The following is a 112,493-nucleotide window of genomic DNA, read 5'->3' as shown; positions in this document are numbered from 1 at the left end:
CGACGTTGCGTGTCACCTCCTCGTTGAACACGGCGGCGACGTGGGCGCTGATTTCTTCACCGAGCGCCTCCATCCGCTTGCCGTGCCCATCCATCGCGGCGCCCTGCTTTTCCATTTCCGCCCCCAGCTTTTCCGAAGGCGCCCAGGCTTCCCGCACCTTCGCGACGAGCGCCGAGTCCTTCACCACATACGATTTTCCATCCTTCTTGAACCAGATGAAATCCCCCTTGTAGCCTTCCTTCACGCATTGCAGGTCGTGAAGGTCGCGCGTGTCGAGGGCGGCGACACGCGTCGGCGCATCGCCGGCCCGCACGATGGCATATGACTCGAGCGAACGGCCGGGGTGAACGATGTGGGCGCCATCCTTCAGCCCGCGCGGCAGGGGTGGCGGCGCGGGTGGCGCCGGTGGGGCCGGCAAGGCGTGGGACGGAGCCTTCGGGGCGGCGGGCGGTGCCGGCGGGGCCGGCGGGACGGGTACGTCCGCGCCTGGACCATGCAATGCCGCGGCGCGCGCGGCTTCGGCCGCGGCCTGGGCCGCCCCGGCGCCGGCGGCGGCCGCGACTTTTGCAGCCTCCGCCGCTTCTTGCGCGGCGGCGGCGGCCGACGCCGCAGCGGCCGCTGTTTCGGCAGCTTCCCCAGCCGCGGCGCGGGCAGCGTCGCCGCCGCTGACGACGATATCAGGCTGCGCTGCCGGCCTGGCGGATGCATCGGGCTGCGCATGGGCGTACAGCATCACGCACGCCGTGCACAGGCCAAGCAGGGGCGCCGCGATCTTCCAGCTGAGCGGTTGCGCATCGGGATGGATCAGGCGTTTGATACGGGACATGAGGTCTCCTCCGTGTGCCGCGGGGGCGAAATGCGAGGTTGAGAACTGGAACTTGTCCAGCTCGGAAAGGGCCAGTGCCAGGCGCCGCGGTTCGCCCAGGGCGCTGGCCGCCAGGTCGTCCGCGACCTGTTCCCGCTCGATGCGGATACGCTTGCTCAGCATCCACACGCTCGGGTGGTAGAACAGCAGGATCTCGATCGCGCTCTGCACCAGGTTCACGAGGTAATCGTGGCGGCGGATGTGCGCGAGTTCGTGCGCCAGCAGCGCTTCGAGCAGGTGCGGCGGCATGCCGGTGACCAGGGCGGCGGGCAGCAGCACGATGGGGCGCCAGCAGCCGGCCGTCATCGGGCCCTCCAGGTCTTCGCCGGACACGCCCAGGCGCACCGGGCGCTTCACGTCGATGCGCAGCGCCAGGCGCTCCAGGCGCTGCTGCCACTCGGGATCGGGACGGTAATGGCCGGCCACCGTGCGTTGCCGAACCCATTGCAGGCCGAGCGACAGGCGCAGCGTCATCAGCGCGGCGCCGGCGGCCCACAGCAGCACCAGCCAGGGCAGCTGGCGGCGCAGCAGGTATTCGAACGAGGTCAGCTGGTCGGCATCGACCAGCGCGGGCACGTGCGCGGTGGGGATGGCGCCGGCTCCGACCGCGCCCAGCAGCGGATCGAGCGGGACCGGTATCGAGTAGCCGGCTTGCAGCGCTTCCTGGACACGCCAGGCAATGCTGCCCACCGGCAGCGCCGCGCACAGTAGCAAGGCTGCGCAGGCCACGGCATAGCGGGCCTGCGGGCGCGCATTGCGCAGCAGGTGCAGCGCCAGCGCCGCGGCCCAGCCGACCAGTAGACCCTGCCAGATGAAATGGAGCAGCGACCAGCCGATCGCGGGGACCAGCGTATCGAACAGGTGGTTCATGCCGCACCTCCTGCGGACCGGTTGGCGTTGTTCATGGCGCGGCTCCTGATGAAGTGGCAACCAGATTAATTTAAGTAGAAAACTTTGTCTAGAACTTTTTGTCTAGATACGGGCGCGACGAAGTCATTGAACTATAGTCAACGCATCGGTGACTGCGGGGGATTTGCGATGGAACGCGCGAATGGCGGGGTAGACTGCGGGGTAGGCTGCAAACGCGTCAGGCCAGGTGCACGTATTGCACGTTGAGCGTGATCATTTCGCTGTAGCGCAGCACGAAGGAGTCGCCGTCGATGGGGTAGAAGCGCGTGTCCGTGGTGCCCGCCTCGTCGGCGGGCTTGTCCTTCGACAGGGGGCGGCGCGACACGCCCTGCAGCACCAGCCGGTCCAGCTGCCCTTCCGAATCGAAGTAGAAATTGTCCAGTACGCCTGAGTACAGCATGGCTTCCTTGCCCACCTCGACGATGGCCGCGACGATCACGAAATCGGGTGCCTCTTCCGCCGCGAAGTCCGCCCCGGTCAGCAGGTAGTACCAGGGCGCCTCATGGAAGCGCAGCATGGGCCGCAACGGCGACTCGGCGCGGTCGAGCCGGTACTTCGTGATCGCTCCACGCAACACCATGGGGAACGCGAACGATGCGAACAGCAGGGTGACGAAGTAGGCGGCAACCCAGCCAAAATCGTTTGCCACGGTGGCCACCGCCGCCACCTGCGCGGTTGGCGCGGAAGACAGCAGTTGCATCAGCACGAGCGGTTCGAATCGCTGGCCGAACAGCAGCCAGGACAAGCCGAGCCACAGCAGGTGGGCGACGGCGGCCGACATGACGGCTCCGGCGGCGATCCGGCCGAATGGAGAAAAATCGAGGGAGGTGCGTTCAACCCGCTTGAAGCGGATACGGAAGATGAAACCGGGGAGCAGGACGAGGAAGACGATCAGCGCAGGAAGGGCTACGTTCATTCACCCTCTCAGGCAGCCTTGGCCTTGGGCACGATGCGGGGACTGATCTTGACGACTTCGCCGCTGGGGCGGCGGAACATGAACTCGGTGGCCGGCGCGCCGTCGGCAGCGCCACGGGTGAGGAATTCGCGCAGGTGCTTGCGAGCCACGGGATCGGCCAGGACTTCGGATGCGAGCTGACTTTTGAGCGCTTTCATGCTTCGCACTATGCCATATTTCGGGGCCGAACGGGAGCCTGTTGTGCCGCCGCCGCGGCCGGGCCGCGCGGCGGCCCGGCTTTTAGGGCAATCGCGTCAATACATCACGACCGAGCGGATCGACTCGCCCTTCTTCATCAGGTCGAAGCCTTCGTTGATCTGGTCGAGCGACAGCTTGTGGGTGATCAGGTCGTCGATATTGATCTTGCCGTCCATATACCAGTCTACGATCTTCGGCACGTCGGTGCGGCCGCGGGCGCCGCCGAAGGCGGAACCCTTCCATTCACGGCCCGTCACGAGCTGGAACGGCCGCGTGGAAATTTCCTGGCCGGCCGCCGCCACGCCGATGATGATCGACTTGCCCCAGCCCTTGTGGCAGCACTCGAGCGCCTGGCGCATCAGCGTGGTATTGCCCACGCATTCGAAGCTGTAGTCGGCGCCGCCATCCGTCAGCTGGATAATCGCATCGACGACGTTCTCGACATCGTTCGGGTTGATGAAGTGCGTCATGCCGAATTTGCGCGCCATCGCCTCGCGGCCCGGATTGATGTCGATGCCGATGATCTTGTCGGCGCCCACCATCCTGGCCGCCTGGATCACGTTCAGGCCGATGCCGCCCAGGCCGAACACGACCACGCTGGCACCCGCTTCCACCTTGGCGGTGAACAGCACGGCGCCCACGCCCGTGGTCACGCCGCAACCGATGTAGCAGACCTTGTCGAACGGCGCATCCTCGCGGATCTTCGCCAGCGCGATTTCGGGCACCACGATGTAATTCGAGAACGTGGAGGTGCCCATGTAGTGGAAGATGGGCTTGCCGTCGAGGGAGAAGCGGCTCGTCGCATCCGGCATCAGGCCGCGGCCCTGGGTGGAGCGGATCGCCTGGCACAGGTTGGTCTTTTGCGACAGGCAGAACTTGCACTGGCGGCATTCCGGCGTGTACAGCGGAATGACGTGATCGTCCTTCCTGAGGCTCTTCACGCCCGGCCCGACGTCGACGACGATGCCGGCGCCTTCATGGCCGAGGATGGCCGGGAACAGCCCTTCCGGATCGGCGCCGGACAGCGTGTAGTAATCGGTGTGGCAAATGCCGGTGGCCTTGATCTCGACCAGGACTTCGCCTTCCTTCGGTCCGCCCAGTTCGACCTCTTCGATCGTCAGCGGAGCACCCGCCTTCCATGCCACTGCTGCCCTGGTTTTCATCGTTCGCGTTCCTTGATGTGGATAAACCGCCATCATAGCAAACGGTGAATTCGGGAGTTTTACCGGTTGACCGCCATGTCGAGCTCCAGCAGCCGGCATACGGCCTGCCACAGCTGGCGGGGCGAGGTCCACGGTTTCGGCAGGTAGGCATGGGCCTGGTGGTGCAGGCTGGGCTGGCGTGCCGAGTACAGCAGCACAGGCGTGTGGCAGCCGCGCGCGCGCACCGCATCGACGAGCACCTGGCCGTCACCGTCCGGCAGGTCGGCGTCGACGATGATCAGGTCGAATTTCTCGACGGCCAGGCGCGTGCCGGCATCGTCCATCGTCGCCGCGCGGCTCACGCGGATTTCCGGCACCAGCAGGGTGGCCAGGATCAGGGCGGTGGTATCGTCGGCATCCACGTGCAGCACGTGGGGAGCGGGGGCCATCGGTTTGAGAGCCTCGAGGGCGTCGGTCATGTTCATCGTCTTCTCCGCGATCGGTAATGCAGAACCTGGAGCCATGCGCCGCGGGCAGCGGGGTCGGTTGGTACCAGGATGCAGGTCGGCGGAGCTGGGCCGATGATTTCAGGCACGGCCGCGGTGGCGGGGCAGCCGTAACATGGATTGCACCGGGGAGCCCGGTGCGCAATGAAGGAAGCTTAGCTTAAATGATTCAGCTTGGAAACTATTATTTCTTCAGTCGTGCATTAAAAGCCGCATGCAAACCATTCAACGTTTCCTCGGCGGCAAGCAGCTGGTCCGCCACCTCGTTGACCTTGCGACGGCTGGACCGCGCGTGGTCGCGCAGGACTTCGAAAGCGGTGTTGCGGTCCGTCTGGAACTTGCACATCAACAAGCCCACGGCAAGGCTCGTCTCGCGGCCGGCCGCCAGCGCGGCGTTCAGGTTCAGTTCGGTGCGGCGCAGCTGGCGGATCTCGTCCGCCCGCGCCAGCCCTGCCTCGAAGGCGGGCATCAATTGCTTTTCATCGACCGGCTTGACGAGGAATCCCACGGCACCGTACGCGGCGGCCTGCTTGCCCGCATCCGCATCGCCGCGGCCGGACAGGAACATGAACGGCACCGACGTTTCGCGGTTGAGCTGCTTGGCCAGTTCCAGGCCCGACATGCCGGGCATGTGAATGTCCAGCAGCGCCATGTCCGGCTCGCGCTCGGCCACCAGGCGCAGCGCGTGGTCGGCCGAGTGTGCCTGCACCGTCTCGTACCCGGCGTTGCGCAGCACCACGCTCAGGAATTCGGCGAGCAACTGGTCGTCGTCGACGATCAGGATCAGGCGTTTCGCGGCGGCGGCTTGTGCGGGCATGGCGTATTCGGTTCTTTGAAGGTGAACCGATTATACGGGCCTTTGATGCGGCGGCAAGGGGATTCACGGTTACACTCCGGCAACGATGGGCGGGCGCCACAGATGCCGCCGCTCATCCGCCACCTGCCCGGCGTTTCCGGCCGATGAGCCGCCCTCCCCGCCAGAAAAGCGCTGATTTGTCGCTGGTGGATGAGATTAGTCCTGAAAAACGTGTTCAGCAAGACGCAAATGGCCCGTCATGCCGGGGGGTGCGGCCGCCGATATGTCGGGCCATTTGCGACACAGCTGGGCGCGTTTTCTCGGGGCTGGGAGCGCCGCCATGAATGAATCAGCGCTACCCTAGGCAAACAGCCGGTTGAACGCCCTGGTGGCCGCGGCCACGTCCGGCGCGCCATAGACGCTGCTGATCGCCGCCACCATGTGCGCGCCGCGCGCCACCAGCGGGGCCGCGTTTTCCGGCGTCATCCCGCCGATGACGACGCAGGGTACGCGTACGGCCGCGCGGGCATCGTCGACGATGGCGTGTGCCGTGGTCACCGCATAGCGCTTGACGCGCGACGGATAGAAACCGCCGAAGGCCACATAGCTGGCACCGGCGCGCTCGGCATCGATGGCAAGCTGCAAGTCGCCGTAGCACGAAGCGCCCACGATCTTCGTTGGCCCGACCAGCTCGCGGGCCTGCGCGACCGTGGCATCGGTGCCGCCTACGTGCACGCCATCGGCATCGAGCTCGCGGCACAGGTCCACGAAATCGTTGACGATGAAGGGCACGCCATGGCGGCGGCACAGCGCCAGCAACGCGGTTGCCTGTTCGCGACGCTGTTCCGGCGTCGCCGTCTTGTGCCGGTATTGCAGCAGCGCGACGCCGGCGTCCAGCGCCGTTTCGGTATGGCGCAGCAGCGCCTCGGTATCGTCCCAGTCGGGGGTCACCAGATAAAGTCCCTGCATGATTGTTCTCCTTTCTCAGCGCGACGGGATGCGCTGGCCGGAGGCGATCGCGTACGACGCTTCCAGTGCGCGGTGGGTGTAGGCCTGCGCCCGCGCCAGCGCCTGAGCGACGGGGATCTGATGCGCCAGCAGCGCCGCCACGGCAGCGGCCAGCGTACAGCCGCTGCCATGGAAGCCACCCTCCAGCCTTGGCCAGTGCCAGTTCTGCTGGCGGGCCGGACCCAGCCAGCGGTTGACGACCGACGAGCCGCCGCCATGCCCGCCCGTGACGAGCACGTGCTCGCAGCCGATCTGCCGCAGCACCTGCGCGTGCGCTAGTTCCGCCACGTCGCTCGACGGCGGTGGAATGTCTTGCCGGTGCGCCTTCGCCAGAGCGGCCGCTTCGGGGCCGTTCGGCGTGATCACGGTGGCCAGCGGCAGCAGCGGCGCCAGCGCGGCGATCGCATTGCCGCGCCCCAGCCGGTCGCCGTTGCCGCTCGCCAGCACGGGGTCCAGCACAACCGGCAGCGCCGGGTTTTCCTCGCGCAGCCCGGCGATCACGCGGGCGATCGACTGGGCGTTCTCGGGGCTGCCGGGAATGCCGATCTTCACGGCGCTGATGCGGAACGCGGCGGCCACGGCCAGCGCCTGGCGCAGCACCACGTCGTGCTCGACGGGCAGCACTTCGTGCACCCGGTTGTTGTCCTGCACCGTGAGCGCGGTGATCACGGGCAGTGGATGGGCGTCGAGCGCCGCGATGGCGCCGACATCGGCGGCTATGCCGGCACCGCCCGAGGGGTCGGCGCCGGCAAACACGAGCACGCAAGGGCGATGACTCATAGCTGGTCCTTCATGGCTGGTCCTAGCCGAGCCGGCCGGCCATCGGCGACGATGGGGAAGCGGCGAACTTGCGCGGCATGCGGCCGGCCAGGAACGCGTCGCGGCCCGCCTCGACGGCCAGGCGCATGGCGCGGGCCATGCGCACCGGGTCGCCCGCGGCGGCGATCGCCGTGTTCATCAGCACGCCGTCGCAACCGAGTTCCATGGCGATCGCCGCGTCCGACGCCGTGCCCACGCCGGCGTCGACCAGCACCGGCACCCTCGCCTGCTCGATGATCAGCGACAGGTTCCACGGATTGAGGATGCCCATGCCCGAGCCGATCAGGGACGCCAGCGGCATCACGGCGACGCAGCCGATGTCTTCCAGCATGCGTGCCTGGATGGGATCGTCGCTGCAATAGACCATCACGTCGAAGCCGTCCTTCACCAGCTCCTTCGCCGCCACCAGCGTTTCGGGCATGTTCGGGAACAGCGTCTTCTCGTCGCCCAGCACTTCGAGCTTGACGAGCTTGTGCCCATCCAGCAGCTCGCGCGCCAGTTGCAGCGTGTAGACCGCGTCCTTCGCCGTGTAGCAGCCTGCCGTATTGGGCAGGATCGTGAACTCGGACGGCGGCACCACGTCCAGCAGGTTCGGCGCATGCGGGTCCTGGCCGATATTCACGCGGCGGATCGCCACCGTGATGATTTCCGCGCCGGCCGCCAGGGTGGCGGCACGGGTCTGGTCGAGATCGCGGTACTTGCCGCTGCCCACCAGGAGGCGCGAGCGGTACTGCTTGCCTGCGATGGTGAGCAGGTCATCGTTGTTTGTCTGCATAGTCGTCTCCATTATTCAGCCGCCGCCGATGGCGCGGACGATGTCCACGCGATCCTGCGCATTAAGGGCCACTTCGCTCCAGCGCTGGCGCGGCACCACACTGCGATTGACGGCCAGCGCCAGCGCTTGGCCTTCCAGCTCCAGCGCCGCGATCAACTGGCCGAGCGTCTGCCCCGGCTCCACGGCGCGGGGCTCGCCATTCAGTACGATGTCCATTTCCTGTCCGAACTGTTGTAAAAAAACCCGGGGGACTGTCCCCGATTTTTAGCAACGAAAAGTGTTGTAAATATTCGGGGACTGTCCTGTTGTAAAAAATTGGGGACTGTCCCTGTTGTTGGGTTGCTACGCTTTGCTGTAGAGCTGGCTGCCGCTCTTGACGAATTCGATGGCCTTTTCCTGCATGCCGCTGGCGGCGTAGTCGCGTACTTCCTGCGTGATCTTCATCGAGCAGAAGTGCGGGCCGCACATCGAGCAGAAGTGGGCGACCTTCGACGATTCCTTCGGCAGCGTCTCGTCGTGGAAGGCGCGTGCGCGGTCGGGGTCCAGGCCGAGGTTGAACTGGTCTTCCCAGCGGAATTCGAAGCGCGCCTTCGACAGGGCGTTGTCGCGGATCTGCGCGCCGGGATGGCCTTTCGCCAGGTCGGCCGCGTGGGCGGCGATCTTGTAGGTGATGATGCCTTCCTTGACGTCGTCCTTGTTCGGCAGGCCCAGGTGCTCCTTCGGCGTTACGTAGCACAGCATCGCGGTGCCGTACCAGCCGATCTGCGCGGCGCCGATGCCGGAGGTGATGTGGTCGTAGCCGGGGGCGATGTCGGTGGTCAGCGGGCCAAGCGTGTAGAACGGCGCTTCGCTGCATTGCTCCAGCTGCAGGTCCATGTTCTCCTTGATCAGCTGCATTGGCACGTGGCCGGGGCCTTCGATCATCACCTGCACGTCGTGCTTCCAGGCGATTTGCGTGAGTTCGCCCAGCGTCTTCAGTTCGCCCAGCTGCGCCTCGTCGTTCGCGTCGTAGATCGAGCCGGGACGCAGGCCGTCGCCGAGGCTGAACGACACGTCGTACTGCTTCATGATTTCGCAGATGTCCTCGAAGTGCGTGTACAGGAAGTTTTCCTTGTGGTGGGCCAGGCACCACTTGGCCATGATCGACCCGCCGCGCGAGACGATGCCGGTCAGGCGGTTCGCCGTCAGCGGCACATAGCGCAGCAGCACGCCCGCGTGGATCGTGAAGTAGTCCACGCCCTGCTCCGCCTGCTCGATCAACGTGTCGCGGAAGATTTCCCACGTCAGGTCCTCGGCCTTGCCGTTCACCTTTTCCAGCGCCTGGTAGATCGGCACCGTGCCGATCGGCACCGGGCTGTTGCGCACGATCCATTCGCGCGTTTCGTGGATATGCTTGCCGGTCGACAGGTCCATCACCGTGTCGCCGCCCCAGCGGATCGCCCACGTCATCTTCTCGACTTCCTCGCCGATCGACGAGGTGACGGCGGAGTTGCCGATGTTGGCATTGACCTTCACCAGGAAGTTGCGGCCGATGATCATCGGTTCCAGTTCCGGGTGGTTGATGTTGGCCGGGATGATCGCCCGGCCCCGCGCGATCTCCTCGCGCACGAATTCGGCGGTGATCTCCTGCGGGATGGCGGCGCCGAACGATTCGCCGCGGTGCTGGCGGCCCAGCAGTTCGGCCATCTTGGTGCCCAGCGGGCCGGCCGCCCGCATCGCTGCGATGTATTCGCGGCGGCGCATGTTCTCGCGGATCGCCACGAATTCCATCTCCGGCGTGACGATGCCCCGCTTCGCGTAATGCATCTGCGTGACGCAAGCGCCGGCCTTGGCACAGCGCGGAGTGCGGTGCAGGTCGAAGCGCAAGGCATCGAGCGAGGCGTCGGCCAGGCGCGCCTTGCCGTAGTCGGACGTGGGACCCGGCAGCTCCTCGGTGTCGCCGCGCTCGGCGATCCAGGCGGCGCGCATTGGCGCCAGGCCGGCGCGGATGTCGATGGCCACGGCCGGGTCGGTGTACGGGCCGGACGTGTCATACACGGTCACCGGCGGATTGACTTCGTGGCCGAACGAGGCCGACGTGTCGGCCTGCGAGATCTCGCGCATGGGTACGCGGATATCCGGGCGGCTGCCGGTCACGTAGATCTTGCGGGAATTGGGCAGCGGCGCGATGGCGGCGCTGTCGACTTCGGCCGTGCTGGCCAAGAATTTCTGGTGGGCGTTCATTTGGCTCCTTTGGGCAGGAGCCAGCAAAGGAGATCCGGACGTGCGCGACCAGACTTCAGGTGCGACGAATCCTTGAGCTTCCCTTCGCTGGCATTATCCAGATCAGGTTCGGAGGGTATTTCTCACCCGCGCATGGCTGTAGCCGAGCGCAGGACCCCTAGCGTTTGCCGCCTTCGATGAAGGCAGCGGCGTCATTATAGACACGAACCGTGCCTTTACTGCAAGCACTACCGCCTATAATCGGTATCTCGACGAAAGGATAACGATGCACAAACGGGTGGCCGCCGTGCTGGCGGCGATGCAGATGGGCGTGGCGATGGCGCAACCGCAGGCGCCCGCCCGCACGGCCACGCCGGCGGAACAGGAATCGTTTTTCGACTGGTACAACGCGAATCATGAAGCACGTGGCCTGCTGCGCCCGCAGTTCACCGTGAAGGAGGACGCAGGAAAACGCGGCAAGCGCAGCGCGCGCCAGGTCACGGCCGTGGTGGACGGCCCGGCGCAACGTGCGGTACTGCCCCTGTGCCGCCAGCCCCGCAGCGTGTACGCATACCATGCACGCGCCCGCAAGGATGAGCGCTGGAGCGAAGCGGGCCCGCCGCAGACGCTGGTGTGGATCCACCACCAGCCGCAGTGCGGCGCCCAGCCCGACAATCCCGTGCGCCTCCTGCAACCCTTGCAGGAGATGGACATCCTGATGCTGCTGCAATCCTACCGGTCGATCCTGGGCAGCGCGCGGTTGCTGATGGCCGGGAACACGTCGTGCGCGCCGTCGCGCTCGCGCGCCTTCCGCCTTGCGGGCCTCGATCGCGGCAAGGATGGCTTGCCCGTACTGGTGTTCGAAAGCGATATCGCCAGCGAAGCGCGCGTGTCCGTGCGCCGCACCCGCAACGAACTGCTGCCGTGGGCCGTGGCCTGCACGGCGCCAGACCGCCAATAATTGTTGCATAAAGGCTACATCCGGCTATTCTTCGCCCCTCCGCTCTGCTAAGCCTGCCTGCACTACCGGCGGCCCCACCCCAGCCGCCATCGATGCCCGCGCATCGTCGACCCGCCTCCCACCCCGCGCGACACAAACGGATGCCCGGCATCCACCACAGGATCAACAAGAAAGCGAAAACACATGCGGATCAACCTGCCCGTTACCGGCAATGAAGTCTTCCTCGAGGAAGGCAAGACCATCGTTTCCACAACGGACCTGCAAGGCAACATCACCTACGCAAATCCCTATTTCGTCAGCATTTCCGGCTTCACCGAGGAAGAGCTGATCGGTGCGCCGCAAAACATCCTGCGCCATCCGGACATGCCGGCCGAGGCGTTCGCCGACATGTGGCGCGCGATCCGCCGCGGCTATCCCTGGACCGGCATGGTCAAGAACCGCTGCAAGAACGGCGACTACTACTGGGTGCTGGCCAATATCACGCCCGTGATCGAGAACGGCCAGCCGGTCGGCTACATGTCCGTGCGCACCAAGCCGAGCCGCGACATGGTCGCGCAGGCGGCGGCGGCGTATGCCGCGTTCAAGGATGGCAAGGCGCACGGCCGGCGTATCCAACGTGGCAAGGTCGTGGCCGACGGCCCGCTGCATCGCCTGGCGGCGCGCCTGCGCCCCTCGCTGGCGACCCGCCTCGTCCTGGCCGGCGCCCTGCCGGCCGCGGTGCTGGCGGCGTGCGCGGCAAGCCTGTTCGGCAGCGGCAGCAATGCACTGGCCACACTCGCCGTGCTGGCGGCGCTGGCCGCGCTGTACCTGGGCTGGTCGCTGCATGGCGCCGTCGTCGCGCCGCTGCGCTCGGCGACCGGCCTGGCGCGGCAGATGGCCGGCGGCGACCTGACGGCCAGCTTCGCCGCGTCGCGCGACAACGAAGCGGGCGAATTGCTGGCCGCGCTGCGCCAGATGAGCATCAACCTGCGCAGCATCATCGGCGACGTGCGCAGCAATTTCGCCCATATCGAACGGGCCACCAATGAGATCGCCGCCGGCAATATGGACTTGTCCGGCCGCACCGAATCGCAGGCATCGAGCCTGCAGCAGACGGCGGCCAGCATGGAGCAGCTCAATTCCACCGTGCGGCAAAGCGCCGGCAACGTGGCCGATGCGGACCGCCTTGCCGGCCAGGCCTCCGAAGTGGCGGGCCAGGGCGGCGAACTCGTGTCGCAGGTGGTGAGCACGATGGACGGCATCAGCGCCTCGTCGCACCGCATCCTCGACATCATCGGCATCATCGACGGCATCGCGTTCCAGACCAATATCCTGGCCTTGAACGCCGCGGTGGAAGCGGCGCGCGCGGGCGAAAAGGGGCGCGGCTTCGCCGTCGTGGCATCGGAGGTACGCGCGCTGGCGCAGCGTTCCGCTTCCGCGGCGAAGGAGATCAAGGAGCTGATCGACCAGTCGATCGGCAAGGTCGAAGCGGGCACGAAGCTCACCAGCAGCGCCGGTGCGATCATGGCCGAGGTGATCGCCTCGGTGGCGCAGGTGAAACAGGTGATGAACGAGATCTCGCACACCGCGTCGGAACAGAGCCTGGGCATCGGGCAGGTCAACCAGGCGGTAGCGTCGATCGACGACATTACCCAGCAGAATGCGGCGCTCGTCGAGCAGGCCGCGGCCGCCGCCGGCGAGCTGTCGCAGCAGACGCGCTGCGTGGCGCAGGCGATCGCCGTGTTCAAGGTGCAGAAACAGGCGGGCCGGCGGCCGGCACGGCTGGCGGCATAAGCGCGGCGGCGACCAGCCGCCAGGGGCTGTGCAATTCGCGGGTAAAAGGGGGCGCCGGCCGATGCCGGGGCCCCCTGCCTACTCTATAATGGCCGTTTTCGCCAAAATCACACATCCCGGATCATGGAATTAGCCAAGTCTTTCGAGCCTGCCGACATTGAACAGTTCTGGCGCAGCGAGTGGGAGAAGCGCGGTTACTACGCCGCTTCGATGGACCTCTCCAAGCCCTCCTTCAGCATCCAGCTGCCACCGCCGAACGTGACCGGTACGCTGCACATGGGCCACGCGTTCAACCAGACGATCATGGATGGCCTGACCCGCTACCACCGCATGCTGGGCCATAACACGGCCTGGATCCCGGGTACCGACCACGCCGGCATCGCCACGCAGATCGTGGTGGAGCGCCAGCTCGACGCGCAGAAGATCTCGCGCCACGACCTGGGCCGCGAAAAATTCGTCGAGAAGGTCTGGGAGTGGAAGGAAAAGTCGGGCTCCACGATCACGGGCCAGATGCGCCGCCTGGGCACCTCGCCGGACTGGAACCGCGAATACTTCACGATGGACGAGCCGCGCTCGAAGATCGTTTCGGAAGTGTTCGTGCGCCTGTTCGAGCAGGGCCTGATCTACCGCGGCAAGCGCCTGGTGAACTGGGACCCGGTGCTGGGCACCGCCGTCTCCGACCTGGAAGTGGTGTCGGAAGAGGAAGACGGCTCGATGTGGTACATCCAGTACCCGCTGGCCGACGGCTCCGGGCACCTGACGGTGGCGACGACGCGCCCGGAAACGATGCTGGGCGACGTGGCCGTGGCCGTGGACCCGACCGACGAGCGCTATGAAGCGCTGGTCGGCAAGATGCTGAAACTGCCGCTGGTGGGCCGCGAGATCCCGATCATCGCCGACTCGTATGTCGACAAGGCCTTCGGTACCGGCTGCGTGAAGATCACGCCGGCGCACGACTTCAACGACTATGCGGTGGGCCAGCGCCACAACCTGGACATGCCGTCGATCCTCACGCTGGACGCGAAGATCGCCGACACGGCGCCGGAAGCGTATCGCGGCCTGGACCGCTTCGCCGCCCGCAAGCAGATCGTGGCCGACCTGGAAGCGCAAGGCCTGCTGGAACAGGTCAAGCCGCATAAACTGATGGTGCCGCGCGGCGACCGCACCGGCGTCGTCATCGAGCCGATGCTGACGGACCAGTGGTTCGTGGCGATGAGCAAGCCGGCACCGGAAGGTACCTTCAACCCGGGCAAGTCGATCACCGAAGTGGCGCTGGAAAAGGTGGCTACGGGCGAGATCAAGTTCGTGCCGGAGAACTGGACCACCACGTACAACCAGTGGCTGAACAACATCCAGGACTGGTGCATCTCGCGCCAGCTGTGGTGGGGCCACCAGATCCCGGCATGGTACGACGAAGCCGGCAATATCTTCGTTGCCCGCAACGAGGAAGAAGCGCAGGAAAAGGCCAAGGCCGCCGGCAGCACCGGCGCGCTGCGGCGCGACAGCGACGTGCTGGACACGTGGTTCTCGTCCGCCCTGGTGCCGTTCTCCACGCTGGGCTGGCCGGAAGAAACGCCCGACCTGAAGGCATTCCTGCCCTCCTCCGTGCTGGTGACGGGCTTCGACATCATCTTCTTCTGGGTCGCCCGGATGGTGATGATGACCGCGCACTTCACCGGCAAGGTGCCGTTCGAGACCGTGTACGTGCACGGCCTGGTGCGCGACTCGCAGGGCCAGAAGATGAGCAAATCGAAGGGCAATACGCTGGACCCGATCGACCTGATCGACGGCATCGGCGTGGACGAGCTGGTGGCCAAGCGCACCACCGGCCTGATGAACCCGAAGGCCGCCGAAAAGATCGAGAAAGCCACGCGCCGCGAATTCCCGGAAGGGATCGCCGCCTATGGCACCGACGCGGTGCGCTTCACGATGGCCAGCTACGCCTCGCTGGGCCGCAACATCAACTTCGACCTGGGCCGCGCCGAGGGTTACCGCAACTTCTGCAACAAGCTGTGGAACGCGACCCGCTTCGTGCTGATGAACACGGAGGGCAAGGATTGCAGCGCCAGCGACGCCGACCTGTCGCAGGCGGACAAGTGGATCATCTCGCTGCTCAACCGCACCGAGCAGGAAGTGGCCAAGGGCTTCGCCGACTTCCGCTTCGATAACATCGCCAGCGCCATCTACAAGTTCGTGTGGGACGAATACTGCGACTGGTACCTGGAACTGGCCAAGGTGCAGGTGCAGCAGGGCACGGAAGGCCAGCAGCGCGCCACCCGCCACACGCTGCTGCGCGTGCTGGAAGTCGTGCTGCGCCTGGCGCACCCGGTGATCCCGTTCGTGACCGAACAGCTCTGGCAGACGGTCGCGCCCCTGGCTGGCAAGGGCGACACCGAAGGCAAGTCGATCATGACGCAGCCCTATCCGGTCGCCAACGAACGGGCCATCGACGAAGGCGCGGAAGCGTGGATCGCCGAACTGAAAGGCTTCACGGATTCGACCCGCAACCTGCGCGGCGAGATGAAGCTGGCGCCTTCCGTGCGCGTGCCGCTGATTGTCGAGGCGACGGGCGCGGACAAGGACAAGATCGCCGCCTTCGCACCGTATGTGCAAATGCTGGGCAAGCTCTCCGAAGTGCAGATCGTCGACACGCTGCCGGAATCGCCGGCCGCGGTGTCCGTGGTCGGCACCACGAAGCTGATGCTGAAAGTGGAGATCGACGTGAAGGCCGAGCGCGAGCGCCTGTCGAAGGAAATTGCGCGCGTGGAAGGCGAGATCGCCAAGGCTTCCGGCAAGCTGTCGTCGGAAAGCTTCGTGGCGCGTGCCCCGGCCGCCGTGGTGGCGCAGGAAAAGGAACGCGTGGCCAACTTCACGGCCACGCTGGACAAGCTGCGCGAGCAGTTCGCCAAGCTGCCGGCCGCGTAAGCCGCCGCAAGCCGCCGAAAGCCGGACCGGGCTCGCCCGCTCCGGCTTTTTTTTGCCTGCGCTACACTGCCGGGATAACCACGACATGGAGACCTGCGATGCGTACCCTGCTCTGCGCTGCCCTGCTTTCCGTCACCACCCTGCCAGCCTTCGCCGACGACACTTCCGCCGTCGGGCTCTGGAAAAACATCGACGACAAGACCGGCAAGCCCAAGGCCGAGATCCGCATCAGCGAGTCGAACGGCGTGCTGCACGGGCGTGTCGAGAAGCTGTACCGCGGGCCGGGCGAGGACCAGAACCCGATCTGCGACAAGTGCGAAGGCGAGGACAAGGGCCGGCCGATCGTCGGGCTGTCGATCATCGACGGCATGAAGAAGGACGGCGACGGCTACTCGGGCGGGACCATCCTCGACCCGGAAAACGGCAAGGTTTACAAGAGCAAGATGAAGCTGGTCGATGGCGGCCGCAAGCTCGATGTGCGCGGGTATATCGGGGTGCCGATGCTGGGCAGGTCGCAGGTGTGGGTGCGGCAGGAATAGCGGGCAGGATGGCCGGCGGGATGGCCTGAATAATCGCCCGAAAAAAAACGGGGGCCGCAGCCCCCGAAAATTACAACACTTCCTGCCACTTGGCGCTGGCGGAGCAGTACCCTTCCATTGGCAATGCAGCCCTTCGTGCCCGGCGGCGATATGGTTCGCCTTGTTCCGTAGCGCGCAGTGGAGCCGCTTGCAAGGGTGCTCCTGTCCGGTGCGCCAGTCGGATCGATCGTGCCGCCCTACTGGCGCCTTCCATGCGATGCTGTCGCAATGCCTGAGCGCGACAGCATCCGGTAAATCTCGCATGATCTGGCGCAGGCAGCCGGCTGTTCTTCAAGTGCCTGAACTGCGTCAGATCAAAAGCATGGATAGGATTATGCCGATCGCGCCCACGCGAGGGTTCAGTAACATTGCCGGAAATTTGTAAGCGGCCGGCGACAATTGCGCACCGCCGGAGGCGTCAAGGCCTCTTGAGCTCGATCTCGAACAGCTTGGGCCACCGCTTGCCGGTCACGAAGAGGCGCTTGTGCTCGGCATCCCAGGCCACGCCGTTCAATACATTGTCGGCGCCAGGGGTCACGCCCGCCAGGCGGTCCAGGCCGGCAAGGTCGATCCAGCCGCGCACCTGGCCCGAGAACGCGTCGATGCGGGCGATGCGGTCGGTCTGCCACACGTTGGCGAAGATTTCGCCGTCGACCCATTCGAGCTCGTTGAGCTGGGTGACGGGAACGCCATCGGCCGTGACGTGGATGCGCCGCAGCACGCGCATCGATTGCGGGTCCAGCACCCGCACATAGGCCGAGCCATCGCTCATGTACAGCCGGTTGCCGTCGCTCGTCAGGCCCCAGCCCTGGCCCTGGTAGCGCCAGCTGCCCAGGGGCTCGAACGTGTCGATGTCGAAGACGAAGCCGCCGCCATTGGTCCAGGTCAGGCTGACGATGCGGTTGCCGGAAGGCGCGATGCCTTCGCCGAACACATTGGCGGGCAGGTCGCGCTTTTGCAGCACGTCGCCGGTTTCCAGGTCCACCTTGCGGATCGACGAGGCGCCGTACTGGCCCGTGCTCTCGTACAGCACGTCGCCGCGCCAGAACAGGCCCTGCGTGAAGGCGTTGGCGTCGTGCGGATACGTGTTCTTTACGGTGTAGCCATACACCGGCACGGCGGCCTGCACCACGGCGCTGAACGCGAGCGCGAGCGTGGCAACGAAGGTCCGGGTCAGCATGGTCAGTCTCCTGTCTGGTTGGGCGAGGCGGGCTGTGAGGCGGGCTGTGAAGCGGGCCGTGAGGCGGGCTGTGAAGTGGGCGGCAGGTGACGGCGCAGGTGCCGGTCCAGCGCGTTGGCGAAGCGCTGGCGGTCGGCGTGGCCGTAGGCGGACGGGCCGCCCGTGTCGACGCCGCTGCCGCGCAATTCGTCGAGGAAGGCGCGCATCGTCAACTGCTGGGCGATATTGTCCGGCGTGTAGAACTCGCCGCGCGGGTTGAGCGCGTGGGCGCCCTTCTTCAGTATGTCGGCGGCCAGAGGAATGTCGGCCGTGATCACCAGGTCGCCCGGTTCGGCCAGGCGCACGATCTCGCGGTCGGCCACGTCGAAGCCTTTTGGCACCTGCACGGCGTGCACGTATTTCGACGGTGGCACGCGCAGCAGCTGGTTGGCGACCAGCGTGACCTCGACCTGCACGCGGTCGGCGACACGGTACAGGATTTCCTTGACGGCGCCGGGGCAGGCGTCGGCATCGACCCAGATCCTCATGGTTACCCGCCCTTCACCACAAGTCGCCGGTGAGATTCGTGCGCGGCGGCTTCAGGCCGAAGTGTTCGTACGCCGTGGCGGTGGCCACGCGGCCGCGCGGCGTGCGCTGCAGGTAGCCTTGCTGGATCAGGTAAGGTTCCAGCACGTCCTCGATCGTGTCGGCCGCCTCGCCGATTGCCGCGGCCAGGTTGCCGATGCCGACCGGGCCGCCGCCGAACTTGTAGAGCACCGCTTCGAGCAGCTTGCGGTCCATCACGTCGAAGCCGACCGTGTCGACATCGAGCATCACCAGCGCGGCATTGGCGATGTCCTTGGTGATGTCGCCGTTGCTTTTCACTTCCGCGTAGTCGCGCACGCGGCGCAGCAGGCGATTGGCGATACGGGGCGTGCCGCGGGCGCGGCGGGCGATTTCAAGAGCGCCGGTATCGTCGATGTTCGCCTTCAGCAGCGATGCGCTGCGCGTGACGATCTTCGCCAGTTCTTCCGTCGTGTAGAACTCGAGCCGCGCGACGATGCCGAAGCGGTCGCGCAGCGGGTTGGTCAGCATGCCGGCGCGCGTGGTGGCGCCCACCAGCGTGAACGGCTGCAGGTCCAGCTTCACCGAGCGGGCCGCCGGCCCTTCACCGATCATGATGTCGATCTGGTAATCCTCCAGCGCCGGGTACAGGATTTCCTCGACGACCGGCGACAGGCGGTGGATCTCGTCGATGAACAGCACGTCGTTCGCTTCGAGGTTCGTCAGCAGCGCGGCCAGGTCGCCCGGGCGCTCCAGCACGGGGCCTGACGTCTGGCGCAGGTTCACGCCCATCTCGCGGGCAATGATGTTCGCCAGCGTGGTTTTACCGAGGCCGGGCGGTCCGAACAGCAGCGTGTGGTCCAGCGCCTCGCTGCGCTTCTTCGCGGCGGAGATGAATATCTCGAACTGGTCGCGGATCTTGCGCTGGCCCACGTATTCGTCGAGCAGCTTGGGCCGCAGCGCGCGCTCGATCGCTTCCTCGTTCGGGGACGAAGGAGCGGCATCGATGATGCGCGCTTCTGTGAAATTGTCGGTCTGGATGGCCATCGCTTATCCTTTGGAGAGCGCCTTCAGCGCCTGCTTGATGCCGTCGGATACCGAAGCGCCAGCCGGCACGGTCTTCAGCGCCAGCAGCGCTTCCTTGTCCGAATAGCCCAGCGCGATGAGCGCGTTCAGGATATCGGTCTGGGCGTCCGGCACGGCCGCGGCGCCGCCCATGGACCCCAGGTCGGCGCCCAACTTGCCCTTCAGTTCCAGCAGCAGGCGCTCGGCCGTCTTCTTGCCGATACCCGGCACCTTGACGAGGCGCCCGGCTTCCTGGCGCGTGACGGCCTGCGACAGGTCGGCGATCGACATGCCCGACAGGATGGAGAGCGCCGTGCGCGCGCCGATGCCGCTGATTTTAATGAGCTGCCGGAACACGGCGCGTTCTTCAGCGTGGCCGAAGCCGTACAGCAGGTGCGCATCCTCGCGCACGGCCAGGTGCGTGAACAGCGTGACGCGCTCGCCCGTGTGCGGCAGGTTGTAGAAAGTGCTCATCGGCACGTCGACCTCGTAGCCGACCCCCTGCACGTCGACGAGCAGCTGGGGCGGATTTTTTTCAAGCAGAACACCGGAGAGACGTCCGATCATGGCGCAGCCTTGGAATGTGAAATAAGGAAGAGTTTAGCCGACCAGGCGGCCGCGCTTCATGTGCAAACCCGACAGCCCAGCCGAAGCCACCGCGGCCAGCGTGTCCTGCGAGTTGGCGTGGCAGATCGCCACGCCGAGGGCATCGGCCGCATCGGTGCCCGGCAGGCCGGGCAAGGCCAGCAGGCGCGACACCATGTGCTGCATCTGCTCCTTGGCCGCCTTGCCACTGCCGGTGACGGCTTGCTTGATCTGCGTGGGCGAATACTCGGCCACCGACAATGCTCCGCTCACCAGCCCGCAAATGGCGGCGCCGCGCGCCTGGCCCAGAAGCAGCGTGGATTGCGGGTTGACGTTGACGTACACCTGCTCGATGGCGGCGCAGTCCGGCCGGTAGGTGCTTGTGAGCTCCATCACGCCATCGAGGATGACTTTCAGCCGGGTGGGCAAGTCCCCGTCGCCGCTCTTGATGGTGCCGGAGGCGATGTAGCGCAGCTTCGTACCCTGCTTGTGGATGACGCCAAAGCCGGTCGTGCGCAGGCCGGGGTCGATGCCGAGAATGATCATTTACCGATTATAAGCAGGAAAGAAAGCGCCCGCTTCGCGGGCGCCGGATGAAACAGAAGTTACTGCCGAGCCCGTGTCATGAAACGGGCTCGGCAGTCAGATGCTGCGATCAATGACGGAAGTGACGGGTCCCCGTGTACAGCATCACGACGCCCCGCTCATCCGCGGCATCGATCACCTCCTGGTCCCGCATCGAGCCGCCCGGCTGGATCACGCAGGTCGCGCCGGCATCCACCACCACGTCCAGGCCGTCGCGGAACGGGAAGAACGCGTCCGACGCCACGACGGAACCGGCCAGCGTCAGCCCGGCGTTCTGCGCCTTGATCGAAGCGATGCGCGCGGAGTCGATGCGGCTCATCTGGCCGGCGCCCACGCCCAGGGTCATGTTGTTGCCGCAGAAGACGATCGCATTCGATTTCACGAACTTCGCCACCTTCCACGCGAACATCAAGTCGGTGAGCTGCTGCGGGGTCGGTTGCTTCTTCGTCACCACGCGCAGGTCGGCCTGCAGCACGTTCTTCGAGTCGGCCGACTGCACCAGCAGGCCGCCGCCCACGCGCTTGAAGTCGAATGGGTTCACGCCGCTGCCCAACGGGATTTCCAGCAGGCGCACGTTCTGTTTCGCCGACATGATCTGCTTTGCTTCCGGCGTGAAGGACGGGGCGATCAGCACTTCCACGAACAGCTTGGCCAGCTCGGTGGCGGCAGCGGCGTCGACTTCCACGTTGAAGGCGATGATGCCGCCGAACGCCGAGGTCGGGTCGGTCTGCAGCGCACGGGTGTACGCTTCGACGGCGGAGCCGCCCAGGGCTACGCCGCACGGGTTGGCGTGCTTGACGATCACGCAGGCTGCCGGCTGGTCCATGCCCGTGAAGCTCTTCACGCATTCCCAGGCCGCGTCGGCGTCGGCGATATTGTTGAACGACAGTTCCTTGCCCTGCAGCTGGCGGTAGTTCGCCAGCGCGCCCGGCACAACCTTCGTGTCGCGGTAGAACGCGGCGCCCTGGTGCGGGTTTTCGCCGTAGCGCATGTCCTGCACCTTTTCAAAGGCCACGTTCAGCGTCTGCGGGTAGGCGCCGCGGTTGGCGTGCGAACGGTCCGGGCCCAGGCTGGACAGGTAGTTCGTGATCGCGCCGTCGTAGGCCGCCGTGTGCGCGTACACCTTCTTGGCCAGGTTGAAGCGGGTTTCGTAGCTGATGTAGCCGGGCGAATTGTCCGTCGTCTTCATTTCGGCCAGGATATGGCCGTAGTCGGACGGGTCGCAGATCACCACCACATCCTTGTGGTTCTTCGCCGCCGAACGCAGCATCGCCGGGCCGCCGATATCGATGTTCTCGATCGCGTCGTCCAGCGTGCAGTCGTCCTTGGCCACGGTGGCCTGGAACGGGTACAGGTTCACCACGACCATGTCGATCGTGGGGATGCCATGCTCATCGAGCTTCGCCATGTGCTCCGGAAAGTCGCGGCGGGCCAGGATGCCGCCGTGGACTTTCGGGTGCAGCGTCTTCACGCGGCCATCCAGCATTTCCGGGAAGCCGGTGTAATCGGCCACTTCGGTCACGGCCAGGCCGTTGTCCTGCAGCAGCTTGGCGGTACCGCCGGTGGACAGGATGTTGACGCCCATCGCCGACAGGGCACGGGCGAAATCGAGCACGCCGGTCTTGTCGGAAACGGAGATGAGAGCTTGTTTGATCATGGCTGTAGTCCAGGTTGAAAATTCTTGTTGTCGAGCAGCCGCCGGCACGGGTGGCCGGTCGCGACCACTCCCCTGGCCGGACGAAAAGCCTTACAGCAGGCCGTGCTCCTGCAATTTCTTGCGCAGCGTATTGCGATTGATGCCCAGCATCTGCGCGGCATGCGACTGGTTGCCGTCGGCGCGGTGCATCACCACTTGCAGGATCGGTTTCTCGACGGTCATCACGACCATGTCGTAGATGTTCGACGGTTGCTGTTCCCCCAGGTCGTTGAAATACTCTTCGAGGCTCTTCGTGACAACTTCCTGGATACTTTCTTTGCTCATGTTCTTCTATTTAACGTAATAATTTGCCGATCTGGCGCCATGTCAGGCGGCCAGCATGTCTTCGGCGAGGCGGTATTGTAACCGGTCGCCATGCTTCCACTGGGATTCGAAGAAGCCATCCACGGCGCGCAGTTGCTCTGCGGTGGACTCGAGACGGTTCATCTCCTGCCGGAATTCCTCCCCGCCCGGGAGGTCGCGCACATACCAGCCGATATGCTTGCGCGCGGTGCGCACGCCCAGGTATTCGCCGTAGAAGGCGTAATGGGCGCGCAGGTGTTCATCCATCAGCTTGCGCACTTCCGCCACCAGGGGTGGCGGCAGGTGGGTGCCGGTGCGCAGGTAATGGTCGATTTCGCGGAAGATCCACGGGCGGCCCTGGGCGGCGCGGCCGACCATCACCGCGTCCGCGCCCGTCTTGTCCAGCACGAAGCGGGCCTTTTCGGGCGTGGTGATGTCGCCGTTGGCCACCACCGGGATCTTAACGGACGCCTTCACGGCGGCGATCGTGTCGTACTCCGCATCACCGGTATAACCGTCGGCGCGGGTGCGGCCATGCAAGGTGAGCATCTGGATGCCGGCGTCTTCCGCGATGCGGGCGATCTTCAGGGCGTTCTTGTTCTCGCGGTTCCAGCCGGTTCGGAATTTCAGCGTGACGGGCACGTTCACGGCGCCCACCACGGCGTGCAGGATCGTTTCCACCAGGTCCTCGAACTGCAGCAGCGCCGAGCCGCACCAGTTGTTGCACACCTTTTTCACCGGGCAGCCCATATTGATGTCGATGATCTGGGCGCCCTTGTCCACGTTGAACTTGGCGCAATCGGCCAGTTCCCGCGGGTCGGAGCCGGCGATCTGCACAGCCTTCGGTTCCATTTCCCCCGCGTGGTCGGTGCGGCGCGAACTCTTCTCGCTGGCCCACACGCGCGGGTTGGCCGCCGCCATCTCGGAAACGGCATAGCCGGCCCCCAGCTCCTTGCAGAGTTGCCGGAACGGGCGGTCGGTGACACCCGCCATCGGGGCGACGAACACGTTATTGCGCAGCTGATAAGGACCGATTTGCACTTGGGTATCTAAGAAGACTCGCCGGAGGAACCCGCAATTCTAACCGAAGCGCTGCTCATTTAATACGCACGATTCTGTATGAAACGGACAAGTGTGCAGCTTTCCGGTTATGAAACAAAGAGTTATAGGAGGAAATTTTTTAGCCCGACTCCCATGGACCGGCCTCATCAGCTGGCTGTTGACACGGCATCAATGCTCCCCGATGATCGCGGTAGCGCTAACAACGGCGTGTTACAACAACCAGGAGATACGCATGACGATGACGACAGCGCGCCGCATGGCCGGCAGCGCCCCCACCCGGCTGGCGGCGGCAATCGCTGCCGCTTTCATGATGACCGGCGCTGCCGCCGCCCCGCTGGCCACGCTCGACCGAAACGGCGCCTTCGTTGCCGTAGAGGCCTATGGTCCGAACATCGTTCACGTGACGATCGCCGTGGACAAGGCCGAAGTCCTGAAAGGCCCCGGCTACGGGATCATCGCGCAACACGCCGACAACAAGCCTTTCCGGCACCACCCGGCCGCCGACGGCGACACGTTCACCTCGAGTGGCATGACGGTCAAGATCAACCCTGCCCCGGCCCCGCAGATTCCCACGCAAAGCCAGAAGTACTTCGCCCCATCGCTGGCCCCGGTCTGGCTGGAAGTGCGCAATGCCGAGGGCCGGTCCATCCTCAAGATGACGGGCTGGGAAATGTCGCCGCATACCGTGAACGAGGAAAAGACGTTCCAGGTGGGCGCCGAGTTCCATGCGCCGGCCGACGAGCATTACTACGGCATGGGCCAGAACCAGGAATCGCTGTCCGGCCTGGACCTGCGCGGCCGCACGCTCGACTGCAAGCACTGGTACGACGCGCCGGGCGGCGAGACCGTGTGCGTGCCGTTCATGGTGTCGTCGAAGGGATACGGCATCGTGTGGGATAACCCGTCGGCCACGCGCTTTTCCGCCGGCGTGCTGGGCAGCACGCGGTTCCAGTCGAACGTGGGGGAACGGGTCAGCTTTTTTGTCATCACCGGCAAGAATGCCGATGAGCTGTACCAGGGCTATGCCCGCCTGACGGGCAGGACGCCGATCCCGCCGAAGGCGGCGTTCGGGCTGATCCAGTCGAAGGCGCGCTACGACAGCCAGGACCAGGTACTGCGCATTGCCAACACCTACCGCCAGAAGCGCTACCCGCTCGACATCATGGTGGTCGACTGGTTCTACTGGACACGCATGGGCCAGCTCGACATCGATCCGGCGCAGTATCCGGACCCGGAAGGCATGAACAGGCAGCTGCACGACATGGGCATGCAATCGATCATTTCGATCTGGCCCCGCTTCGAGACCGCCGGCCGCTACTTCAACGAACTCGACGCGAAGGGCTATATGTTGAAGGACAAGGATGGCAAGACGCAGGATGGCTTGCCGTTCCGCTCCGACCGCACGGGCGGCCTGATCGATTCCACCAACCCGGCTGCGCGCAAGTGGTTCTTTGAAAAGGTGCGCGACAACATCCTCTCGCGCGGCTTCGACTACCCGTGGCTGGACGAGACCGAACCGGACCTGGTGCCGGACGGCTTCCATTACTCGATCGGCACGGGCGACCGCTACCGCAACCTGTTCCCGCTGGTGCATACGGAAGGCTTTTCCGAAGGCATGCGCGCGTGGAAGCCGAACCGCCGCGTGCTGATCCTGTCGCGCGCCGCCTATCTCGGCTCGCAACGCACGGGCGCGCTGTTCTGGTCGTCCGACATCAAGTCCACCTGGGAAGCGCTGGCGCGGCAGATCCCGGCCGGCCTGAACATGACCGCTTCGGGCATCGCGTACTGGGGCAACGATATCGGCGGCTGGCAAAACCTCCCGCAGACCACCGAAGCGACCAAGGCACCGCTGCTCGACCCGTCGGACGCCCGCAACGTCATCGGCCAGAACCACGACTACCCGGAGCTGCACACGCGCTGGTTCCAGTACGGCACCTTCACACCCACCTTGCGCTTGCACGGCTCGCGCAAGGAAGCGGAACTGTGGTCGTTCGGCAAACAGGCCGAGGCGGTGATGGCCAAGTTCAACGCGCTGCGCTACCAGCTGATCCCCTATATCTACAGCCAGGCGAAGATGACCTACGACACGGGTGCACCGTTCATGCGGCCGCTGTGGATGGACTTCGGCAGCGACCCGAACGTGGCCAATATCGGCACCCAATACATGTTCGGCCCGGCCTTCCTGGTGGCGCCCGTGACGGAGCAGGGGCAGACGTCGAAAGACGTCTACCTGCCGGCCGGGACCGACTGGTACAACTGGTGGACCAACGAAAAGCTGGCCGGCGGCCAGTGGGTGAAGGTGGCGGCACCGATCGACCAGATCCCGCTGTTCGTGAAAGCGGGCTCGATCGTGCCGCTGGGTGCCGCGGTGCAATCGACCGCGAGCAAGCAGGCGATCGAACAGATCCTCGTCTTCCCCGGCAAGGGCGATGCCGAGTTCACGCTGTATGACGACGACGGGCTGTCGTACGACTACGAAAAAGGTAAAGGCGTGGTCAGCGGGAAGCTGCGCTGGAACCAGTCGACCGGCCAGCTGAGCGCCACCGGCGGCCCGTCGGGCTTTGCCACGTCGGCACCGAAGCTGGTGAAGGTCATCGGGCGCTAATTCCCCAGGCATAAGCGCTTGGTGTCAGACATCATTTCCCCTGGGAAATGGTGTCTGACACCGGTTTTCGGATGCGCTCGCCGGTGCGGGCTGGGGTTTGGGAAAACCGGTGTCGCACACTTTTTTCTGGAAAAGCACCAGAAAAAAATGTCCGACACCAAGCACTCACATGCCGCGTATCCCAGGAAGCCCCTTCGGGCGGCCATCAAACGATATCGTCCAGCGCCTGCGCCAGGTGATCCACGTCGCCCCAGTGCGTGAGCGAGAGCTTGCCGTCCGCCCACGTGAACCGGTTGACGCTGGCGTTGCGCACCTGGAAGTCGCGCGGGCTTTCCAGCGTCATTTCGCGGGCGGCGCGGTAGGCGCATTCGAGCACGCCGCCGTGGGCGACGATGGCCAGGCGCCGGCCGGGGTACTGGCCGGCCCAGCGGCCGATGGCGGCGATGCAGCGCCCGTAGAAATGCCGGAAGCTCTCGGCCAGGCGTTCGCCGTGCGGCATCACGGCATCCACGTGCCGCCCCTGCCAGGCGGCGAAGTCCTCCGGATAGCGCTCTTCGATCTCTGTATACAGCAAGCCCTCGAACGCGCCATACCCCCGCTCGCGCAGCTCGTGGTCGACGTGGAACGGCACATGGTGATATTCGGCGACCGCCTCGGCCGTGTGCCGCGCCCGCTCCAGGTCCGACGACACGATGGCCGCCAGCGGTTCGGTGGCCAGCGCCCGCGCCAGCGCGGCGGCCTGGCGCCGGCCGGCATCGTTCAAGCCGATATCGAGGTGGCCCTGCAGCCGGCGCACGGCATTCCATGCCGTTTCGCCATGACGGATCAGCAAGAGTTCCGTCGTCATGGGCGCTTCAGCGTATAGGTGCCGATGATCTGGGCCTCGTCGAGGATGTGGCCATGCAGGGCGTTGCAGGCGTCCAGCGCGGTGAAGTCGCCTTCGACCGGCAGGCGCGGCACGTCGATCGCGTACAGGCGGAAGATGTAATGGTGGATGCGCTCGTCGTTCCACGGCGGGCAAGGCCCGTCGTAGCCGAAGTAGCGCCCTTCCATGGCGGCGTCGCCGGCGAACCAGCTCGTGTAGTCGTTCTTGCCATGGCGCAGGTGGGTGCCGCCGATGGCGATGCCGGGGCCGGGCTTGCCGCGCGGCGTCACGCCGTCGGAATGCGTGCCGGCTGGCAGGCTCGTCATCGTCGGCGGAATGTCGACCAGCGCCCAGTGGTAGAAGTCGCCGCGCGGCAGCTCCACGGGCAGCGTCCGGCCTTCCTTGTTCACGTCGGTGCCCACCGTCGGCGCATCGCCGTCGATGCACAGCAGCACCAGCGAAGCGGTGCCGGGCGGGATATCGTCCCACGCGAGATGCGGGTTACGGTTGCCCGCCAGGCGCACGTGGCTTTCCGGATCGGGCTCGGCGAACGCGAATTCGGCGGGAATCGCGGCGCCATTCTTGAATGAGTCGCTCCACAGCTTCATGATCTGTCCTTTGGGTTCGTTGTTACTTGCTTGGACCTGTCTGGAGCCAAAAGGTTACCGGACCGTCATTGGTCAAGGTCACTTTCATGTCGGCACCGAATTGGCCGGTTGCCACGATCGCATGGCGCGCCCGGGCCTGGCGCACGAAATGGTCGAACAGGCGTTTGCCGTCTTCCGGGGCAGCGGCCGGCGAGAACGAAGGCCGGGTGCCCGAGCGGGTGTCGGCCGCCAGCGTGAACTGGGGCACGAGCAGCAGGCCGCCGGCCACGTCGGTAACGCTGCGGTTCATTTTGCCGGCCTCATCCGAAAAGACCCGGTAGGACAGCAGCTTGGCCAGCAGCGCATCGGCTTCTTTTTCCGTGTCGCCTTTTTCGGCACACACGAGCACCATCAGGCCGCCATCGATGGCGCCGACCACGGCGCCATCGACGACCACCTGGGCGCTCGTCACACGCTGGAGCAGGCCGATCATGCGAGGGTGATTCGCGCGAACTTGCGCTTGCCCACCTGCAGCACGAACGTGCCGGCCTCGGCCTTCAATGCCTTGTCGCTGATCACGGTGCCATCGATGCGCACGCCGCCCTGGTCGATCATGCGCATCGCCTCGGAGGCCGACGCGCACAGCCCCGTTTGCTTGAGCAATTGCGCCACGCCCAGCGGCGCGCCGGTGACGGCGATCTCGGGAATATCGTCCGGAATGCCGCCCTTGGAACGGTTGACGAAATCGGCCAGCGCATCCTCGGCGGCCTGGCGCGAATGGAAGCGCTCGACGATTTCCTGGGCGATCGCCACTTTCGCGTCGCGCGGGTTGGCGCCTTCCGCCACGGCCTTCTTCAGCGCGGCGATCTCGTCGATCGAACGCCACGACAGCAGCTCGTAGTAGCGCCACATCATCGTATCCGAGATGCTCATCACTTTCGCGAACATCGTATTGGCCGGTTCCGTGATGCCGATGTAGTTGTTCTTCGACTTCGACATCTTGTCGACGCCGTCCAGCCCTTCCAGCAGCGGCATCGTGAGGATGCACTGCGGCTCCTGGCCCCAGTCCTTCTGCAGTTCGCGCCCTACCAGCAGGTTGAACTTCTGGTCGGTGCCGCCCAGCTCCAGGTCGCTCTTCAATGCCACCGAATCGTAGCCCTGCATCAGCGGGTAAAGGAACTCGTGGACCGAGATCGGGGTCCCGGCCTTGTAGCGCTTGGCGAAATCGTCGCGCTCCATCATGCGCGCCACGGTGTAGCGGGAAGCCAGCTGGATCATGCCGCGCGCACCCAGCTGGTCGCACCATTCGGAGTTGTAGCGGATTTCCGTCTTCGCCGGGTCCAGCACGAGGGAGGCCTGCTTGAAATAGGTTTGCGCGTTCAGTTCGATCTGCTCGCGGGTCAGCGGCGGGCGCGTGACGTTGCGGCCGGAAGGATCGCCGATCATCGACGTGAAGTCGCCGATCAGGAAGATCACCTGGTGACCCAGGTTCTGCAACTGGCGCATCTTGTTCAAGACCACGGTATGGCCCAGGTGCAGGTCGGGCGCGGTCGGGTCCAGGCCCAGCTTGATGCGCAGCGGCACGCCGCTCTGTTCGGAACGCGCAAGTTTCTGAGCGAATTCGGTTTCGATCAGCAGTTCATCAACACCGCGCTTGGCGATCGCGAGCGCTTCTTGTACGGTATCAGTCAGCGGCAACAAGGTGGGAGAGGCAGCGGCGGCAGCGCTTTGCGCCGGGGAATTTGTATCCATGTATCCGAAAATTTTCTCAAAGTGTTGGCGTAGCGCAGGAGTTTGTTATAATGCCCGATCCCGTCAATCTTGCCCAACGAAAACTAAATAAATCAACAAGTTAGAACAAAAGAGCAAAAAATCACCAGTTCAAGCGGCAAATTTTAACTGATTGCATGAACCCTATACATAAGTTCACAAGCTCGCGCTTGTATCATCTGCTAGGTTCGACCCGCAAGGCCCGCATCGTCAGTGCGTCCGCCGTGGCACTCGCCCTGTGCGCCTTTGGCGCCGCTGGTGTAGCCCCGCTAGCGCCGGATGCCGGCGACCTGCCGGTTAAAACGATCACCCAAGATCTCGCCTCTCCGAACCTTTCTTCCCAGATCAACGCCCTCGAAGCGCAAGACGGTACTGAAAAGTACGTGCGCGAAGAACGCATCCGTGCGGGCGACACGCTGGCCACGCTGCTGCACCGCCTGGGCGTCGACGACGATGCCGCGGAAACCTTCATCAAGAAGGACAAGACCGCCAAGGCGATCATGCAACTGCGCAGCGGCAAGCGCGTGCTGGCGCAGACCGACGACAACGGCAACCTGCTGTGGCTGCGCGCAAGCGTGGTCGACAGCCAGGACATGCCGGTCAAGAATATTTCCGTGACCCGCAAGGGCGAAAGCTTCGTGGCCGAAGAGGCACCCGTGAAGCTGGAGCGCCGCGTGGAAATGCATGCGCGCGAGATCAAGTCGACGCTGTTCGCGGCCACCGACTCCGATGCGGACGGTGCGCGCCTGCCCGATTCGGTGGTGCGCCAGATCCTGGACATGTTCTCCACCAATATCGACTTCCGTTCCGACGTGAAGCGCGGCGACCGTTTCAACGTGGTCTACGAGACGTTCTGGCAGGATGGCGAATTCGTCAAGGCGGGCCGCGTGCTGGCCGGCGAGTTCACGAACCGCGGCGTGACGTATCAATCCGTGTGGTATGAAGATCCCGTCAGCAAGCTGGGCGGCGGTTACTACAGCTTCGACGGCAAGGCGCTGAAGAAGGGCTTCCTGAAATCGCCGCTGGAGTTTTCCCGTATCTCGTCCGGCTTCTCGATGCGCGTGCATCCGATCTCGGGCAACTGGAAGGCACACAAGGGCGTGGACTTCGCCGCCCCGACCGGCACGCCGATCCGCGCCGCCGGCGATGGCGTCGTCGATTTCGCGGGCACGCAGAATGGCTACGGCAACGTGGTCGTGCTGAAGCACTGGAACAACTACAGCACCGCGTATGCGCACATGAGCCGCTTTGCGTCGGGCTTGAAGAAGGGCCAGAAAGTCCGCCAGGGCGAGCTGATCGGCTACGTGGGTTCGACCGGCTGGTCGACCGGCGCCCACCTGCACTACGAATTCCGCGTGGCCGGCAAATCCACGGACCCGACGAAGCTGAACGCGCTCGCGGCGCCGCCGCTGACCGCGGCTGAAATGTCGCGCTTCAAGCAGGTGTCTTCCGAAATCGCCCACCGCTTCGCGCTGCTGCGCGGCCAAGGCACGATCCCGACCGATACGCTGGCGCAGAAGTAAGCGCTGTCTCGTTCGGAGAAAACCGGCGCCCCGAGGGGCGCCGTTTTTCATTCCTCCCTCACTGTGAAACCAGTGTACCCGCGCGCTTCAGCCACGACCGTTAGCTGGCTAACACTGGCATGCATCGGGCACAATAGCCTCACTAGTCATTTCGCGGATACCTGATGAGCTTGTTTATTGGACTGATGTCGGGCACCAGCCTCGATGGCGTGGACGGCGTGCTGGTCGATTTCTGGGCCGGCGCGGCCCGCACGATGGCGGCGCATCATATGCCCTACCCGCCCGCCTTGCTGGACGAATTGCGCGCGCTGCAGGCGCCCGGTGCCAACGAACTCGAACGCGAGGCGCTGGCCGGCAACGGCGTCGCCACCGTCTATGCCCAGTGCGTGGCGGGGCTGCTGGAGAAGTCCGGCATGCAGGCGGCGGACGTGCGCGCGATCGGTGCCCATGGCCAGACGATCCGCCACCGCCCCGAGCTGGGCTTCACGTCGCAGACGATCAACGGCGCCCTGCTGGCCGAACTGGCCGGCATCGATACGATCGTGGACTTCCGCTCGCGCGACGTGGCCGCCGGCGGCCAGGGCGCGCCCCTGGTGCCCGCCGCCCACCAGGCGCTGTTCGGCGAAAAGGGCAAGACACGTGTACTGGCCAATATCGGCGGCATCGGCAATATCAGCGTGCTGCACGCCAGCGGCCATGTGACGGGGTTCGACACCGGGCCCGGCAACGTGCTGATCGACGAATGGACCCGCCTGCACCTGGGCAAGCCGTACGACGCGGGTGGCGGCTGGGCGGCTTCCGGCCAGGAGCTGCCGCAGTTGCTGGCCGTGCTGCTGGCGGAACCGTACTTTGCATTGCCGCCACCGAAGAGCACGGGGCGCGACCTGTTCCACCTCGACTGGTTGCAAGCACGCCTCGCCGGGTTCGGCCACGCCGCGCCGGCGGATGTGGCGGCAACGCTGACGCGGCTTACCGCCGCCACGCTGGCCGGCGGGATCCGCGCCCACGCGCCGGACACCGATACGCTGTTCGTCTGCGGCGGCGGCGCTTTCAACGACACGCTGCTGCGCATGCTCGCGGAAGAGCTGGGCGAACGCGTGACCGTGCAGACCACGAGCGCGCTCGGCGCCGATCCGTCACACGTGGAAGCGCTGTGCTGGGCCTGGCTTGCGTGGCGCTTCGACGACCGCAAGGCCGGCAACCTGCCCTCCGTCACCGGCGCGCGCGGGGAACGCGTCCTGGGCGCCCTCTACCCGCGCTGACCGCTACTTCGCCTGGGCAAGGTGGTATGCCACGAGCGCGTTCGCATGCCCGTGGCCGAGGCCGTGCTCGGCCTTCAGCCAGTTCACCAGCTCCATGTGCTTCAAGCCTTCGCGCTGGCCGGCCAGCAGGCCCAGCCAGTGCTGTACCGGCTGGCCGTACTTTTTTTCGATCGATGGGAAGTACGATGCCGGACCCTTGATCTGCTCGCTCATTTTGCCTCCTCCTCCGTGAATGTTCCCCTGTACGACGGCTGGGCACGATCAACTTCGACAACCCGACCATTGTAAAAACCAATCGGTTTGGTGAGTATAATCAATTTCTCGTTTTAAACGAGAATCGTTATCATCTGTCTCAACAGTCATCCATTGCAGAGGCAGCCATGATCATCGCAGCAAAGAAAACCAGCCAGGTCGCGACCCACATGGTCATTGCGTTCACCCTGATGTACGTGATGACGGGCTCGGCTGCCTTCGGTGGACTTGCCGCCGTCATCGAGCCGATCGTCAACGTGGCCCTGCTGCCGCTGCATGAGGGCTTCTGGAAGCGCCTGCGCGCGCGTTCCGCCCGCAATGCCACCGCCCTGCTGGCGTTTGAAAAGGTCAGCCAGACGATGTTCCACTTTGCCATCGCGGTAGCCGTGATCTACTGGGCTACCGGCTCGCTCGCATTGGGCGGCATTGCCGCCGTGCTGGAGCCGATCCTGAACGTGATCGTGCTGCCTTACCACGACAAGGTGTGGGAGCGGATTGAAGAGCGCCTGGCGGGCAGCGCGCGCCTTGCCGCGACCGCCTGAGCGCATGGCTGTACTGCTGAGATCGTGTCTCGGGTCAGACCCCAGTGACAGGTGCACTGCTGAGATCGTGTCTCGTAGGGTCAGACCCCAGTGACACGGGCTCAGCCCTTTAGGGCACAAAAAAAACGACCAGCTTGCGCTGGCCGTTTTTTTTGTGATGCCGGGCTCGCTTACACGGAGAACGAGGAACCGCAGCCGCAGGTCGACTGGGCGTTCGGGTTCTTGATCACGAACTGGGCGCCTTCGAGGTCGTCCTTGTAGTCGATCTCGGCGCCGATGAGGTACTGGTAGCTCATCGAGTCGATCAGCAATTGCACGCCGTTCTTGACCATCGTGGTGTCGTCTTCGTTGACGATTTCATCGAACGTGAAACCGTACTGGAAACCGGAGCAGCCGCCGCCCTGCACGAACACGCGCAGTTTCAGGTCGGGATTGCCCTCTTCTTCGATCAGCTGGGCCACTTTATCGGCGGCGCTGTCGGAAAAGTTGATCGGTGCCGGGATCACGTCTTGCGCTTCGGCTACTGCATTCATAGGAAACTCCTACCAAAAGATTCGTTGCGGCCATTATAGACCTTTGCGCGCGGCCCTGCTTCGGCCCGCCCCATTTCTCTGGGGATATGAGGCGCGGATGCAGCACTTCAATGGCAGAAGATCAAGGAAGCAGCGCGATCGTGTCCAGGCCCAGGCTTTCGTCGAGGCCGAACATCAAGTTCATGCACTGCACGGCCTGGCCGGAAGCGCCCTTCACCAGGTTGTCCTGCACCACCAGCACGATGACGGTGCTGCCATTGTCCGGGCGATGTACGGCCAGGCGCAGCATGTTCGAACCCTTGGTCGTGCGCGTTTCCGGATGCGAGCCGAACGGCATCACGTCGATGAACTTTTCGCCGGCGTAGGCATCCTCGAACAGCCTTTGCAGTTCCTCGTTCGAGATATCCTTCGTCAGCTTGCCGTACAGCGTGGAATGCATGCCGCGGATCATCGGCACCAGGTGCGGAGTGAACACCAGCGACACCTTGTCGCCGGTCAGGCGCTGCAGCTGGGCCGTGGTTTCCGGCGTGTGGCGGTGACCTGCCACGCCGTATGCCTTGAAGTTGTCGCTCGATTCGGAGAACAGGATGCCGATCTCGGCCTTGCGGCCGGCGCCCGACACGCCGCTCTTGCAGTCGGCGATCAGGTTGCCCGCGTCGATCACGCCGGCCTTGAGCAGCGGCGCGAAGCCGATCTGCATCGTGTTCGGATAGCAGCCCGGGTTGGCGATCAGGTTCGCCTTGCGGATCTCTTCACGGTTCAGCTCGACCAGGCCGTACACGGCCTGCTCCAGCAGTTCCGGCGCCGTATGGTCGATCTTGTACGTCTTTTCGAACACGGCGCGGTCCTTGATGCGAAAGTCCGCCGCCAGGTCGATCACTTTCACGCCCTTGGCCAGCAGTTCCGGCGCCTGCGCCATCGCCACGCCGTGCGGGGTGGCAAAGAACACGACGTCGCATTGCGTGAGGTCCGCCTTGTCCGGCGCGGAAAACGCCAGGTTCACGCGGCCGCGCAGCGACGGGTACATGTCGGCCACTGGCAGGCCATCTTCCTTGCGCGACGTGATTGCCGTCAGCTGCACTTGCGGATGGACTGCCAACAATCGCAGCAGTTCCACGCCCGTGTAGCCGGTGCCGCCGACGATGCCAACTTTGATCATGTTCTTGTTCCTTGCAAAAAAGTGAGTGAGCCGGAATTTTAACAGTGGATGGTGACCGCCGTTTTACCTTAGCGGAAAAACAAAAAGCCGCTGGAGACCAGCGGCTTTCTGTTTGCAGACCCGTACCAGCCCAGCAACGCCAGGCTGAGTGAAGCGAGAATTAACGCTTCGAGAACTGCTTTGCGCGACGTGCTTTACGCAGGCCGACTTTCTTACGCTCGACTTCGCGGGCGTCACGGGTAACGAAGCCGGCACGTGCCAGATCGCCCTTCAGGCCTGCATCGTAGTCGATCAGCGCGCGGGTGATGCCGTGGCGCACTGCACCTGCCTGGCCGGACTCGCCGCCGCCATGCACGTTCACCTTGATGTCGAAACGCTCGACGTTGCCGGTCAGTTCCAGCGGCTGACGGATCACCATCAGGCCGGTTTCGCGGGAGAAGTACTCGGAAGCAGGCTTGCCGTTCACGATGATCTGGCCGGTGCCGACCTTGATGAACACGCGAGCAACTGCACTCTTGCGACGGCCGGTGCCGTAGTTGTAGTTACCGATCATGTCAGTTCCTTAGAATTCGAGTGCTTTGGGTTGCTGGGCAGCGTGCGGGTGCGAACCTTCAGCGTAGACCTTCAGCTTCTTGATCATTGCATAGCCCAGCGGGCCCTTCGGCAGCATGCCCTTGACGGCCTTTTCCAGGGCACGGCCCGGGAAGCGCTGTTGCATTTTCAGGAAGTTCGTTTCGTAGATACCGCCCGGGTAGCCCGAGTGACGGTAGTACGTTTTTGCGGTGGCCTTGGTGCCGGTCACGCGCAGCTTGCCTGCGTTGATGACGACGATGAAATCGCCGGTGTCGACGTGAGGAGTAAATTCTGGCTTGTGCTTGCCGCGCAGTCGGCGTGCCACTTCGCTGGCAACACGGCCGAGGACTTTGTCCGTCGCGTCAATCACGAACCAGTCGCGCTGGACTTCATGGCCCTTAGCGGAAAAAGTTTTCATGTTTGACTTCCTAATGAAGAATGTTAAATCGCTCAAAACGGTGGTTCCGCGCAGTAAATTTGAACTACAACCGGCGGACGCAGCCTTCTTATGACTTTTCCTGAGCGAACGGAAAGCTGACGATTATAGCGTTCCCGTCATGGCCGGGTCAAGCCCGCGTTGGCCATGCACTATCCGTTGCCCTTGTGGCAAAACCCGCGCTAGTATTGCCCGACCGATATTGTCGAGAGGGCCTTGCAGTGCGATCCACCCTTGCTCTACCCCTGCTGCTGGCGGCCCAGCTGGCTTGCGCGGCGCCGCCGGCGAGCCGCAGCTGCCACCTGCCCGGTGCCGAAGAAGCGCTGCGCTGCGTGACCATCCCGGTACCGCTGGATTACGCCAAGCCCGGCAAGACGATCACCATCCACGCGACCATCGCTCCCGCCTATCGCGAGGCGGCCCGGCCGGACCCGCTGTTCGTGCTGGCCGGGGGCCCCGGCCAGGCCGGCAGCGACATCCTGCCCATCGTGCAGGCGGCCATGCGCCGCGTGCGCGCCACGCGCGACATCGTGCTGATCGATCAGCGCGGCACCGGCCGCTCCGGCAAGCTCGAATGCAAGTCGCCGCCCGAGATCGACACGATGACGGAAGAACAGCTCGACGCCGACGCCAGGCGCTGCATCGAATCGCTCGGCGCTCCCTACGGCAGCTACACGACGGACGCGGCCGCGCGCGACATCGAACGGGTGCGGGTGGCGCTCGGCTACCGCCAGGTGAACCTGTGGGGCGGCTCGTACGGCACCCGCCTCGCCCAGCATTACACGCGCCTGTATCCGGCCAGCGTGCGCGCCCTGGTGCTCGACGCCGTGGCCGCGCCGGACCAGGTGATTCCCGCCGGGGGCCGCGATGCGCAGGCGGCGCTGGAAACGACGTTCCGCCGCTGCGAAAAGGCGCCTGCCTGCGCCCGTGCCTTCCCCGCGCTGCGGGCCGAATTCGCCGCGCTGGCCAGCCAGCTCGCCAAGGCGCCGGTGCGCATCGAGATGGCCGATCCGCGCACTGCCGCGCTGCGCCCCGTCACCATCAGCCTGCGCCGCTTCGTCGCGACCGTGCACCGCGCGCTGTATGCGCAAACCGATGCGCACACGCTGCCGTTCCTGATCCACAGCGCCTACCGGGGCCGGTGGGAGCCCTTCGTGGCCCAGAGCAATCGCGACACCGACTTCACGGCCGACGGCGCGATGGCCGGGCCGCTCTACCTCGCCGTCGTCTGCGCCGAGGATTTCCCGCGCCTGACGCCGCAGCTGATGGCGGACGACATGCGCGGCTCCTTCGTCGGCGCGCCGGTGGTGACGCAGCTGGCCGCGCTGTGTCCCATCGTGAACGTCAAGCCGGTCGCCTATCCGGCGCCGGCACGCATCGATGCGCCGGCCCTGCTGCTGTCCGGCGCGCAGGACCCGGTAACGCCGCCGCGCCGTGCCGAAGCGGCGGCCAGGCTGATGAAATCGGCGCAGCACCTGGTGGTGAAGAATGGCGGCCATATCGTCTCGCCGCTGGGTTGCGTGCCCCGCCTGATGCGCGAATTCCTCGATGCCCCGCACCAGCGCGTGGCCGGGCAATGCCTGGACGAGATTCCCGCGCCCGCCTTCCAGCTCGACAGCGCCGGCCCGCAACCCTGACCCCTTACGACCATGATTGAAGTCCGCGACGTCAAGAAACACTTCGGCAAGGTGCATGCGCTGGCCGGCGCCACGTTCACGGCCCAGGACGGCCAGGTGACCGCGCTACTGGGCCCCAACGGCGCCGGCAAGACCACGCTGCTGCGCCTGCTGGTCGGCTTGCTCAGGCGCGATGGCGGCACCATCCACATCGACGGCATCGATCCCGGCAGCGACCCACTAGGCGCGCGTCGCCGCATCGGCTTCCTGACCGACCAGTTCGGGTTGTACGAGCGGTTGAGCACGCGCGAATACCTGCGCTATTTCGGCGCGTTGAACGGCATGCGGCCGGCAGATATCGAGCAGCGCATCGACGAGGTGACGGAACTGCTGGCGCTGGAAGATATCCTCGAGCGGCGCTCGAAAGGCTTTTCGCAGGGCCAGCGCATCAAGGTGGCGCTGGCGCGCACGCTGCTGCACCGGCCGCGCAACCTGCTGCTGGACGAACCGAGCCGCGGGCTGGACGTGATGGCCACGCGCGCGCTGCGGCGCGCCCTGGCGGCGCTGCGGGCCGATGGCTGCTGCGTGATCATGGCCACCCACGTGATGCAGGAGGTCACGCATTCCTGCGACGACGTGATCGTGATTGCCAACGGCGCCACGGTGGCCCAGGGCACGCCGCAAGCGCTGTGCGAACGCACCGGCATCGCCAGCCTGGAAGACGCGTTCGTGAAGCTGGTCGGCACCGACGAAGGGATTTCGGCATGAAATCGGCCCACGTGAAACCGGCACCCATGAAATCGGCATCCGTTCGGCCCGTATTCCTCGTCGTCTTCCTCAAGGAGCTGCGCGAAACGCTGCGCGACCGGCGCGCGCTGTCGCTGCTGTTGCTGTTCGTGCTGATGTACCCCGTGATGGTCGGCGGCGTGCTGCAGCAGCAGATCAGCCGCGCCACCGCGCCGCAGAAGGAAGGCATCGAGCTGACCGTGATCGGCGCCGCGCAAGCCCCCACGCTGATGACGCAGTTAAAGCAGAAGAACGTCAACGTGACCGAGGCGCCGCCGATGAGCGAAGAGCAGATCGCCGCCCTGCTGCGCGCGCACAGGACCGTGGCGGTGCTGCGCCTGCCCGACAGCTACGGCAGCGATTACCGCGACATGCGCCCGGCCCGCATCGAACTGTGGTACGACTCGGCCGCCGACCGGCACCGCCAGGTGGGCGAGATCGAAGGCGTGCTGCGCCACTACGGCAACACGATCGCCGGCGCCAGGCTGCTGGCGCACGGCGTATCGCCCGCCACGCTGATGCCGGTGCAGGTGCAGCGCTACGACACGGGCACCAGCGCCTCGCGTTCCGCCTCGGTGATCGGCACCATGCTCGGCATGTTCTTCATTCCCGCGTTCTTCTTCGCCCTGAGCCCGGCCGTGGACAGCACGGCCGGCGAGCGCGAGCGCCGTTCGATGGAAGTGCTGCTGGCCCAGCCGGCACGCACGATCGACCTGGTGGCCGGCAAATGGTTCGCCGCGTCGGCACTGGCGCTGGCGGGCCTGGTGCTCGAACTCGTCATTGCGCATGGCGTGCTGAAATGGCTGCCGCTCGAGGAAATCGGCATGTCGTGGCGGCTGTCGTTGGCCGACCTGGCACTGGTCTGCCTGTTGTCCCTGCCGCTGCCCCTGTTCGCCGCCGGGCTGGAAATCGCGCTGGCCATCAACGCGAAGACGTTCAAGGAAGCGCAGACCACGGCCAGCATCGCCATCCTGGTGCCGATGGCGCCGGTGATCATCGTGCCGATGCTCGACCTGACGACGCAGCTGTGGATGTACGCGGTGCCGCTGCTGTCGCACCAGACGCTGTTGCGCGAACTGGCCAAGGGCCAGGCGGTGGGCTGGCTGCCCTGCCTGCTCACATTCGGCAGCAGCCTGCTGGCCGCCGTGCTGTGCATCGCGTTCACCACGTGGCGCATGAAGAGCGAGCGCTACATGATGGGCGTTTAGTGTCCTGAGTCAGAAATTCGTTGACAAGTAAATTTGACGAAATCGGCTCGAGGCAAGGCGGAAATGACCGGTAAGGCCGGGGCCTTTCCGGCCATTTTCAACGCAGCATCGGGGCGATTCTCGTCGGATTTATTCAACGAATTTTTGACTCAGGACACTAGGAAAAAGGCCGCCTCCGGCAGCCGCGGCCGCGCTGATTTACAATCACCGCACGTCAATATTGGAGATTGCAATGGAAGTCAAAGTCAGCTGGAATGGCCCGTCGGGCATGAGTTTTCGCGCCCAGACGGGGTCCGGCCACATGGTCGTGATGGATGGCGCGCCGGAAGGCGGCGGCCACAATCTGGCGCCGCGGCCGATGGAAATGGTGATGCTGGGCACGGGCGGCTGCACCGCCTATGACGTGGTGCTGATCCTGAAGCGGGGCCGTGCCGACGTGCGCGGCTGCGACGTGACCTTGCAAGCCGAGCGCGCGGACACCGATCCGAAGGTCTTCACGAAGATCAACTTCCACTTCGTCGTCACCGGCAAGGACCTGAAGCGCGAAGCCGTCGAACGCGCCGTCAACCTGTCGCACGACAAGTACTGCTCGGCCAGCATCATGCTGGCCAAGACGGCCGAGATCACGCACTCGTTCGAGATCGTCGAAGCGTAAGCACGGCTGCGCGGCAGGCTTCCCTACAACTGCCGCGTGTTGAACGTATCGCACTTCGCCACGTCGCCCGTCTCCAGCCCGGTGCGGAACCAGCGCGTGCGCTGCGCCGACGTGCCGTGCGTGAACGAGTCCGGCACCACATAGCCCTGCGCCTGGCGCTGCAGGGCGTCGTCGCCGATCGCCGTGGCGGCCGACAGCGCCGCTTCCACGTCGCCCTGTTCCAGGATCTGCCGCGAGCGGTTCGCGTGGAAGGCCCACACGCCGGCAAAGCAGTCGGCCTGCAATTCAAGCCGTACCGACATTGCATTGCCTTCCGCTTCGCTCGCATTCTGCTGCGCCTGGTGGACCTGGTCGGACACGCCGAGCAGGTGCTGCACATGGTGCCCCACCTCGTGGGCGATCACATAGGCTTGCGCGAATTCGCCGGACACGTGGAAGCGCTGCTGCATGAGCCGGTAGAAGTCGAGATCGATATACACCTTGCGGTCGGCCGGGCAGTAGAACGGGCCGGTCGACGATTGACCAGTGCCGCAGCCCGTGGCGGTGCGGCCGTCGAACAGCACCAGCTTGGGCGGCTGGTATTGCGCCCCCTGCGCGCTGAACAATGCGCTCCAGGTATCCTCGGTATCGGCCAGCACGGTGCGCATGAAGCGGGTTTCCGTATCGTTAGCCGGCGCCCGCTGGCTCGTGGCCTGCTGCGGCACACCGCCACCGCCGCCCATGCCGCCCAGCAGCGTGAGCGGATTGATGCCGAATACAAAGGAGAGGATCAGCGCGATGACGACGCCGCCGATGCTGAGCGAGCCGCCGCCGAAGCTGAATCCACCGCCACCACCGCCGCCATCGCCGCGGCGGTCTTCCACATTATCGCTTTCCCGATTGCCTTCCCAGCGCATAGTATTGCTCCGTGATCGTTTTGATCACACTATACGATGGTGGACGGGGCGGGCGGCGCATGGTACCGGGCGGCAAGCCCACGGCTTTGCTCGCCAAGCCTTCAAACGTAGTACGTGGTGCCCGTCATCAGCTTCGACATCGCGGTCATCGCCAGCCGCACGGGCAGCGGCGTCTGCGCGGCGCCGGCGTCCTGCGCGGCCTTGCCGTGCGCGATCTCGTCGACGCGCATCTGGTCCACGATGGCACGCGATTTCTTGTCGTTCGCCGGCAGGCTTTCCAGGTGGCGCTCCAGATGCTTCTCGACCTGCCGCTCGGTCTCGACCACGAAGCCCAGGCTGTGCGGATCGCCCATCTTGGCGGCCACCGTGCCGAGCGCATAGGCGCCGGCGTAGAACACCGGGGCGAGCACGCTGACGTGCGAATTGAGTTCCTTGAGACGCTGCGCCGTCCAGGCCAGGTGGTCTTCCTCCTCGCGGCTGGCGTTCTCGAACTGCACGCGCAGCGCGTCGCTCTTGGCGAAGCGGGCCTGCGAGTTGTACAGCGCCTGCGCCATCACCTCGCCCACGTGATCGACGCGGATCAGGCCGGCGCTGTGCCGGCATTCCTCCTCGGTCATCTCGGTATCCTCCACCCGCGCCGCGGGTGTCGGCCGCGAAGCGGACGAGACGCCGGACAGTACGCGCAAGGCCTTGTCGGCACTGCAGATCAGGCGGTCCAGCGGGGTGTGGAAATGGAATTTCGAGCTCATGGCATTTCTATCCAGATTGTTCGGACAGCCACGATTATATGCGCCGGCAACGCATGTCGCCGCACGTTGGGCCGGACAAAACGTCTCACTGGCCCTCGCGTGCGCGAAAGAATGTTCCAGTGCCCGCTCGAAGGCGTTATTCGCCCTCTCGCAAAATCCGCTGGCGCTCGATCCAGTCCGCCACGGGCCCGCGCACGTCGAGCCCCGAAAAATCCTTGGCGACACCCAGGTTAAGCCCAAGCAGGAAAGGGATCGACTCCAGGGGCACGTGCGGCACGTACTCGCCGAAGGCGCGATTGAAGCGCGTCGAGTCGAGCGTTGCCACAACGTCCTCGCCGCTCATCCACTGCAGGATGCTGGTGATGCTGTGGCCCGGGCCGAGCGAGCGGTAGATGAAGCGGTTGAACGCCTTGTCCAGCTTCTTGAAATCGAGCGTTTCCTTCGTCATCAACGTGGCCAGATAGCACAGGCCGAGCGAGAGCCGGAAGAAATCCGTGGACTCGCGGGCCGTCAGGCCGCAGCGCGTGACCGTGAGGATCTTTTCCTGCAATGCCGTATCGAGTTTGCTGTTCTCCTGGCTCATGGCGCAACTATATAACAAGCCGGGCCTTTCCGGCCTTGCCGCCACGGCGGCGCTTCCTCCCCTTGACCTCCTCTCGACTCGGCAGTAAGGTGCCGCGGCGCCGTCCGGTCATCCGCCATTTGCGCACTCTGGTGCCCGGATCGCGCGGACTGTCGCAAGGTGGCAACCCTTATGTCGACGATTCAATACAATGCAATCATGAAGGAACGGATGGCAGCGACGGCTCCATGCTGCGCCGCATTCACCAGGAGTAAGCATGGAACTACGCATCCGCAACCTGTCGAAGACCTACGCCAACGGCGTGGTTGCGCTCGATAACATCACGCTGGAAATCCCCGCCGGCATGTTTGGCCTGCTCGGGCCGAACGGCGCCGGCAAGTCGACGCTGATGCGCATCCTTGCCACCCTACAGGAATGCGATGCCGGTTCCGTGTTCTTCGGCGACCTCGACGTGCTCGACGAGAAGGACGCCGTGCGCCGCCTGCTCGGCTACCTGCCGCAGGACTTCGGCCTGTACCCCAAGGTGACGGCCTACGAATTGCTCGACCACTTCGCCGTGCTGAAAGGCCTGTCGCACCGCGCGCGCCGGCGCGAAGTGGTGGACGGCCTGCTGCAACAGACCAACCTGTTCGACGTGCGCAACCAGAAGCTCGGCACCTTTTCCGGCGGCATGCGCCAGCGCTTCGGCATTGCCCAGGCGCTGCTCGGCGACCCGAAGCTGATCATCGTCGACGAACCGACCGCGGGCCTCGATCCGCAGGAGCGGGTACGCTTCCACAATCTGCTCTCCGACATCGGCGACGACCGCACGGTGATCCTCTCCACCCACATCGTCAGCGACGTGGCCGACCTGTGCTCGAACATGGCGATCATCAACAAGGGCCAATTGCTGCTCACCGGCGCCACGCAGCAGCTGATCGACGACATCAGCTGCAAGATCTGGGCGCGCTTCATCGACAAGCGCGAGCTGGCCTACTTCCAGCAGCGCCACACGATCATCTCCACCCGGCTGCTGTCCGGCCGCACCCTGATCCACGCCTACAGCGACGACGACCCGGGAGACGGCTTCGAGGAAGCCATCGGCGACCTGGAAGACGTGTACTTCGCCACCATCGCCGGCCGCCACGTTGCCGATGCCTGCGACTAAAAGGGGCGTCATGCTGGCGATCGCGCTCTTCGAAGCGAAACAGCGGCTGCGCCTGCTGTCGACCTGGGTGTACTTCACGATGTTCCTGGCGCTGGCGATGCTGTGGATGGCCGGCGCGGGCGGCGTGTTCAAGGACCTGGTGATCACGCTGGGTGGCAAGGTGCTGATCAACGGTCCCCGCTCGATCATGCTGACCACCAGCGCGCTGGCCAGCCTCGGGGTCGTCGTCGTGGCCGCCGTGATGGGCCGCGCGGTGCAGCAGGACTTCGAATACGACATGCACCACTTCTTCTTCTCGGCGCCCATCCGGAAGTACGCGTACATGTTCGGCCGCTTCCTCGGCGCCTGGCTGGTGCTGGTGGTGATTTTTTCCAGCATCCTGATGGGCATCTTCGTGGGCAGCTGGCTGCCGGGCATGGACCCGGAGCGGCTCGGCCCCTTCGTGCCGCAAGCGTACCTGCTGCCGTATGCGCTGATCGTGCTGCCGAACCTGTTCATCTTCGGCGCCATCTTCTACGTGATGGCGGCACTCACGCGGCGCATGCTGCCCGTGTACATCGGCAGCGTGGTGATGCTGATCGGGTATATCGTGGCGCCCGGCCTGGCGCGCGACCTGGACTACAAGACGCTGGCCGCGCTGATCGATCCATTCGGCACCGCGGCCCTGCTGCGGCTCACCGAATACTGGCCGATCGCCGAACGCAGCACGCGGCTGGTGCTGCCCGAGGGCGTGTACCTGCTGAACCGGGTGATCTGGTGCTCGTTCGCGCTGGTGGCGCTGCTGCTCGGTTACTGGCGCTTCCACTTCGTGAGCACCGTCGACAGCCACGCCGCCGCGCGCGGCGAAGGCGACGTGCCGCTACGCCTCAGCGCCACCGCCGCGAAAACCACCGAGCCGCCCGACTTCGGGTCGCGCAGTCTCACGCTGCTGCTGTGCCAGTTCAGCTGGCTGAACCTGCGCGAGACGATGAAGAACGTGTACTTCTTCGTGCTCGTGCTGGCCGGCGTGCTGCTGATGCTGGCGAGCACACTGGAACTGGGTTCGATGTGGGGCACCGCTACCTATCCCGTCACGTACATGGTGATCGAAGCGATGTCGCAGTCGTTCGCCCTGATCATGCTGGTGGTGACCACGTTCTATGCGGGAGAGATGGTGTGGAGGGAAAGGGAACACCGCATGGCCCTGATGCTCGATGCGCTCCCCGTGCCGGGCTGGCTTCCGCTGGTGTCGAAACTGATCGCGCTGGTGGCGCTGCAGGCGCTGCTGCTGGCACTGGTGATGGTGTGCGGCATGGCAGTGCAGGTGTTCCACGGCTACTTCCACCTGGAGCCCTTGCAGTACCTGCATACGCTGTACGCGGTGCAATTGCCGCAGTATGTGCTGCTCGCCGTGCTGGCGATCGCCGTGCAGGTGCTGGTCGGCCACAAGTACGTCGCGTTCTTCCTGATGATCCTGTACTACATGGCCACCATCGCCATGCCGGTCGCCGGCTTCGAGCACCCGATGGCGCTGTACGCATGGACCCCGCCGATGCGCTACTCGGACATGAACGGCTTTGGCCACTACCTCGCGCGCGAGCACTGGTATGTGCTGTACTGGACCGGCGCGGCACTGATGCTGGCGGTGGCGACGAGGGTGTTCTGGCCACGCGGCGCCAACGACGAATGGCGCATGCGCCTGCGGCTGGCGCGCCACGCGCTGACCCTGCCGGTACTGGCGACCTTCGGCGCCGGCTTCGCGGTGATGGCGGGCACCGGCGCGGTCATCTTGTACAACCTGAACGTGGCCAACGAGTTCCAGTCGCCCTACCGGCGCGATGCGAACCGTGCCGACTATGAACGCAAGTACAAGGTGACGGCCGACCTGGCCCAGCCGCGCATCACGGACGTGAAGCTGCGCCTGGAAATCGTGCCGGAAGAGCGCAGCCTTCGGGTGCTGGGGCGCTACCTGCTCGCCAACCGCGGCGGCACGCCGCTCTCGGCGATCTACATCAGCATCGACCCGCAGGCGGACCTGAAGCCCCTGCGCTTCGGCACCGCCAGCCGTGTCACCCTGGAAGACCGCAAGCTGGGCTTCTACCGCTACACGCTGGTGCAGCCGCTGGCGCCCGGCGCCACGCTGCCACTGGAATTCGAGATGGCTTATGCACCGAACGGTTTCTTCGGCTTGGGCAAGGATACGCCCGTGGTGGCCAACGGCACCTTCTTCAACAACACGATCCTGCCGCACATCGGCTACCAGCGCGACCGCGAACTGACCGACCCGCGCGACCGCAAGCGGCACGCCCTGCCCGCCCAGGAACGGGCGCTGCCGCGCGACGATCCGAAGGGTTTGGCCAACAATCTGCTGGGCAGCGATGCCGACTGGGTCACGTTCGACGCCGTGATCGGCACCGCCGCCGACCAGGTCGCGATCGCCCCCGGCACGCTGGAAAAGGAATGGACGAAGAACGGCCGCCGCTGGTTCCACTACCGGATGGACAAGCCGATCCTGAACTTCTATTCGTTCCTGTCGGCGCGCTATGTGACCAGGCACGACTGGTGGCAGGACGTGGGCATCGAGATCTACTACCACCCCGGCCACGAGTTCAACCTGGACCGCATGACCAGGGGCGCGAAGGACGCGCTGGAATACTACACACGCAACTTCGGGCCCTACCAGCACAAGATCCTGCGCATCGTGGAATTCCCCCGCTACCGGGATTTCGCGCAGTCGTACCCGAACACGATCCCCTTCTCGGAAAGCATGGGCTTCATCGCCGAGGTGGACGAGCGCGACCCGAAGGATATCGACTACCCGTACTACGTGACGGCGCACGAGGTGGCGCACCAGTGGTGGGGCCACCAGCTGGTGGGCGGCAACACGCGCGGCGCCACCGTGCTGTCGGAAACGCTGGCCGAGTACTCCGCGTTGATGGTCATGAAGCGCACCTTCGGTGCCGACCGCATGCGCCGCTTCCTGCGCTACGACCTGGACAAGTACCTGCGCGGCCGCGCGCTGGAAAACAAGAAGGAACTGCCGCTGGCGGACAACGAGGACCAGGGCTATATCCACTACCGCAAGGGCAGCCTGGCGATGTACCAGCTGCAGGACCTGGTGGGCGAGGACCGTGTCAACGAGGTGCTGCGCGGCCTGCTGAAGCAGCATGCGTACCGGGGCGATCCCTACCCCAGCGTGACGGCGCTCGTGGATGGCCTGCGCGCCGTGGTGCCACCGGACCGGGCGTACCTGATCGACGACCTGTTCAATGCCATCGTCCTGTACGACAACCGGGCACTGGCGGCGACCGTGCAGCGCCGCAAGGACGGCCGCTACGAGGTGCGGCTGACGGTCCATGCCGCCAAGCTGCGTGCCGACGAACAGGGGGCGGAGCGCGAGGTGCCTCTTGGCGACCTGATCGACATCGGCGTCGACGACAAGGACGGCAAGCCGCTGTTGCGCGAACGCCGGCTGATCGAGCGCCGCGAAACGTCGTTCACGCTGGTCGTCAACGGCCGCCCGGCACGCGCTGGCATCGACCCGGACAACAAGCTGATCGACCGCAAGCCGGACGACAACATGATCGCGGTGGAGATGGCGCAGCCGTGAGCCGGCAAGGTTAATCCGCGAACAGACCCGCGCCAACGTGGCGCCTATCCTGTCGGCTGTCTTTTACACAGGAGCCGGCAATGGGATTCGATCTCGGTAATCTGTTACAGCAATACCTGGGCGGGGCCATCGACCCCGCCCGCGCGGAGCAGGATTTTCCGCAAGCGGCACAACAGGCGCCGCGCGGCGCGGTGGCGCAGGGCGTCACCGAAGCCTTGCGTTCCGACCAGACTCCGCCTTTCGCCCAGATGGTGAGCCAGATGTTCGGCCGCAGCGATCCGCAGCAGCGGGCCGGCATGCTGAACCAGCTGCTGTCCAACGTGAGCCCGGCCATGCTGACGGCGCTGGCCGGCAGCATCGGCAACCTGTTCGGCCAGAACGGCCAGCCGCAGGTCACGCCCGAGCAGGCCGAAAAGATCTCGCCGCAGCAGGTGGAAGAAATCGCCAGCACGGCCGAGCAGCACAATCCCGGCATCGTGGACCGCATCGGCGACTTTTATGCGGAACACCCGCAGCTCGTGCAGGCCCTCGGCGGCGCCGCGCTGGCGATCGTACTCGGCAAGATCGCCCAATCGAGCAGGAACTGAGCGGCAGGAACTGAGCGGCACCTGAACCTTCACTGACCAACCCGACAAGGAGAAAACAAATGGGCATCCTCAGCAATATCTTCCACAAGATCTTCCCGTCCTCGCACCCGGCCGTCGCGCAGCAGAAGCCGGCGCAGGCACCGGCCCAGGCTCCTGCCGCGGCACCGGCGCCGCAGGCGGCTCCTGCCGCCCCGGCGTCCCCCACCACGGCCACCGCCGCGCAGTCGCCGGCCGCGCCCGCGGCGCTGTCGGAAGTGGACGTGGAAGCGATCCTGAACGCGAAGGCGCAACAGGCCGGCCAGCCGCTGAACTGGCGCACCTCGATCGTCGACCTGCTGAAATTGCTGGACCTGGACAGCAGCCTGGCGGCGCGCAAGGAACTGGCCCAGGAATTGAACTACACCGGCGACACGGGCGATTCCGCGAAGATGAATGTATGGCTGCACCGGCAGGTGATGAACAAGCTGGCGGCCAATGGCGGCAAGGTGCCGGCGGACCTGAAAGACTGACGGCGCCAGGGGTCTGTCTCCGCCAGTTGATAACCCAGGAGCTTGCCCGCGGCGTCAACCCAGGGGACTGACCCCGGCTTCTTGCTCGCGCCAGGGGTCTGTCCCCGCCAGTTGATAACCCAGGAGCTTGCCCGCGGCGTCAACCCAGGGGACTGACCCCGGCTTCTTGCTCGCGCCAGGGATCTGTCCCCGCCAGTTGATAACCTGCGAGCTTGCCCGCGGCGTGAACCGAGGGGACTGACCCCGGTTTCTTGCTCGGGCCAGGGGTCTGTGCCCACCAGTTCGCGCCAGGGGTCTGTCCCCGCCAGTGGATAACTCAGGAGCTTGCCTGCGGCGTGAACCCAGGGGACAGACCCCGGTTTCTTGCTCGCGTGACTTCGGCGGCAAAAATGGGGTCAGCCCCCTTGCAACGCCAACGGCGAGCGCGCGGTCGACCACTTACCGGGGACAGCCCCCTGCGCCAGTACCGCCTGCGCATCCCCCAGCTTGAACACGGCCACCACGGCCGCCAGTTCCTCGGCCTGCTGCCGCATCGATGCAGCGGCGGCGGCCGCTTCCTCGACCAGCGCGGCGTTCTGCTGCGTCACGCCGTCCATGTCGGCGATGGCCTGGTTGACCTGCTCGATGCCGGCGCTCTGTTCCACGCTCGCGCTGGTGATCTCGCCCATGATATCGGTCACGCGGTGGATGCTCTGCACCACCTCGCTCATCGTCTGCCCGGCCTGTTCCACCAGCTTGCTCCCGGCATCGACCTTGCCCACCGAATCGCCGATCAGTGCCTTGATTTCCTTGGCGGCGGCGGCCGAGCGCTGCGCGAGGTTGCGCACTTCGCCGGCCACTACCGCGAAGCCGCGGCCCTGTTCACCGGCGCGCGCCGCTTCCACCGCCGCGTTCAGCGCCAGGATATTGGTCTGGAAGGCGATGCCGTCGATGACGGAAATGATGTCGACGATCTTCTTCGCCGAAGCGTTGATCGAATCCATCGTCTGTACCACTTCGCCGACCACCGCGCCACCGCGCACGGCCACTTCCGATGCGCTGACGGCCAACTGGTTCGCCTGGCGCGCATTGTCGGCGTTCTGCCGCACGGTCGACGTCAGCTCTTCCATCGACGACGCCGTTTCCTCCAGCGCGCCGGCCTGCTGCTCGGTGCGCGCCGACAGGTCCATATTGCCGGCCGCGATCTGCTGCGACGCGCTCGACATGTGCTCGGTACCGCCGCGCACGCGGCCGACGATGTTCGCCAGGTTGTCGTTCATCGTCTTCAGTGCGGCCAGGAGGCGCCCCGTCTCGTCGTTCGAGGTGACGGCGATGTCGCTGCGCAGGTCGTTCGCCGCCACATTGCAGGCGATTTCCACGGCGCGGTTCAACGGCACCACGATGCCGCGCGTCAGCCACCAGGAGCAGAAGGCGCCCAGCGCCAGCACGGCGGCGCCGCAGGCGATCATGAAGCGGCGGTTACCCTGGAACAGTTCGTCGATGCGGGCCGCTTCGGCGTCGATCGCCTTGCGCTGCAGCTCGAGCAGGGCTTCGAGCGCCGCAAGGTAGGCCTTGCCATCGGGCTGGAAGCGTTGCATCAGCACGGCGTTCGCCTCGTCGAGCCGCCCTTCCTTCTTCAATGCCACGATGTCGTCGCGCGAGGCCAGGTACCGCTTGCGCGCGGCACCGATCTCGCCGAACACGCGCTTTTCGTCCGCCGTCGTCAGCAACGCCTCGACCTGCTTCTGCAAGCTGTTGACCGTCTTCGTCGACGCGGCCGTTTCTTCCGCGAAGAACGCTCCCAGCGAGCCGTCGGTACTCTTGGCGATCGCCGAGGTGCGGCGCACGCTCGTGTGGATCAGCCGGTACCAGTCGCCCACCACGCGCTCCTTGGCCAGCGGCTCGCGCATCATATTGTTCGTTGCCTCGGCAACGGCCTGCATGTGGAAGATGCCAAACGCGGTCATCAAGGTCATCAAGGCCAGCACGAGGCCGAAGCCGGCGGCGAGGCGGGTGCCGATGGTGAGGTTTTTCATGGAGGGATGCCGTCTGGGTTGCCCGAAAAAACGGCAGTCTAGCACGGCGTCACTTTGCCTCAAAGCAATTAAACCGGATGTGTCGCATCCCATCCAAACCGCGATTTACAGGCGTTGCACGACATTCTTTGCATAGTCATCACGGCTGTTGTCCAGACAACCATGGCTGCGGCGCAAAAAAAAGGGGCCGTGCTGGCCCCGTTTTCGCTCAGGCAAATCGGCTTATTCCGTCGCCACGGCCTTCTTGGCCGCCGCCTTCTTCGCGGGCGCCTTTTTCGCCGCCGTGGTCTTCGTGGCCGTGGCCTTGGTTGCCGCGGCTTTCTTCGCTGCCGGCTTCTTCACCGCCGTCTCTTCCGCCGGCGCCGCGCCTTCCGGCTCGGCGGCCGCCGCCTTGCCCTTCGCGGCCGGCTTTTCCTTGCGCGCTTCGAATTCGAAGCTGATCTTGCCATCCTTGCCGCGCACGAGAAAAGCCTTGAACGGCCGGCGCGTGCGTTGCGAGATGAAGCCCGGCAGCAGGTCGGTCTTGCCCTCGTTCAGCAGCTTGGCCATCTGCTCCGGCAGGATTTCCTGCTGAAGGATGATGCGGCCGCTGCGGAAGTCGCAGGTCTTCGGCTTGGCCACGCTGTGCTCGCACACATAGGCCAGGCCCATCTCGTACACGCCGCCATTGCACTTCGGGCACGGGCCCAGCGGCGTCTGGCCGGAGAAGTCGACGCCTTCGCCATCCTCGCCTTCTTCCTCGTTCTGGCCGAAGTCGAATTCGAGCTTGAAGTTGTTGATATCCTCGTCGCGCACGATGCGCAGGATGGCGGCGAACGGGCGACCCATCTTCGAGCGGAAGCCCTGCAGCGGGCCGATGGTGCGGTTCTTCAGCAGCTCTTCCACTTCGGCGATTTCGAACTGCCGGCTGCCCGGCGTCTTCGACATCGAGAACTCGCATTTCGTGCAGGCGAAGCGGCGGTAGTTTTCCTTGACCACGCCGGCGCAGTTCGGGCACGGCGTCTGCAGCGTCGCGTATTCGCCGGGGATCGTGTCGTTGCTGTATTCCTTGGCGCGCTTGACGATGATCTGCGTCATCTGCGCGATCTCGCGCATGAATTCCTCGCGCGAGATGCGGCCCTTCTCCATCTGCGAGAGCTTGTATTCCCATTCGCCGGTCAGCTCGGGCGCGGTCAGCTCGTTCACGCCGAGGCCGCGCAGCAACGTCATCAGCTGCGACGCCTTCGCGGTCGGGATCAGTTCTCGCCCTTCGCGGATCAGGTACTTCTCCGTCAGCAGGCCTTCGATGATCGCGGCGCGCGTGGCCGGCGTGCCCAGGCCCTTGCCGGCCATGGCATCGCGCAGCTCGTCGGAGTCGACCAGCTTGCCGGCGCCTTCCATCGCGGAGAGCAGCGTCGCTTCGGTATAGCGCGCGGGCGGCTTCGTCACGAGGCCGTTCGCATTCACCTTGTCGGTATGGACCTTCTCGCCCTTCGCCACCGGCACCAGGTTGCCGCCGCCTTCCTTGTCGTCGGTGGTGTCCTTGCCGTACACGGCCAGCCAGCCGGAGTTCGTCATCACCTTGCCCTCGGTCTTGAACTGGTGGCCCGAGACTTCGGTGTAGCGCGTGGTGACCTGGAATTCCGCGGCCGGGAAGAACACGGCCATGAAGCGGCGCGTGACGAGGTCGTACAGCTTCTGTTCGGGTTCGGACAAGCCCTTCGGCGCGATGCCGGTGGGGATGATCGCGAAGTGGTCCGAGATCTTCGTGTTGTCGAAGATGCGCTTGTTCGGCTTGACCCAGCCCTTGTCCAGGATCTGCTTGGCGAACTGGTGGTAGTTGTGGTTCTGCGCGAGTACCTCGAGCGTGGACTTCACCGTGGGCAGGTAGTCTTCCGGCAGGTGGCGCGAATCGGTACGCGGATACGTGAGCACCTTGTGCTTCTCGTACAGCGCCTGCGCCAGGCCCAGCGTGTTCTTGGCCGAGAAGCCGAAGCGGCCGTTGGCCTCGCGCTGCAGGCTGGTCAGGTCGAACAGCGCGGGCGCCATCGACGTGGTGGGCTTCGATTCCTCGGTCACGTTGCCGGGCTTGCCCAGGCAAGCGACCGCGATCGAATCGGCGGCAGCACGGCTCCACAGGCGCTCGGCGCGCTTCTCGGGATCGTTCTCGTCCTTCTTGAAATTCGTGTCGAGCCAGCGGCCTTCGTAGACGCCGGCGGCGCACACGAATTCGGCGCGCACCTCCCAGTAGTCGCGCGGCACGAACTTCTTGATCTTGTCTTCGCGCTCGACCACGATCGACAGCGTGGGCGTCTGCACGCGGCCCACGGTGGTCAGGTAGAAGCCACCCTCCTTCGAGTTGAAGGCCGTCATCGCGCGGGTGCCGTTGATGCCGATCAGCCAGTCGGCCTCGGAGCGGCAGCGGGCGGCGTCGGCCAGCGGCAGCATTTCCTCGTCGCTGCGCAGGCGTGCGAAGCCTTCGCGGATCGCGGCGGGCGTCATCGATTGCAGCCACAGGCGCTTGACGGGCTTGTTGACCTTCGCGTTCTGCGCGATCAGCCGGAAGATCAATTCCCCTTCGCGGCCCGCGTCACATGCGTTGATCAGGGCGGTGACATCCTTGCGCTTGAGCAGCTTGTTCAATACCTTCAGCCGGCTTTCCGTCTTGGCGATCGGGTTCAGCGCGAAGTATGGCGGGATGACAGGCAGGTGCGCGAAGCTCCATTTGCCACGCTTGACGTCGTACTCTTCGGGCACCGCGATTTCCAGCAGGTGGCCGACGGCGGACGACAGCACGTATTCATCGGATTCGAAATACTCATCGTGCTTCGTGAAGCCGCCAAGCGACTTCGCGATGTCGTTCGCGACAGAAGGCTTCTCGGCAATGATGAGGGTTTTGCTCATGTTTGTTGTTCTCGGTTTCGGTTGCTGCCGGGGCTGGCGTCGCGCGCGGCGCGTCGGCCGACCTGCCGGGGTTTGGCAGGCGCATGATACATGGGCATCGCGCTTCGTGCCGGCTTTTTCGCCCGGGGCATTTTTGTCAAGGGGCCAATCATAAGCGCGCGCACGGCAAAACCGCAAGCACACGCACCAATGCAATCCGGCCGCAAAGGCGGCCGGCGGCGATACTTCTTATATCTATTATGCGTGCGATGATGAGCGCGGGCGGATCGCCCGGCTGGCATGAAGATGCGTGCGCTTCAGTGAAGCAGGCGCGGGGCCTGTTCTTCATCCGACCCGAACAGGTCGTCGAACATCAGCGCATCCGGCTCCTTGCCCTGGCTCCACAGCAGCATGAGCACGATGATCTTCAGCTTGCCCAGATTCACGGGCGATTCCTCGAGCGCCAGCGCACGCTCGATGACGATTTCGCGTTGCAGCGGCGACAGTACCCGCGCGCTTTCCAGGAACGCAATGAAGCCGATGGCCTGCGTGCCAAGGGCATCCTGTTCTTCCTCGACATAAAACCGCGTGCCGGTCGATGCCGCCGTCGCCGCCTGTTCGACACCCGCCATTTCACCGGCCATCGCGGTCAGGTCGTTGAGCCATACCAACGCCTCGGAGATCTCCACGTCGTCGAAACCGACAGCGGATAGCTTCTTCGCCAACGCAGCCGGTTCGGGGCATGCATCGGGGCGATAATAGGTCTCGTAGAGATAAACAAGGATGTCGAACATGGCGCTACTCTATCAGCATAAATCGGCGCGGCACAAGACCGCACCCTTGGTTTTCACCGTTTGAGTCGCTGAAAAACACCACCAGGCAGCCGTTCCACAACACCTGCTAACTCCAATGCAAGCAAACTTGCCTGTGTGTCAGCCGGGTCGAGTTTCAGCCTTGCCGCGAGTTCATCGGCGGGTACTGGATCGTACGTCAATGCAGTCAATAGCACGTCGGCCGCCTGCGTCAATTCCTCCAGTATCGCCGCCTCTTCGCCCTGCCCTTCGATGCCGAATGCCTCAAGGATATGCTGCGCGGTGTCGACCAGCTTGGCCCCATCGCGTATCAATTTGTGACAGCCTTTTGACAAGGCCGAATGGATGGAACCGGGGATGGCGAACACGTCGCGGCCCTGCTCGCCGGCCAGGCGCGCGGTGATCAGCGAGCCCGATCTTTCCGCCGCCTCCACCACGAGCACGCCGCGCGAGAGGCCGCTGATGATGCGGTTGCGGATCGGGAAGTTACGTTGATGCGCCGGTGAACCGAGCGCAAATTCGCTGACCACGCAGCCCTCCTCGCGGATACGCGCGGCAAGCGGCGCATTCGATGCCGGATAGGTCACGTCGATGCCCGTGCCGATCACCGCCACGGTGGAACCTTGCGCGGCCAGGCCGCCTTCATGCGCGGCGGCATCGATGCCGAGCGCGAGACCCGAAACGATCGTGAAGCCCGCTTCGGACAGCGCGCGGGCAAAGCGGTTTGCGTTGGCCTTGCCCTGCAAGGTTGCATTGCGGCTGCCGACGATGCCGATCGCCCTGCGATGCAAGAGCGAGACGTCGCCTTGCACATGCAACAGCACTGGCGGATCGGCAATCTCTTTCAACAGCGATGGGTAACCTGCGTCGTTCAACGCCAGCAAATGATTACCCGGCTGGCGTGCCCATTGCAGCGTGGCTTCGGCGAGCGCACGGGCCTGCGGTGAGAACGGCGCGGCAATGGCGCCAACGGGCACCGGCGCTCGCACATCGGCAAGGCGATGCGCACGCGCGGCCTCGATGACCGCCGGGGCTGAACCATGCGCGCGTATCAATTGCGCGGCCGCATGGCGCGGCAAACCCGGCATCATCGCCAGGCGCAACCAGGGCAGCACTGCTTCGGCGCTGCCATGCGACAAGAAGGATTCCGTGGCTTGCACGGCAGGATCACTCCGGGGTTCTGGCAACGTCTCCCACTACTACCGGTTCGGTCGCCTGCATGATCAAGCCGTATGCGACATGCCTGAACACGCGGAAGATGAACAAGGTGCCGACCTGTTCGTCCGGCAGCTTGACCTGCGGATTGCCGAGATTGTGCCAACCCTTGCCGGCAGTCTTGTCGGTCACCGTCTGCCCGACATGGTACAGCTGGAGGGTGGCGCCGACGTCGAGCCCATCAAGCTTTCCGCGATTGATCGCCACCACGTGGTTCTGGCCCGCATGCACTACGCCATCGTAGATGGCCAGCACGCGCGCATCGACCGGCGCTGCCGGCGCGTGCGGAACGTAATTCTGTATCGGCATGGGCTCGGTACGCACCAGCTGGTCGCCGACCCCCATCTCTTCGCGCGCACCGGTCACGATGAACGTGTGCACGTCGCCGCCGGGCCCGGCCGCCTTTTGCAGGGCCAGCGTGCCCAGGTAGTGCGCCTCGTGCGCGACCAGCGCCTTCGTGACCGGATCGTGCAGCGGCTTGCCGGGCCGGAAGACCTGGAATGACGTGGCGCCGCCGAGGTCGCCGCGCACATAAGCCTTGTCGTCCTTGCCGAGGAAGACGCGGTTGCCCGCCGTGGCCACGATGCGGGGTGCATTCTTCAGCTCGTCTGCTTCCACGACGAGGGGCTGGGCCAGGAAGGGTTCGATCACGGCGGGAGGAATGGCGGGAATGGCATCCTTGCCCATCCCTTCCGTGCGCGCCAGCGGCGACACCTTCACGGTGCCGGGCTCGGCCGTGTCTATCCTGTTACCGAGCCGCAGGCGCCCGGCCGCACGGTCGAACCAGATGACCTGGCCCGGGTAGATCCAGTGCGGATCGGCGATCTCGGCGCGGTTCATGCCCCACACCCGCGGCCAGCACCACGGTTTTTGCAGGAACGTTCCCGCGATGTCCCATAGCGTGTCGCCACGCGCGACCGTGTGCTGGTCCGGTGCGTTCGCACGGAATTCGCAGCGGCCATCCTGTGCCGCGGCCGATACGGCGCCGCCCCCCGTGAGCGCTATCGCGACCAACAGGCGCGCGCCGACTGTGCTAAAATTTTTCATTGAATATGTCCGTTAAGACGGCACACTAAACACCCGATCGAGAGCATCCGATCGAAAGCATCCGATCGATACTGCCAGTGTTGATTTTCACGACACCAAGGCATTGCTTGCTCGTGCTTCCATGTTTTTGCGCACTGGTTTGCCGAAGCGATAACGATGGTGGCGGAGAGTTGCCGAACAGAATCATTCTGCCCAACTAACCCTGCGTTGACAAGCCGAAGAACGCCGCAATCCATGCCGGGCTGTCGTTCTGTCGTTGCTTTTCGGCGAACCGGAATGCTTATCGATTACGTTTTGGCATCGCCGGTGGGGCGCTGCCGTTTTGCGCTTGCTTTTGCGCTTGCTCTGGCGCTTGTTTTGGACCTTGCAGTCCCCACCTTTTTCGCAGTCTTATTTGCAGCCTTAGTCTTATTTGCAACGATATTTGCAGCCTCATTTGTCCCTTAGCCGCACCCTTTGAACAGATCACCCATGTCGAAACTGAACATCCTCCGCTATCCCGACCCGCGCCTGCACAAGGTCGCCAAGCCCGTCACCGTGTTCGACGAGCGCCTCGCACGCCTCGTTGCCGACATGGCCGAAACGATGTACGACGCGCCCGGCATCGGCCTGGCCGCCACGCAGGTGGATGTGCACGAACGCGTGATCGTGATCGACATCAGCGAAACGAAAGACCAGCTGACCGTCTTCATCAATCCCGAAGTGCTGTGGGCCAGCGAGGAAAAGCAGGTCTTCGACGAAGGCTGCCTGTCGGTGCCGGGCATCTATGACGACGTCGAGCGCCCTGCCAAGGTGAAGGTGCGTGCGCAGAATGAAAAGGGCGAGTTCTTCGAAGTGGATGCCGACGGCTTGCTGGCCGTGTGCATCCAGCACGAGATGGATCACCTGATGGGCAAGGTATTCGTCGAATACCTGTCGCCGCTCAAGCGCAACCGCATCAAGACGAAGCTGCTGAAGGAAGAGCGCGGCATCGAACGCGAGCGTCAGCTGCGCACCGCGGGCCGCCGATGAAAGTCGTCTTCGCCGGCACGCCCGAGTTCGCGGCCGTCGCGCTGCGGGCCATCCATGCCGCCGGAATCGAAGTGCCGCTGGTGCTCACGCAGCCGGACCGCCCGGCCGGCCGCGGCATGCGCCTGCATCCCTCGGCCGTCAAGGAATTCGCCGTGGCCAACGGGATTCCGGTAGCCCAGCCGCTGTCGCTGCGGATGGACGCGAAGGACCCGCAGCGCGCCCGGGAAGCACAGGAAGCGCACGCATTGCTGCGCGCGACCGACTACGACGCAATGGTCGTGGCCGCCTACGGCCTGATCCTGCCGCGCAGCACGCTCGACATCAAGCCCTGCATCAATATCCACGGCTCGCTGCTGCCCCGCTGGCGCGGCGCAGCGCCGATCCACCGTGCGATCGAGGCCGGCGACCACGAAACCGGCGTCACCATCATGCAGATGGAGGAAGGCCTCGATACCGGCCCCATGCTGCTGATCGAACGCACGCCGATCGGCGTGCACGACACCACGGCCACGCTGCACGACAGGTTGGCGGCCATCGGCGCCGAGATGGTGGTCAAGGTGCTGCGCAAGATGGAGCGTGGCGTCGTCGAAGCGGTGCCGCAGCCCGAGGCCGGCGTGACCTATGCGGCCAAGATCGCCAAGGAAGAAGCCGCCCTCGACTTCACGCAGCCGGCGCGCGATATCGACCGGAAGATCCGCGCATTCAATCCCTCCCCGGGCGCGCACGGTACCATCAACGGCACCGTCATCAAGCTGTGGGGCGCCGAATTGCTGGACGCCGACAGTACCGCCCCGGCAGGCCAGGTGCTGGCCGCCGATGCGCAGCACGGCATCGTGGTGGCATGCGGCACCGGCGCCCTGCGCCTGACGCAATTGCAAAAGCCGGGCGGCAAGCGCCTGCCGGCGACGGAATTCCTCAAGGGCTTCGCCCTCGAAGGCCACCGTTTCCAGTAAAAGCCCGGCCTCAAGGCGGTGGCAACGCAGCCGCCGCCTTGTCCCCCATCCCCGGCCGTAAGAAGTTTCCGCGCGCGTTATTGCGCCGAGCCCATCATTATCCACCCGCTGCGCGCGTCGGGCTGGTATTGCCCCAAAGCATGAAAAACCGCCTGGCCGATGCACGCCACCCATCGAGCTTTGTACATTTGTTCCAATGTATTGACACGGATAACTTTCCTATCCTTTTGATACCCAATGCGTTGTATCGGCACAAACATCGCGAGAATTTGTTTCTTATCAAAGCCGGGCCAGATAATATGTTTGCTCCCCTTCACTTTTGTTGAATTGTGTCATGGTCAAGACTGTCGCATTTGCCACCTTGCTGGCCGCCAGCTGCAGCGTCAACGCAGCCGCAACCTGGAACTTTTCGTACACAGGTTTTCTTCAGGAGGATACCGGCATTTTCGATGGCTCTCGCAGTCTGAACGGTTCTTTTTCCGGCCGGGACATGAATCGCGATGGCTATCTCGACAGGACGGAAATCAGCTCATTTTTCCTGAATGGCACTGATTACATCGGCTGCGCCAGCTCCAGTAATGAGTTTTATAAATGCGGCACCGATAATTTCCTGTACAAAATCGGCGGGAAACTCGAGTTCTCGGCAGGTTTCAACAGCACCGATCCGGAAGGGTTATTTTCTGGCGGCCACTATTTCACGGCCGGCGATCGCGACCTCGATTACCAGATGACCCCGTATTCGTATGCGGAAGCGTCGTACCTGTGGACGGACGAGACGGCGTTCAGCATCCGGCGGGGCGCCAAGTTCCAGAGCCGTGCCCTGGAAGGCTCGATGGCGATGGCGATGCCCGTGCCGGAACCGGGCACCTGGGCCATGCTTGCCGGCGGCCTGCTGGTCGTTACCGGCGCAGCACGGCGCCGGCGTGGAAACGCGGCGGCAAAGCTCGGCTGATCGCGTCATTCCCCTGCGGGAGGCGGCCGCGCCGCGGCGGCCTCCCCGCCCATCGCCTCCTCCCTTCCAGCTGATCCCGATACCGGCGCCATGCCGGCATGGAAATTGCCGCCCGTCGAGGCGCAATGCGGCTTTGCCGTATAATCGTACCCCCTCCCCGTTCCAGACCGACAGCCATGAACCGAAATCGCCCCGCCTCCAAGACCGAAGCGCAACTGCGCGACATTCTGTCGCGCCGCATCATGTTCCTCGACGGCGCGATGGGCACGATCATCCAGCAATACAAGATCGATGAAGCGGCATACCGGGGCGAACGCTTCGCCACCTTCGCGGCGCCGGCCGACAGCGGGGCGCGCGAACTGTTCGTGAAAGGGAATAACGAGCTGCTGAACATCACGCAGCCGCACGTGATCCAGGAAATCCACGAGCGCTACCTGGCCGCCGGGGCTGACCTGATCGAAACGAATACGTTCGGCGCCACCAGCATCGCGCAGGACGACTACCACATGGCCCATCTCGTGCGCGAGATGAACCTGCAAGCCGCAAAACTGGCGCGCGCCGCCGTGGACAAGTACAGCACGCCCGACAGGCCGCGCTTCGTCGCCGGCGCTCTCGGCCCGACCCCGAAGACCGCGTCGATCTCGCCGGACGTGAACGATCCGGCCGCCCGCAACGTCACCTTCGACCAGCTGGCCACGGCGTACTACGAACAGCTCGAAGCGCTGGTCGATGGCGGCATCGACGTCATCCTGGTGGAAACCATCTTCGACACGCTGAACTGCAAGGCCGCGCTGTTCGCGATCGACCAGTATTTCGACGAGCACCCGGACACCGAACGCCTGCCGCTGATGATCTCCGGCACCGTGACGGACGCCTCGGGCCGTATTCTCTCCGGCCAGACCGTGCCGGCTTTCTGGAACTCGGTACGCCACGCGAAACCGCTGACGATCGGCCTGAACTGCGCGCTGGGCGCTGCCCTGATGCGCCCCTATGCGGAAGAGCTGTCGCAGATCGCCGATACCTTCGTGTGCATCTACCCGAACGCCGGCCTGCCCAACCCGATGAGCGACACCGGCTTCGACGAGCTGCCGGCCGACACGTCGGCGCTGCTGCGCGAATTCGCCGAGGCGGGTTTCATCAACGTCGCCGGCGGCTGCTGCGGCACCACGCCGGACCATATCGCCGCGATCGCCGAGCTGCTGAAAGACATGAAGCCGCGCGCCGTGCCGCGCATTCCGGTGGCACAGCGCCTGTCCGGCCTGGAGCCGTTCACGATCGACGACGACTCGCTGTTCGTCAACGTGGGCGAGCGCACCAACGTCACGGGCTCGAAGGCGTTCGCGCGCATGATCCTCAACGAGCAGTACGACGAGGCGCTCTCCGTGGCCCGCCAGCAGGTGGAAAACGGCGCGCAGGTCATCGATATCAACATGGACGAGGCGATGCTCGATTCGCAGGCCGCGATGACGCGCTTCCTGAACCTGATCGCCTCGGAGCCGGACATCTCGCGCGTGCCGATCATGATCGACTCGTCGAAATGGTCCGTCATCGAGGCGGGCCTGAAATGCGTGCAGGGCAAGTCCATCGTGAACTCGATCTCGCTGAAGGAAGGCGAGGAGGAATTCATCCGCCAGGCCAAGCTGTGCCGCCGCTACGGCGCCGCCGTGATCGTGATGGCCTTCGATGAAACGGGCCAGGCCGACACGTTCGAGCGCAAGATCGAGATCTGCGAACGCGCCTACAAGGTGCTGACCGAGAAGGTGGGCTTCCCCGCCGAGGACATCATCTTCGACCCGAACATCTTCGCCGTCGCGACCGGCATCGAGGAGCACAACAACTACGCGGTGGACTTCATCAACGCCACGCGCTGGATCAAGGACAACCTGCCGCACGCAAAGATTTCCGGCGGGGTGTCGAACGTATCGTTCTCGTTCCGCGGCAACGACCCGGCGCGCGAGGCGATCCACACGGTGTTCCTGTACCACGCCATCAAGGCCGGCATGACGATGGGCATCGTCAACGCGGGCATGGTGGGCGTGTACGACGACCTGGAAGCGGAACTGCGCGAGCGCGTGGAAGACGTGGTGCTGAACCGCCGCGCCGACGCGACCGAGCGCATGATCGAATTCGCCGGCACGCTCAAGGCGGGCGGCAAGCAGCAGGAAGCGAACCTGGAGTGGCGCGAGGCGCCCGTGGAAAAGCGCCTGGCGCACGCCCTGGTGCACGGCATCACGCAATGGATCGTCGAGGACACCGAGGAGATGCGCCAGCAGGTGTTCAATAGCGGCGGGCGGCCGATCAACGTGATCGAAGGCCCGCTGATGGACGGCATGAATATCGTCGGCGACCTGTTCGGCCAGGGCAAGATGTTCCTGCCGCAGGTGGTGAAATCGGCGCGCGTGATGAAGCAGGCCGTGGCGCACCTGATCCCGTTCATCGAAGAGGAAAAGAAGGAAGAGGAACGCCGCACCGGCATCGTCGCGAAACCGAAGGGCAAGATCGTGATCGCCACCGTGAAGGGCGACGTGCACGACATCGGCAAGAACATCGTTTCGGTAGTCCTGCAATGCAATAACTTCGAAGTGGTCAACATGGGCGTGATGGTGCCCGCCTCCGAGATCCTGGCGCGCGCCAAGCTGGAGAACGCCGACATCATCGGCCTGTCCGGCCTCATCACGCCGTCGCTGGAAGAGATGGCGCACGTGGCGAAGGAGATGCAGCGCGACGAGCACTTCCGCATGATGAAGATCCCGCTCCTGATCGGCGGCGCGACGACGAGCCGCGCGCACACGGCCGTGAAGATCGCGCACAACTATGAAGGCCCGGTCGTGTACGTGCCCGATGCATCGCGTTCCGTATCGGTGGCGCAGTCGCTGCTCACGCCCGAGGCCCGGGACCGTTACGTGGAAGAGCTGGAGAACGACTACGCACGCATCCGCGAGCAGCACGCCAACAAGAAGGCGCTGCCGACGGTGACGCTGGCCGTGGCCCGCGCCAACAAGGCGAAACTGGACTTCACGCCCGTGAAGCCGAAGTTCATCGGCCGCCGCCTGTTCCGCAACGTCGACCTGGCCCAGCTGGCGCAGTACATCGACTGGGGCCCGTTCTTCCAGACCTGGGACCTGGCCGGCCCGTTCCCCGCTATCCTCACCGACGAGGTGGTGGGCGAAGCGGCCACCAAGGTCTACCAGGAAGGCCAGGCGCTGCTGAAGCGCATCATCGAGGGCCGCTGGTTGACGGCGAACGGCGCGGTCGCGCTGCTGCCGGCCAACAGCGTGAACGACGACGATATCGAGGTCTACACGGACGACACGCGCAGCGAAGTGGCGTTCACCTACTACGGCCTGCGCCAGCAGGGCGTGAAGCCGGTGATCGACGGCGTGCAGCGCCCGAACCAGTGCCTGGCCGATTTCATCGCGCCGAAGGAATCCGGCGTGAAGGACTACATCGGCATGTTCGCGGTGACGGCCGGCCTGGGCATCGAGAAGTACGAGAAGCGTTTCGAGGATGCCCATGACGATTACTCGTCGATCATGCTGAAGGCCCTGGCCGACCGGCTTGCCGAGGCGTTTGCCGAATACCTGCACGAGCGCGTGCGCAAGGACCTGTGGGGCTACGCGCCGGACGAACAGCTCTCCAGCGAGGCGCTGATCAAGGAAGAGTATGCGGGCATCCGCCCGGCGCCGGGCTACCCCGCGTGCCCGGAACACACGGTGAAGGCCGACCTGTTCCGCGTGCTGGGCGCCGAAGAGATCGGCATGGAACTGACGGAATCGTTCGCCATGTTCCCGGGCGCAGCCGTGGCCGGCTTCTACTTCGCTCACCCGCAATCGAAGTACTTCACGGTGGGCAAGATCAACGAAGACCAGCTGGACGATATGGCCAAGCGCCGCGGTGTGCCGAAGGCCGAGCTGGAGCGCTGGCTGGCACCCAATCTGTAAGCACCGGCGGCTTCCCGCGGGTCTATACTGATACTACCCGGTGACGGGTATCGATGTAATGGACTGACGGGAGGCCATCATGGCACTTACTCTCAAACGTTGGCAGGACCAGCTGATCCTGCTGCTCGGCGTGTGGCTGTTCATCACGCCGTGGCTGTTCTCCTATGCAATCGACTCGCCGCACGGCGTGAACGCCATGCTGTGCGGCTTGGTGCTTGCGCTGCTGGCGGCATTCGACCTGTACAAGACCTACTTGTGGGCCGTGGTCGTCAATCTCGCACTCGGTATCTGGGTCGCCGTGTCACCGTGGGTGCTGGAAGGCGACTATGGCCAGGGTGTCACCATGCTGAACAACCTGCTGGTCGGTATCGCCGTGGCGATCCTGGCGGCATGGGAACTCATGACCGATCCCGATCTGCACAAGAAACTGCCGGGGGCTGGCGCGGCGACCTGACGGCGCGATGCAGGTGAAAGTCGGTGACAGGCACCAATGCCGCCTGGATGAGGTGACATTGGTCTTGTCGGCGACGCTTGAGCCGCTGGTGTCGGACCGCTGCGGCGGACCGACCTTCAGGTGTTCGACACCGGTTTTCCGCGAAAGACATCGGGCACATCCGGCGAAAAAACAGGTGCCTGTCACCTGATGCGAAAACAGGTGCCTGTCACCTGATGCCAGCAGCCCACGACCAGACCCGCCCGCTAGCCATTCTCCCTCGCCCTGAACCGCCACGCCGCAAGCCCGCCGAACAGCGCGGCAAACCCCAGTTGCGCGCCGGCGCAGCGCAGCGCGGCTTCGATGCCGAGGCCGCGCCACGTGACCGCGTCCAGCCCGTCGATCGCCCAACGGGCCGGCACGCCCAGCGAGACCTGTTGCAGCCATTCGGGGAAGATGAACGAGGGTACCCAGGCGCCGCCCAGCATCACGATCATCAGCGTGGCGAACGTGGCGATGCCGCGCGTCGCTTCCGGCGTGCGGCCCAGCGCCGCCACCAGCAGGCCGAACGTGGCCGTCATCAGCGCGAAGCTCAGCGTGACCACCAGGAAGCCGGCCGGATGCGTGATCCTTACACCGAACAGGATGGCCGCGACCAGGAAGATCGCCACCAGCAGCGCCGCCGCGATGAGGGTGCCGGAAAGCAGGCGCGACAGCAGTACCTGCCCTTGCGTGATGGGCGCGGCCAGCAGGCGGCTCCAGATGCCGGTGCGCCGCGCGGCCAGCAGGCCGATCCCCCAGTCGACACCCATGAACAGGATGAATTGCACGCCCATGCCGGCAAACGAGTGGGCATAGGCGTCGTAGACCGGTCCGGCGCTGACGGCCTCGTCGCGCGTGGCGAATGGCATGCCGCCGCCGGCCGCCTGGCCGGCCACGCCGGCACCCATCTGCTCCCGCATTTGCGCCGACAGCTGCTGCATCACCTGGTGCATCAGCAGGCCCTTGACCATGGACAGCACGGTCGCTTGCGACGGGTCGTAGAGCAGCGGCAGCTCGGCCTTCGCGGCGCCGGAGGGTCCGCGCATGGCAGCCTCGCCGAATCCGGCCGGGATCACGATGGCCACGGCGGCCTTGCCGGCCGCGACGCGGGCGCGGGCATCGTCCAGTGCCAGGGTATGCACGCGCAGGTTCGGGTCCGCCCGCAGGCCGGCCGCGATGTTCGCGCCGATGGCGGAGCGGTCCTGCTGCACGATGGCGATGTCGATCCTGCCGGTCTTGCCGGTGCCGCTGAACAGCGAACCGAAGAACGCGGCAACGATGATGGGCACGACCAGGTGGATGACCAGCGCGCGCCGGTCGTTCAGGTACAGCTGCAAGTCCTTGCGGACCAGGGCGAGGATGGCGATCATGGCTTCAATCGCGCAGCGAACGGCCGGTAAGGTCGAGGAACACGTCTTCCAGGCGCGCGCGGGCGGTGGCGAAATGCACCGGCACCTGACCCCGGTCGCGCAGCCAGTCGAGCACCGCCACGGCCTGCATGCCGTCCCGCAGCCGCACGTCCAGCGCCGTGCCGTCGTCCTGCACGCCAGCCACGCCGGGCAACTGCGTGAGCGCGGCCGCCACGTCGCCGGTCAGCGGCGCCGCCAGCTCCACGTGCAGCGCGGCGCGCGCGGGCAGCCGGGCATACAATGCCGCCGGGCTGTCGTCCACCAGCACCCTGCCATGGTCGACGATCACGATATGGTCGGCCAGCCGCTCCACCTCTTCCATGTAATGGCTGGTGTAGAGCAGCGCCGTGCCGGCGCGCTGCAAGCTCTCCAGCGTATCGAAGATGGCGTTGCGGCTTTGCGGGTCGACGCCCACGGTGGGTTCGTCGAGGATCAGCAATTCGGGCTCGTGCAGCAGCGCGGCGGCGATGTTCAGACGGCGCCTCATGCCGCCCGAGAACGTGGCGGGCCGGTCGCGCGCGCGGTCGGCCAGCCCGACCAGGTCCAGCACGGCGGCGCAACGCGCGCCCAGGGCCGGGCCCTTCAGGCCATACAGCGCGCCGAACAGCTTCAGGTTGTCCTGCGCCGGCAGGTCGTCGTAGAGCGCCAGGTCCTGCGGCACGAGGCCGATGCGGCGGCGTGCTTCCGGGTGGCGCGTGCCCATCGGGCGGCCGTCCAGCACCACCTCGCCGGCGTCGGCATCGAGCAGCCCGGCGATGATCGCCACGGTCGTCGACTTGCCCGCCCCGTTCGGGCCCAGCAGGCCCACCGTCTGGCCACGCCGCACGTGGAATGACACGCCATCCACGGCGCGGCGCCGGCCATACGCCTTCACCAGGTCGCGCACATTCAGCAATACATCAGGCATGGATCCTACCCGCATCGGTTCCCCATGTGAAAACGGCATCGCGCAGCGATGCCGTTCATCTCCGCACGCGTGCGCTCAGATCGCGTAGCGCACCACGTTGTCGCTCCACTCGAACGCGGACATTTCCAGCTCCACCAGTTCCTCAGTGGTCATCTCGAGCTCGCGCAAGGCCGGCATGATGGCGTCTTCCATGTCCTCGATGCGTTCGATGCATTCGGCCAGCTTGAGCAGCTCGCCGAAGAAGCCGGCGCGGTACACCAGCGCTTCGGACACCTCGTCGCTGACGGCAATCTGCGTGAGCAGTTCGCTCATCGGGATCGAGAACAGCGTATCCATCAGCGACATGATGCCGACCGTGAACGCAATGTCGGCCACGTGGCGGTGCGCGGGCCGCAGCTTGTGCGCCAGCAGTTCCAACAGCCGGCCGCGCGTGGCGGCCAGCATCAGCAGCGGCGTCTGCGTAGCGCTGCGCTTGCCCGGTTCGGCATACAGCATGATCTGCAGCCAGCGCTGCAACTGCCGGCGCCCGAGGATCGTGACCGCCTGGCTCAGCGAATCGATGCGCTGGCGCGCGCCGACCGCGGGCGTGTTCACGAGGCGCAGCAGGTTGATTGCCAGCGACGCGTCGCGCTTGATGGCCCGCTCGATGTCGATATTGTCGGCGTCCGACACCACCAGTCTCATCAGCTCCATCAGCGCCAGCTGCGAGGGCGACAGCTTCTTGCCGCTCATGATCACCGGCTTGGCGAAGTAGTAGCCCTGGAAGTAATCGAAGCCCAGGTCCAGGCAGGCGCCGAATTCCTCGCGCGTCTCGACCTTTTCCGCTACCAGCAGCTTGCCGTCGCCCTTCAGCCGGGTGGCCAGGCTGGCCAGCGCCGAGGCATCGCCGCCACGCATGCTCAGCTTCACGAATTGCGTCATCGGCAGCATGGCTTGCAGCTGGCTACTGTCGCCACGCACATCGTCTAGCGCGAACTGGAAGCCCTGGCTGGCCAGGTCCGCCATCCGCGCCAGCACCTTTGGCGTGGCCTGCAGGGTCTCGACGATTTCCAGCACCACCTTCTCGCGGGGCAGGAAGCCGAAGATATCGCTGTGGAGCGCTTGCTCGTCGACATTGACGAAGCCGAGCCCGTCGCCGATCACTTTTTCCACGCCCAGCTGGGACGCATGGGCGATCACGGCCGCCGTGGCGGACAGCTCGGTGTCGATATTGGCGGGGCCGACGGGGCTGTTACGGAAGAGCAATTCGTAACCGAACAGCACGCCGTTACGGTCGAGGATGGGTTGGCGGCCGAGGTAAAACTCGCGCGCGCGCACGGAGCGGGACAGGTCGGTGCCGGACAGGTCGATCATGGGAAAACGTTCTCTCTCTTTTTTCGCCTATTCTGACACCGCCGGCCCAGTCGCAGTAGGAAAAATGTTCTTTTGCGGTAATCCATCCACAAAACACAGCATCTCGCCTGCCGCGCACTGCGTCCAGCGCTCGTTGGTGGTGAGCGGCTGGGTCACGATGATGGCCACCCGGTCGTGCGGCGTGGTTACTTGTGAGAAATCCACGCGTACGTCCTCGTCGGAGAGGATGGCCGTGTCGAACGGATGCTGGCGCACCAGCCAGAACAGGTTGGTCGAGCAGTGGCAGAACAGCGCGGAGCCGTCCGAGAGCATCATGTTGAACGTGCCGTGGGCGGCGATGCGGGGCACCAGTTCGCCCAGGGCGGCGCCGAGATCGGCCAGCGCGGGCCGGGCGTCGCCGAAACGGCGGCGCAGTTCCTGCAACAACCAGCAGAAGGCGCGCTCGCTGTCGGTGGTGCCGACGGGGCGATACGGGCCGTCCAGCACGGGATTGAATTCCTTCAGGTCGCCGTTGTGGGCGAATACCCAGTAGCGGCCCCACAGCTCACGCATGAAGGGATGGCAGTTTTCCAATGCCACCTCGCCCTGCGTGGCCTTGCGGATATGGGCGATGACGTTGCGGGACTTGATCGGATAGGTCTTGATCAGCGTGGCCACCGGCGAATCGACGGCCCTCTGGTGATCGACGAAGTGGCGCACGCCGGCGCCCTCGAAAAAGGCGATGCCCCAGCCATCGTGGTGGACATCGGTACGGCCGCCGCGCAGGGCGAAACCGGTGAAGCTGAACACAATGTCGGTCGGTACATTGCAGTTCATTCCCAGGAGCTGGCACATGGTATGACGTGGTAAGGTCTTTCCGACCGTCACCTTACCACAGCTGCGCCACGAGGTATCCGGGGCGCGCGGATCGGTGCGGTATCAGTGCAGCAATACCGGCTGACTCATCAAGGAGTCATAGTTGCCGAGGAATTCGTCGATTTCCTCCATCGTGGGTTCGTTGGCGATGAGCTGGTTGACGTCGCGCCGGAAGTTCTGCGCCAGCACGCCGGCGATGAAGATTTCACGTTTGCCGCCCTTGTCGACGATTTCATAGCCGCCGAAACGCAGGGATTCGAGATCGCGATCCGGTCCGAACTCGACGACGCTGTACTGCTCGCTGTTGTAGATGAGGTTCATATCGCTTCCTTCTCTCAAGGACGAAACCGGTGGGTTCCGTATTGTCGGGCGTTCAATTGTTTGCAAATTGAATTGCTTACGTGTCTCGAAGTGGGGCTCCATGAACCCATTTCAAGAGGCTTGCCGGCGAGGTCAGGGTGCGGTGGCGGGTGCCACGACGTCGTCACAGAGGGACAGCACGGTATCGTAGGGCGGCGCCGACAACATCGCGCGCAACTGTCCGACATGGGTGGCATCAGCCAGGCTGATAAAGAGCTGCGCCGGCGGGCGCCGCAAGAGACGATTCAATGTAACACGCAAGACAAGATTACCGGCGCAACATAGGCAACCGGGGGCAATGCGCGCGATGTGTACGCCAGCGACGTCCATCAAGGGCGAATTCGGGTCGGCCAGGCCTTCGATGATGACGGCGACCGGCGCCTGCGGAGTGTGGGCGGCAGTACCGGCGGCGGTACCGGCAGGCGGCGAAACGGCTGCGGCGCCGATGGCCGGCAGGCGTGCCGCGATCGCCGTTTCGCGATCGATGGCGCGCGCGCCGGTCACCAGCGTGGTGATGACGGGGGAAGGCAAATCAGACTTGCTGGTTTTTCTTGGCGAGCTTGCCCGGCTCCACGCCCAGCTGCTTGAGCTTGCGATACAGGTGGGTGCGTTCCAGGCCCGTCTTCTCGGCCACGCGCGTCATGCTGCCGCCTTCGCGGCCCAGGTGGTGTTCGAAGTACATGCGCTCGAAGGCGTCGCGCGCCTCGCGCAGCGGCAGGTCGAACGACAGGCTGAACATGTGGCCTTCGCCGCCGCCCCGGGCCACGGCAATGCCGTGCGCGCCCTGCGGCACCGGGGGCTGCACGCCGAAGCTGGGCGGCGCCGCTTCCTCGACCGGCGGCAAGGCGGCCGGCCGCTGCGCCATCACGGGGGGGCGCACCACTTCCTGGCCGCGCGCCAGGCCGGCCTGCACTGCCTTGAGCAGCTTTTGCATTGCAATCGGCTTTTCCAGGAAATTCAGGGCACCGATGCGGGTGGCCTCGACCGCGGTGTCGATCGTGGCATGGCCGGACATCATAATCACCGGCATCGTCAACAGGCCGTCGCGCTGCCATTCCTTCAGCAGCGTGACGCCGTCCGTATCCGGCATCCAGATGTCGAGCAGGACCAGGTCGGGCGCCCCGGCCGCGCGGGCCTGGCGGGCTTGCTGGGCGTTTTCAGCCAGCGTGACCGCGTGCCCTTCGTCCCCGAGGATTTCCGAGAGCAGCTCCCGGATACCCATTTCATCATCTACTACGAGAATGTTTGCCATCTATCCCTGCCCTTCTGTTCTTTTTCACCGGCTGGACCGGCGCTTGGTCGTGACAACGATTTTATGTGCCCTTCAATATTATGCCAACTGCACCGGTGCCAACTTTAACAGCAAAATCAGTACCGAAGCGCCACAACCGTCCGGATGGTTCTGGATGTCGATCCGCCCCCCGTGCTCGTCGATGATCTTTTTGACCATCGCCAGCCCCAGGCCGGTGCCGCGCGCCTTGGAGGTCACGTAAGGCTCGAAGGCGCGGGCCAGGATCTTCGGCGCGAAACCGGGGCCATTGTCCGAGATCGACAGGCGCACGGCGATGCGGGTGCCGCCATCAGCGCTCTGGTAGTGGATCGCCTCGGTCACCACGTCCACGCGCGGCTCGCGGCTGCCTTCGGGCGCGTCGGCAAGGGCATCCTGGGCATTCTGCAGCAGATTATGGATTACCTGTCGCAACTGCGTCTCGTCGCCCATGATCATCGGCAGATAGGGTGCCAGGTGCGGGCGGATGATGTCGTTGCCGTCGCCGGACACGTACAGGTGCAGGATCTCTTCCACCAGCTCGTTCAGGTCGAGTGGTTCGAGCTGGGCCGGCGGGGTGCGCGCGTAGTCGCGGAAATCGTCGACCATGCGCTTCATGGCAGCCACCTGGTTGACGATGGTGCCGGCGCTCTTGTTCAGCAACTCCACGTCGGCCGGACCCAGCTTGCTCTCCAGCTTCATTTGCAGGCGCTCGGCCGACAGCTGGATCGGCGTCAGCGGGTTCTTGATCTCGTGCGCCAGGCGGCGCGCCACCTCGCCCCAGGCGATCGAGCGCTGGGCCGAGATCACGTCGGTAATGTCGTCGAACACGACGATGTAGCCGCCGCCGCCCTCGAGCGGCAGGCGCGAGCCGCGCGTCAGCAGGATCAGGTCGTTCTCGTCCGCACTGCCGGCCGGCCGCGGAATTTCGATCTGGCGCTGCCAGTGCAGGCGCTGCACATTGCGGCCGGCGGCCGATTGCGCGCTCTGGGCCGAAAACGCGGCGATCACGGCGGCCGCGAATTCGTGCATGCCATCCACGTCGGCCAGCGGCTTGCCGATCAGGGTCACGCCCGCCTTCTGCAGGATGCGCTCGACCGAGTCGTTGCAAGTCACGAGCCGGAATTCCTGGTCCAGCACCATCACGCCGGCCGACATATTGGCCAGCACCGATTCCAGGTGGGCCTTGGCATTCTGCAAGGCGATGCGGTTGCGCTCCACGGCGCTTCTCGCTTCCGAAAGCTGGCGCGTCATGGTGTTGAAACTCTGCGTGAGCGTGCCCAGTTCGTCGGAACTGGCCACGATCGGCCGCGGCGACAGGTCGCCTTCGGCCACCGCCCGCGTGCCCTCGGCGAGCAGCAGCAGGGGCTGCGCCAGGTCGTTGGCGATCAGGAAGGCGGCGGCGATCGCCCCGAACACGGCCAGCAGCAAGGTCAAGGTCAGTGTTTCGATATACATGCGCCGCAGGCTGATGCGGGCCACGTAGCGTTCCTTGTACTCGCTGTAGGCGGTGCGCAGCATCTCGCCGTCGTTGGCGAGCTGCGGCGAGACGGCCTGGATGATCTGCAGGTAGCGCGGCGCCAGCCGCCCGCCCGAAGGCTGCACCGGATCGGGCACCGGCAGCAGCACGCGCAGGCGCAGGACATTGTTCGGGTCCGCAGGGGTGCCGCCGTCGCGCGCCGCCTCGTTGCCGCCTTCCGGCACGGCATAGGGCGGATCCTCGCGCATCCTTGCCATCATCGCGGCCGTGGGCAGGTCGGCGGACAGGTTGACGCGGCGCTCGCCCATCGCCGAGACGATCAGGCCGCCTTCGGCATCGACGATGATCGCGCTCTGCGTGCGCGGGTGTTCCTTGACGAAGCGGGCCAGCGCGGAAGGCGCCGCATAGAACGGCAGCGCGGCCAGTTCCTGGGCGGTCTTGTCCGCCTCGCCCTTCAATTCCGCCAGCGAGGAATCGAGGGCCGAGCGGCCCAGGTCCAGCCCGGCTTCCAGCGCCTCTTCCACGCGCACGTTGAACCACGAGTCGATCGAGTGCGAGACGAACTGCACGGAAACGAGGAAGATCACGAGCCCGGGCAGCACGCCGATCGCGGCGAACAGCATCACCAGCCGCGTCATCAGCCGCGAGCCGAACTTGCCGCTTTTATACCGGGCGTAGAGACGGAACAGGGAAACGCCGACCAGCAGCAGCAGCGCCACGGCCACCGCGGCGTTCAGGCCGAGCAACCAGAAGTAATAACGATTATAGAAACCGGAGTTATCGGAAGCGGATGCGAGCAGGAACAGCAGGATGCTGCAGAAGGCGCCTGCAACGACGAACAGATACCGCAATGTCTGGGTCACTTACTCCGCCCTGTACTGGAAGGTTCTCTTTTGCGAAGCCAGGTTCCAGTCGCGGTTGCTGAAGGCATTGACCTGGATCGGCTTGGGGAGGTAATCGCGGTCCATGCCCATGCTGAGCGTGACGTTGTAGACCTCGCCCACCTTCAGCGCGCCGCGCGGCGCCACTACCCAGCGGGAAGGGCGCCGGATGAAGAACAGCGCATCGTCCAGGGAATCGAAATTCTGCCGCACGCTGCCCTCGATCTGCACGTGGTACTGGCGCGTCAGCACATTGTACCAAAGCTTGTGGGTGCGCCTGGCCGTCACCGCCTTCTCGTCGAACCAGTACCAGCGCGGCCGGGTGAAGGTGATCTGGGTGGCGAAATTGAGGGCGACGCCGTATTCCAGCGCGTCCTCCAGGCCATGATTCAGGTCGAAGGAATAGGCGGCGGACAGGCGGTAGCCCTCTTCCGCCGCTTCGATATAGGCCCTGGTGATCTCCACGGTTCCTTCGGCGGCACGTGCCGCCTGCGGCAAGGCGCAGGCCAGCATCAGCAGCATTTGCCAGCAGAGGAATCGAACGAATCGGGGGATCACTTGCGCTTGTGTGTGGTTAGGGCCGAAAACAGGAACTAATGAACCGGGCGCCATGCAGCCGGGCCCGGCCGGAATTTCCACGCCGGTCCCGCCGATGCAAGTCAAGCACCTTTCTGGAACAACGCGTAGAACAGTCCATCGTGATCCTGTTCGGCCCCGCCCGCGGGCAGCAGCTGACCGGGCGCATCGAGTCGCGTGGCGCGATTGCGCACCGCGAAAGCGGCCGCCTGCGCCTCGGATTCCTGCGGCCACAACGAACATGTCACGAACAGCAATTTACCATTGGGCCGCAGCATCTGCCAAAGATTGTCGAGAATTTGCGCGGAAAGTGTTGCAAGTTGGAGCGTATCGCCCTTGCGGCGCAACCAGCGGATATCGGGGTGGCGGCGCACGATGCCCGAGGCCGTGCACGGCACGTCGGCCAGGATACGGTCGAACGGCTGCCCATCCCACCAGTCGCGCCCCTGCGCATCGGCCGTCTGCAGCGTGGCCGACAGCTGCAGGCGGTCCAGGTTCTCGCGCACGCGGGCCAGCCGCTGCGCGTCGGCATCGAGCGCCGTCACGTCGGCATCGGCCAGCTCGAGGATGTGGCCAGTCTTGCCGCCCGGCGCCGAGCAGGCGTCCAGCACGCGCATGCCGTCCTGCACGTCCAGCAGGCGCGCGGCGAGCTGGGCGGCGGCATCCTGCACCGAGACGAGCCCCGCTTCGAAGCCGGGGATCAGGTGCACGCCCATCGGCTTGTCCAGCCGCACCGCGAACTCGCCGATGCGGCGCGCGCCGATGCCGGCATCGGCCAGTAACCGCAGGTAGTCGTCGACCGTGCCCTTGCGGGTATTCACGCGCAAGGTCAGCGGCGGCGCCACGTTGCCGGCCGCGAGGATCTCCTGCCATTGGTGCGGATAGGCGGTGATGGTGGCATCGATCCACCATTGCGGGTAGTTCCAGCGCGCCGCCGGCTGTTCCAGCACTTCGGCCAGCAGCGCATCGCGTTCGCGCAGGAAGCGGCGCAGCAGCGCGTTGACCATGCCTTTCGCGCGCACCGTGTCCGGGTGGGAGCCGGCCGCCGTCACGGTCTGGTCGACGACGGTGAACGCCTCGTAAGGCGCCGGACCATCCTCGCCGGCCTGCATCAGCGGCAGCGCGCAGGCCAGCAGCGCTGCCACCAGCACGTCCGGCGCCTTTGGCGCCATCGCCGCCACCAGCGCATCGCTGCGGCCCAGCTGGCGCATGGCGCGGTAGGCCACGTCCTGGATCGCGCCACGCGCCTGCGGTGTGGTGGCGGGATTGGCGAACACCCCGGCGAGGGCTTGCGGCAGCGCCATGCCGCCGCGCACCTGGACCACGGCGGCGGCCGCGCCCAGCAGGGCGAAGCCCAGCGAATCGGATTTCAGGTCGGCCTGGAATTCGGTCTGCAGGCGCGGCTTCAGGTCGCGGTGGTGGCTGGCGCGCAGCGCCGGGCCCGTGTCGGGCCGGGTGGTCGCGTCCGAAGCAGGCCGGCGCGCCGGCTCTTCCTTGCGCGCGGACTCGTCCCGGCGCGGCCGTGCGACCTTGGCGCGCGTGGCGTCCCATGGTCCCGCTTCGGGGGCACGTTGCGGTCCCGGCTGCGGGCGCGCGGCTGGCCTGGCGGCCGCGTCGGGGCGCTTATCGGCGGGCTTGGCGGGCCTGGCGGCCGCGTCGGGACGCTGGTTGGCGGGCCTGGCGGCGGGATTACCGCCGGGCTGGTTGGCGGGCTTGGCGGCGGGATTACCGCCGGGCTGGCCCGCGGCTTTGCCGGCCGGCTTGCCTGGCTTGGGCTGATCGGTTGCTGCCGGCTTGCGGCCGGCCAGCTTCTTCGCTGCCGGGGCTGGCTTGTTCTTCAGCGTCAGCGTCGGGCGCTTGTTCATCGTGGTCTTTCGTCTTGCTAGGTTGAGGGCAGGATTGTAGCAGCGGGGCGCCCCCGCTCGATTATTCGCGGCAACCGCAAATCGGTATAATGTCCGATCTTCGCGACGCGTTTTGCGCCTTATTTACACCGTTTTACTTTCGACTCTCGCCCATGCTCGCCCAACAAAAACAACAGATCGCCGCCCTGTTCCAGGCCGCCCTCGCCCCGCTGCTGGAAGGCACTTCCGTGACCGCCAACGTGGTGCTCGAGCGCCCGCGCGACCCGTCGCACGGCGACGTGGCCTGCAATATCGCCATGCAGCTGGCGAAGCAGCTGAAAATGAATCCGCGCGAACTGGCCACGAAGATCGTGGGCGCGCTGCTGGACAACCCGGATGCGAAGGCGCTCGTCGCCTCGGCCGACATCGCCGGCCCGGGCTTCATCAACCTGCGCGTGACGGACGCCGCCAAGCAGGCCGTCGTGCAGACCGTGCTGGCCCAGGGCGCCGCCTTCGGCCGCGGCGAAGCGGGCAACGGCAAGAGCGTGATCATCGAATTCGTGTCGGCCAACCCGACCGGCCCGCTGCACGTGGGCCATGGCCGCCAGGCCGCGCTGGGCGACGCCCTGTCGTCGCTGTTCGAGGCGCAGGGCTTCCAGGTCACCCGCGAGTTCTATTACAACGATGCCGGCGTGCAGATCCACACGCTGGCCACTTCGGTGCAGGCACGCGCCCGCGGCTTCAAGCCGGGCGATGAGCAATGGCCCGAATCGGCCTACAACGGCGACTACATCGCCGAGATCGCCGCCGACTTCCTGGCGAAGAAGACCGTGTCGTGCAGCGATGGGGCACCGGTCACCGGTTCGGGCGACGTGGAAGACCTGGAATCGATCCGCGCCTTCGCCGTGGCCTACCTGCGCAATGAACAGGACATCGACCTGCAGGCGTTCGGCGTCAAGTTCGACAACTACTACCTGGAATCCTCGCTGTACGGCGACGGCAAGGTGGAAGCGGCCGTGCAGGCGCTGGTGGCCAACGGCCACACCTATGAGGACGGCGGCGCGCTGTGGCTGCGCACCACCGACTACGGCGACGACAAGGACCGCGTGATGCGCAAGACCGACGGCACCTACACGTACTTCGTGCCGGACGTGGCCTATCACATCGTCAAGTTCCAGCGCGGCTTCACGCAGGCGATCAACGTGCAGGGCTCGGACCACCACGGCACCATCGCCCGCGTGCGCGCCGGCCTGCAGGCCGTGGGCCTGGGCATCCCGCAGGGCTACCCCGACTACGTGCTGCACAAGATGGTCACCGTGATGAAGGATGGCGCGGAAGTGAAGATCTCCAAGCGTGCCGGCTCCTACGTGACGGTGCGCGACCTGATCGAATGGTCCGGCGGCGGCGACATCACGAAGGGGCGCGACGCCGTGCGCTTCTTCCTCATCTCGCGCAAGGCCGACACGGAATTCGTGTTCGACGTGGACGTGGCGCTGAAGACCTCCGACGAGAACCCGGTGTATTACGTGCAGTACGCGCACGCGCGCATCTGCTCCGCGCTGGCCAACTGGGGCGGCGACGTGGCGCAGCTGGCCGGCGTGGACCTGTCGCGCCTGACCACGCCGCACGAAGCGAGCCTGCTGGCCAAGCTGGCGGCCTACCCGGAAACGCTGCAGCGCGCCCAGGCCGAACTGGGCCCGCACCAGATCGCGTTCTACCTGCGCGAGCTGGCCGGCGAACTGCACAGCTATTACTTCGCGCACAAGTGGCTGCTCGACGACGACGAGGAGCTCAAGCTGGCCCGCCTGGCGCTGGCAGTCGCCACCCGTCAGGTGCTGCGCAACGGCCTGGCGCTGATCGGCGTGTCGGCACCGGAGCAAATGTAAATCCCGCTTTGAAAGGACTTCCCGCACAATGAGTTTGAGCTCTTCACCCCGGCTGCGTACGCGCCAGCAGGGCAGCACGCTGGTCGGCATCATCATCGGGCTGGTCATCGGCCTCGTCATCGCCGTGATCGTGGCGCTGATGATCACCAAGGGGCAGTCGCCGTTCACGGAGCGCACCTCGCGCGCCAGCAAGCCGGCCGAATCTTCCGGCCAGATCGCCGACCCGAACAAGCCGATGTACGGCAACCGCGACGCGGTGCGCAGCGCCAACCGCGACTTCGAACGCGAACAGCAGAAGAGCGCCCCGGCGCCGGCCGCCGCGCCGTCCACCGCTCCTGCGGCCGATCCTCTGCAGGCCGTGGTGGACCGGATCCAGAACGGCGCGGAACCGAAGGCGGGCACGCCGGCCGCACCGGTGCCGCCGAACACGGCCGCGCCGCCGACGCAGGCGGCCGCGCCGGCCCCCTCCCCGGCCGGTGAAGAGAAGTGGGTGTATTACCTGCAGGCCGGTGCCTACCGCGAGACGGCCGATGCCGAGGCGGTGCGCGCCAAGCTGGCCCTGCTGGGCTTCGAGGCGTCGGTAACCGACCGCACCACCGATTCCGGCGTGCTGCATCGCGTGCGCGTGGGCCCGTTCACGCAGGTCGAGGCGATGAACAAGGTGCGCAGCAAGCTGTCCGAGAACGGCGTCGACGTCGCCGTGGTCCGCAACCAGAAATGATGGAGTCGATTGGAGTGTCCATGCGCATGATGAAGCAGATCCTGTCCGTTGCCGTTCTTGCCTTCGCCTCGTTCGGCGCCGCGGCCTCCCCCGCCGCGCCGAAGGAAGGCGCCGAATACAAGGCGCTGCCCACGCCGCAGCCGACCGACACGGGCAAAAAGGTCGAGGTGATCGAGTTCTTCGCCTACTGGTGCCCGCACTGCCATACCTTCGACCCGATCCTGTCGGCCTGGGTGAAGAAACAGGGCGACAACATCGTGTTCAAGCGCGTGCACGTGCCGTACAACGAGCGCGTGGCCCCGCAGCAGAAGCTGTATTACACGCTCGAATCGCTCGGGCTGGCCGATCAGTTCCAGCCGAAGGTGCTGGCCGCGCTGCACGGCGGCGGGCAGGGCTTCACCAGCGATGAAGAGGTGTTCGCCTGGGTGGCGAACAATGGCGTCGACAAGCAGAAGTTCATCGACACCTACCGCTCGTTCGGCGTGGCCGGCAAGGTGCGCCGCTCCGCCGCGCTGATGGACAGCTACAAGGTCGAGTACTGGCCGCTGATCGTCGTCGACGGGCGCTGGCAGGCGTCGCCGAGCCTGACGGGCGAGGCCAACAAGAACCTGAACACCGAGGCCGCGCAGCAGCAGGCGACCACGCAGGTGCTGGACTTCCTCGTCGCGAAGGCGAAGGCCGAGAAGAAGTAATGACGATGGCGGCGGCGGGCCCGCGTGTCTTCATCACGGGCGCCTCCAGCGGCATCGGCGCCGCCCTCGCCGCGCGTTACGCGCAAGAAGGCGCAACCCTGGGCCTGTTCGCCCGCCGCGAAGCGGCGCTGCGCGAACTGGCCGGCTCCCTCCCCCATTCCGATCTGCATCGCATCTATCCGGGCGACGTATGCGACCACGCTGCACTGTCCGCGGCGGCGCGCGACTTCATCGCCACCGCGGGCGGCATCGACATCGTCATCGCCAACGCCGGCATCTCGCACGGCACGCTCACCGAGGTGCCGGAAGACCTGCCGGTGTTCGAAGCCATCATCGCCACCAACGTCACCGCCACGGTGGCCACGTTCGGGCCCTTCATCGAAGCGATGCGGGAACAGGGCCATGGCACGCTGGTGGGCATTGCCAGCGTGGCGGGCGTGCGCGGGCTGCCGGGAGGCGGTGGCTACAGCGCCTCGAAGGCGGCCGTCGTCACCTATTGCGAAGCGCTCCGCCTGGAGATGCGCCGCCACGGCATCCGCGTGGTGACCATTGCGCCCGGCTACATCGACACGCCGATGACGCGGCAGAACAAATACCACATGCCGTTCCTGATGACGCCGGAGCGCTTCGCCGGGCGCGCCGTGCGGGCCATTGCCGGCGGCGTGCGCTACCGCGTGATTCCGTGGCAGATGGGCGTGGTGGCGAAGCTGCTGCGGTGGCTGCCCGACGCCCTGTATGATCTCGCCTTTGCCCGCGCGCCGCGCAAGGCGCGCAAGGCGCGCAAACATGCACCATGACTGAACCGAACGCCGTACTGAAAGCCGAAGCCATCAGCGCGCGCTGCGCCGCCAGTGCCTCCCACGTCGCCATCGAGGCCGTTCCCGAAACCGGCTCCACCAACGCCGACCTGCTGGCGCGCCTGCCCGCCGGCGCCCTGTCCGGCCCCGTGCTGCGCATCGCCGACCGGCAGACGGCCGGCCGCGGCCGTGCCGGCCGGCCCTGGCTTTCCGCGCCCGGCGCCTCGCTGACGTTCTCGCTCGCCTGGCCGTTCAAGGGGCCACTGCAGCGCCTGGCGGGCCTGCCGCTGGCGGTGGGCGTCGCGCTGGCCGAAACCGTGGCGGCGCTGGATGTGCCTGTGCAGCTGAAGTGGCCGAACGACCTGATGAAGGATGGCGCCAAGCTGGCCGGCATCCTCGTCGAGACCGGCACCGCGCCGGATGGCCGCATCTGGGCCGTGATCGGCTGCGGCATGAACCTCGTCATGCCGGACGAGATGGAAGCGCGGATTGGCCGCGCGGTCTCGTCGGCACCGTGGCTGGCGCGCATGGACCGCAACGAGCTGGTCGCCCTGCTGCTGTCGCGCCTGGCCGCCGTGCTGGCGGAGTTCGACGACACCGGTTTCGTGCCGTTCCGCGAGCGCTGGAATGCGCTGCAGGCGTGGCGCGGCCAGCCGGTGAACATCCTGGACGATGGCAATGTGATCCAGCAGGGCCTGGCCGCGGGCGTCGACGACGCGGGCCGCCTGCTGCTCGATACCCCGGCCGGCCGCGTGGCCGTGCTGTCGGGCGACGTTTCGCTGAGGCTGGCATGACGGAGGCGGCCGCGCGATCGTGGCTGCTGGTCGATGCGGGCAACACCCGCGTCAAGTGGGCGCTGGCCGATGCCGATGCGCCGCTGGGGCAATGGCGCCTGCAAGGCGCGATGGCGCACGGCTTGCTGGACACCCTGATCGACGAGTGGAAAACCGCGGGCATCGCGCCGACGCGGGTGCTGGCGGCCAACGTTGCCGGCGGCGGGGTGCGCGCGGCGATCGAGGGCGCGTTGCGGGTGTGCGCGCCGCACGCGTCCGTCGAATGGTTCGCCTCGGTACCGTGGCGTGCCGGGGTCCTCAATGGCTATGCCAACCCCGCGCAACTGGGTTGCGACCGCTTCGCCGCCGCCATCGGCGCGCGCGCGCTGGCGCCCGGCCAGGCCGTCGTCATCGCCAATTGCGGCACGGCGACCACGGTGGATGCGGTCACCACCGGCGGCACGTTCATCGGCGGCATGATCCTGCCGGGCTTGCGCCTGATGTCCGGCGCGCTGGCGCGCAACACGGCGCAGCTGCCGCAGATCGATGCCGGCACCGCGCTGCCGCCCACGTTCGCGGATAATACGCATGACGCGATCCTTTCCGGCTGCCTGGCCGCCCAAGCGGGCGCGATCGAGCGCGCGGTTGCCGCGCACGGCGGCGCGCCATGTATCATTTCCGGCGGAGCCGCTCCGCTGATCGCCCCGGCACTGACCGTGCCGGCGCGCCACGTGGACAATATCGTGATGCTCGGCCTGCAGGCGGCGCTGCTGGCCGGCGGGATGGACGACACATGCTGAAATTCTTCTTCTTCGCGCTGCTGGCGGCGAACGTGGCCGTGCTGGCCGTCGGCCAGGGCGTCGTCGGCAACATGGCCGACGGCGAGCGCGAACCGGCGCGGCTGGCCAATCAGTTGAACGCGAAGGCGCTGAAAGTGATCCCCGCCGCGCAAGCGACCGCCGCTTCGGTGGCCGCGACCCCGCCGGGCCCGGCGCCGCGCGACGAGCCCGCGACCGTCGCCTGCGTCGAGGTCGGCAATTTCCTGCTGGCCGACGCCCGGCGCTTCGAGGCGGCGCTGGCGCCGCTGGAGCTGGGCGACCGGCAGGCACGGCGCAATGTGCAGGGGCAGGAAGTGTCCAGCTACGTGGTCAACATCCCGCCCTTCCCGAACCGCGAAGCGGCCAACCGCAAGGCGGCCGAACTGCGCGACAAGGGCGTGACCAGCTTCTACATCATCCCCGACAACCAGCCGCTGCGGCTGGCCATCTCGCTGGGCGTCTTCAAGCAGGAAGAAGCGGCGCGCACGCACCTGGCCGGCCTGGTCAAGCAGGGCGTCACCGGGGCCCGCATCACCCCGCGCTACGCGCCATCGAAACAGCTGATGTTCCAGTTCCGCGACATCGGCCCCACCACCCGCACCCGGCTCGACCAGATCGTCGCCGGCTTCAAGGACCAGCAGATCCGCAAGTGCCAGTAGGCCCACCGGGCCGGCCATCCCCTGCCCCGCGTGTCACCGTAGTAGAAATACAACAGGGACAGTCCCCGAATTCTTGTAGCAAAATCGCAACGCAAAGTGTTGTAAAAATTCGGGGACTGTCCCCGAATTTCTACAACACTAATTCACTTCGCGCTGGACGATCAGCGGCTTGAGCCGCAGCGCGCCTGGCAGGCGGGCGGCGGCGGCGGCGGCTTCTTCGCGGGAGCCGAACGGGCCGCCGTACAGGCGGTACACGGAGCCGGCCTGCACCACGGCGAAGTCGCTGCCGCGGGTGGCGTTGGCGAGCCGTTCGCGCATGGCGGCGGCGCTGGTTTCTTTCGAGTAGGCGCCCAGTTGCAGGTAATAACCGCTGGACGTCGGGGCTTGCGTGTCTTCCGCCGTGCCGCGTGCCAGGATGAAGTCCTGCAGCTCGTCCGGGCTGGCGCCCGCCAGCAGCGGCGCGCCCGGCCGCAGCGCGCTCGCGGGCACGCCTTCCACCGCCGCGATCACGGCGCCCGCCTTGCGCGCCGCTACCATCTTCTCGATCTCGTCCGGCATGATGCGCGTGACTTCCAGCTCGCTGCTGCCGTTCACCAGCAGGCCGAGCTTGAGCGCCGCGGTGTACGACACGTCGATCACGCGCGAGGACTTGAACGGGCCGCGGTCGTTGATGCGCACCACGACCGACTTGCCGTTCGAGAGGTTCGTCACGCGCGCATACGAGGGGATCGGCAGGATCGGGTGGGCGGCCGACATCTTGTACATGTCGTACAGTTCGCCGGACGAGGTGCGCTGCCCGTGGAACTTCTTGCCGTACCAGGTGCCCAGTCCGCGCGCGGTATAGGGCTTGTCGTTCGGGATCGGCTCGTAGGTGGTGCCGAACACCGTGTACGGCCGGTTCGCGCGCGGCAGCAGCGGGTCGTTGCGCACCTCCGCGTCCGGCGTGGCCATCAGGTTCGGCGGCGGGTCGTCGCCCGGGCCGTCGTCCATGTAGTAGCCGCCCCGGCCGGAGCCGGCCGGCGGCAGGTCGGGCACGCCCGGTTCCCGGTGCTTCGCCTTGACCTTCGGCGCTCCCGGCAGCTTGCCGACGATTTCCGGGCCGCCGCAGCCCGCCAGCGCCAGCATGGCAGCCAGCAGCGCACCCGTGCCTGCGCGCCGCAGCGCGCGTTCAACGATAGCGCCCCCCATCAGGTCTGCACCAGCTTGCGATGGCGCTGCACGCTCATCAGGATACCGGACACGATGCCCAGGGTCAGCAGCGCGGTGCCGCCATAACTCATGAATGGCAGCGGCACGCCCACCACGGGCAAGATGCCGCTCACCATTCCCATGTTCACGAATGCATAGGTAAAGAAGATCATTGTCATCGCTCCTGCAAGCAGGCGTGTGAAGAAATTGGGCGCTCCGGCGGCGATCATCATGCCACGGCCGATCAGCAGCAGGTACAGCAACATGAGGAACAGGTTGCCCGCCAGGCCGAATTCCTCGGAGTAGACGGAAAAGATGAAGTCCGTCGTGCGCTCGGGAATGAATTCGAGGTGGGTCTGCGTGCCCTTGGTCCAGCCCTTGCCCATGATGCCGCCCGAGCCGATCGCGATGGTCGACTGGATGATGTGGAAGCCCTTGCCCAGCGGGTCGGCGGTCGGGTCGATCAGCGTCATCACCCGTTCGCGCTGGTAGTCGTGCATCATGGACCAGGCTACCGGCATGAAGCAAGCGCCGGCGATCGCCAGTGCCGCCATCGCGCGCCACGGCAGCCCGGCGAGATAGATCACGGCGAAACCGGCGGCGACCACCAGCAGCGACGTGCCGAGGTCCGGCTGCCGCATCACGAGGCCCACCGGCACCAGCAGCAGCAGGGCGCCGATCAGATAGGTATGCCATCGCAGGTGCCCCTGCTGGTGCTGGAAGTACCACGCCAGCATCAGCGGCACCGCGATCTTGGCCAGCTCGGAGGGCTGGATGTCGATGATGCCGATGTGCAGCCAGCGCCGCGCGCCCAGCTTGATGGTGCCGAACAGCGCCACCGCCACCAGCAGCAGCACGGTGACCGCGTAGGCCGGCACCGCGATACGGGCCATGTTCTGCGGCGAAATGTTCGCCGTGATCCACATGACGAGCACGCACATGGCGATATTGCGCAGCTGGTCCTCGATCTTGCCGGGAATATCCAGGCTGGCCGAGTACAGCGTGACCAGGCTGGTCGTCAGCAGCAGCACCAGCAAGGTCAGCAGCGGCGGGTCGAACACCGCCACATAAGGTTTCACGCGCCGCCACAGCGAGCGCCGTTCATTGATGCGCATACTATTCCCTGTTCCTTGGCGGGACGGCCGCCGGTTGCTGCGCCGGCCGCGCAGGGACCGGTGCCGGTGCCTGCGCCGCCGGAGCGGCCACGGTGGCTTGGCGCGCGGGTGCCTGCGCCGCCGGAGCGCCCCCGGTAGCCTGCCGCGCGGGTGCCGGCGCCTGTGCGGCCGGCGGTGCCGTGGTGGCGGGGCGCACCGGCACCAGGCCCGGCGCGGGCGGCGGCGCGGCCGGCTTGCGCGCGGCGTTCGGTGTCGTGCCCGGCGCCGCCGGTTGCGCGGGGGCCGCGGGCGAGGCGGCCTGGCCGCCCTGCGCCTGCTGCGCCGCCAGCTGTTCGCGCGCGAGGGCCGCCTCTTCCTCGGCCAGCGGGCCTTCGATGGGCTCGATCACCTCGGCATCTTCCTTCGGCACCTTGTCGGTGTTCTTCTCGGTCGGGCGCTTGCCGAGCATGTGGTAGTCGAGCACCTTGCGGGCGATCGGCGCGGCCACGGCGCCGCCGAAGCCGGCGTTCTCGACCACCATGGCCAGCACGATGCGCGGCTTGTCGGCCGGGGCGAAGGCCACGAACAGCGCATTGTCGCGCAGCCGCTCGGCCAGCGTCTTGGCGTTGTACTTCTCGTTGGCCTTGATGCCCACAACCTGGGCGGTACCCGTCTTGCCGCCCACCGTGTATTGCACGCCCGCGAAGGCACGCGTGGCGGTGCCGCCCTGCTCGCTCACCACGCCCACCATCGCATCCTTGATCAGGTCGATGTTCTGCTGCTTCAGCGGGATGCGGTAGCTCTCCTTCGGCACCGTCAGGGTGCGCGCGCGGGTGCCGCCGTCCTCGATGATCTTGACCAGGTGCGGCTTCATCACGATGCCGTTGTTGGCCAGGTTCGCCACCGCGTGCGCGATCTGCAGCGGCGTATAGGAGTTGTAGCCCGAACCGTTCGACACGGAGATCGTGTCGCCCCCCACCCACTTGCCGGCGGCCGGATTCTTCTTGTAGCGCGCCTGCTTCCATTCCTTCGACGGCAGCACGCCCGTCTTTTCGTTTTCCAGGTCGATGCCGGTCTTCTGGCCGAAACCGAACGGCTTCATGAAGTCGTGGATCATGTCGATCCCCATGTCGCGGCCCAGCTGGTAGTAATACGTGTTGCAGGAAACGACGATCGACTTGCGCAGGTCCACCGTGCCGTGGCCGCCGGGCACGTCGTCGCGGAACTTGTGATTGCCGAGGTACATATAGCCGGGGTCGAAGATCGCCTGCGACGGCGTGCGCTTGCCCGTCTCCAGCGCGGCCAGCGCCATGAACGGCTTGAAGGTGGAACCGGGTGCGTAGGTGCCGGACAGCGGCCGGTTCACCATCGGGCGGTCCAGCGACGTGTTCAATTCGTTCCAGCTCTGCGTATCGATGCCGTCCACGAACAGGTTCGGGTCGTAGCCCGGCCGGGATACATAGGCCAGCACGTCGCCGGTCGACGGTTCGATCGCCACCAGCGCGCCGCGCCATTCGCCGAACGCTTCCTCGGCAATCTTCTGCAGTTCGATGTCGATCGAGAGGATCAGGTTGCTGCCGGACGTGGGCGGCGTGCGCGACAGCGTGCGGATTGCGCGCCCGCCGGCCGAGACTTCCACTTCCTCGTAACCGGTGATGCCGTGCAGGTGCTTCTCGTAGCTTTTCTCCAGCCCTTCCTTGCCGATGTAGTCGGTGCCGTTGTAGTTGGCGGCGTGCTCGCTTTCCTCGATCGCCTTGGCTTCCTTCTGGTTGATGCGGCCGATGTAGCCGATCACGTGCGAGGCGGTTTCGCCCAGCGGATAGTTGCGGAACAGGCGCGCCTGCACTTCCACGCCGGGGTAGCGGAACCGGTTCGCCGTGAAGCGGGCCACTTCCTCGTCCGACAGCCGGGTGCGCAGCGGGATGCTGGCGAAGTTCTTCGATTCCTCCATCAGCTTCTTGAAGCGGCGCCGGTCCTTCGGCGTCACTTCCACGATCGTCGCCAGCTCGTCGATCATCTCCTCGAGGGGAATGCGTAGCTTGGATGGCGTGATCTCCAGCGTGTACGCCGAATAGTTGCGGGCCAGGACCACGCCGTTGCGGTCGAGGATGAGGCCCCGGTTCGGCTGGATCGGCACCACGGCGATCCGGTTGTCCTCTGCCTGCGCCATGTAGTCGTTGTGCCGGATCACCTGCAGCCACACGAGGCGCGCCAGCAGCAGCGCGAAGCAGATGAAGACGAGGGACCCGAGCAGCGTCAGCCGCACCCGAAACAGGTGCAGTTCGCGCTCGTTGTCTTTCAGCTCGGTCATGGCGATGGGCGAGTCAAATGGGGCGGGTATGATCCTTGTCGACCGCGCGCCGCTGCGGCGCCAGCAGCAGCACCGTGATCAGGGGCCACAGCAGTGCCGACACGAAGCTCTCGACAAAGTAGAACCAGCCGGGAAACTTGCCGGAGACCAGGAAGCGCACGGCCAGCTGCACGACCTGCGCCAGCAACAGCAGCGGCAGCACGTGCATCGCCTGCGCGCTCAGCCGGAACCACAGCACCCGCCGATGCATCATGATCGCGCAATACGACAGCAGCGTATAGGCCAGCGCGTTCTCGCCCAGCAGCGTGGCGTCGTGCACATCCATCAGCAGGCCGAGGCAGAACGCGGTGCCGATGCCCACGCGGCGCGGCTGGTGCACGCCCCAGAATACCAGCACCAGCGCCACGAAATCCGGCGCGGCGACGAACTGGCCCCATGGCATCAGGTTGAGCAGGAACGCGGCCATCAGGCTGATGGCGATGAATACGGGGCTGACGGGCAGCAGGATGTACTGCGGACGGTTCATCGGGTCTCCCTCGCTGCCGCCGGCGGCACGGCGCGTGGCGCGGCATTGTTCGTCGTTGCCGTGGGCACCGGTGCGGCGTTGTTCGTTGCCGCCGCGGGCGGCGCGGCGGTGTTGCCCGCTGTTGCCGCAGGGGCCGGAGCCGCCGGCCGCAGGCCAGGCGCGCCATTCGCGCCCGGCGCCGCGGGTAGCGTTGCCGGGCCGGCGGCAGTGGGCGTAGCCGTGCCGGCGGGGGCGGCACCAGCGGCGGCGGCGGCCGCGCCCTCCGCTCCCTTGGCATCGGCCGTTTTCTTCTTCTTCACAGGCTTGCTGGTATCTTCTTCCGGAGGCCGTGGCGGCAGTTCCGGCGGCGACATCAGGATCAGCAATTGGGTATTGCGCTCGATGCCGGCCAGCGGCTGGCACACCACGCGGCCGAACATGCCGTTCGCGCTGTTCTCCACCTGCATGACGCGCGCCACGGCCAGGCCGGCCGGGTACACGCCGTCGATGCCGGAGGTGACGAGGATGTCGCCCACCACCACGTCGGCATTGGGCGCCATGAAGCGCAGGTCGAGGTTGCCGGACTGGCCGCGGCCGTAAGCCACGCTGCGCAAGCCGTTGCGCAGCACCTGCACGGGAATGGCCTGTTCCTTGTCGGTCAGCAGCGTGACTTCGGACGTGAACGGAAACACGCGCGTCACCTGCCCCACCACGCCCTGGTTGTCGATCACCGGCAGTCCGGCCCGCACACCCTGCTGGGTGCCGCGGTTGAGGATCACCTTGCGGGTGAAGACATCGCGCGCGTCGTACAGGATCTCGGCCAGCATCGTCTTGCCGGGCACTTTTTCACGGGCTTCCAGCAGGCGGCGCAGCTGGGCATTCTCGATCTGCATGAGCTGCGCCTGCTGCAGGGACTGCGACATGGCGATCTGCTTCGTCTGCAGGTCGCGCACCTGGCGTTGCAGGCCGGACAGCGTGGAGAAATACGTGCCCACGCCCAACATCGCGTCGCGCGGCAGCATGGCCACCACCTGCAGCGGATACAGCACGGTACCGACGGCCTGGCGCACCACGGTCAGCGCGCCGACCCGCGAATCGAACAGCAGCAACGCGATCGAGATGCACGCGCAGATCATCATCTTGGCGCGCGCGGACGCCCCTTGCTTGAAGAGTGGCGGCGGACTGTATTCCATAGACCCTGAAAGGACGGGAGCGGACCGCGCCGGCAAGTGCCTGGCGCGGGAACCGCTCCGGTATTGCTAACGACTGCTTACGTCAAACGCGCCCCGGCCACCGTCGCGCCGACCATGGCACCGAGGGCGGCAACGGCGGCCGACGTGGTAGCGATCACTCGTACGAGAAGATCGAACCGAGCTGGTCCATGCGCTCCAGCGCCATGCCGGAGCCGCGCACCACGCAGGTCAGCGGGTCTTCGGCCACCAGCACCGGCAGGCCGGTTTCTTCCATCAGCAGGCGATCCAGGTCGCGCAGCAGCGCGCCGCCACCCGTCAGCATCATGCCTTTCTCGGCGATGTCGGCGCCCAGTTCCGGCGGGGTCTGTTCCAGCGCGTTCTTCACGGCCGACACGATATTGTTCAGCGGGTCGGTCAGTGCTTCCAGGATCTCGTTCGACGAGATCGTGAACGAACGGGGAATGCCTTCGGACAGGTTGCGGCCCTTGACTTCCATCTCCTTGACTTCGGAGCCCGGGAACGCGGAACCGATGGCCTTCTTGATCGCCTCGGCCGTCTGTTCGCCGATCAGCATGCCGTAGTTGCGGCGGATGTAGTTGACGATTGCCTCGTCGAACTTGTCACCGCCCACGCGCACGGAACCTTTATAGACCATGCCGCCCAGCGAGATGATGCCCACCTCGGTGGTGCCGCCGCCGATGTCGACGACCATCGAGCCCGTGGCATCGGACACCGGCAGGCCGGCGCCGATCGCGGCGGCCATCGGTTCCTCGATCAGGTACACCTGCGAGGCGCCGGCGCCCAGCGCCGATTCACGGATCGCGCGGCGTTCCACCTGGGTCGAACCGCACGGCACGCAGATGATGATGCGCGGCGACGGGCGGAAGAACTTCGAGTCGTGCACCATGCGGATGAACTGCTTGAGCATCTGCTCGGTCACGGTGAAGTCGGCGATCACGCCATCCTTCATGGGGCGGATCGCTTCGATATTGCCGGGCACCTTGCCGAGCATCTGCTTGGCTTCCTTGCCTACTGCCTGGATGGTCTTCTTGCCATTCGGGCCGCCTTCCTGGCGGATCGCCACGACCGAGGGTTCGTCGAGCACGATGCCCGAGCCGCGCACGTAAATGAGGGTATTTGCCGTGCCGAGGTCAATGGCCAGATCGGACGAGATGTACCTGCGTAAAAAACCAAACATGAGTATCCTGTAGCGCTCTTGCCCGCGCGTGGGCAGTTATGAAAGTGTCCTGTGACGCGATGTGCTGGGAAGGGGCGGCTTCGCGCCGGGCCATGCCGAGTCCTGCAGGAGTCGTACAAAACAGGGCGGCCACGGGGCGCCGGCCCCCGGGAGGCCAGCAACGCATCAACCCGGCATTCTACCTTATAATTCACGGGCTATTTGCCCTAAATCCACTCAAAAGTGTGGCCCTGCAACTGTGAATTTACGCGGTATTGCAGGTGTTTTAAGGCCGAAATGGCCGATCTTACAAAAGTCTTATCGAAACCTGCTGTTAAAATTTCCTGCGCTTTTCGCGCCCTTCGACCATGTCCCTGACACCCAATGACGTAAACCGCATCGCCAAGCTGGCGCAACTGGAAATGGACGAGCAGCATTCCGCGGCGATGCTGGACAAGCTGAACGGCATTTTCGCGCTGGCCGAGCAGATGCGGGCCGTGGATACCGACGGCGTGCCGCCGCTGGCGCACCCGCTGGCCGCGCACATGCAGGTCGCCCTGCGCCTGCGCGACGACGTGCCCACCGAACCGAACCGCCGCGACGACTACCAGAAAGTGGCGCCGAAAACTGAAGACGGCCTGTACCTGGTGCCGAAGGTGATCGACTAATCCACGCGCGTTGAGAACATGACCATCCATACCAAGACCCTCAAAGAACTGTCCGCGCTGCTGCAGTCGAAAGAGATTTCCGCCACCGAGCTGGCCACGCATTACCTGGACCGCATCGAGGCGAGCGACCTGAATGCCTTCCTGCACGTTGACCGCCAGCTGACGCTGGCCCAGGCCGCCGATGCGGACGCGCGCCTGGCCGCCGGCAATGCCCATGCGCTGACCGGCGTGCCGATTGCCCACAAGGATATCTTCGTCACGCGCGGCTGGCGCTCGACTGCCGGCTCGAAGATGCTGGCCAACTACGTGAGCCCGTTCGACGCCACGGTGGTCGAGAAACTGCATGGCGTGGGCATGGTCCACCTCGGCAAGGTCAATTGCGACGAATTCGCCATGGGCTCGTCCAACGAGAACTCGGCATTCGGCGCCGTGCTGAATCCGTGGGACAAGGCTGCCGTGCCGGGCGGTTCCTCGGGTGGCTCGGCCGCCGCGGTGGCCGCGCGCCTGGCGCCGGCCGTGACCGGCACCGACACGGGCGGCTCGATCCGCCAGCCGGCCTCGTTCTGCGGCATCACCGGCATCAAGCCCACCTACGGCCGCGTCTCGCGCTTCGGCATGATCGCCTTCGCCTCCTCGCTGGACCAGGGCGGCCCGATGGCGCGGACAGCCGAGGATTGCGCCCTGCTGCTGTCCGCTATGGCCGGCTACGACGAGCGCGACTCGACGAGCCTCGCGCCGGAACAGGGCGGCGTGCATGAAGACTTCACGCGCAACCTGAATGAACCCTTGAGCGGCCTGCGCGTCGGCGTGCCGAAGGAATACTTCGGCGAAGGCCTTGCGGCGGACGTGGAAGCGGCCGTGCGCGGCGCGCTGGAGCAGTTCGTGAAGCTGGGCGCCACGCTGGTCGACATCTCGCTGCCGAACACCGCGCTGTCGATCCCGGCCTACTACATGATCGCGCCGGCCGAGGCGTCGTCGAACCTGTCGCGCTTCGACGGCGTGCGCTACGGCTTCCGCGCCGAGGGCTACAAGGACCTGCAGGACATGTACAGGAAGACGCGCGCCCAGGGCTTCGGCCCCGAGGTGCAGCGCCGCATCATGGTCGGCACCTATGTGCTGTGCCATGGCTACTACGATGCGTACTATGTGAAGGCGCAGAAGATCCGCCGCCTGATCGCCGACGATTTCGCGAAGGTCCTCTCCGGGCCGGATGCCGTGTGCGACGTGATCATGGGCCCGGTGGCCCCGACCGTGGCCTGGGACCTGGGCTCGAGGGCGGACGATCCGGTGGCCAACTACCTGGCCGACATCTTCACGCTCTCGACCAGCCTGGCCGGCCTGCCCGGCATGTCGATCCCCTGCGGTTTCGGCCAGGGCGACAAGAACGCGAACCGCCCGGTGGGCCTGCAGGTCATCGGCAACTACTTTGCCGAAGCGAAGCTGCTGAACATCGCCCACCAGTTCCAGCAGGCGACCGACTGGCACACCCGTGCTCCGGCAGGCGTGTAAGCGCATCCAAGAGACAAGGAAGAACAGATATGGAATGGGAAGTCGTCATCGGTCTCGAGAACCACGTGCAGCTCACGACCGATTCGAAAATCTTCAGCGGCTCGCCGACGGCCTTCGGCGCCGAGCCGAACACGCAGGCCAGCCCGGTGGACCTGGCCCTGCCGGGCGTGCTGCCCGTGATGAACAAGGAGGCCGTCGACCGCGCGATCCGCTTCGGCCTCGCCGTGGGCGCGAAGATTGCGCCGCAATCGATCTTCGCCCGTAAAAACTACTTCTATCCCGACCTGCCGAAGGGTTACCAGATCAGCCAGATGGACGACCCCGTCGTGCAGGGCGGCTCGCTGACGTTCGGCTACGAGAAGGATGGCAAGTTCGTCACCAAGACCGTGAACCTGACGCGCGCGCACCTGGAAGAGGATGCCGGCAAGTCGCTGCACGAGGATTACCATGGCATGTCCGGCATCGACCTGAATCGCGCCGGCACCCCGCTGCTCGAGATCGTGTCCGAGCCGGAAATCCGTTCGGCGCAGGAGGCCGTGGCCTATGCGAAGGCGCTGCACGGCCTGGTGATGTGGCTGGGCGTCTGCGACGGCAATATGCAGGAAGGTTCGTTCCGCTGCGACGTGAACGTATCCGTGCGCCCCAAGGGCCAGAAGGAATTCGGCACCCGCTGCGAAATCAAGAACCTGAACTCGTTCCGCTTCATCGAGGAAGCCGTTAACGTGGAAGTGCGCCGCCAGATCGAATTGATCGAGGACGGCGGCAAGGTCGTGCAAGCCACCCGGCTGTACGACCCGGACAAGAAGGAAACGCGCGAGATGCGCAGCAAGGAAGACGCGCAGGATTACCGCTACTTCCCCGACCCCGACCTGCCGCCGCTGGCGATCTCCGAGGAGTGGATCGAGCGCGTGAAGGCTTCGATGCCGGAACTGCCGGCCGTGATGCGCGAGCGCTTCGTGAATGAATACAAGCTGCCGGAATACGACTCGCTCGTGCTGACCTCGTCCAAGGCGATGGCCACGTACTTCGAAGCCGTGGTGGCCGAAGCCGGCAAGGAAAACGCCAAGGCGGCCGCGAACTGGCTGATGGGCGACGTGTCCTCCACGCTGAACCGCAACGACGTCGACATCGCCGACGCCCCCGTCAAGCCGGGCCAGCTGGCCCTCATGCTCAAGCGCATCGCCGACGGCACGATCTCGAACAAGGCCGCGAAGGAAGTGTTCCAGGCGCTGTGGGAGGCGAATGCGGACGACGCGGCGCTGGTCGATACCATCATCAAGGAAAAAGACCTGGGCCAGGTGTCCGACGCGGGCGCGCTGGTCGCCATCGTCGACGAAGTCATCGCCAACAACGCCAAGTCGGTCGAGCAATACCGCGCCGGCAAGGAAGCGGCCATCAACGCCCTGATCGGCCAGGCCATGAAGGCCTCGAAAGGCAAGGCCAACCCCGCGCAGCTGACGGAACTGCTGAAGCAAAAGCTGGCCAGCTGAGTTGCACGAACCCCGGTGACAGGCACCGCCTTTTCTGAAACATTTCCGGAACACCGGTGACAGGCACCGGGTTTCGAGAAACATTTCCAAAAGGCCGGTGCCTGTCACCGGGGTTGGAGAAAGATTTTCGGGGTTAAAAAAGGACGCTGCGTGCGTCCTTTTTTGTTATCTTTGCGGCATGAAAACCCTGATTGCTCCGTTGCTGGCCGCGCTGGCCCTGCCCTCGTTTGCCGGCGAGCCCGCCGGTACCACGTTCACCCACCATGACTGGGAACTCGTGTGCGACAACACGCGCACCTGCCGCGCGGCAGGTTACCAAGCCGATGATGCCGAGCCCGCCGTCTCGGTGCTGCTCGAACGCCAGGCCGGCCCCGGCCAGCCCGTGAAGGCAAGGATGCGCCTGGGCAGCTACGATCCGGAGGCGCCGGTACCGAAAGGCGGCGTGGTGACGATGAAGATCGATGGCCATACCGAAGGCCAGGTGAAGATCGACCGCAAGGAAATGCTGGGTATCCTGTCCGCCGCGCAAACACAGGCGCTGGTGGCGGCGGTGGCAGGAACGGGCAAGGTGGAATGGACCAATGGCAGCCATGCCTGGAAGCTTTCCGGCAAGGGCGCCTCCGCCGTGCTGCTCAAGATGGATGAGGCCCAGGGCCGGCTGGGCACGCCCGGCGCGCTGCTGCGCAAGGGCAGCAAGGCCGAGGACGCCGTGCCGGGGCCATTGCCGGCGCCCGAGGTCTCCCCTGCTTCGGCCGGCTCGACCGAGGTGGACTTGCCGGCAACCGCCCGCGCCACCCTGCTCGCCGAACTGCGCAAGAAGCTCGGCGCCGACAGCGATGGCTGTGAAGCCTTCGCGCCGGACCAGTTGACCGTGCTGCGCCTGAATGCCGACAAGCTGCTGGTGCAAATGCCGTGCTGGACGGGCGCCTATAACCAGGGCACTGCCTTCCTGCTGGCCAACAAGAATCCGCCGTTCAACCTGAAAATGATTACCGGCGACGGCACCGATTACGCGGCCGGCACGATCATGTCATCGCAAAAAGGCCGCGGCCTGGGCGACTGCTGGGCGCATGAAAAGCTGGTGTGGGATGGCCGCCGCTTCGTGGTGACGGAAACGGCGACCACGGGCATGTGCAAGCTCGTCGCCCCCGGCGGTGCCTGGCACCTGCCCAGCTATGTCGCAAAGGTCACGCGCGGCCTGCGCTGACCACGCGCGTTACAGCGTCACGCGCCCTTCGATCGAATCGTCGAGCGTCTTGCCGATGGCGGCGCCGACCATGATCTTCATGCCTTGCACCAGGTTGCCGTGCTTGTTGTCCCAGTAGTAGCCGTCGACGGGCGCCACCCGGATCAGCGTGATGCGCGGGTCGCCCAGCCCTTCCGTAAACCACGTCGCAAGGTCGGGGGTCCACAGTTCGCGGATGCGGTTCGGGTCCGTCGAGATCGTGGCCAGGCCGTCGAGGTACAGGAAGCCGGAATGCTTCGACGCCTGGAAGTACAGCCGCACCTTCGGGTCGGCGGCGATTTCCGCGTTCTTGTGGCTGTCGGCGGCGCTCATGAACCACAGGTTGCCCAGTTCATCCATGTCGAGCACGGACATCGGCCGTGCATCGGTTCCGCTGCTCACGAGGAAGCAGCTTTCGGCATCATCCACGATGTGCCTGATGCGCTTGACCGCATCATGCCCGGTCAGGTCCTGGTGATTGTGTTCCGGCTGGTTGCGATTGATCGAGTCCATGGCATCCTCCTTTAGGGAACTTGATGCTAATGGCATATCGACCGCCGGTATGTTGGTTTTTTAACCGTCGCGTCGTTCCAGCACGCCGGCCATCCAGCGGGCGATGTCGGCAAAGAACGCTTCCCGGTTCAACTCGTTGAAATTCTCGTGGCGGTTGCCCGGCTCCACGCGGCAGGTCAGCAGCTCGGCCGGTACGGCTTGCAGCAGCCGCAGCGATGCCTCGGTATCGGCCAGCACATCCTGCCCGGCCAGCACGACATACAGGGGATGGCGCCAGCCGGCCAGCGCCAGGCCGCGCTGCGCCTGCTGCAGGGCGTGGCCGAAGCGCACCGAAATTTCACTGGCGCGAACGCCATCGGCCTCGTCGCGATGATGGCGCGCGGTGATGGCGGCATCGTGGGTCAGCACATCCGTCAGCGATGCCAACGGCACCTTCATCCGCGGGGCCAGCTTGGCCAGTATCCCGGACAGGCTTTGCAACGCGGGCGCCACCGGTACCGCATTGACGTAATACGGCGACGAGAGAATGAAGCCGGCCACGCCATCGGCACCGGCCAGCCCGAATTTCGTGGCGACCAGGGCGCCCATCGAATGCGCGATGACGAATACAGGAACGCCGGGCCAGCGCGCCCGCACCCAGTCCAGGAACAGGCCGGTCTCGTCGATGAAAATGTCGAAGTCGGGAATGTCGGCGCGCCTGCCCGCGGCGTGGCCGCACAGGTCGAAGGCGGCGGTGGCGATGCCTCGTTCGCGGAAGTACAGCGCGGGCGTGACCCAGTCACCCGCATGCGCCATGCCGCCGTGCAGCGCCAGCAGGATGGCGACCGGCGCCGGCGGCGCGGCCGGCTCCCAGATGTGGACGGTGCGCGGGGCACCGGCCCGGCCGGTGAAGGTATCCAGCCTGTCTTCGCCGAAGCGCATCAGCCCGTGATGCTGAGGGTGATACCCATGTTCACCAGCAGGGAAAGATCCGCCAGCGAGAAATCGAGCGCATCGTCCGGCCCCACGTTCGTCACGGCGATGCGCAGTTCGGCGGCCAGCGGCGGCACGTCGAACGTGATGCCGCGCGACTCGCATTCATGCAGCCAGGCGCGCAGGTGGCGGACCAGGGTGGCCGGGTTCGCGTCCTCCCCCAGGCTGACATAGAAGCCGGCGTCGATGCGCACCCGGCCATCCGGCCGCACGTCGCCCTTCTTCCAGCGCAGCTCCGGCTCGCTGGGCAGGCCGTCGCTCACGTCGGCGACGGCGGCCTCGTCTCCATAGACCTTCAGTGATGCCTTGTTCATGGCGTCTCCTCCAAATGTTTCCTACATTAAATCACAAGAAGAGGCGTCGTGAACGGCCGGCGAAAACGGATGGCGCTGTTCGCGAACAGCGCCAGGCGAAAAGCGGAAAGCGTAAAGCGGCGGGTCAGGCGATGCCGTAGCGGTCGCGGTAGGCGGCGACAGCATCCTTGTGCTGGGCCAGCGCCGGGTCGGCGCCCAGGTAGCCCAGCAGGTCGGCCAGGTTGCCGATCGAGATCACGGGGATGCCGTAATTCTTGCTGACTTCCTGCACGGCGGAGAGATCCGACACCACGCCATCCTTGCCGCCGCCCCGCTCCATGCGGTCCAGCGCGATCAGCACGGCGCAGGGTTCGGCGCCGGCGTCGCGGATCATTTCCACCGACTCGCGCACCGAGGTGCCGGCCGAGATCACGTCGTCGACGATCACGACCTTGCCCGCCAGCCTGGCGCCCACCAGAGTGCCGCCCTCGCCGTGGGCCTTGACTTCCTTGCGGTTATAGGCGAACGAGGTGTTGCGCCCCTTGTTGGCCAGCGCCACGGCGGTGGCCGAGGCGAGCGTGATGCCCTTGTAGGCGGGGCCGAACAGCATGTCGAATTCAACGCCGGAATCGAGCAGGGTCTGGGCATAGAAATCGGCCACTTTCGCCAGGGTGGCGCCGTCGTGGAACAGGCCGGCGTTGAAGAAATAGGGCGACTGCCGCCCCGCCTTGGTGGTGAACTCGCCGAATCTGAGCACGCCCGCCGAGACGGAAAACGCGATAAACTGTTGGCGCAAATCGTCTTGCCTCAAATCATTAGTCATATGCCGGTCCTTTAAAATGCCGGTATTTTAATCCATGCCAAAGATCATTTCCGCCAACCTGAATGGCATCCGCTCCGCCGCCAAGAAGGGCTTTTTCGACTGGATGGGCACCCAGTCCGCCGATTTCATCTGCGTCCAGGAACTCAAGTGCCAGGCCAGCGACATGACGGATGAGTTCAGGAATCCGCACGGCTACCACGGCCATTTCCACTACGCCGAGAAGAAAGGATATTCCGGGACCGGGGTCTACAGCAAGGTCGAACCGGATGCCGTGAGGATCGGCTTCGGCAGCCCGGAGTTCGATGCCGAGGGCCGCTACGTGCGCTGCGACTTCGGCGACCTGACCGTCATCTCCGTGTACTGCCCTTCCGGCTCCTCGTCGCCGGAACGCCAGGAGGCAAAGTTCCGCTTCATGGACCTGTTCCTGCCCCACCTGGTGGAACTGCGCGCCGAAGGCCGCGAAGTCGTCATCTGCGGCGACTGGAACATCGCCCACCAGGAAATCGACCTGAAGAACTGGAAGGGCAACCTGAAAAATTCGGGCTTCCTGCCCGAGGAACGGGCGTGGCTGACGCGCGTGTTCGACGAATGCGGCTACGTGGACGTGCACCGCGGCCTCGACCCGCGCCCGGAACAGTACACATGGTGGAGCAACCGCGGCCAGGCTTACGCGAAGAACGTGGGCTGGCGCATCGACTATCACGTGGCAACCCCCGGCATCGCGCAATGCGCGCAATCGGTCTCGGTGTACAAGGACGTGAAGTTTTCCGATCACGCTCCGCTGATCATCGACTACTTGCGCTGATCGCCGCTGGCGCCGCTAAAGGCTGCGCCGGCTTTCAAAATAGCGCCACTCCCCGGTCAAGGGATCGGGGAAACCGATGGCCCGCGCCAGCAGTTTCAACGGCGACGACACATCGTCCTGCTTGCATGGCAGCGCCACCGGATAGAACGCGTCGTTGACAATGGGGATGCCCAGCGCCGCCAGGTGCACGCGCAGCTGGTGCTGGCGCCCCGTATGCGGCCACAAGCGGTACAGCACGTGCTCTCCGCGCTCTTCCACGAAGTCGATCATCGTTTCCGAATTCGGCTCGCCCGGCTCTTCCTTCATCGTGAAGAATTTGTCTCCCTGCACCATGCGGCTGCTGTAGCTGAACGGGAACTCGCGGCCCGGCAAGGGGCCCGCCAGTGCCTCGTATTCCTTTTGCACGAGGCGCTGCTGGAACAGCGACTGGTAGGCCCCGCGGCTGTCCAGGTTGCAGGAAAAGACCACGATGCCGGCCGTTTCACGGTCGAGCCGGTGGATGGGCACCAGTTCCTCGATGCCCAGCTTCGCGCGCAGGCGCACCAGCAAGGTCTCCTTCAGGAACCGCCCCGTGGGGATCGTCGGCAGGAAATGCGGTTTGTCGGCGACGATGATGTGCTCGTCCTGGTACAGCACTTCCTCGGCGAACGGGATCGGCGTCTCGTGTTCCAGCTCGCGGTAATAGAAAATGCGCAGGTTGCGCTTGTAGGGCGAGTCGGGCCCCAGCGCCCTGCCCTGCGCGTCGACGACGTCGCCGCGCGCCATCCGCTCGCGCCATTGCGCCTCGGTAACGGCCGGGTAGTTCGCCACCATGAAGCTGATCAGGTCGGGCCAGTCCCCCGCGGGCAGCCACAGGTAGCTGGGCGTGACGCCATCGCGCATGGGCAATGGCGCCTTGCCGTGAAACTTGACGGTGGAGGACATGCGGGGGAGCTAGGTGCGCGGCAGCGGCGTGGTGCGGTAAGCGGGCAGCTTGGCTACCGTGGTGCCGCGCGTGCGGGCATAGACCGGCAGCACCAGCGGCATGTTCTTGTTCATTTCGGCGATACGGGTTTCGCCACTCGGGTGCGTGGACAGAAACTCGATCGGCGCGCGCGCGTTGACGGCGCCCATCTTCTGCCACAGCGCGATGCCGGCGCGCGGATCGAAACCGGCGCGGGCGGCCAAGTCGATACCTACCAGGTCGGCCTCGGTTTCCTCGCCGCGCGAGAATTTCAGCACGGCCGCCTGCGCGGCCACGCGGCCGCCGAAGTCGGTGAGGTTCGGGTCGATGCCGAACAGCGCCGAGGCGGCGATGCCGCCCAGCTTGCCGGCGATCGCGGCCAGCTGCGATTCGCCCTGGCGCTTGCGGGCATGTTCGCGCAGCGCGTGGGCGATCTCGTGGCCCATCACCATGGCCACTTCGTCATCCGTCATGTTCAGCTTGGTGAGAATGCCGGTGAAGAAGGCGATGCGCCCGCCCGGCATGCAAAAGGCGTTCACCTGGTCGGAATTGAGCAGGTTCACTTCCCAGTTCCAGTTGGCCGCTTCCGGGTTCCAGCGGCCCACGTGCGGGATGATGCGCTTGGCGATGGCGCGCAGGCGCTGCACCTGCGGATGGCTGTCGTCGACCAGGGCGTTCTTCTGGTCAGCCTCCTTCAACAGCGCATCGTACTGCAGCTTCGATTGCTGGTTGACAGCCTGTTCGTCCGACAGCACGCGCAGCCGCGACAGGCGCGTGACGGGGATGCCGTCCGACGCCGCGGCGGCGGGCGCGGATTGCTGCGCCGGCGCGGATTGGTGAGCGGCCGCCAGGTGCATGTTGGCGGCCAGGGCGATGAATGCCAGGCTGTGTTTGAGTGATTTCATGATCTGTATCCGTACGACCGTGATATTTTGGCAAATTTCACGGCCGTTCGCCACACGATACCATACCGCCGATCAAGCACGCCGCGCTCCGTTACGCTTGCGCAGCCGGAACACCGCCAGCTCGCCGCGCAGGTTCGGCAGGAAGTTGACGATTTGCCCTTCGGCCAGCGCCACGTATTCGAGCACCTCCACGCCCACCTCGGCGGCCAGCGCGCGGAAGTCCTCGATCGTGGCGCAACGTACGTTCGGCGTGTCGTACCACTGGTACGGCAGCGTCTTGGACACGGGCATGCGCCCTTTCAGCAGCGCCACGCGGTGCGGCCAGTAGGCGAAGTTGGGGAACGACACGATCGCCTCGTTGCCGACGCGGACGATATCGCGCAGCAGCGCTTCCACGTGCTGCATCATCTGCAGCGCGGACAGGCACAGCACCGTATCGAAGGTATTGTCGCCGAACAGCGCCAGGCCGCCCTTCTCGAAATCCTGCTGGATCACGCGCACGCCGCGCTGGGTGCTTTCCAGCACCTTGTCGTCCGCCAGTTCCAGGCCGTAGCCGGTGCAGCGCTTGTCGGTCTGCAGGTAGTCCATCATGAAGCCGTCGCCGCAGCCCACGTCCAGCACGTGCGCGCCGGGAGCGATCCAGTGGGCGATGAAGGCCAGGTCGGGGCGCGCGGTTTTCAGGTCGTCGAACGTCATGCCGCGCCTCCTTTCGATTCGTTGGCGATCTGATTGAAGTACGCACGCACCATGCCCATGTAGCGCGGGTCCTCCAGCAGGAAGGCGTCGTGGCCGTGCGGCGCGTCGATTTCCGCGTAGGTCACTTCGCGGCGGTTCGCCAGCAGCGCCTGCACGATCTCGCGCGAGCGCTCCGGCGAGAAGCGCCAGTCGGTGGTGAACGAGGCCAGGAAGAACTTGGCCTTCGTCTTGGCCAAGGTGCGGGTCAGGTCGCCGTCATGCACGCGGGCCGGGTCGAAGTAGTCGAGGGCCTTGGTGATCAACAGGTAGGTGTTGGCGTCGAAATACGTGGCGAACTTGTCGCCCTGGTAGCGCAGGTAGGATTCGATCTCGAAGTCGATGCCGAAGCCGAACTTGTAGCCGCCGTTCTCCGAAATATTCCTCAGCTTGCGGCCGAACTTCTCCGCCATGTCGTCGTCGGACAGGTAGGTGATGTGGCCGACCATGCGGGCCACTTTCAGGCCGTTCTTCGGCACCACGCCATGCTCGTAGAAGTCGCCGCCGTGGTAGTCGGGGTCGGACAGGATCGCCTGCCGCGCCACGTCGTTGAAGGCGATGTTCTGGGCCGACAGCTTCGGCGTGGAAGCAATCACCACGCAGTGGCGCAGCCGGTCCGGGTACATGATGCTCCAGGCGAGCGCCTGCATGCCGCCCAGCGAGCCACCCATCACGGCGGCGAATTGGTTGACGCCGAGGCGGTCGGCCAGGCGGGCTTGCGCGGTCACCCAGTCTTCCACTGTCACCACGGGGAAGGCGGCGCCGTACGGCTTGCCGGTTGCGGGGTTGGTGTGCATCGGGCCCGTGGAGCCGAAGCAGGAGCCCAGGTTGTTGACGCCGATGACGAAGAACCTGTTGGTGTCCACCGGTTTCCCGGGACCGACCATATTGTCCCACCAGCCCACGTTCTTGGGGTCGTCGGCATACCAGCCGGCCACGTGGTGCGAGGCATTGAGCGCGTGGCAGATCAGCACGGCGTTCGACTTGTCGGCATTCAAAGTGCCGTAGGTTTCATACATCAGCGTATAGTCACGCAGCGATGCACCGCTTTGCAGCGGCAGGGGTTCCGCGAACGCCATGGTCTGCGGAGAAACGATTCCTATCGAGGACATGTTTTCGGATGTTGTAATTGTGTACTGCGGCGGCCCCGCGGGCCAGTGATGGTGGCGGCGCCCGAATGGGGGCGCCCGCTGTATTTTTATTTACATCGCCTGCAGGGACAGGACGGCATCCGCGATGACGTCCGGGTCCATGGAGCGAAGTATCTTGCGCGTTTGCGGCAGGATCCGGGCCATGTCGGTATTCAGGATTTCCTGCTTCACCGACAGCAGCTGCGCGGGGTGCATCGAGAAGTCACGCAAGCCCATGCCGAGCAACAGGCGCGTGAGCTTCACGTCACCCGCCATCTCGCCGCACACGGCAACGTCGATACCGGCCTTGTGGCCGGCGGCTATGGTCATCGAAATCAGTTGCAGTACGGCAGGATGCAGGGGATTGTAAAGGTGCGCCACCTCATAATCAACCCGGTCGATGGCCAGCGTGTACTGAATGAGGTCGTTGGTGCCGATCGACAGGAAGTTCATCTTCCGCACGAACATTGGCAACGCCAGGGCGGCGGCGGGAATCTCGATCATCGCCCCCACTTCCACCTGCGGGTCGTACTTGATGTTCGCCTCGCGCAGCTCGGATTTGGCAAGCTCGATCATCGCCAGCGACTGGTCGATCTCGTGGGCGTGGGCCAGCATGGGGATCAGGATGCGCACCTTGCCGAAGGCGGAGGCGCGCAGGATCGCGCGCAGCTGCGCCAGGAAGATCTGTGGCTCGGACAGGCAGTAGCGGATGGCCCGCAAGCCCAAGGCGGGGTTGAGGGCCGTGTGCTCCACGGTGTCCAGCGGCTTGTCGGCGCCGATGTCGAGCGTGCGGATCGTCACGGGGCGGCCCTTCATCGCCACCACGGCGCGCCGGTACTGTTCGAACTGCTCGTCTTCGGAGGGCATGTCGCCGGCCCGGCCCATGAACAGGAATTCGGAGCGGAACAGGCCCACGCCCGTGGCGCCGGCTTCGAGCGCGGGGCCGCAATCGTCCGGCAGCTCGATATTGGCCAGCAGCGTGATCGGCGTGCCATCCCTGGTGACGGCCGGGGTTTTCTTCAGCTTGCCCAGCTTCTTGCGGGCGCGCTGCGCGGCCAGCTGCCGCTCGCGATATTGCTGCAGCACGAGCGCGCTGGGGCTGACGATGACCACGCCGGCATCGCCATCGATGATCACCCAGTCGTCCTGCTCGATCAGCGTGGACGCCTGCGCCACGCCGACGGCGGCCGGGATGTCCAGGCTGCGCGCCACGATGGCCGTGTGCGAGTTCTGGCCGCCCACGTCGGTGACGAAGCCGATGAAGGAGCGGTCGCGGAATTTCAGCATGTCCGCCGGGGAGATGTCGTGCGCGATGACGACCATCTGGGCGGCGAATTCGTCGTCGTCCGGTTGCGTTTGCGGGATCGGCAGCTCACTGCCCATCAGCACTTTCAGCACGCGCTCGGCTACCTGCTGGATGTCGACCTTGCGTTCGCGCAGATAGGGGTCTTCGATCTCGTCGAACTGGGCGGACAATTCCTCGATCTGCGTGACGAGGGCCCATTCGGCGTTGTAGTGGCGGCTGCGGATGATGTCCAGCGGCGCCTCGGAGATCATTGGGTCGGAAAGGATCAGCGCGTGGACGTCGATGAACGCGCCCAGCTCCGTCGGCGCGTCCTTGGGCAGTTCATTCCACAGCGTTTGCAGTTCGCGGTGCACGGTGGCCAGCGCCGTTTGCAGGCGCAGCACTTCCGCTTCCACGTTTTCTTCCGGGATCAGGTAATGCTTGACGTCCAGCGCGGCCGGCGCGAGCAGTTGCGCGCGGCCGATGGCGATGCCACGCGAGACCGGTATGCCGTGCAGTGTGAACGATGCCATCGGTGCTCCCCGGTCAAACGGCATTTACTCGCCTTCGCCGAATTTGTCGTTGACCAGCGCCGCCAGCGCCGCGATGCACTCCTGTTCGTCCGCCCCGTCGGCTTCGAGCGTGACCTTGGCCCCCTTGCCGGCAGCCAGCATCATCACACCCATGATCGATTTGGCATTGATGCGCCGGCCGTTGCGGGAGAGCCAGACGTCGCTGCGGTACCTGGCCGCCAGCTGGGTGAACTTGGCGGAAGCGCGCGCGTGCAAGCCGAGCTTGTTGATGATTTCGAGTTCTTGCTGGATCATGTTTTCTTATGGTTTATACACTGCGTGATGACTGCTGGTGTTGCTGCTTTGGTGATTCAGGGGCTGTAGTCACCCACCCCGCCATTCTGAACGGCGGCGCTTACGTTTTCTTTAATTGACCCTGATCCGGTTATCGACCCGCACGGCGCCGCTTTGCGCGCCGGCCAGCGCCATTTCCACCACCACGTCCAGCGTGTCCATGCGGTAGGTGATGGCGCGCAGCAGCATCGGCAGGCTGATGCCGGCGATGACTTCCACATGGCCGGCATCGGCAAGCTTGTTGCAGCAATTGGCCGGGGTGCCGCCTTTTACGTCGGTGATCACCAGCACGCCGGAACCGTCGTCCAGCCGCTTGATCGCCGCCGCGGCCAGCGTTTGCACGTCGGCCAGGTCCTGGTCGGCCACCACGTCGATCGCTTCGAGGTGCTCGACCTTGGCGCGGAATACGTGGGCGACCGCCGCCAGGAACGCTTCCCCCAACGGCGCGTGCGTCATCAATAAAATACCAACCATATCGGTCCTTGTCAGGCCGCCTGTTCGAGCGCGTCGATGAACATGGCGGCAACCTCGAAGCCCGTCTGCTGCGTGATTTCCTGGAAACAGGTCGGGCTGGTGACGTTTACCTCGGTCAGGTAATCGCCGATCACGTCCAATCCTACCAGCAATAACCCGCGCTCAGCCAATACCGGACCGATTGCCTCGGCAATTTCACGGTCGCGCTTGGTGAGCGGCTGGGCCACGCCCACGCCGCCCGCAGCCAGGTTGCCGCGCACCTCGCTGCCCTGGGGAATGCGGGCCAGCGAGAAGGGCACCGGCTTGCCGCCGATGACGAGGATGCGCTTGTCGCCCTTGACGATCTCGGGGATGTAGCGCTGCGCCATGATCGTCTGGCGGCCATTCTGCGACAGCGTTTCGATGATCGAGCCGAGGTTCAGCGCATCGGCCTTCACGCGGAAAATACCGGTGCCGCCCATGCCGTCCAGCGGCTTGAAGATCACGTCGCCATGCTCGGCATGGAAGGCGCGCAGGCGCGTTTCATCGGACGTGACGATGGTGGGCGACGTGAATTGCGAGAATTGCGCGATCGACAGCTTTTCATTGTGGTCGCGGATCGCCTGCGGGCTGTTGAACACCTTCACGCCCTGCTTTTCGGCCAGCTGGAGGAGATAGGTGCCGTACACGTATTCCATGTCGAACGGCGGGTCCTTGCGTTCCAGGATCACGTCGAACTCGGACAGCGCCACGTCTTCCGACGGCGCCGCCTCGTACCAGTCTTCCTGCCCGCCGCCGGTCATCGTGATGCGCGACACCCAGGCGCGGACAATGCCGTTCTCCAGCGCCATATGGCGCTGCTGGAACGCATACACCTCGTGGCCGCGCTTTGCAGCCTCGGCCATCATGGCGTACGTGGAGTCCTTGTAGATCTTGAAGTTCGCCAACGGGTCGGCAAGAAAAGCGATTTTCATGGGCGCGTCCATTCGATGTAATGACTGATTTTAGCCGAGATTCCAAGCCGCCATCGGCTCAGTCCGTACACGGAAAACCGGGTGGCGAAGCGGGGAAGTCGCCATTTCTGAAATATTTCCCGAACCCCGGTGACAGGCACCGCCTTTTTTGGAATGTTTCCCGAAACCCGGTGACAGGCACCGGGTTTTTTGGAATATTTCCCGAACGGGGGTGCCTGTCACCGGGGTTGAGGAAATATCGCAGGAGAGGAGCGCCTGGCACGGGATGCGGCAGGCTGGATCAATACACTTCCGGGTTCGGATCGGTGCGTTCCATCTCCAGCGAGGCGGCCAGCAGCGCGAGCCGGGCGACGACGCCGTACACATAGAAGCGGTTCGGGGCCGCGGTGCCGGGTTTGGCCTTCAGGTCGGGGATCGCGTGCTGCTGGGCGAATGCCAGCGGGACGAATTCGGAGCCGGGCGCGTTCAGGTTCTGGTCCACGCCCCGCTCGGCATGCACGCGGTAGAAGCCGCCGACCACGTATCGGTCGATCATGTAGACGACGGGCTCGGCCACCGCATCCTTGATGCTCTCGAATGTCGGCACGCCTTCCTGGATGTTGAGCTCGCTGACAACCTTGCCATCCTTTACCACCGACATGCGCTCGCGCTGGGCGGGCGACAGGTCCTTCAGCTCGGCCGCGTCGCGAATGCTGATGATGCCCTTGCCATACGTGCCGGCATCGGGCTTGACGATGACGAACGGCTTTTCCTTGATGCCGTATTCCTTGTACTTCTTGCGGATCTTGGCCAGCACCGCGTCGACATTGCTGGCCAGGCAATCCTGCCCCTCTCCCGTCTGCAGGTCGACCTCGCCGCAGCGGGCGTGGAACGGGTTCACCATCCACGGGTCCACGCCGATCAGCTTGCCGAACTTCTTGGCCACCTCGTCGTAGGCCGTGAAGTGGTTGTGCTTGCGGCGCATCGCCCAGCCCGCGTGCAGCGGCGGCAGCAGGCTTTGCTCATGGATATTTTGCAGGATGTCCGGAGTACCCGCCGACAGGTCGTTGTTCAGCAAGATCGTGCACGGATCGAAATCCTTCAGCCCCAGGCGGCGGCCGTTGGCCGAGCGCTCCAGCGGCTCCACGACCAGCATGTTCCCGTCCGGCAAGGCCAGCGGCGTCGGCTGGGTGATGTCCGGGTTCAGCGTACCGAAGCGCACGTTCAAGCCCGTCTGGCGGAAGATCTGAGCCAGCCGCGCCACGTTTTCCAGGTAAGTCGGATGGCGGTTATGGCTTTCCGGGATCACCAGCAGGTTGCGCGCGTCCGGGCAATACTTGTCGATGGCGGCCATGGCGGCCTGCACGGACAGCGGCAGCATCTCGCTCGCCAGGTAATGGAAACCGCCGGGGAACAGGTTCGTGTCCACCGGGGCGAGCTTGTACCCGGCGTTGCGCAGATCGACGGAGCAATAGAACGGCGGCGTGTGTTCCTGCCATTCCAGGCGGAACCAGCGCTCGATGGCGGGCGTGGCGGCCAGGATTTTTTCTTCGAGATCGAGCAGCGGTCCGGTCAGGGCCGTGACGAGGTGGGGAACCATGCTTACATCCTTGTAGTGAGAGGCGAACTGCGCGCCGGCCCCGCAAAGCGCGCCAGCGGACTCACCAAATCAGGGCAAAAGCGTCATTTTAAAGGTCTGGTAAGCAAAAAAGCGCCCCGCAGGGCGCTTTCGGCGGCAGAACCGCGGGTTCCAGCTCAGTTTCAGCTCAGTTTTAGATGTGGTAAGCGGTCTCGCCGTGGCTGTTGATGTCCAGGCCTTCGCGCTCCTGCTCTTCCGGCACGCGCAGGCCGATCACCACGTCGACGATCTTGTAGGCGATGAAGGCGACGATGCCCGACCACAGGATGGTGACGCCCACGCCGATCAGCTGCGTGACGACCTGGCCGCCGATCGAATAGTCGGCGGAAGCCTTGTTGGCCACGTAATCCCAGATGCCCTGGCCGCCCAGCGACGGCGCGGCGAACACGCCGGTCAGCACCGCGCCCAGGATACCGCCCACGCCGTGCACGCCGAACACGTCCAGCGAGTCGTCGGCGCCCAGCATGCGCTTCAGGCCATTCACACCCCACAGGCAGACCACGCCAGCCAGGAGGCCGATGATCAGGCCGCCCATCGGGCCGACGAAACCAGCCGCCGGGGTGATGGCCACCAGGCCTGCCACGGCGCCGGACACGGCACCCAGCATCGAGGGCTTGCCCTTGAAGATCCACTCGGCGAACAGCCAGGACACGGTGGCGGCGGCGGTGGCCAGCAGCGTGTTCACGAAGGCCAGCGCGGCGATGTCGCCCGCTTCCAGCGCGGAGCCGGCGTTGAAGCCGAACCAGCCCACCCACAGCAGCGAGGCGCCGATCATCGTCATCACCAGCGAGTGCGGTGCCATCGATTCGCGGCCGTAGCCCACGCGCTTGCCCATCATGTAGGCACCCACCAGGCCGGCGACGGCGGCGTTGATGTGCACCACGGTACCGCCGGCGAAGTCCAGCGCGCCGTGGCTCCACAGGTAGCCGCCCTTGGCGGTGGCCGTTGCCAGCGAAGCGGCGTCGGTGATCGTGTCCGGGCCGGTCCAGAACCAGACCATGTGGGCCATCGGCAGGTAGGCGAACGTGAACCAGATCACGATGAAGGCCAGCACGGCCGCGAATTTCGCGCGCTCGGCGAAGGCGCCGACGATCAGGCCGCAGGTGATCGCGGCGAACGTGCCCTGGAACGCGACGAAGATGAATTCGGGAATGACGACACCCTTGCTGAACGTTGCCGCATAGGCGAACGTGCCGGCGACCGGATCATAGATGCCGTTCAGCAGCGCGCGGCTGAAGCCGCCGACGAAGGCATTGCCTTCGGTGAACGCGACCGAGTAGCCGTAAATGCACCACAACACGATGATCAGCGAGAAAATGGTGAAGATCTGCATCAGGATCGACAGCATGTTCTTCGAGCGCACCAGGCCGCCGTAGAACAGGGCCAGGCCGGGGATCGACATCATGATGACCAGCAGCGTGGAGACGAACATCCACGAGGTATCGCCTTTATGGGGCGTCGGTGCCGCGGCCGGTGCGGCAGGCGCGGCAGCGGGTGCGGCAGCTGCCGGCGCGGCGGCCGGTGCTTCCGCCGCGGCCGGAGCGGCGGCGGTCGCCGCTGGCGCATCCGCCGCCGGCGTATCCTGCGACCAGGCCGGCGCGGCACTGAACGCCATCAGCATGGCTGCCCCGGCCAGCCACTTCGTTATCGTTTTCTTCATCGGTTTCCCCTTTTATATTTAAAGCGCATCGTTGCCGGTTTCGCCGGTACGGATACGAATCACCTGTTCCAGGTTATAAACGAAAATCTTCCCGTCACCGATTTTGCCGGTGCGGGCAGCCGTTTCGATGGCTTCGATGGCCTGCTCGACGATCGCGTCGTCGACCGCCGCTTCGATCTTGGTCTTGGGCAGGAAATCGACCACGTACTCGGCGCCGCGGTACAGCTCCGTGTGGCCTTTCTGGCGGCCGAAACCCTTCACCTCGGTCACGGTAATCCCTTGCACGTTGATCGCGGAAAGGGCTTCACGCACCTCGTCTAGCTTGAACGGCTTGATGATGGCGGTAATCATTTTCATGGCAGGCCTCGTTTTTGTTTCAGAAGGTTTTGGACAGGGTGAACACGGCGCCCGATTTACCCAGGTTCTTGCCGTTCGGCGCGAAATACGCTTCGGTATTGGTATCGACATAGGCCAGCGATACCGTGGCGACGCCGAAGTCCTTCGTGATCCCGACTTTCCAGTCGGTGTAGCTGGCGACGTCGTTATTCCTGACTTTCTGGCGACCGATGTGCAGGTTCAGGATGAACCCGTCGCCCACTTCCTGGTTGACGGACGCATCCAGATACTGGCTGTTCTTGCTGTCGGCAAAGCCGAACAGGTTGGTCAGCGAATGGGAGTATTTCAACGTGGCGGGGCCGAAGCCGACCTGGCCGTACAATTCGAACGTGTTCGCGCTGGTGGGCAGCGAGTTCGACGGGTAGAGGTAGCCCAGGCCGCCCACGTCGTACGTGAAGCCGGAGCCGATCTCGCCGCGCTTGCCGGCATACACGTCCCATTCGACGCTGCCGTCGCCGCCCCCGTCCTTGACCCACTTGATGGTGGACAGCCAGGTGCCGGCATAGAAACCTGTCGGGTTATTGACCCAGTCAGCGCCGCCCTGCAGCGCGGGTTTCAGACGTGTTTGCGAAATCCCGCGGTAACGGTAATCGCTGGTGACGGCCGCGTTGAAGCTGATCTCATTGTCCGGTTTCGCCGCGGCTGCTTCCTGTGCCTGGGCCTGGCCTGTTGCGATGCATGCGAACAGGACGGCGATGGACAGCGTGGAACGCTTGCTCGGGTATGACATGGCGATTTCCTTTTGAGTGAACTTTTATTGCGGTTTAAAATTCGTCTGACTCGTTGTCCTGATACCTATAGCAGAATGCGTGCCAGCAAATAGTTGCTGTGCCGATAGCTGAGCCGTGGAACAGGACGCCTGTTTCGCACCAAATAAACTTCGGAGCCGCACCACGGTGGTGCGCTCACGGCACAAACTTTCACCGGGAGCCCATTGTGGACATGAACAACTTCTTCAACGACCTGCAATCGAAAATCAATCACGTCATCGAAAACTCGCCCGCCAAGGATATTGAGCGCAATGTGAAGGCGATGATGACGCAGGGCTTTTCCAAGCTCGACCTCGTCACACGCGAAGAGTTCGACATCCAGGCGCAGGTCCTGGCAAAGACCCGCGCGCGGCTGGAATTGCTGGAAACGCGCCTGGCCGAGCTGGAAGCGAAGATCGCGGCGGAAAAGGCGCCGCTGTAACGGTCTTCCGTATTTGCTGCGGCACAATGCCGCACCCGCTGTCGCGTTCTACGATGCACGATCGTCTCGTATTCATAGAGCTTGCAGCGGGGAATCATGAGCCTGGCCGTCCTGAAAAGCCGTGCGCTGAACGGCATCGAAGCGCCTGAAGTCAGCGTCGAAGTGCACCTGGCCGGCGGCTTGCCGGCCTTTGCCATCGTCGGGCTTGCCGACACCGAAGTGAAGGAAGCGCGCGAGCGCGTGCGCGCGGCGATCGCCAACGCCGGCTTCGAAATGCCGAACCACCGCATTATCGTCAATCTGGCGCCAGCCGACCTGCCCAAGGAATCGGGCCGTTTCGACTTGCCTATCGCGCTCGGCATCCTGGCCGCGTCCGGCCAGATCCCCGCTCCCCCGCTGTCCCGTTATGAATTCGCCGGTGAACTGTCGCTAACCGGCGAGCTGCGCCCCATCCGCGGCGCGCTGGCCATGACGTTTGCCATGCAGCGGGCCCGCACCCGCGGCGCCATCGTCCTGCCATTGGCCAATGCGGACGAGGCGGCACTCGTCGATGGTGCGGCGGTGTATCCCGCCGCGACGTTGCTCGAAGTCTGCAACCACTTCCGCGCGGCGGACGACAGCGCCCGGCTTGCGCGGCATCGCCCGGCGCCCCCGCCGGCCCTGGCCGGGCATCCTGACTTCGCCGAAGTGAAAGGCCAGTGGCACGCGAAACGGGCGCTCGAAGTGGCGGCAGCCGGTGGCCACAGCTTATTGATGATGGGCCCGCCGGGTTCGGGCAAGACCATGCTGGCGTCCCGCTTTCCCGGCCTGCTGCCCGCGATGACGAACGACGAAGCCCTGGAAGCGGCCGCCGTACAGTCGCTGACGGGCGGTTTCAAGGCCTCCGCGTGGAAGGTGCGGCCGTTTCGCGCCCCGCATCACACATCCTCCGGCGTTGCGCTGGTGGGCGGCGGCAGCGTGCCGAGGCCAGGCGAAATCTCGCTGGCGCATTGCGGCGTGCTGTTCCTGGACGAGTTGCCGGAATTCGACCGCCGCGTGCTGGAAGTACTGCGCGAACCGCTCGAATCGGGCCGGGTAACGATCTCCCGTGCGGCCCGCCAGGCCGAGTTCCCCGCCCGGTTCCAGCTGGTGGCGGCGATGAATCCCTGCCCTTGCGGCTACTACGGGCACCTCTCTGGCAAGTGCAAATGCTCGCAAGACACGATCGGCCGTTACCAGGACCGCATTTCCGGCCCGCTGCTGGACCGGATCGACATGCAGATCGAGGTCGGTGCGGTGCCGACCGAGACGCTGGACACGGTGGAGGATGGAGAGCCGACGCAAGCGATCGCGGCGCGCGTACAGGCGGCGTTCGAACGGCAACTGGAACGGCAAGGCAAGAGCAATCGCTACCTGACGTCGCGCGAAATCGACCGCTACTGCAAGCCCGACCGTGGTGGCCAGGACACACTGCACAAGTCGATGCTGCAATTCCACTGGTCGGCACGCGCCTATCACCGCGTGCTGCGGGTGGCGCGGACGATCGCCGACCTCGCCGGCTCGGACACGGTACAGGCCAGGCACGTGGGCGAGGCTGTGCAATTTCGCCGCGTGCTGCGACAGCTGTGAAGGACTGACCTGACTTTTGCAGCGATAGCGCCCGGCTTCCGACGCTGCTACCATCGTTGCATGAAACTCTCCCTGACGATTCCGACGATTCTCGCCGTGGCAGCGGCGGTGAGCGCCTGCAGCCCGAAACTCGACTGGCGCGACTACCGCGCCGCGGACGCAGCCTATTCGGTGCTGTTCCCAGGCAAGCCGGCGACGCACACGCGCACCGTCAAGCTCGACGGGCGTGATGCGCCGATGACGATGACGGCCGCTGAAGTGGACGGTACCGTGTTCGCCGTCGGCAGCGCTGAGCTGGCAGACGCGCCCCAGGCCGAGGCCGCAGTCCAGTCGTTGCGCACCGCCATGGTGCGCAATATCGGCGGCACCATCACCAGCGAGGCGGTACGGGAAGGCGGCTTGGAGATTGCGGCCCATGGCGCGAACAACGGGCGGCCGATGCAGTTGCATGGCCGATTCCTGGCGCGGGGAAGCCGTGCCTACCAGGTGATTGTCCTCGGGCCCGAGAAGGCGGTCGACACTGAAAACATTGACACCTTCATCCGTTCATTTAAGCTGAACTGAAACGCTGGCGTGCGTGCCAGTGTCCGCCGGTAAGCCGTGATATCGTTGGACCATTAAAACAACACGTCAGGAAGCGCCATGTTAATCACATTCAAATCCCAGACATCGCCCGATGTCACGATGGTCCAGGAACACGCTCAACGGATCCTGGATGTGCTCAACAAGAATCATACGCGCGGTGTCATCACTGCCGCCGAGGCGGCGCAGGCCGTGCAATTGCTGGAGAAGGAAGTTGCGCTGAGCAAGCTGCACCCGGAAGTGGATGCCGACCATGCCAACCATACTCATCCGCATCACTTGCCCAACGACGATGAGTCGCCGGAAATGGCCGAGAAAAACCACATCGGCTTTGCCCAACGGGCATTTCCGCTGCTGGAAATGCTGCGGGCGGCGCGGGATGGCAACGATAATATTGTCTGGGGAATCTGATCTCCGCTCGCCATTATCTCGGTACCTGATATGAAAGCCCCTGCCGGTATTACTGGACAGGGGCTTTTTGACATCCGGACCGTTGTTTCGCCTCCGCCGAAGGCGTGGTAGCCCTGGTTAGCCTTGGTGACAGGCACCTTTTCCTGCCCAGAGGTGTTTAGCCGCTGCGGCGGACGGGCTTGCCCGCACCCCGGAAACGAAGTGCGGCGGCCTGAGTCTCATGGTTCAGGCGCACCTTCTTTGAAGGGCCCATATCGTCGTGTTGGCCCTGTCGCTCACACTCCTGTTATCGAACCGCGATTATGAATGATCTAAAGGATAGGCTTATACGAGCATGTAATAAGCTTGCGCTGTCATTTGATTCCGACTTTGTATGGGCAGCGCACGATGGGCGAATTCTTCATCCCGTCCTTCGTATTCCTGAGCTCGGCGCACCGAATGGAATCCTGATATTTCAGGATTATGATGAGGTGGGTGAATATGCGGATTCAATTGGCAAAGCCGGCTTTGGTTATGCGGTTTTGAACGAGCCTCTGCCTGATGAGAATTTCGATCTCTCTACATATCGTGAGATGTTTGAGGACTGGGGGCTTAATTCCGGTGACTGAACAACCGGCGCTTGATTGACAAACAGTCGAGCAGTGAGGTCAAGCAGTGTTTCGCCGAGCGAATGGCGCAGTGCTTGGAATGCTGCGGAGCCTGGCCAGCTCGAAGCGGAGGGTACGCACGGATGAGACGGAAGCAGAAAATGGAAAAAGCCCGCAGCGATCACGCTACGGGCTTTTCTCGGAATAACAGCCTGACGATAACCTACTTTCACACTGGTTGCAGCAGTGAGGTCGGGCAGTGCCCGGCCGAACGATCGGCGCATTCGACAGCTCGAAGCGGAGGGTGGGCACGGATGAGACGGAAGCAGAAAATGGAAAAAGCCCGCAGCGATCACGCTACGGGCTTTTCTCGGAATAACAGCCTGACGATAACCTACTTTCACACTGGTTGCAGCACTATCATCGGCGCAAAGTCGTTTCACGGTCCTGTTCGGGATGGGAAGGGGTGGGACCGACTTGCTATGGTCATCAGGCATGACTTGTACGCAGTATCGTCCCGCTACAGGGCGACGCTACTGCTCAATCTGGATTCAGTAAAGTTTTGGGTCACTCATCAAGAGTAAATGCACTGAAAAATTAAATACAACCGTCAAGGTTATAGGGACAAGCCGTACGGGCAATTAGTATCAGTTAGCTTAATGCATTACTGCACTTCCACACCTGACCTATCAACGTCCTGGTCTCGAACGACCCTTCAAGGAGCTCAAGGCTCCGGGAAATCTCATCTTAAGGCAAGTTTCCCGCTTAGATGCTTTCAGCGGTTATCTCTTCCGAACTTAGCTACCCGGCAATGCCACTGGCGTGACAACCGGTACACCAGAGGTTCGTCCACTCCGGTCCTCTCGTACTAGGAGCAGCCCCCTTCAAATTTCCAACGCCCACGGCAGATAGGGACCAAACTGTCTCACGACGTTTTAAACCCAGCTCACGTACCACTTTAA

Annotated in this window: 106 protein-coding genes, 2 rRNA genes and 1 riboswitch (2 of these 109 only partly in view); of the genes, 38 read left to right on the top strand and 70 right to left on the bottom strand. The window is 65.1% G+C overall.

The window, feature by feature from the left end; genetic code table 11:
* The 11 genes from V6Z91_RS12365 to thiC form a co-directional block, all read right to left on the bottom strand.
* A protein-coding gene (locus tag V6Z91_RS12365) for a M56 family metallopeptidase (RefSeq protein ID WP_338770725.1) crosses the window boundary here: on the bottom strand, positions 1-1,735 show its 5' portion. The gene continues 410 nt to the left of window position 1, outside the view; only the first 1,735 of its 2,145 coding nucleotides appear in the window; the start codon lies at positions 1,733-1,735; its stop codon lies off the left edge, out of view.
* A gap of 217 nt (positions 1,736-1,952) precedes the next feature.
* A complete protein-coding gene (locus V6Z91_RS12360; protein WP_338770723.1) occupies positions 1,953-2,690 on the bottom strand; it encodes a DUF6338 family protein in 738 nt (245 codons plus the stop codon).
* 8 nt (positions 2,691-2,698) lie between these two features.
* Positions 2,699-2,887, bottom strand: coding sequence for a hypothetical protein (locus tag V6Z91_RS12355; RefSeq protein ID WP_338770722.1), 189 nt, complete (start codon positions 2,885-2,887; stop codon positions 2,699-2,701).
* Between the two features lie 96 nt (positions 2,888-2,983).
* Positions 2,984-4,090, bottom strand: a complete 1,107-nt coding sequence (locus V6Z91_RS12350) for an S-(hydroxymethyl)glutathione dehydrogenase/class III alcohol dehydrogenase (protein WP_338770720.1) — start codon at positions 4,088-4,090, stop codon at positions 2,984-2,986.
* A gap of 59 nt (positions 4,091-4,149) precedes the next feature.
* Complete coding sequence (locus tag V6Z91_RS12345; RefSeq protein ID WP_338770718.1) at positions 4,150-4,554, bottom strand: response regulator; 405 nt, start codon at positions 4,552-4,554, stop codon at positions 4,150-4,152.
* Between the two features lie 205 nt (positions 4,555-4,759).
* Positions 4,760-5,392, bottom strand: coding sequence for a response regulator (locus V6Z91_RS12340; RefSeq protein WP_338770717.1), 633 nt, complete (start codon positions 5,390-5,392; stop codon positions 4,760-4,762).
* 339 nt (positions 5,393-5,731) lie between these two features.
* A complete protein-coding gene (thiE, locus tag V6Z91_RS12335; RefSeq protein WP_338770716.1) occupies positions 5,732-6,340 on the bottom strand; it encodes a thiamine phosphate synthase in 609 nt (202 codons plus the stop codon).
* Between the two features lie 15 nt (positions 6,341-6,355).
* Positions 6,356-7,159 carry a hydroxymethylpyrimidine/phosphomethylpyrimidine kinase gene (locus tag V6Z91_RS12330; RefSeq protein ID WP_338770715.1) on the bottom strand — a complete coding sequence of 268 codons (804 nt, stop codon included), beginning with the start codon at positions 7,157-7,159 and terminating at the stop codon, positions 6,356-6,358.
* Positions 7,160-7,181: 22 nt separating this feature from the next.
* Positions 7,182-7,973: a thiazole synthase gene (locus tag V6Z91_RS12325; RefSeq protein ID WP_338770714.1), complete on the bottom strand. Its 792-nt coding sequence runs from the start codon at positions 7,971-7,973 to the stop codon at positions 7,182-7,184.
* A 15-nt stretch (positions 7,974-7,988) separates the two neighbouring features.
* Entirely contained in the window at positions 7,989-8,189 is a 201-nt protein-coding gene (gene thiS / locus V6Z91_RS12320; RefSeq protein ID WP_338770713.1) for a sulfur carrier protein ThiS, read from the bottom strand.
* A 126-nt stretch (positions 8,190-8,315) separates the two neighbouring features.
* Entirely contained in the window at positions 8,316-10,196 is a 1,881-nt protein-coding gene (gene thiC / locus V6Z91_RS12315; protein ID WP_338770712.1) for a phosphomethylpyrimidine synthase ThiC, read from the bottom strand.
* Between the two features lie 62 nt (positions 10,197-10,258).
* Positions 10,259-10,365: riboswitch (TPP riboswitch) on the bottom strand.
* Positions 10,366-10,461: 96 nt separating this feature from the next.
* On the opposite strand from thiC, the gene V6Z91_RS12310 reads away from it, so the two are divergent.
* The 4 genes from V6Z91_RS12310 (at position 10,462) to V6Z91_RS12295 (ending at position 16,373) form a co-directional block, all read left to right on the top strand.
* Positions 10,462-11,136 (top strand): hypothetical protein, encoded by a 675-nt coding sequence (locus tag V6Z91_RS12310; RefSeq protein WP_338770710.1) that lies wholly within the window; start codon positions 10,462-10,464, stop codon positions 11,134-11,136.
* A 183-nt stretch (positions 11,137-11,319) separates the two neighbouring features.
* Positions 11,320-12,909, top strand: a complete 1,590-nt coding sequence (locus V6Z91_RS12305; protein ID WP_338770708.1) for a methyl-accepting chemotaxis protein — start codon at positions 11,320-11,322, stop codon at positions 12,907-12,909.
* A 123-nt stretch (positions 12,910-13,032) separates the two neighbouring features.
* The gene (locus V6Z91_RS12300) at positions 13,033-15,834 is read left to right on the top strand and encodes a valine--tRNA ligase (RefSeq protein WP_338770706.1); all 2,802 of its coding nucleotides are present in this window, start codon (positions 13,033-13,035) and stop codon (positions 15,832-15,834) included.
* A gap of 98 nt (positions 15,835-15,932) precedes the next feature.
* Entirely contained in the window at positions 15,933-16,373 is a 441-nt protein-coding gene (locus V6Z91_RS12295; protein WP_338770704.1) for a DUF2147 domain-containing protein, read from the top strand.
* 457 nt (positions 16,374-16,830) lie between these two features.
* Here V6Z91_RS12295 and V6Z91_RS12290 read toward each other — a convergent pair whose 3' ends face one another.
* From V6Z91_RS12290 to dusB, 8 genes are all read right to left on the bottom strand, one after another.
* Positions 16,831-17,592 carry a glutaminyl-peptide cyclotransferase gene (locus V6Z91_RS12290; RefSeq protein ID WP_338770702.1) on the bottom strand — a complete coding sequence of 254 codons (762 nt, stop codon included), beginning with the start codon at positions 17,590-17,592 and terminating at the stop codon, positions 16,831-16,833.
* A gap of 2 nt (positions 17,593-17,594) precedes the next feature.
* Positions 17,595-18,119 carry a YaiI/YqxD family protein gene (locus V6Z91_RS12285; protein WP_338770700.1) on the bottom strand — a complete coding sequence of 175 codons (525 nt, stop codon included), beginning with the start codon at positions 18,117-18,119 and terminating at the stop codon, positions 17,595-17,597.
* Positions 18,120-18,132: 13 nt separating this feature from the next.
* The gene (gene ruvB / locus V6Z91_RS12280; protein ID WP_338770698.1) at positions 18,133-19,182 is read right to left on the bottom strand and encodes a Holliday junction branch migration DNA helicase RuvB; all 1,050 of its coding nucleotides are present in this window, start codon (positions 19,180-19,182) and stop codon (positions 18,133-18,135) included.
* A 3-nt stretch (positions 19,183-19,185) separates the two neighbouring features.
* The gene (gene ruvA, locus V6Z91_RS12275; protein ID WP_338770697.1) at positions 19,186-19,767 is read right to left on the bottom strand and encodes a Holliday junction branch migration protein RuvA; all 582 of its coding nucleotides are present in this window, start codon (positions 19,765-19,767) and stop codon (positions 19,186-19,188) included.
* 33 nt (positions 19,768-19,800) lie between these two features.
* On the bottom strand, positions 19,801-20,331 hold the full coding sequence (gene ruvC, locus V6Z91_RS12270) for a crossover junction endodeoxyribonuclease RuvC (RefSeq protein ID WP_338770695.1): 531 nt from the start codon (positions 20,329-20,331) through the stop codon (positions 19,801-19,803).
* Positions 20,332-20,440: 109 nt separating this feature from the next.
* On the bottom strand, positions 20,441-22,027 hold the full coding sequence (gene purH / locus V6Z91_RS12265; RefSeq protein WP_338770693.1) for a bifunctional phosphoribosylaminoimidazolecarboxamide formyltransferase/IMP cyclohydrolase: 1,587 nt from the start codon (positions 22,025-22,027) through the stop codon (positions 20,441-20,443).
* 90 nt (positions 22,028-22,117) lie between these two features.
* Positions 22,118-22,351 carry a helix-turn-helix domain-containing protein gene (locus V6Z91_RS12260; RefSeq protein ID WP_130186182.1) on the bottom strand — a complete coding sequence of 78 codons (234 nt, stop codon included), beginning with the start codon at positions 22,349-22,351 and terminating at the stop codon, positions 22,118-22,120.
* Positions 22,352-22,393: 42 nt separating this feature from the next.
* Positions 22,394-23,410 (bottom strand): tRNA dihydrouridine synthase DusB, encoded by a 1,017-nt coding sequence (gene dusB / locus V6Z91_RS12255; RefSeq protein WP_338770691.1) that lies wholly within the window; start codon positions 23,408-23,410, stop codon positions 22,394-22,396.
* A gap of 253 nt (positions 23,411-23,663) precedes the next feature.
* Between dusB and V6Z91_RS12250 the strand changes: the two genes are divergently transcribed.
* Positions 23,664-26,036: a glycoside hydrolase family 31 protein gene (locus V6Z91_RS12250; RefSeq protein WP_338770689.1), complete on the top strand. Its 2,373-nt coding sequence runs from the start codon at positions 23,664-23,666 to the stop codon at positions 26,034-26,036.
* Between the two features lie 205 nt (positions 26,037-26,241).
* Here V6Z91_RS12250 and V6Z91_RS12245 read toward each other — a convergent pair whose 3' ends face one another.
* Genes V6Z91_RS12245 through tyrS form a run of 4 tightly spaced genes read right to left on the bottom strand, consistent with a single transcriptional unit; the run spans position 26,242 to position 29,240 of the window.
* Entirely contained in the window at positions 26,242-26,883 is a 642-nt protein-coding gene (locus tag V6Z91_RS12245) for a histidine phosphatase family protein (RefSeq protein ID WP_338770687.1), read from the bottom strand.
* Positions 26,880-27,509 carry a YbhB/YbcL family Raf kinase inhibitor-like protein gene (locus V6Z91_RS12240; protein ID WP_338770685.1) on the bottom strand — a complete coding sequence of 210 codons (630 nt, stop codon included), beginning with the start codon at positions 27,507-27,509 and terminating at the stop codon, positions 26,880-26,882. Before V6Z91_RS12240 ends, V6Z91_RS12245 begins: the two co-directional genes overlap by 4 nt.
* 22 nt (positions 27,510-27,531) lie before the next feature.
* Positions 27,532-27,981, bottom strand: coding sequence for a D-aminoacyl-tRNA deacylase (gene dtd / locus V6Z91_RS12235; protein WP_338770683.1), 450 nt, complete (start codon positions 27,979-27,981; stop codon positions 27,532-27,534).
* Positions 27,978-29,240 (bottom strand): tyrosine--tRNA ligase, encoded by a 1,263-nt coding sequence (gene tyrS, locus V6Z91_RS12230; protein ID WP_338770681.1) that lies wholly within the window; start codon positions 29,238-29,240, stop codon positions 27,978-27,980. Before tyrS ends, dtd begins: the two co-directional genes overlap by 4 nt.
* 155 nt (positions 29,241-29,395) lie before the next feature.
* On the opposite strand from tyrS, the gene V6Z91_RS12225 reads away from it, so the two are divergent.
* Together V6Z91_RS12225 and V6Z91_RS12220 are read left to right on the top strand one after the other, a co-directional pair.
* On the top strand, positions 29,396-30,781 hold the full coding sequence (locus V6Z91_RS12225) for a M23 family metallopeptidase (protein WP_338770679.1): 1,386 nt from the start codon (positions 29,396-29,398) through the stop codon (positions 30,779-30,781).
* Between the two features lie 164 nt (positions 30,782-30,945).
* Positions 30,946-32,043, top strand: coding sequence for an anhydro-N-acetylmuramic acid kinase (locus tag V6Z91_RS12220; RefSeq protein WP_338770677.1), 1,098 nt, complete (start codon positions 30,946-30,948; stop codon positions 32,041-32,043).
* A 3-nt stretch (positions 32,044-32,046) separates the two neighbouring features.
* Here the strand turns inward: V6Z91_RS12220 and V6Z91_RS12215 are convergent, their stop codons facing one another.
* Entirely contained in the window at positions 32,047-32,256 is a 210-nt protein-coding gene (locus V6Z91_RS12215) for a DUF4287 domain-containing protein (RefSeq protein WP_338770676.1), read from the bottom strand.
* Positions 32,257-32,423: 167 nt separating this feature from the next.
* Between V6Z91_RS12215 and V6Z91_RS12210 the strand changes: the two genes are divergently transcribed.
* A complete protein-coding gene (locus tag V6Z91_RS12210) occupies positions 32,424-32,837 on the top strand; it encodes a DUF2061 domain-containing protein (protein ID WP_338770674.1) in 414 nt (137 codons plus the stop codon).
* Between the two features lie 170 nt (positions 32,838-33,007).
* On the opposite strand, the gene erpA is transcribed toward V6Z91_RS12210, so the two are convergent.
* The 4 genes from erpA to rplM form a co-directional block, all read right to left on the bottom strand.
* The gene (gene erpA / locus V6Z91_RS12205) at positions 33,008-33,370 is read right to left on the bottom strand and encodes an iron-sulfur cluster insertion protein ErpA (RefSeq protein ID WP_338770673.1); all 363 of its coding nucleotides are present in this window, start codon (positions 33,368-33,370) and stop codon (positions 33,008-33,010) included.
* A gap of 121 nt (positions 33,371-33,491) precedes the next feature.
* On the bottom strand, positions 33,492-34,529 hold the full coding sequence (gene argC / locus V6Z91_RS12200) for an N-acetyl-gamma-glutamyl-phosphate reductase (protein WP_338770672.1): 1,038 nt from the start codon (positions 34,527-34,529) through the stop codon (positions 33,492-33,494).
* A 160-nt stretch (positions 34,530-34,689) separates the two neighbouring features.
* On the bottom strand, positions 34,690-35,082 hold the full coding sequence (gene rpsI, locus V6Z91_RS12195; protein ID WP_107140763.1) for a 30S ribosomal protein S9: 393 nt from the start codon (positions 35,080-35,082) through the stop codon (positions 34,690-34,692).
* A 9-nt stretch (positions 35,083-35,091) separates the two neighbouring features.
* The gene (gene rplM / locus V6Z91_RS12190; protein WP_338770668.1) at positions 35,092-35,520 is read right to left on the bottom strand and encodes a 50S ribosomal protein L13; all 429 of its coding nucleotides are present in this window, start codon (positions 35,518-35,520) and stop codon (positions 35,092-35,094) included.
* A gap of 239 nt (positions 35,521-35,759) precedes the next feature.
* Between rplM and V6Z91_RS12185 the strand changes: the two genes are divergently transcribed.
* The 4 genes from V6Z91_RS12185 (at position 35,760) to V6Z91_RS12170 (ending at position 39,803) form a co-directional block, all read left to right on the top strand.
* Entirely contained in the window at positions 35,760-37,175 is a 1,416-nt protein-coding gene (locus V6Z91_RS12185; RefSeq protein WP_338770667.1) for an alpha/beta fold hydrolase, read from the top strand.
* Positions 37,176-37,187: 12 nt separating this feature from the next.
* The gene (locus V6Z91_RS12180) at positions 37,188-37,922 is read left to right on the top strand and encodes an ATP-binding cassette domain-containing protein (RefSeq protein ID WP_338770665.1); all 735 of its coding nucleotides are present in this window, start codon (positions 37,188-37,190) and stop codon (positions 37,920-37,922) included.
* Positions 37,919-39,148, top strand: a complete 1,230-nt coding sequence (locus tag V6Z91_RS12175; protein ID WP_338770664.1) for an ABC transporter permease — start codon at positions 37,919-37,921, stop codon at positions 39,146-39,148. The genes V6Z91_RS12180 and V6Z91_RS12175 overlap by 4 nt, the downstream gene beginning before the upstream one ends.
* Before the next feature lie 232 nt (positions 39,149-39,380).
* Entirely contained in the window at positions 39,381-39,803 is a 423-nt protein-coding gene (locus tag V6Z91_RS12170) for an OsmC family protein (protein ID WP_338770663.1), read from the top strand.
* A gap of 23 nt (positions 39,804-39,826) precedes the next feature.
* Here the strand turns inward: V6Z91_RS12170 and V6Z91_RS12165 are convergent, their stop codons facing one another.
* The 3 genes from V6Z91_RS12165 to V6Z91_RS12155 all read right to left on the bottom strand — a co-directional run bounded on the left by V6Z91_RS12165 (position 39,827) and on the right by V6Z91_RS12155 (position 42,031).
* Entirely contained in the window at positions 39,827-40,699 is an 873-nt protein-coding gene (locus V6Z91_RS12165; RefSeq protein WP_338770662.1) for a neutral zinc metallopeptidase, read from the bottom strand.
* A gap of 101 nt (positions 40,700-40,800) precedes the next feature.
* Positions 40,801-41,448, bottom strand: a complete 648-nt coding sequence (coq7, locus tag V6Z91_RS12160; RefSeq protein WP_338770660.1) for a 2-polyprenyl-3-methyl-6-methoxy-1,4-benzoquinone monooxygenase — start codon at positions 41,446-41,448, stop codon at positions 40,801-40,803.
* 136 nt (positions 41,449-41,584) lie between these two features.
* Positions 41,585-42,031, bottom strand: coding sequence for a hypothetical protein (locus V6Z91_RS12155; RefSeq protein ID WP_338770659.1), 447 nt, complete (start codon positions 42,029-42,031; stop codon positions 41,585-41,587).
* A gap of 256 nt (positions 42,032-42,287) precedes the next feature.
* Between V6Z91_RS12155 and V6Z91_RS12150 the strand changes: the two genes are divergently transcribed.
* From V6Z91_RS12150 to V6Z91_RS12135, 4 genes are all read left to right on the top strand, one after another.
* The gene (locus V6Z91_RS12150; protein WP_338770658.1) at positions 42,288-43,178 is read left to right on the top strand and encodes an ABC transporter ATP-binding protein; all 891 of its coding nucleotides are present in this window, start codon (positions 42,288-42,290) and stop codon (positions 43,176-43,178) included.
* Between the two features lie 10 nt (positions 43,179-43,188).
* On the top strand, positions 43,189-46,767 hold the full coding sequence (locus tag V6Z91_RS12145) for a M1 family aminopeptidase (protein WP_338770656.1): 3,579 nt from the start codon (positions 43,189-43,191) through the stop codon (positions 46,765-46,767).
* An 80-nt stretch (positions 46,768-46,847) separates the two neighbouring features.
* Positions 46,848-47,354, top strand: a complete 507-nt coding sequence (locus V6Z91_RS12140) for a hypothetical protein (protein WP_338770654.1) — start codon at positions 46,848-46,850, stop codon at positions 47,352-47,354.
* Positions 47,355-47,413: 59 nt separating this feature from the next.
* Positions 47,414-47,863 carry a DUF3597 domain-containing protein gene (locus tag V6Z91_RS12135; RefSeq protein WP_338770653.1) on the top strand — a complete coding sequence of 150 codons (450 nt, stop codon included), beginning with the start codon at positions 47,414-47,416 and terminating at the stop codon, positions 47,861-47,863.
* A gap of 395 nt (positions 47,864-48,258) precedes the next feature.
* Here the strand turns inward: V6Z91_RS12135 and V6Z91_RS12130 are convergent, their stop codons facing one another.
* The 5 genes from V6Z91_RS12130 to V6Z91_RS12110 all read right to left on the bottom strand — a co-directional run bounded on the left by V6Z91_RS12130 (position 48,259) and on the right by V6Z91_RS12110 (position 55,814).
* The gene (locus V6Z91_RS12130) at positions 48,259-49,878 is read right to left on the bottom strand and encodes a methyl-accepting chemotaxis protein (protein ID WP_338770651.1); all 1,620 of its coding nucleotides are present in this window, start codon (positions 49,876-49,878) and stop codon (positions 48,259-48,261) included.
* A gap of 222 nt (positions 49,879-50,100) precedes the next feature.
* Positions 50,101-52,761 (bottom strand): DNA topoisomerase III, encoded by a 2,661-nt coding sequence (locus tag V6Z91_RS12125; RefSeq protein ID WP_338770649.1) that lies wholly within the window; start codon positions 52,759-52,761, stop codon positions 50,101-50,103.
* 296 nt (positions 52,762-53,057) lie between these two features.
* Positions 53,058-53,534, bottom strand: a complete 477-nt coding sequence (locus tag V6Z91_RS12120; RefSeq protein WP_338770647.1) for a DUF494 domain-containing protein — start codon at positions 53,532-53,534, stop codon at positions 53,058-53,060.
* A gap of 53 nt (positions 53,535-53,587) precedes the next feature.
* Positions 53,588-54,712 carry a DNA-processing protein DprA gene (gene dprA / locus V6Z91_RS12115; RefSeq protein ID WP_338770645.1) on the bottom strand — a complete coding sequence of 375 codons (1,125 nt, stop codon included), beginning with the start codon at positions 54,710-54,712 and terminating at the stop codon, positions 53,588-53,590.
* A 7-nt stretch (positions 54,713-54,719) separates the two neighbouring features.
* Positions 54,720-55,814, bottom strand: coding sequence for a LysM peptidoglycan-binding domain-containing protein (locus V6Z91_RS12110; RefSeq protein ID WP_338770644.1), 1,095 nt, complete (start codon positions 55,812-55,814; stop codon positions 54,720-54,722).
* 471 nt (positions 55,815-56,285) lie between these two features.
* Here V6Z91_RS12110 and def point away from each other — a divergent pair, with 471 nt between their 5' ends.
* From def to V6Z91_RS12085, 5 genes are all read left to right on the top strand, one after another.
* The gene (gene def, locus V6Z91_RS12105) at positions 56,286-56,825 is read left to right on the top strand and encodes a peptide deformylase (protein WP_338770642.1); all 540 of its coding nucleotides are present in this window, start codon (positions 56,286-56,288) and stop codon (positions 56,823-56,825) included.
* The gene (fmt, locus tag V6Z91_RS12100) at positions 56,822-57,778 is read left to right on the top strand and encodes a methionyl-tRNA formyltransferase (protein ID WP_338770641.1); all 957 of its coding nucleotides are present in this window, start codon (positions 56,822-56,824) and stop codon (positions 57,776-57,778) included. The genes def and fmt overlap by 4 nt, the downstream gene beginning before the upstream one ends.
* 334 nt (positions 57,779-58,112) lie before the next feature.
* A complete protein-coding gene (locus V6Z91_RS12095) occupies positions 58,113-58,730 on the top strand; it encodes a PEP-CTERM sorting domain-containing protein (protein ID WP_338770640.1) in 618 nt (205 codons plus the stop codon).
* A 176-nt stretch (positions 58,731-58,906) separates the two neighbouring features.
* Positions 58,907-62,671 carry a methionine synthase gene (metH, locus tag V6Z91_RS12090; RefSeq protein ID WP_338770639.1) on the top strand — a complete coding sequence of 1,255 codons (3,765 nt, stop codon included), beginning with the start codon at positions 58,907-58,909 and terminating at the stop codon, positions 62,669-62,671.
* Positions 62,672-62,750: 79 nt separating this feature from the next.
* Positions 62,751-63,125: an SPW repeat protein gene (locus tag V6Z91_RS12085; protein WP_338770638.1), complete on the top strand. Its 375-nt coding sequence runs from the start codon at positions 62,751-62,753 to the stop codon at positions 63,123-63,125.
* 245 nt (positions 63,126-63,370) lie between these two features.
* Here V6Z91_RS12085 and V6Z91_RS12080 read toward each other — a convergent pair whose 3' ends face one another.
* The 10 genes from V6Z91_RS12080 to rsmB form a co-directional block, all read right to left on the bottom strand.
* A complete protein-coding gene (locus V6Z91_RS12080) occupies positions 63,371-64,516 on the bottom strand; it encodes an ABC transporter permease (protein ID WP_338770636.1) in 1,146 nt (381 codons plus the stop codon).
* A gap of 4 nt (positions 64,517-64,520) precedes the next feature.
* Entirely contained in the window at positions 64,521-65,462 is a 942-nt protein-coding gene (locus tag V6Z91_RS12075; RefSeq protein ID WP_338770635.1) for an ABC transporter ATP-binding protein, read from the bottom strand.
* A 75-nt stretch (positions 65,463-65,537) separates the two neighbouring features.
* The gene (locus V6Z91_RS12070) at positions 65,538-66,815 is read right to left on the bottom strand and encodes an EAL domain-containing protein (RefSeq protein ID WP_338770632.1); all 1,278 of its coding nucleotides are present in this window, start codon (positions 66,813-66,815) and stop codon (positions 65,538-65,540) included.
* Positions 66,816-66,842: 27 nt separating this feature from the next.
* On the bottom strand, positions 66,843-67,649 hold the full coding sequence (locus V6Z91_RS12065; protein WP_338770630.1) for a class II glutamine amidotransferase: 807 nt from the start codon (positions 67,647-67,649) through the stop codon (positions 66,843-66,845).
* A gap of 84 nt (positions 67,650-67,733) precedes the next feature.
* Positions 67,734-67,991: a DUF3567 domain-containing protein gene (locus V6Z91_RS12060; protein ID WP_130186215.1), complete on the bottom strand. Its 258-nt coding sequence runs from the start codon at positions 67,989-67,991 to the stop codon at positions 67,734-67,736.
* A 132-nt stretch (positions 67,992-68,123) separates the two neighbouring features.
* Entirely contained in the window at positions 68,124-68,561 is a 438-nt protein-coding gene (locus V6Z91_RS12055; protein ID WP_338770628.1) for a GTPase, read from the bottom strand.
* Between the two features lies 1 nt (position 68,562).
* Positions 68,563-69,282 carry a response regulator gene (locus tag V6Z91_RS12050; RefSeq protein WP_338770626.1) on the bottom strand — a complete coding sequence of 240 codons (720 nt, stop codon included), beginning with the start codon at positions 69,280-69,282 and terminating at the stop codon, positions 68,563-68,565.
* Between the two features lie 78 nt (positions 69,283-69,360).
* Positions 69,361-71,640, bottom strand: coding sequence for an ATP-binding protein (locus V6Z91_RS12045; protein ID WP_338770625.1), 2,280 nt, complete (start codon positions 71,638-71,640; stop codon positions 69,361-69,363).
* The gene (locus V6Z91_RS12040; protein WP_338770623.1) at positions 71,641-72,180 is read right to left on the bottom strand and encodes a DUF4390 domain-containing protein; all 540 of its coding nucleotides are present in this window, start codon (positions 72,178-72,180) and stop codon (positions 71,641-71,643) included.
* Positions 72,181-72,317: 137 nt separating this feature from the next.
* A complete protein-coding gene (gene rsmB, locus V6Z91_RS12035) occupies positions 72,318-73,643 on the bottom strand; it encodes a 16S rRNA (cytosine(967)-C(5))-methyltransferase RsmB (protein ID WP_338771816.1) in 1,326 nt (441 codons plus the stop codon).
* 608 nt (positions 73,644-74,251) lie between these two features.
* Between rsmB and argS the strand changes: the two genes are divergently transcribed.
* Genes argS through V6Z91_RS12000 form a run of 7 tightly spaced genes read left to right on the top strand, consistent with a single transcriptional unit; the run spans position 74,252 to position 80,424 of the window.
* Positions 74,252-75,964, top strand: a complete 1,713-nt coding sequence (gene argS, locus V6Z91_RS12030) for an arginine--tRNA ligase (RefSeq protein ID WP_338770622.1) — start codon at positions 74,252-74,254, stop codon at positions 75,962-75,964.
* 28 nt (positions 75,965-75,992) lie between these two features.
* Positions 75,993-76,685, top strand: a complete 693-nt coding sequence (locus tag V6Z91_RS12025) for an SPOR domain-containing protein (RefSeq protein ID WP_338770621.1) — start codon at positions 75,993-75,995, stop codon at positions 76,683-76,685.
* 20 nt (positions 76,686-76,705) lie between these two features.
* Positions 76,706-77,377: a thiol:disulfide interchange protein DsbA/DsbL gene (locus V6Z91_RS12020; RefSeq protein WP_338770619.1), complete on the top strand. Its 672-nt coding sequence runs from the start codon at positions 76,706-76,708 to the stop codon at positions 77,375-77,377.
* Positions 77,377-78,174 carry an SDR family oxidoreductase gene (locus tag V6Z91_RS12015; RefSeq protein ID WP_338770617.1) on the top strand — a complete coding sequence of 266 codons (798 nt, stop codon included), beginning with the start codon at positions 77,377-77,379 and terminating at the stop codon, positions 78,172-78,174. The genes V6Z91_RS12020 and V6Z91_RS12015 overlap by 1 nt, the downstream gene beginning before the upstream one ends.
* Positions 78,171-78,968, top strand: coding sequence for a biotin--[acetyl-CoA-carboxylase] ligase (locus tag V6Z91_RS12010; protein ID WP_338770616.1), 798 nt, complete (start codon positions 78,171-78,173; stop codon positions 78,966-78,968). The genes V6Z91_RS12015 and V6Z91_RS12010 overlap by 4 nt, the downstream gene beginning before the upstream one ends.
* Complete coding sequence (locus tag V6Z91_RS12005; RefSeq protein WP_338770615.1) at positions 78,965-79,747, top strand: type III pantothenate kinase; 783 nt, start codon at positions 78,965-78,967, stop codon at positions 79,745-79,747. The genes V6Z91_RS12010 and V6Z91_RS12005 overlap by 4 nt, the downstream gene beginning before the upstream one ends.
* Positions 79,741-80,424 (top strand): SPOR domain-containing protein, encoded by a 684-nt coding sequence (locus tag V6Z91_RS12000; protein ID WP_338770614.1) that lies wholly within the window; start codon positions 79,741-79,743, stop codon positions 80,422-80,424. Before V6Z91_RS12005 ends, V6Z91_RS12000 begins: the two co-directional genes overlap by 7 nt.
* A 138-nt stretch (positions 80,425-80,562) precedes the next feature.
* On the opposite strand, the gene V6Z91_RS11995 is transcribed toward V6Z91_RS12000, so the two are convergent.
* From V6Z91_RS11995 to V6Z91_RS11970, 6 genes are all read right to left on the bottom strand, one after another.
* Entirely contained in the window at positions 80,563-81,612 is a 1,050-nt protein-coding gene (locus V6Z91_RS11995; protein ID WP_338770612.1) for a septal ring lytic transglycosylase RlpA family protein, read from the bottom strand.
* Complete coding sequence (gene rodA, locus V6Z91_RS11990; RefSeq protein WP_338770611.1) at positions 81,612-82,727, bottom strand: rod shape-determining protein RodA; 1,116 nt, start codon at positions 82,725-82,727, stop codon at positions 81,612-81,614. Before rodA ends, V6Z91_RS11995 begins: the two co-directional genes overlap by 1 nt.
* Before the next feature lies 1 nt (position 82,728).
* Positions 82,729-85,017 (bottom strand): penicillin-binding protein 2, encoded by a 2,289-nt coding sequence (gene mrdA, locus V6Z91_RS11985; protein ID WP_338770610.1) that lies wholly within the window; start codon positions 85,015-85,017, stop codon positions 82,729-82,731.
* Positions 85,018-85,030: 13 nt separating this feature from the next.
* Entirely contained in the window at positions 85,031-85,543 is a 513-nt protein-coding gene (gene mreD, locus V6Z91_RS11980) for a rod shape-determining protein MreD (RefSeq protein WP_338770609.1), read from the bottom strand.
* Positions 85,540-86,715, bottom strand: a complete 1,176-nt coding sequence (gene mreC / locus V6Z91_RS11975; protein ID WP_338770608.1) for a rod shape-determining protein MreC — start codon at positions 86,713-86,715, stop codon at positions 85,540-85,542. The genes mreD and mreC overlap by 4 nt, the downstream gene beginning before the upstream one ends.
* 154 nt (positions 86,716-86,869) lie before the next feature.
* A complete protein-coding gene (locus V6Z91_RS11970; protein ID WP_050409489.1) occupies positions 86,870-87,913 on the bottom strand; it encodes a rod shape-determining protein in 1,044 nt (347 codons plus the stop codon).
* A gap of 347 nt (positions 87,914-88,260) precedes the next feature.
* On the opposite strand from V6Z91_RS11970, the gene gatC reads away from it, so the two are divergent.
* From gatC to V6Z91_RS11950, 4 genes are all read left to right on the top strand, one after another.
* Positions 88,261-88,560, top strand: a complete 300-nt coding sequence (gatC, locus tag V6Z91_RS11965; protein WP_338770604.1) for an Asp-tRNA(Asn)/Glu-tRNA(Gln) amidotransferase subunit GatC — start codon at positions 88,261-88,263, stop codon at positions 88,558-88,560.
* Positions 88,561-88,584: 24 nt separating this feature from the next.
* Positions 88,585-90,069, top strand: coding sequence for an Asp-tRNA(Asn)/Glu-tRNA(Gln) amidotransferase subunit GatA (gene gatA, locus V6Z91_RS11960; RefSeq protein ID WP_338771813.1), 1,485 nt, complete (start codon positions 88,585-88,587; stop codon positions 90,067-90,069).
* Positions 90,070-90,098: 29 nt separating this feature from the next.
* Positions 90,099-91,559, top strand: coding sequence for an Asp-tRNA(Asn)/Glu-tRNA(Gln) amidotransferase subunit GatB (gene gatB / locus V6Z91_RS11955; RefSeq protein ID WP_338770602.1), 1,461 nt, complete (start codon positions 90,099-90,101; stop codon positions 91,557-91,559).
* Positions 91,560-91,737: 178 nt separating this feature from the next.
* Positions 91,738-92,766 (top strand): DUF1176 domain-containing protein, encoded by a 1,029-nt coding sequence (locus V6Z91_RS11950; protein ID WP_338770600.1) that lies wholly within the window; start codon positions 91,738-91,740, stop codon positions 92,764-92,766.
* A 9-nt stretch (positions 92,767-92,775) separates the two neighbouring features.
* Here V6Z91_RS11950 and V6Z91_RS11945 read toward each other — a convergent pair whose 3' ends face one another.
* The 4 genes from V6Z91_RS11945 to pyrE form a co-directional block, all read right to left on the bottom strand.
* The gene (locus tag V6Z91_RS11945; protein ID WP_338770598.1) at positions 92,776-93,297 is read right to left on the bottom strand and encodes a pyridoxamine 5'-phosphate oxidase family protein; all 522 of its coding nucleotides are present in this window, start codon (positions 93,295-93,297) and stop codon (positions 92,776-92,778) included.
* A 60-nt stretch (positions 93,298-93,357) separates the two neighbouring features.
* Positions 93,358-94,218: an alpha/beta fold hydrolase gene (locus V6Z91_RS11940; RefSeq protein WP_338770596.1), complete on the bottom strand. Its 861-nt coding sequence runs from the start codon at positions 94,216-94,218 to the stop codon at positions 93,358-93,360.
* Complete coding sequence (locus tag V6Z91_RS11935; protein WP_338770594.1) at positions 94,218-94,583, bottom strand: hypothetical protein; 366 nt, start codon at positions 94,581-94,583, stop codon at positions 94,218-94,220. The genes V6Z91_RS11940 and V6Z91_RS11935 overlap by 1 nt, the downstream gene beginning before the upstream one ends.
* Before the next feature lie 124 nt (positions 94,584-94,707).
* The gene (pyrE, locus tag V6Z91_RS11930; RefSeq protein WP_338770593.1) at positions 94,708-95,385 is read right to left on the bottom strand and encodes an orotate phosphoribosyltransferase; all 678 of its coding nucleotides are present in this window, start codon (positions 95,383-95,385) and stop codon (positions 94,708-94,710) included.
* A 34-nt stretch (positions 95,386-95,419) separates the two neighbouring features.
* On the opposite strand from pyrE, the gene V6Z91_RS11925 reads away from it, so the two are divergent.
* Positions 95,420-96,190: an exodeoxyribonuclease III gene (locus tag V6Z91_RS11925; protein ID WP_338770592.1), complete on the top strand. Its 771-nt coding sequence runs from the start codon at positions 95,420-95,422 to the stop codon at positions 96,188-96,190.
* Positions 96,191-96,205: 15 nt separating this feature from the next.
* Here V6Z91_RS11925 and V6Z91_RS11920 read toward each other — a convergent pair whose 3' ends face one another.
* The 12 genes from V6Z91_RS11920 to V6Z91_RS11865 form a co-directional block, all read right to left on the bottom strand.
* A complete protein-coding gene (locus tag V6Z91_RS11920) occupies positions 96,206-97,114 on the bottom strand; it encodes a pseudouridine synthase (RefSeq protein WP_338770591.1) in 909 nt (302 codons plus the stop codon).
* Positions 97,115-97,123: 9 nt separating this feature from the next.
* Positions 97,124-98,038 (bottom strand): M48 family metallopeptidase, encoded by a 915-nt coding sequence (locus tag V6Z91_RS11915; RefSeq protein WP_338770589.1) that lies wholly within the window; start codon positions 98,036-98,038, stop codon positions 97,124-97,126.
* Positions 98,039-98,110: 72 nt separating this feature from the next.
* Positions 98,111-98,734, bottom strand: coding sequence for a methionine biosynthesis protein MetW (metW, locus tag V6Z91_RS11910; protein WP_338770588.1), 624 nt, complete (start codon positions 98,732-98,734; stop codon positions 98,111-98,113).
* Positions 98,731-99,849 carry a homoserine O-acetyltransferase gene (locus V6Z91_RS11905; protein ID WP_338770587.1) on the bottom strand — a complete coding sequence of 373 codons (1,119 nt, stop codon included), beginning with the start codon at positions 99,847-99,849 and terminating at the stop codon, positions 98,731-98,733. The genes metW and V6Z91_RS11905 overlap by 4 nt, the downstream gene beginning before the upstream one ends.
* 123 nt (positions 99,850-99,972) lie before the next feature.
* Positions 99,973-101,718 carry a phosphoenolpyruvate--protein phosphotransferase gene (gene ptsP, locus V6Z91_RS11900; protein ID WP_338770585.1) on the bottom strand — a complete coding sequence of 582 codons (1,746 nt, stop codon included), beginning with the start codon at positions 101,716-101,718 and terminating at the stop codon, positions 99,973-99,975.
* A 24-nt stretch (positions 101,719-101,742) separates the two neighbouring features.
* The gene (locus V6Z91_RS11895; RefSeq protein ID WP_338770584.1) at positions 101,743-102,012 is read right to left on the bottom strand and encodes an HPr family phosphocarrier protein; all 270 of its coding nucleotides are present in this window, start codon (positions 102,010-102,012) and stop codon (positions 101,743-101,745) included.
* A 111-nt stretch (positions 102,013-102,123) separates the two neighbouring features.
* Positions 102,124-102,525, bottom strand: a complete 402-nt coding sequence (locus V6Z91_RS11890) for a PTS fructose transporter subunit IIA (RefSeq protein WP_338770583.1) — start codon at positions 102,523-102,525, stop codon at positions 102,124-102,126.
* A gap of 11 nt (positions 102,526-102,536) precedes the next feature.
* On the bottom strand, positions 102,537-103,478 hold the full coding sequence (gene gshB / locus V6Z91_RS11885; protein ID WP_338770582.1) for a glutathione synthase: 942 nt from the start codon (positions 103,476-103,478) through the stop codon (positions 102,537-102,539).
* Positions 103,479-103,758: 280 nt separating this feature from the next.
* A complete protein-coding gene (gene gshA, locus V6Z91_RS11880; RefSeq protein WP_338770581.1) occupies positions 103,759-105,057 on the bottom strand; it encodes a glutamate--cysteine ligase in 1,299 nt (432 codons plus the stop codon).
* A 172-nt stretch (positions 105,058-105,229) separates the two neighbouring features.
* The gene (gene amt, locus V6Z91_RS11875; RefSeq protein WP_338770579.1) at positions 105,230-106,756 is read right to left on the bottom strand and encodes an ammonium transporter; all 1,527 of its coding nucleotides are present in this window, start codon (positions 106,754-106,756) and stop codon (positions 105,230-105,232) included.
* Between the two features lie 18 nt (positions 106,757-106,774).
* Positions 106,775-107,113, bottom strand: coding sequence for a P-II family nitrogen regulator (locus V6Z91_RS11870; protein WP_130186246.1), 339 nt, complete (start codon positions 107,111-107,113; stop codon positions 106,775-106,777).
* Positions 107,114-107,132: 19 nt separating this feature from the next.
* On the bottom strand, positions 107,133-107,882 hold the full coding sequence (locus V6Z91_RS11865; RefSeq protein ID WP_338770575.1) for a TorF family putative porin: 750 nt from the start codon (positions 107,880-107,882) through the stop codon (positions 107,133-107,135).
* 206 nt (positions 107,883-108,088) lie between these two features.
* Between V6Z91_RS11865 and V6Z91_RS11860 the strand changes: the two genes are divergently transcribed.
* The 5 genes from V6Z91_RS11860 to V6Z91_RS11840 all read left to right on the top strand — a co-directional run bounded on the left by V6Z91_RS11860 (position 108,089) and on the right by V6Z91_RS11840 (position 111,552).
* A complete protein-coding gene (locus V6Z91_RS11860) occupies positions 108,089-108,343 on the top strand; it encodes an accessory factor UbiK family protein (RefSeq protein WP_338770574.1) in 255 nt (84 codons plus the stop codon).
* Positions 108,344-108,439: 96 nt separating this feature from the next.
* On the top strand, positions 108,440-109,951 hold the full coding sequence (locus V6Z91_RS11855) for a YifB family Mg chelatase-like AAA ATPase (protein ID WP_338770572.1): 1,512 nt from the start codon (positions 108,440-108,442) through the stop codon (positions 109,949-109,951).
* Positions 109,952-110,011: 60 nt separating this feature from the next.
* Positions 110,012-110,515, top strand: a complete 504-nt coding sequence (locus V6Z91_RS11850; protein ID WP_338770571.1) for a hypothetical protein — start codon at positions 110,012-110,014, stop codon at positions 110,513-110,515.
* Between the two features lie 78 nt (positions 110,516-110,593).
* Positions 110,594-110,944, top strand: coding sequence for a DUF1840 domain-containing protein (locus tag V6Z91_RS11845; RefSeq protein WP_338770570.1), 351 nt, complete (start codon positions 110,594-110,596; stop codon positions 110,942-110,944).
* A gap of 302 nt (positions 110,945-111,246) precedes the next feature.
* Complete coding sequence (locus V6Z91_RS11840) at positions 111,247-111,552, top strand: hypothetical protein (protein WP_338770569.1); 306 nt, start codon at positions 111,247-111,249, stop codon at positions 111,550-111,552.
* A gap of 360 nt (positions 111,553-111,912) precedes the next feature.
* Here V6Z91_RS11840 and rrf read toward each other — a convergent pair.
* Together rrf and V6Z91_RS11830 are read right to left on the bottom strand one after the other, a co-directional pair.
* Positions 111,913-112,025: ribosomal RNA gene (gene rrf, locus V6Z91_RS11835) — 5S ribosomal RNA — on the bottom strand.
* Between the two features lie 126 nt (positions 112,026-112,151).
* A 23S ribosomal RNA gene (locus tag V6Z91_RS11830) occupies positions 112,152-112,493 on the bottom strand; it runs 2,532 nt beyond the window's last position.

This window comes from Massilia sp. METH4, from assembly GCF_037094685.1.
Classification (GTDB): Bacteria; Pseudomonadota; Gammaproteobacteria; order Burkholderiales; family Burkholderiaceae_D; genus Rugamonas.
The sequence above is the reverse complement of the archived record's forward strand: the minus strand, read 5'-3'. Positions and strand labels throughout refer to the sequence as shown.

What these genes read in the sequence shown, in the direction of transcription:
- V6Z91_RS11840 (WP_338770569.1), top strand. Translation starts at nt 111,247, where the DNA reads ATGAATGATCTAAAGGATAGGCTTATACGAGCATGTAATAAGCTTGCG.
- V6Z91_RS12075 (WP_338770635.1), bottom strand. Translation starts at nt 65,462, where the DNA reads ATGCCTGATGTATTGCTGAATGTGCGCGACCTGGTGAAGGCGTATGGC.
- V6Z91_RS12085 (WP_338770638.1), top strand. Translation starts at nt 62,751, where the DNA reads ATGGCACTTACTCTCAAACGTTGGCAGGACCAGCTGATCCTGCTGCTC.
- mreC (WP_338770608.1), bottom strand. Translation starts at nt 86,715, where the DNA reads ATGGAATACAGTCCGCCGCCACTCTTCAAGCAAGGGGCGTCCGCGCGC.
- rpsI (WP_107140763.1), bottom strand. Translation starts at nt 35,082, where the DNA reads ATGATCGGTAACTACAACTACGGCACCGGCCGTCGCAAGAGTGCAGTT.
- V6Z91_RS12210 (WP_338770674.1), top strand. Translation starts at nt 32,424, where the DNA reads ATGATCATCGCAGCAAAGAAAACCAGCCAGGTCGCGACCCACATGGTC.
- V6Z91_RS12360 (WP_338770723.1), bottom strand. Translation starts at nt 2,690, where the DNA reads ATGAACGTAGCCCTTCCTGCGCTGATCGTCTTCCTCGTCCTGCTCCCC.
- V6Z91_RS12065 (WP_338770630.1), bottom strand. Translation starts at nt 67,649, where the DNA reads ATGTGCCAGCTCCTGGGAATGAACTGCAATGTACCGACCGACATTGTG.
- gatB (WP_338770602.1), top strand. Translation starts at nt 90,099, where the DNA reads ATGGAATGGGAAGTCGTCATCGGTCTCGAGAACCACGTGCAGCTCACG.
- V6Z91_RS12300 (WP_338770706.1), top strand. Translation starts at nt 13,033, where the DNA reads ATGGAATTAGCCAAGTCTTTCGAGCCTGCCGACATTGAACAGTTCTGG.
- V6Z91_RS12180 (WP_338770665.1), top strand. Translation starts at nt 37,188, where the DNA reads ATGATTGAAGTCCGCGACGTCAAGAAACACTTCGGCAAGGTGCATGCG.
- metH (WP_338770639.1), top strand. Translation starts at nt 58,907, where the DNA reads ATGAACCGAAATCGCCCCGCCTCCAAGACCGAAGCGCAACTGCGCGAC.
- rplM (WP_338770668.1), bottom strand. Translation starts at nt 35,520, where the DNA reads ATGAAAACTTTTTCCGCTAAGGGCCATGAAGTCCAGCGCGACTGGTTC.
- ptsP (WP_338770585.1), bottom strand. Translation starts at nt 101,718, where the DNA reads ATGGCATCGTTCACACTGCACGGCATACCGGTCTCGCGTGGCATCGCC.
- V6Z91_RS12175 (WP_338770664.1), top strand. Translation starts at nt 37,919, where the DNA reads ATGAAATCGGCCCACGTGAAACCGGCACCCATGAAATCGGCATCCGTT.
- V6Z91_RS12025 (WP_338770621.1), top strand. Translation starts at nt 75,993, where the DNA reads ATGAGTTTGAGCTCTTCACCCCGGCTGCGTACGCGCCAGCAGGGCAGC.
- argS (WP_338770622.1), top strand. Translation starts at nt 74,252, where the DNA reads ATGCTCGCCCAACAAAAACAACAGATCGCCGCCCTGTTCCAGGCCGCC.
- purH (WP_338770693.1), bottom strand. Translation starts at nt 22,027, where the DNA reads ATGATCAAACAAGCTCTCATCTCCGTTTCCGACAAGACCGGCGTGCTC.
- V6Z91_RS12345 (WP_338770718.1), bottom strand. Translation starts at nt 4,554, where the DNA reads ATGAACATGACCGACGCCCTCGAGGCTCTCAAACCGATGGCCCCCGCT.
- V6Z91_RS12220 (WP_338770677.1), top strand. Translation starts at nt 30,946, where the DNA reads ATGAGCTTGTTTATTGGACTGATGTCGGGCACCAGCCTCGATGGCGTG.
- coq7 (WP_338770660.1), bottom strand. Translation starts at nt 41,448, where the DNA reads ATGAGCTCGAAATTCCATTTCCACACCCCGCTGGACCGCCTGATCTGC.
- V6Z91_RS12325 (WP_338770714.1), bottom strand. Translation starts at nt 7,973, where the DNA reads ATGCAGACAAACAACGATGACCTGCTCACCATCGCAGGCAAGCAGTAC.
- V6Z91_RS12015 (WP_338770617.1), top strand. Translation starts at nt 77,377, where the DNA reads ATGACGATGGCGGCGGCGGGCCCGCGTGTCTTCATCACGGGCGCCTCC.
- V6Z91_RS12145 (WP_338770656.1), top strand. Translation starts at nt 43,189, where the DNA reads ATGCTGGCGATCGCGCTCTTCGAAGCGAAACAGCGGCTGCGCCTGCTG.
- ruvB (WP_338770698.1), bottom strand. Translation starts at nt 19,182, where the DNA reads ATGGCCATCCAGACCGACAATTTCACAGAAGCGCGCATCATCGATGCC.
- gshB (WP_338770582.1), bottom strand. Translation starts at nt 103,478, where the DNA reads ATGAAAATCGCTTTTCTTGCCGACCCGTTGGCGAACTTCAAGATCTAC.
- V6Z91_RS12070 (WP_338770632.1), bottom strand. Translation starts at nt 66,815, where the DNA reads ATGATCGACCTGTCCGGCACCGACCTGTCCCGCTCCGTGCGCGCGCGC.
- V6Z91_RS12250 (WP_338770689.1), top strand. Translation starts at nt 23,664, where the DNA reads ATGACGATGACGACAGCGCGCCGCATGGCCGGCAGCGCCCCCACCCGG.
- V6Z91_RS11865 (WP_338770575.1), bottom strand. Translation starts at nt 107,882, where the DNA reads ATGTCATACCCGAGCAAGCGTTCCACGCTGTCCATCGCCGTCCTGTTC.
- V6Z91_RS11890 (WP_338770583.1), bottom strand. Translation starts at nt 102,525, where the DNA reads ATGGTTGGTATTTTATTGATGACGCACGCGCCGTTGGGGGAAGCGTTC.
- V6Z91_RS12165 (WP_338770662.1), bottom strand. Translation starts at nt 40,699, where the DNA reads ATGCGCTGGGAAGGCAATCGGGAAAGCGATAATGTGGAAGACCGCCGC.
- ruvA (WP_338770697.1), bottom strand. Translation starts at nt 19,767, where the DNA reads ATGATCGGACGTCTCTCCGGTGTTCTGCTTGAAAAAAATCCGCCCCAG.
- thiC (WP_338770712.1), bottom strand. Translation starts at nt 10,196, where the DNA reads ATGAACGCCCACCAGAAATTCTTGGCCAGCACGGCCGAAGTCGACAGC.
- V6Z91_RS12240 (WP_338770685.1), bottom strand. Translation starts at nt 27,509, where the DNA reads ATGAAGCTGTGGAGCGACTCATTCAAGAATGGCGCCGCGATTCCCGCC.
- dtd (WP_338770683.1), bottom strand. Translation starts at nt 27,981, where the DNA reads ATGATCGGCCTGCTCCAGCGTGTGACGAGCGCCCAGGTGGTCGTCGAT.
- V6Z91_RS12125 (WP_338770649.1), bottom strand. Translation starts at nt 52,761, where the DNA reads ATGAGCAAAACCCTCATCATTGCCGAGAAGCCTTCTGTCGCGAACGAC.
- V6Z91_RS11850 (WP_338770571.1), top strand. Translation starts at nt 110,012, where the DNA reads ATGAAACTCTCCCTGACGATTCCGACGATTCTCGCCGTGGCAGCGGCG.
- V6Z91_RS12330 (WP_338770715.1), bottom strand. Translation starts at nt 7,159, where the DNA reads ATGAGTCATCGCCCTTGCGTGCTCGTGTTTGCCGGCGCCGACCCCTCG.
- V6Z91_RS12060 (WP_130186215.1), bottom strand. Translation starts at nt 67,991, where the DNA reads ATGAACCTCATCTACAACAGCGAGCAGTACAGCGTCGTCGAGTTCGGA.
- V6Z91_RS12005 (WP_338770615.1), top strand. Translation starts at nt 78,965, where the DNA reads ATGACGGAGGCGGCCGCGCGATCGTGGCTGCTGGTCGATGCGGGCAAC.
- V6Z91_RS12080 (WP_338770636.1), bottom strand. Translation starts at nt 64,516, where the DNA reads ATGATCGCCATCCTCGCCCTGGTCCGCAAGGACTTGCAGCTGTACCTG.
- V6Z91_RS11940 (WP_338770596.1), bottom strand. Translation starts at nt 94,218, where the DNA reads ATGCGCTTCGGCGAAGACAGGCTGGATACCTTCACCGGCCGGGCCGGT.
- rodA (WP_338770611.1), bottom strand. Translation starts at nt 82,727, where the DNA reads ATGCGCATCAATGAACGGCGCTCGCTGTGGCGGCGCGTGAAACCTTAT.
- def (WP_338770642.1), top strand. Translation starts at nt 56,286, where the DNA reads ATGTCGAAACTGAACATCCTCCGCTATCCCGACCCGCGCCTGCACAAG.
- V6Z91_RS12170 (WP_338770663.1), top strand. Translation starts at nt 39,381, where the DNA reads ATGGAAGTCAAAGTCAGCTGGAATGGCCCGTCGGGCATGAGTTTTCGC.
- mreD (WP_338770609.1), bottom strand. Translation starts at nt 85,543, where the DNA reads ATGAACCGTCCGCAGTACATCCTGCTGCCCGTCAGCCCCGTATTCATC.
- amt (WP_338770579.1), bottom strand. Translation starts at nt 106,756, where the DNA reads ATGAAGAAAACGATAACGAAGTGGCTGGCCGGGGCAGCCATGCTGATG.
- thiS (WP_338770713.1), bottom strand. Translation starts at nt 8,189, where the DNA reads ATGGACATCGTACTGAATGGCGAGCCCCGCGCCGTGGAGCCGGGGCAG.
- V6Z91_RS12135 (WP_338770653.1), top strand. Translation starts at nt 47,414, where the DNA reads ATGGGCATCCTCAGCAATATCTTCCACAAGATCTTCCCGTCCTCGCAC.
- V6Z91_RS12290 (WP_338770702.1), bottom strand. Translation starts at nt 17,592, where the DNA reads ATGCTGACCCGGACCTTCGTTGCCACGCTCGCGCTCGCGTTCAGCGCC.
- tyrS (WP_338770681.1), bottom strand. Translation starts at nt 29,240, where the DNA reads ATGGATACAAATTCCCCGGCGCAAAGCGCTGCCGCCGCTGCCTCTCCC.
- V6Z91_RS11920 (WP_338770591.1), bottom strand. Translation starts at nt 97,114, where the DNA reads ATGTCCTCCACCGTCAAGTTTCACGGCAAGGCGCCATTGCCCATGCGC.
- V6Z91_RS12155 (WP_338770659.1), bottom strand. Translation starts at nt 42,031, where the DNA reads ATGAGCCAGGAGAACAGCAAACTCGATACGGCATTGCAGGAAAAGATC.
- metW (WP_338770588.1), bottom strand. Translation starts at nt 98,734, where the DNA reads ATGACGTTCGACGACCTGAAAACCGCGCGCCCCGACCTGGCCTTCATC.
- V6Z91_RS12305 (WP_338770708.1), top strand. Translation starts at nt 11,320, where the DNA reads ATGCGGATCAACCTGCCCGTTACCGGCAATGAAGTCTTCCTCGAGGAA.
- V6Z91_RS11925 (WP_338770592.1), top strand. Translation starts at nt 95,420, where the DNA reads ATGCCAAAGATCATTTCCGCCAACCTGAATGGCATCCGCTCCGCCGCC.
- V6Z91_RS12295 (WP_338770704.1), top strand. Translation starts at nt 15,933, where the DNA reads ATGCGTACCCTGCTCTGCGCTGCCCTGCTTTCCGTCACCACCCTGCCA.
- V6Z91_RS11915 (WP_338770589.1), bottom strand. Translation starts at nt 98,038, where the DNA reads ATGAAATCACTCAAACACAGCCTGGCATTCATCGCCCTGGCCGCCAAC.
- V6Z91_RS12285 (WP_338770700.1), bottom strand. Translation starts at nt 18,119, where the DNA reads ATGAGGATCTGGGTCGATGCCGACGCCTGCCCCGGCGCCGTCAAGGAA.
- V6Z91_RS12215 (WP_338770676.1), bottom strand. Translation starts at nt 32,256, where the DNA reads ATGAGCGAGCAGATCAAGGGTCCGGCATCGTACTTCCCATCGATCGAA.
- erpA (WP_338770673.1), bottom strand. Translation starts at nt 33,370, where the DNA reads ATGAATGCAGTAGCCGAAGCGCAAGACGTGATCCCGGCACCGATCAAC.
- V6Z91_RS12245 (WP_338770687.1), bottom strand. Translation starts at nt 26,883, where the DNA reads ATGACGACGGAACTCTTGCTGATCCGTCATGGCGAAACGGCATGGAAT.
- V6Z91_RS12260 (WP_130186182.1), bottom strand. Translation starts at nt 22,351, where the DNA reads ATGAGCAAAGAAAGTATCCAGGAAGTTGTCACGAAGAGCCTCGAAGAG.
- V6Z91_RS12000 (WP_338770614.1), top strand. Translation starts at nt 79,741, where the DNA reads ATGCTGAAATTCTTCTTCTTCGCGCTGCTGGCGGCGAACGTGGCCGTG.
- pyrE (WP_338770593.1), bottom strand. Translation starts at nt 95,385, where the DNA reads ATGACTAATGATTTGAGGCAAGACGATTTGCGCCAACAGTTTATCGCG.
- V6Z91_RS12040 (WP_338770623.1), bottom strand. Translation starts at nt 72,180, where the DNA reads ATGCTGCTGATGCTGGCCTGCGCCTTGCCGCAGGCGGCACGTGCCGCC.
- V6Z91_RS11935 (WP_338770594.1), bottom strand. Translation starts at nt 94,583, where the DNA reads ATGAACAAGGCATCACTGAAGGTCTATGGAGACGAGGCCGCCGTCGCC.
- V6Z91_RS12310 (WP_338770710.1), top strand. Translation starts at nt 10,462, where the DNA reads ATGCACAAACGGGTGGCCGCCGTGCTGGCGGCGATGCAGATGGGCGTG.
- V6Z91_RS11970 (WP_050409489.1), bottom strand. Translation starts at nt 87,913, where the DNA reads ATGTTTGGTTTTTTACGCAGGTACATCTCGTCCGATCTGGCCATTGAC.
- V6Z91_RS12110 (WP_338770644.1), bottom strand. Translation starts at nt 55,814, where the DNA reads ATGAAAAATTTTAGCACAGTCGGCGCGCGCCTGTTGGTCGCGATAGCG.
- thiE (WP_338770716.1), bottom strand. Translation starts at nt 6,340, where the DNA reads ATGCAGGGACTTTATCTGGTGACCCCCGACTGGGACGATACCGAGGCG.
- V6Z91_RS12340 (WP_338770717.1), bottom strand. Translation starts at nt 5,392, where the DNA reads ATGCCCGCACAAGCCGCCGCCGCGAAACGCCTGATCCTGATCGTCGAC.
- V6Z91_RS12095 (WP_338770640.1), top strand. Translation starts at nt 58,113, where the DNA reads ATGGTCAAGACTGTCGCATTTGCCACCTTGCTGGCCGCCAGCTGCAGC.
- V6Z91_RS11895 (WP_338770584.1), bottom strand. Translation starts at nt 102,012, where the DNA reads ATGATCCAGCAAGAACTCGAAATCATCAACAAGCTCGGCTTGCACGCG.
- V6Z91_RS12140 (WP_338770654.1), top strand. Translation starts at nt 46,848, where the DNA reads ATGGGATTCGATCTCGGTAATCTGTTACAGCAATACCTGGGCGGGGCC.
- V6Z91_RS11995 (WP_338770612.1), bottom strand. Translation starts at nt 81,612, where the DNA reads ATGGGGGGCGCTATCGTTGAACGCGCGCTGCGGCGCGCAGGCACGGGT.
- V6Z91_RS11950 (WP_338770600.1), top strand. Translation starts at nt 91,738, where the DNA reads ATGAAAACCCTGATTGCTCCGTTGCTGGCCGCGCTGGCCCTGCCCTCG.
- V6Z91_RS11845 (WP_338770570.1), top strand. Translation starts at nt 110,594, where the DNA reads ATGTTAATCACATTCAAATCCCAGACATCGCCCGATGTCACGATGGTC.
- V6Z91_RS12150 (WP_338770658.1), top strand. Translation starts at nt 42,288, where the DNA reads ATGGAACTACGCATCCGCAACCTGTCGAAGACCTACGCCAACGGCGTG.
- argC (WP_338770672.1), bottom strand. Translation starts at nt 34,529, where the DNA reads ATGATCAAAGTTGGCATCGTCGGCGGCACCGGCTACACGGGCGTGGAA.
- V6Z91_RS11945 (WP_338770598.1), bottom strand. Translation starts at nt 93,297, where the DNA reads ATGGACTCGATCAATCGCAACCAGCCGGAACACAATCACCAGGACCTG.
- V6Z91_RS12050 (WP_338770626.1), bottom strand. Translation starts at nt 69,282, where the DNA reads ATGGCAAACATTCTCGTAGTAGATGATGAAATGGGTATCCGGGAGCTG.
- V6Z91_RS12020 (WP_338770619.1), top strand. Translation starts at nt 76,706, where the DNA reads ATGCGCATGATGAAGCAGATCCTGTCCGTTGCCGTTCTTGCCTTCGCC.
- gshA (WP_338770581.1), bottom strand. Translation starts at nt 105,057, where the DNA reads ATGGTTCCCCACCTCGTCACGGCCCTGACCGGACCGCTGCTCGATCTC.
- V6Z91_RS12120 (WP_338770647.1), bottom strand. Translation starts at nt 53,534, where the DNA reads ATGTTCGACATCCTTGTTTATCTCTACGAGACCTATTATCGCCCCGAT.
- fmt (WP_338770641.1), top strand. Translation starts at nt 56,822, where the DNA reads ATGAAAGTCGTCTTCGCCGGCACGCCCGAGTTCGCGGCCGTCGCGCTG.
- V6Z91_RS12010 (WP_338770616.1), top strand. Translation starts at nt 78,171, where the DNA reads ATGACTGAACCGAACGCCGTACTGAAAGCCGAAGCCATCAGCGCGCGC.
- gatC (WP_338770604.1), top strand. Translation starts at nt 88,261, where the DNA reads ATGTCCCTGACACCCAATGACGTAAACCGCATCGCCAAGCTGGCGCAA.
- ruvC (WP_338770695.1), bottom strand. Translation starts at nt 20,331, where the DNA reads ATGATCATTCTCGGCATCGACCCCGGCCTGCGCACGACCGGCTTTGGC.
- V6Z91_RS12355 (WP_338770722.1), bottom strand. Translation starts at nt 2,887, where the DNA reads ATGAAAGCGCTCAAAAGTCAGCTCGCATCCGAAGTCCTGGCCGATCCC.
- V6Z91_RS12130 (WP_338770651.1), bottom strand. Translation starts at nt 49,878, where the DNA reads ATGAAAAACCTCACCATCGGCACCCGCCTCGCCGCCGGCTTCGGCCTC.
- V6Z91_RS11870 (WP_130186246.1), bottom strand. Translation starts at nt 107,113, where the DNA reads ATGAAAATGATTACCGCCATCATCAAGCCGTTCAAGCTAGACGAGGTG.
- V6Z91_RS11855 (WP_338770572.1), top strand. Translation starts at nt 108,440, where the DNA reads ATGAGCCTGGCCGTCCTGAAAAGCCGTGCGCTGAACGGCATCGAAGCG.
- V6Z91_RS12350 (WP_338770720.1), bottom strand. Translation starts at nt 4,090, where the DNA reads ATGAAAACCAGGGCAGCAGTGGCATGGAAGGCGGGTGCTCCGCTGACG.
- mrdA (WP_338770610.1), bottom strand. Translation starts at nt 85,017, where the DNA reads ATGACCGAGCTGAAAGACAACGAGCGCGAACTGCACCTGTTTCGGGTG.
- V6Z91_RS11905 (WP_338770587.1), bottom strand. Translation starts at nt 99,849, where the DNA reads ATGGCGTTCGCGGAACCCCTGCCGCTGCAAAGCGGTGCATCGCTGCGT.
- V6Z91_RS12225 (WP_338770679.1), top strand. Translation starts at nt 29,396, where the DNA reads ATGAACCCTATACATAAGTTCACAAGCTCGCGCTTGTATCATCTGCTA.